The following is a 113,375-nucleotide window of genomic DNA, read 5'->3' as shown; positions in this document are numbered from 1 at the left end:
GTCCGCCTCGGGTCGGGGCATGTTGCGCATGGTGGCAAACACCCGCGCGCCGAGACGCGCATAATGCTCCGCGCCCAGTTTGCCGAAGCCCGAAGAGCAACCGGTGATGAGGATCGAGGTACCGGTCAGGTCGACGGGCGCCTCCATGATGTCAGGCTGCGCACGCAGATTGGTCGCGGCGAGGGCAGTGGTGGCGGCAGCGCCAGCGAGCAATGTGCGGCGGGTAAGGGTGGTCATCGGGGAAGCCTTTCGTTTCGGCCATGCCTAGCCAAGTGGATGGCGGGCTGTCGAGAGCAACGCGCGGGCGGCATGGGTGCTTACCCAAATTTCAGGAATTCGGGCTAATGGCGGGGTATGAAAAACATTCGCCAAACCGCCCTGATCGCCATTGCTGCAACGCTCCTTTCCGGTTGCGGTGTTGGCCCCGAAGCCCGCTACGAGCGCGCGGTCGAGAGCTTTGCCGAGCATGATCTTGCCTCGGCCCGCCTGGACCTGATTTCCGCCTTGCAGGAAAAGCCCGGCGATCCTGCCATGCTCCTGCTTCTCGCACGCACGCAGATCGGTCTTGGTGACGGGGAGGGCGCGACATCGACGCTGGAAACGCTCGCCGGCTTGCAAGAGCCCGACGAGGAAACCCGCGCCCTGCTGGCTACGGCGAACGTTTTGCGTGGCAGAGCAGATGAAGCCCTTGCAATAATCGACGGCGATAAAGGGATCGAAGCGGAACGCGCGCGCGCGCTCGCCCATATCGCCAAGGGCGATTATGCCGAGGCCGAAGCAGCTCTGGATCGCGGTCTGGAGCTGGATGGCAGCAAGGCAGAATTGCAGGCGACTGCTGCGCGTTTTGCGATGGGGCAGGGCAATTTCGAGAGAGCTCGTACTCTTGTCGCTGCAGCGCTGAAAGACAATCCCGAACTGCTCGATGCGCTGTTGGCAAGCGGGCAGATCGAAACCGCAGATGGCAAACTGCCCGCTGCACTCAAGGCCTATGATGCCGCGCTCGCGCTGCATCCCGCGAATGTGCAGGCCATGATCGGCAGGCTTGGTGTGCTTGGCGATATGGGCCGGCTTCAGGAGGCCAAAACCCAATTGGCCGACGTGAGTGAGCAGGTCCCGAACCGGCCCGACGTGCTCTATCTGCGCGCGCGGTTTGCAGGCGAGAATGGCGACTGGGAAGAAGCCCGCTCCATCCTTCAGCCGCACGAGGACGCCATACGCAGCAGCGCTGCGTTGCAGGTTCTGTATGCCCAGACTTTGCTTGAAATGGGGCAAGTCGAGCAGGCGCGCAGCTGGATTGCTCCGGTTGTGCGCCGGTATCCCGGTCAGCGCCTGGCCCGCCGGGTCATGGGTGAAGCGCAGCTCCGCTCGGGTGATGCAAAGGCCGCTCTGGCCTCGCTCGCAATGATTGCCGAACGACCTGATGCCGGGGCCAACGAACTGCGTCTGGCGGCGCAGGCTGCCGAGCGCGCCGGTGACCCGCGCGCCAATGCTTTCGCCAGCCGGGCCAGCCGGCCTGCTCCGGAGTGGATTGCCACTGAAATCGCCAAAGCCGATGCTGCCATGCGCGAGGGACGCTGGGGCGATGCAGCGGCCAGCTATGGCCGGATCAAGCAGCGCTCATCGCGTCCGAACGCGATTGTGCTCAACAATTACGCCTATGCCGAGGGGCAGCTGGGCAATAACGACAAGGCTGTCGGGCTGGCTCTGGAAGCGGTGAAACTTGCCCCCGAGAACCCCTCCATCCTCGATACGGCAGGCTGGCTGCTGGCCAGCACAGGTCAGGACAAACAGCGCGGCATTACGATGCTCGAGAAAGCTGCCAAGCTCGATCCGGGCAATGCAACCATTGCCGACCATCTGGCACGCGCGAAAAGCTGATCTCCAAACAAAAAGGGCCCCTCCCGATCAGGGGAGAGGCCTCTTTGCCGGATCAAACCGGCTTTTGTATTTTGCCTATCAGGCGAAGGCAGGCTGGCTGCCGATGCTGCGCCGACGGCGACGCATCAGGCCCAGACCAATCAGCGCCGCGGCAAACATGCCCATCATGCCCGGTTCGGGGACCGGCGTGCCGCTGGTCGAGCCACCGCTGGTCGAACCGCCGGTGGTGGTGCTGCTGGTCATCTGGCCACTGGCGGAGGTTACGCCGTCGATGCCGGTGATACCCTGATAGCGCACAAAGAAATCGCTTAGCGTCAGCGATGCAAGCGGGTCGGCGAAGTTGAGCGTGAGCGAACCACTTCCGGTTTCGCCCGCACCCACACCGTTCGCATTGCCGGCGCAGGAATTGCTGCCAGCGGCCTTGAAGCACACATCCACGGTGCCGATGCCGTTCGGATAGCGCGAATCCGTGACCGTGAACGGATAGGCACCCGTCGACGTCGCGCCGGAAATATCCGGGTCGGTATTGAAGGAGAAGCTGCTGATCCGCGAATCCGCTCCGTCATCGGTCAGGTTCGCGACCGAGTAGTCGAAGCTGTAAGCGCCGTCCTGAACCCCAGTGAGGGTGAAGGTAATCGAAGACCCCAGCTGGCCGTGGGTCACGCCATCGGAAAAGCCGTCATAATTGATCGTGAAGCTCTCGCCGACATTGGTGCTGTCGAGCGTAATCGGCTCGGCGACGGCCGGGGCCGCAAAGGCCAGGGCAACGGCACCGAAAAGCTTTTTTGCGCTGCTCAATCCAAACACGAGGGTGTATCCTTCTGGTGATCCAAAGTGGTTTACCAGAATAAAAGCAACATCCGTGCCAGATCAGGGAACGCGCGGGACGCGATGGTTAATCGGGGCCAATCGATGCGGTAACTGTCAAACGGGCCGACAGGTCGCCGGCTCGGGTCAGTCCTGCATGCGGCTTGCGACGTCGCTCATGAAGCGGGGGTTGTCCCCCTGGGCGAGCCACTCCGCCTCTGCACCCACAGCGCCGAGCATGTGGACGAGCTGGTCCATTTCTGCCTTGGCATAATTGCCCAGCACATAGCCATGCACCGCGTCCTTGTGACCAGGATGGCCGATGCCCAGCCGGATGCGGCGGTAATCAGGGCCGACATGCTGGCTGATCGAGCGCAGGCCGTTGTGCCCGGCATGGCCGCCGCCATCCTTCACCTTCACTTTGTAAGGCGCGAGATCCAGTTCGTCATGAAACACGGTGAGCGCGTCCGGCTCCAGCTTGTAGAACCGCAACGCTTCGCCAACACTGCGTCCGCTCTCGTTCATGAACGTGGCGGGCTTTAGCAGAATGATCTTCTCACCGCCGATGCGGCCTTCCTGCACCCAGCCGGAAAACTTCTTCTGGACGGGATCGAAGCCGTGCATATCCGCGATGACGTCCACCGCCATAAAGCCCACATTGTGCCGGTTCATGGTGTATTTCGGTCCGGGATTTCCGAGGCCTGTCCAGATTTGCATGGGTGCTAGATAGTGGAACCGGCGCGCGGGGCAATGTTTGAGTTTTTGTTTGAGGCCCTGCGGGCGGGGTGCATCCGCACCCCTTGCTACGCCGCATAAGCGGCGGCGCGCGGTCGCGCGCTGTCGTCGCCTATGGCGCCGATACTATCGCCAAACGAAACCGACCCTCATTGATCTCGGTCGCGACCAGCGACCGACAGAGGCCCGACCGGGCCGCCCGCAGCGAAGTGCCCGAAGGGCGCGAGAGCGAGGATAGCCCAGGGAGCGGATGCGACCGCCGGCGCTTGAGGCCAAACAAAAACGCCGGCCTCTCGCGAGACCGGCGTTTCTTGTTCGGTATAGGCAACCAGAGCTTAGCTCTTGTCTTCCTGTTCCTGTGCCGCGTCGGCATCCGGACCCTGCTCGGTAGCAGCGGTTTCGCCCGGCTCCATGCCTTCGCCCGTCTGGTCGTCGCCAGCTTCCTCTTCGCTCTTCTTGAGCGCGGACGGAGCAACCAGGGTGGCGATGGTGAAGTCGCGGTCGGTGATCGCGCTTTCGCTACCTTCGGGCAGCGACAATTCGCTGATGTGGATCGAGTCGCCAACTTCCTTGCCGGTGACGTCGATTTCGATCTGGCCCGGGATCAGGTCGGCATCGCAAACCAGTTCCAGCTCGTGACGAACCACGTTGAGAACGCCGCCCTTCTTGAGGCCGGGGCTGGCTTCTTCGTTGACGAACACGACCGGCACGTTGACGTCGATCTTCGCGCCTTTGACCAGACGATAGAAGTCGGCGTGGATCGGGCGATCGGTTACGGGGTGGAAAGCGACATCCTTGGGGATGGTGCGGAAGCTCTCTCCGCCAATCTCGATCTGGACGAGGCTGTTCATGAAGTGGCCGGTGCCAAGCTGGCGGACCAGTTCTTTTTCCTCGACGTGGATCGGGGTGGGTGCAGTCTTGCCGCCATAGACAACGGCGGGGACACGGCCATCACGACGCAGTGCACGGGAGGCTCCCTTGCCAGCCCGTTCGCGCGTCTCGGCCGGAAGAGTCAGAGCGTCGCTCATAATCGCTTACCTTTCGAAATACGGTGTTTGTAATTCCGGATCCGCCACACCTCCAGGGATGAACATGGCGTCCGAAGGCGCGGCACATAGGGGCGAGGGGGCGTATTGGCAAGCAAATAGGGCGGCGAAAGAGCGCCAGACACGAGGGGCGCGCGCGGCCTAACGCATACGGGTGACGGTATAGCCAGCCTTGCGCAGCAGAACGGGTAACCCCTGCGGCCCGCCCATATGCCCCGCGCCCACCGCAATCAGCGGCTTGGGCTGTTGCTGCAGCATGGTGACGATCACCGGCATCCAGTCCCGGTTGCGCCCTTCGACCAAAGCCTCGCGCAATTCCGGATCGTCGAGCAATGTTTCCGCATCGGGGTCGAGTAGCGCCTCGACATCACCGGCCAGCCAGCGCTGGACTGTTTTCTGGCGGAAGGAATCGGGCCGGGTGGTTTCTTCTACGGTCAGCGAAAGGAGGTCGCGTTGGTCGGCCTCAGGCAAGGCATCGAACACGCCGAGCTGTGCTTGGACACCCTCGATTTCGCGGATTGGTCGGCGCCCTTGAAAATCTGTCGCAAGCGCCTTGTCCACGCCGTTCTCGGTCTTCGATGCGCCCTTATTGGTCTGAGCCAGAATGAGCGCCGCGCCCCAGCTTTCAATCGCCCTGAAATCGCCTGCATCATAGGGGCTGCGCTCGATCAGTTCGGCCAGTTCCTCGTGCTGCGATGCGGGCAGGCGCTCGGTCAGCAAGGGCTGTCCGGGCGAATGCGACATGCCTAAAAAGGTCATCGCAATCGATTCCGTGTCTTCCAGCGCGGCTATTTCCATCGCCAGCAGATCGGCCTCGGCAATGGCCTGCTCCACCGGCTCGCTGCGCCAGCGTGTGTTGTCGGGCAAGGCATGGATGGTGCCGAACAGCCACCCTTCTACCGCGCCGCCATCGGAGGTTATCTCCCAGATTGCCGGAGTGCCGGTCTGGACAGGCGAGGGTGGTGCCTCGCCCCTGTCGCATGCGCTCGCGCCCAACAGGAGCGCGGCGACAATGATCGGCTTAAGCGGGTTCGACGGGAATTTCACTGCACCCGAAAAGTAGTGATCCCGCGCTGCGCCAACAAGTCCTGCACCGAATTCTTGCCCGCAAGATGCCCCGCGCCCACAGCCATGAAGACGGTGCCCGGAGCGTCCAGCCGGTCATCGATCCACACTGCCCAGTTGGCATTGCGCGAATAAAGGAGCCGGTCGGCCAGCAGCGGATCGTTCTCGAACGCATCGTTCAGCAGAGCGGCCAAGCCCTCGGCATCTCCGACGGCCCATTCATCGACCATTTTCTGCAATTCGTCCGCCAGCGTGTCGATTTCCTCGGCGCCTTCAAGCAGGAACCGCATCTGCGCATCGAGTGGCAATTCGTCGAAGATCGACATCTGGAATTCGATCGTCTCCAGCGCGCCGCGCACCTTGGTGTCGCCGACCGTCGCTTCCAGCACGGTTTCCGCGCCCGCTTCGGGCGAGAAGCCCTGCTGCATCAGTGCGGTGTTGCTCAGCATCAGCGCGGCGAACCACGGTTCCATGGAATCGAACGAATTGAGCGGCAGGCTGAGCTTCGCGAGCGCGGCTTCGTAGGTCGCGCGCTGCTCCTCATCCATCAGGTCGCGTAAGGTGCCTTCGGACAGCAGCGCCTTGCTGACGATAATCTGCTGCATGGCCGCTAGCGATTCCGGTGTGGAATCGATCTCTGTCACCAGCTCGCTGGAGCGGTCCAGAGCATCGGCCACAGTCCCGCTGTACCAATCGACATCGGCGGGCAGCGAATGGACCGTGCCGAACAGGTAAATTGTGGTGTCCTCGTCCGCGACTTTCCAAAGCGCCGGGCCGTCCAGCTGCATTTCCTCGGCGGCGACCATTTCGGTTGCTACAGGTGTGGGCAGCAACTGTTCCTGCGCGGCAAGCGGAGCCGCCAGCGCGCTGCTCACGAGAGCGAGTGCGGATGCGGCGAAGGATTTCGGGAATTTCAAAAGCATGTCGGCTCCTTAAGTCCAGCGCTTGTGGCAGCGCAACCGTGAACGCAGCGCTAACGCGGAGTGAATATCCCGCATTCGCTGTCTGTTTCCGATCAGGGCAAATGCCGCAGTGCAGCATTGACGGTCACGGGTCGGTGGGGCAGTGGCCCCGTCCATGACAAATGCGTCCATGACAACCGCGCCTGCCACCATGCCCAACACCAAGTCCAACAGCGTGCCCGAACGCCATCCGGCCAAGTCCTTTCAGGACATGATCCTCGCCCTCCACGATTTCTGGAGCTCGAACGGGTGCCTGATCCTGCAGCCCTACGATATGCGGATGGGCGCGGGCACGTTTCACACCGCCACCACCCTGCGCGCGCTGGGGCCGGAGCCGTGGAATGCGGCCTTCGTGCAGCCTTGCCGCCGCCCGACCGACGGCCGCTATGGCGAAAACCCGAACCGGCTGCAGCATTACTACCAGTATCAGGTGATCCTGAAGCCGAGCCCGGCCGACATTCAGGATCTCTATCTGGAAAGCCTGCGCGTCATCGGCATCGACCCGCTTAAGCACGATATCCGCTTTGTGGAGGATGACTGGGAAAGCCCGACACTGGGCGCATGGGGCCTGGGCTGGGAAGTCTGGTGTGACGGGATGGAAGTCACCCAGTTCACCTACTTCCAGCAGATGGGCGGTTTTGACTGCAAACCCGTCGCGGGCGAGCTGACCTACGGCCTCGAACGTCTGGCGATGTATATCCAGGGCGTCGACAACGTGTACGACCTCGACTTCAACGGTCGCGGCGTGAGCTATGGCGAGGTGTTCCTCGAAAACGAGAAGCAGATGTCGAAGTGGAATTTCGAAGTCGCCGACACCGACGCGCTGTTCGACCTGTTCAACAAGGCCGAGGCCGAGTGCAAGAATGCGCTGGAGCACAATGTCCCCATCGCGGCCTATGAACAGGCGGTGGAGGCCAGCCACATCTTCAATCTCCTGCAAGCGCGCGGCGTGATCAGCGTGCAGGAACGCGCCAGCTATATGGGCCGGGTCCGCGATCTGGCGCGCGGGTCATGCGAAAAGCACATGGAGAAAGAGAAAGCGGGCTGGACCGAGAAATATCCGGAGTGGAGCGCGTAATGGCTGACTTCCTCCTCGAACTTCGCTCCGAAGAGATCCCGGCCCGGATGCAAAAGGCCGCGCGCGCGGAGTTGGAAAAGCTGTTCCGCCGCGAACTGGACGCGGCAGGCGTTTCCATCGGCGACGTCACCGTCTGGTCGACCCCGCGCCGTCTTGCCCTCATTGCGCGCGACTTGCCCGAGCAAACCGAGGCCGTGAGCGAAGAGGCCAAGGGGCCACCCGAAGCCGCGCCCGATAAGGCCGTGGACGGGTTCTGCCGCAAGAACGGCGTCACGCGCGACCAATTGGAGGTCCGCGACGTCAAAGGCCGCCCGACCTATTTTGCCGTCATCAACAAGCCGGGGCAGGCGGTTGCCGACCTGCTCGCCAGCGCGATCCCTGCGATTATCCGCGACTTCAGCTGGCCCAAATCGATGCGCTGGGGCGATGCCTCCATCAGCACGGAAAGTTTGCGCTGGGTGCGCCCGCTGTCGGGCATTGTCGCGCTGCTGGGCGATACCATCGTCGAATGCGAAGTGCATGGCGTGACCTCGGGCGCGGTCACGCTGGGACACCGCTTCCACCACTCGGGCGACATCACCATCGGCGATGCGGACGATTACACGGTGAAATTGCGCGCGGCCCATGTGATTGTCGATCACGAGGAACGGCAGAACCTGATCCGTACAGGCGCAGCGCACGTTGCGACGGAGGCGGGCCTGAAACTGGTCGAGGACGAGGGGCTGGTCGTCGAGAATGCTGGCCTCACCGAATGGCCGATCCCGCTGCTCGGCCGGTTCGAGGATGATTTCCTCGAGGTTCCGCCCGAAACCATCCAGCTGACCGCCCGCGTGAACCAGAAATACTTCGTATGCGAGGATGCAGCGGGCGAACTCGCAAACGCCTTCATCTGCACCGCCAATATCGAAGGCAGCGATGGCGGCGCAGCGATTGTCGATGGCAACCGCAAAGTCCTCGCCGCGCGGCTGTCCGACGCGCGCTTCTTCTGGGATGTCGACCGCAAGAAGACGCTGGCGGAACACGCCAAGGGTCTGGAGCGGATCACCTTCCATGAGAAGCTGGGCACGGTTGCCGACAAGGTCGAGCGCGTGGCGAAGCTGGCAGAATGGCTTGCGACAGAGGGCATTGTGCCAGATTGTGACCCAACGCTAGCGCGCCAGGCAGCGGAATTGTGCAAGGCCGACCTCGTCACCGAAATGGTCGGGGAATTCCCGGAGCTCCAAGGCCTTATGGGCGGCTACTATGCCCGCGCCGAGGGGCTACCCAATTCCGTCGCCGACGCCATCCGCGATCACTACAAGCCAGTCGGGCAGGGCGACGAAGTGCCTACCGCACCGGTGACCGTGGCGGTTAGTTTGGCGGATAAGCTGGATACGTTGGTGGGGTTTTTCCAGATCGACGAGAAGCCGACAGGGTCGAAGGATCCTTTTGCGCTTCGACGTGCGGCCCTAGCGGTATTCGCGCTAATCAATGAAAATCACCTCCGCCTTCCACTTTGGATATCCTCAGCAGCAATGCTCGCCCTTAACAGGCGTCCGGAAAGCTATTCTGAGAAAAACTTTGAGGCTGTTTGGAGCAAAGAGACACGCGCTCGATTTAGCGAAGCGTATCTACATGATGAAAGCCTAACACTTGAGCCGTCGAAGAGAATCGCGGAAACCGCCGACAGTTTGCTCGACTTCTTCGCCGACCGCCTCAAAGTCCAGCAACGCGAGGCAGGGGTCCGTCACGACCTGATTGACGCAGTCTTCGCGCTTGGCGGGGAGGACGATCTCGTCCGCCTGCTCGCCCGCGTCCATGCGCTTCAGGCCTTCATCGAAACCGATAACGGCACCAACCTTCTCGCCGGATACAAGCGGGCTGCGAATATCCTCAAGAAGGAAGCGCCCACTCCAACTCCTTCACAAAATCCCGTCACCCCCGCGAAAGCGAGGGCCCAGAGTGATGCGGACGACGAGGCCAATCTGGGTTCCCGCGTTCGCGGGAATGACGAGGGAAGCAACAAAACACTTTCCTACACGCCCGAACCTGCCGAGAAGGCGCTGGGCGATGCGCTGGCGGCAGCGGAACCCAAAGCCGCTGCCGCCGTCAAAGAAGAAGACTTTGCCGCCGCTATGGCTGCATTGGCCAGTCTGCGGGCACCGATCGACACGTTCTTCGAGGAGGTGATTGTCAATGCCGATGAACCGGAGAAGCGTGACCACCGACTGGGCTTGCTCGCGCGGTTCCGCGATGCGGTGCACACCGTGGCCGATTTCAGCCGGATCGAAGGGTGAGCGGAAGGTGACACTCGATGCTCCTGAAAGCAGGTCAAATCCGCTATCTTTCAATAATTTGCCGCAATCTTCCAGTTTATCCAAACCCCCACTTCACTGTCACCCTGAAGGGCATCTGCAATGACTGAAACGGTCTACACATTCGGCGGCTCTTCCAAGGCGACAGACGCCCGCGCCAAGGACAAGACCATCGTCGGCGGCAAGGGCGCGAACCTTGCGGAGATGGCGGAGATCGGCCTGCCGGTTCCTCCCGGCTTCACGCTGACCACAGAGGAATGCCTGCGCTACCTCGATCAGGGCGGTGAATTCCCCGAAAGCTTGCGTCATGACGTCACTTCTGCCCTCGGCCATATCGAGGAAACGGTCGGTAAGCGCTTGGGAGATAAGGAAGACCCGCTTTTGGTGTCGGTCCGCTCCGGTGCGGCGATCTCCATGCCGGGCATGATGGACACGGTCCTCAATCTCGGTCTGAATGACGAGACGGTCGAGGGCCTTGCCGCGATTGCGGGCGATGACCGTTTCGCATGGGACAGCTATCGCCGCTTCATCCAGATGTATTCCGACGTGGTGCTCGGCGTGGATCACGGTCTGTTCGAGGAAGCGCTCGAAATCGCCAAGGAAGACAATGGCTTCTACAACGATACCGAGATGTCGGCTGAAGACTGGAGAGTGCTGGTCGGCGAGTACAAACGCATTGTCGAGGAAGAGCAGGACGCGCCGTTCCCGCAGGATGTGACAGAGCAATTGTGGGGCGCGATCCGCGCTGTGTTCGATAGCTGGGACAGCGAGCGAGCGAAAATATACCGCCGTCTCAATGATATACCGCACGACATGGGCACGGCGGTGAATGTCCAGGCGATGGTTTTCGGCAATATGGGCGATACGTCGGCCACCGGCGTTGCCTTTACCCGCGATCCCAGCACGGGCGAGCGGGCCTATTACGGCGAATGGCTGGTCAATGCGCAGGGCGAGGACGTGGTCGCCGGCATCCGCACTCCGCAATATCTGACCAAAGATGCGCGAGAGCGGGCAGGGGCCAAGCCGCTGAGCATGGAAGAGGCGATGCCCGATGCCTATGGCGAGCTGGCGCGCGTGTTCGACCTGCTGGAAAAGCATTACCGCGACATGCAGGATATCGAGTTCACCGTGGAGCGCGGCAAGCTGTTCCTGCTGCAAACGCGCAACGGCAAACGCACGGCGAAAGCGGCCTTGAAAATGGCGGTCGAGATGGTTGGCGAAGGGCTGATCGACGAGACCACGGCCATCCGCCGGATCGATCCCATGGCACTCGACCAATTGCTGCACCCGACGCTGGATCCAAATGCGAAACGTGACGTCATGACGGCAGGTTTGCCTGCTTCTCCAGGTGCGGCCAGCGGCAAGATCGCTCTGGATGCAGACACCGCAGAGCAGTGGGCTGCACGAGGCGAAAGCGTCATTCTGGTGCGCGTCGAAACCAGCCCGGAAGACATTCACGGCATGCACGCCGCGCAGGGCATCTTGACCGCGCGTGGCGGTATGACGTCGCACGCAGCCGTGGTGGCACGCGGCATGGGGCGCCCTTGCGTCTCGGGGGCTTCGCAAGTCTCGATTGACCGCGAGGGGCGCACCTTGCGCATCGGCAGCCGCGATCTGGCCGAAGGCGATATCATCACCGTCGATGGTAGCAACGGCCAGGTGATGGGCGGCGAAGTGGCGACAATTGAGCCGGAGCTGGACGGCGATTTCGGGGTCATCATGGAGTGGGCCGATCGCCACCGCCGCATGCGCGTGCGCACCAATGCCGAAACGCCCGATGATTGCCGCAGGGCGCGGCAGTTCGGCGCAGAAGGCATCGGCCTGTGCCGCACGGAGCATATGTTCTTCGATGCGGGCCGGATTAGTGCCGTACGCCAAATGATCCTAGCGGAAGACGAGCGCGGGCGGCGTGAGGCGCTTGGTAAGCTCCTTCCCGAACAGCGCAGCGATTTCCGCGAGATTTTCGAGGTTATGGTCGGTCTGCCATGCACGATTCGCTTCCTTGATCCGCCACTGCACGAATTCCTGCCGCATAAGGACGAGGAGTTCGCGGACCTGGCGGAGGCGACCGGCACCAGTGTCGCAAATCTGCGTCGCCGGGCTCAAGAATTGCATGAATTCAATCCCATGCTGGGCCATCGTGGATGCCGTCTAGGGATCACTTACCCCGAAATCTACGAAATGCAGGCCCGCGCCGTGTTTGAGGCCGCGTGCGATGTGGCCGAGGCCAGCGGTGAAGCGCCGGTGCCCGAAATCATGATCCCGCTGGTCGCCACCCGCCGCGAGCTGGCCTTGCTGCGCGAACTGGTCGAGCGGATTGCCGAGGAGGTGTTCGAAGCACGGGGAAGGCGGATCGAATATCTCGTCGGTACCATGATCGAACTGCCACGCGCTGCTCTGATGGCCGGCGAGATTGCCCGTGAGGCGCGGTTCTTCTCGTTTGGGACCAATGACTTGACCCAGACGACTCTGGGCGTTTCGAGGGACGATGCGGGCGGTTTTCTGGCGACATATGTCGACAAGGGCATCTTCCCGCGCGATCCGTTTGTCAGTCTCGATATTGACGGTGTTGGCCAGCTGGTCGAACTCGCCGCCGAGCGCGGCCGGGAGACCCGCGAGGACATCAAGCTTGGCATTTGCGGCGAGCATGGCGGCGATCCGGCCAGCATCGCGTTCTGCGAGGCCACCGGTCTCGATTATGTCAGCGCCTCGCCTTACCGCGTGCCCATCGCCCGATTGGCGGCGGCGCAGGCGGCCCTGAACCAAGGCGAGGTGCGTGAAGGCTAGGTTCCAGCCAGAGACCGACGCCCGGTCAGGGTGATGATCTCGAAGGTTTCGGTGACCTTGCCGTCGGCGTCCGCTCCGTCGAGAAACGCTTCACGCGCACGCTGGAGTGCCGCCTGGCCCAGCGGCGTGGCGGGCTCGGCAAAGGCATTGCCCTGTGCCTGATCGCGCAGGTCGGACACAAGTCTGTCCAGCGAGGAATAGCGCACATTGAGGGTGTAAGTATCCACCACCGGATCCTTCCAACCCGCCCGTTGGAGCAGACCGGGTGCGGCTCGGGGATCGACCAGAGGATGGATACGGGCTGCGGGCCGGTCGGGCTCTGCCGCCATCATCGCGGCGCGCAGCCTCGGCAGGCTCGCTCCGCCAACGAAGCTGGCAATCACCAGCCCGCCCGGCGTTAATGCATTGCGTGCATGGATCAGGGCGCCGGGCAGATCGTTCACCGCATCCAGCTGCCCGCCGATACCGACGAAGTCGAACTGGTCGGTCAGATTGCCCAGATCATACGGTTTCTCGAGGTCGAGCGCGTGCCCGTAGGTAATCGGCTTGCTGGGGAATTGGCTTCGTATCGCTCCGCCAATTTGCCCGATCAGCAGCAGCTTGTCCGGATCGGCCCGGACGAAGGCGAGGCGGTCCGCCATATCGGTGCCGATTTCCTCGGCCAGAAAACGGGCGCAGTTCTCCGAACGCAAGCGCCGGGTAGCCGCGCGCTGACCGCGCCGTCTGCGCCGGGCGAGACTGAAAATCTGGGGAACGCCGGTCGGTTGCATCCACGCCTCCTGACGCGCTTGCCAGCCGGGGGCAAGAGGTGCAGCACTATGGCCGGGAAGAAAGGGAGCTGAGGAGGGAATGGCATTGGCTTCGCATATCGCCCGCGCTCTTCAGCCAATGGTGGATCTGGCATACCCTCCGCGCTGCCCGCTGTGCGGCGAGGCACTGGGCACACAGGACGGGTTGTGCCTCGATTGCTGGAGCGCGCTGGAGCAGCCGGGCGAGCCTGCCTGTGCCTCCTGCCAGCGGCCTTTGGGTGACAATGTGACCGGCTTCGAGGATGCGGTGTGCGCCCCCTGCATGACCACGCCGCCCCGACATGCGGGGATCGCAGCGGCTACGCTCTATAACGATACGTCGCGGCGTTTGGTCTTATCGTTCAAGCATGGCGGCAGGATTGCCCTGGCGGCGATGATGGGTCGGTTGATGGCCGCGCGGTTGGGAGAGCTCGGCGAAGCGCATCTGTTGATCCCTGTTCCGCTGCACCGGTGGCGGATATGGGGCAGGGGCTACAACCAGTCGGCTTTGCTGGCGACGGAATTGGTGAAGATCACCGGTGCGCAGGTGATGCTCGACGGGCTCGAACGCCACAAACCCACGCCGAGCCTAGGGGGACTTGGCCGGAAGGCACGGGCGAAGGCGCTGAAAGGGGCGATCCGGGTCAAGCGCTCCAGAGCCAACGCCATACAGGGCCGGGAGATCATTCTGGTGGACGATGTCCTGACCAGCGGAGCAACGGCCAATGTCTGTGTCGGCGCGCTGTTGAAGGGAGGCGCGAAGTCCGTCCGGATCAGCTGCTTCGCCCGGGTGGTGGACGGCGAAGCCTTCGCCGCACCGATGGAGGCTTCCCTGGTTGAGACCATTTCGGGACCGGAAAACGAAACGCCCGGGATCCGTTAGGACCCCGGGCGCCGCGTGACGAAACTATTCGGTTTCCGGCGGCCTTCCCCCGAGGGCCGCACAGGGAAACCGTTTCCCTCATCGTCAAGCCATGCCGACGACAAGCGGCGGCATCCTCTCCCAACCAAACCGGCTTGCAAACGAGCATCCGGAAACAGTTGTCGACGTCGCTGCGTCGTGCGGCGAGATGTTCCATTTGCGCGTCCGATGGGGAAGGGCCATTAGGTATTCAGCGCAATTTCACAGATGCTCTGTGCCCAATTTGCAACATTTTGTAACGGACCGATAAACGACATGGACGATACGACGAACGAGGACCGGGAGAGGGGGAAGACCTTCTTACCCAAATTCGATGACAAGGGGTTGCTCAGCGCAGTTGTGACGGATTTTGACTCGGGTGATGTGCTGATGGTGGCCTTCATGGATGAAGAGGCCCTGGCAGCCACGAGGGAAACCGGCCTTGCCCATTTCCATTCCAGATCGCGCGGCAAACTGTGGCAAAAGGGCGAAAGTTCGGGCCATGTTCTGAAGGTGCAGGAGATGCTGGTCGACTGCGATCAGGATGCCATTGTCCTGCGCTGCATGCCGGCGGGGCCGACATGTCACACAGGCGAAACCAGCTGTTTTTACCGGTTGCTGGACGGCGGGGTTCTCCAACGCGTCAAGACTTGACCTTTACGTAAAGGGTATGTAGCAAAGATGCATGACGACGACAGAAGCTCTGAGCGAATACACCCATTCGGGCGCCCATCTGGAACGCCCCGATGAATTGGCCCGTGACCAGTTTTCCATTTCCGATCTGACGACCGAATTCGACTGCACCGCGCGTGCGCTCCGGTTTTACGAGGACGAGGGCCTCATCGCTCCCGCCAGGCTGGGTCTGACGCGGGTCTATTCCAAGCGTGACCGTGCGCGGCTTGCATGGATCATGCGGGCCAAAAATGTCGGCTTCAGCCTGACCGAGATCAAAGAGATGATCGATCTCTACGATCTCGACGATGGGCGCGTGGAGCAGCGCCGTGTGACCATCGAGAAATGCCGGAACCATGTGGCGAAGCTCAAGCGCCAACGGGATGACATCGATTCGTCCATCACCGAGCTCACCGAATTTATCGCTCACATCGAAACGCTCGATCTGGGCGATTGACCGGGGCGCGGCCAAGCGCGCCTCTGCGAAATCAAGTCAACACTACCTTCTGAACAGGAACCACTATGCCGACCTATACCGCCCCGACACGCGACACCCGATTTGTCGTGAATGAAGTTCTCGACCTGTCCAGCTACGGCAATCTGCCGGGTTTCGAGAGCGCTACGCCGGACATGATCGACACCGTTATCAACGAGGCGGGCAAGTTCTGCAGCGAGGTTCTGCACCCGCTCAATCAGGTCGGTGACGAGCAGGGTTGCACCCGCCATGAAGACGGCAGCGTCACGACCCCGGAAGGTTTCAAGGAAGCATTCGGTCAGTATGTCGAAAGCGGTTGGGGCACGATTGCCAGCCCTGAAGAGTTTGGCGGGCAGGGCATGCCGCATGTGATGGGCTTTGTGGTTGAAGAATTTATGGCCACGTCCAACATGGCGTTTGCGATGTATCCCGGCCTCACCACCGGCGCGATTGCTGCGCTGATCGCTGCCGGTTCGGAAGAGCAGAAGGCGATGTATGTGCCCAACATGGTTTCGGGCAAATGGCTCGGCACGATGAACCTGACCGAGCCGCATTGCGGCACCGATCTGGGCATGATCCGAACCAAGGCCGAGCCTGAGGCCGACGGCAGCTATGCCATCACCGGCACGAAGATCTTTATCTCCGCAGGCGAGCATGACCTGACCGAGAACATCATCCATCTGGTGCTGGCCAAGACGCCTGGTGCGCCCGACAGCTCCAAGGGCATCTCTCTGTTCGTCGTGCCCAAATTCCTCGTGAATGAGGACGGCTCACTGGGTGAGCGTAATGCAGTGTCCTGCGGTTCGATCGAGCACAAGATGGGCATCAACGGCAATGCGACCTGCCTGCTGAACTATGACGGCGCCAAAGGCTGGATGGTCGGCGAGGAGAACAAGGGTCTCGCCGCGATGTTCGTGATGATGAATGCGGCCCGTCTGGGCGTCGGCATTCAGGGTTTGGCCCAGTCCGAAATCGCGTACCAGAACGCCGTCACCTATGCACTTGATCGCCGTCAGGGACGCGCGCTGACTGGCCCCGCCGAGCCAGAGCAGAAAGCCGACCCGATCTTCGTTCACCCCGACGTGCGCCGGATGCTGATGGATGCCAAGGCATTCAACGAAGGCATGCGCGCGCTGTGCCTGTGGGGCGCTCTGCAAGTCGATCTGACGCACAAGGCGCAGACCGAGGAAGAACGCGAACAGGCCGACCAGCTGATCGGCCTGATGACTCCGGTGATCAAGGGCTATGGCACCGACAAGGGCTATGACTTCGCCACCAATATGCAGCAGGTCTATGGCGGCCACGGCTATGTGAAGGAATGGGGCATGGAGCAGTTCGTGCGCGATGCCCGCATCGCCATGATCTACGAAGGCACCAATGGCGTGCAGGCGATGGATCTGTGCGGCCGCAAGCTCGCCAGCAAGGGCGGCGCGGCAATTCAGGCGTTCTTCAAGGTGGTCGGCGAGCAGATTGCCGATGCCAAAGCGGACGAGGCTCTCGCCCCGATGGCCGAAAAGCTGGAAAAGGCACTGAACGAACAGCAGGCGGCCACCATGTGGTTCATGCAGAATGCGATGCAGAACCCCAATCAGTTGGGCGCGGGCGCGCATCACTACATGCACCTGATGGGCATTGTGACGCTGGGCTTCATGTGGCTGAAAATGGCGAAAGTCTCGCGCGCTGCACTCGAAGGTTCGCCGGAAGATGCCGCATTCTACGAAGCCAAGCTGGCCACGGCACGCTATTTTTTCGACCGGTTTACGCCGGATGCGGGCGCCCTGCGCCGCAAGATCGAAGCAGGCAGCGAGAGCCTGATGGAGCTGGGCGAGGAAGCCTTCGCCACGGCGGCCTGATCCACGGCCTCGGGCCGAAGCGCTCCAAAGAAAAGGCCCCGCCATCAAGCGGGGCCTTTTTGTTTTAAAGCTTGACGGAATCAGGCTCCCGGCAGGAAATCCGGTACGGAGAGATACCGCTCGCCGGTGTCGTAATTGAAGCCCATGATGCGGCTGCCGCTGTCCAGTTCGGGCAGCTTCTTCGCAATGGCGGCCAGCGTAGCGCCGCTCGATATCCCGACCAACATGCCTTCCTCGGTTGCCGCGCGGCGGGCCATTTCCTTGGCCGCCTCTGCATCCACCTGGATAGCGCCGTCGATGGATTGGGTGTGCAGGTTCTCCGGGATGAAGCCCGCGCCGATGCCCTGAATGGGATGAGGCCCGGGCTGACCGCCATTGATGACCGGCGATAGCTCAGGCTCCACACCATATGCCTTCATATCAGGCCAGTGCTTCTTCAACTCCACCGCGCAACCAGTCAGATGGCCACCAGTGCCCACGCCGGTAATCATCGCATCGATGGGTGTATCGGCAAAATCGTTCAGGATTTCCTGCGCGGTAGTGCGCGTGTGGACTTTCCAGTTGCTTTCATTGTCGAACTGGCTGGGCATCCATGCGCCGTCGGTTTGGGACACCAACTCGCCCGCGCGCTCGATTGCCCCCTTCATGCCCTTGGCCTTGTCGGTCAGGTCGAAGCTGGCACCATAGGCCAGCATCAGGCGGCGGCGCTCCAGGCTCATGCTTTCCGGCATCACAAGCACCAGCTTGTAGCCCTTGACCGCAGCGACCATCGCAAGGCCGATGCCCGTATTCCCGCTGGTCGGTTCAATGATCGTACCGCCGGGCTTCAGCTTGCCCGCAGCCTCGGCATCTTCGATCATCGCCAGCGCGATACGATCCTTGATCGAGCCGCCGGGATTGGCCCGCTCAGACTTGATCCACACCTCGTGGTCGGGGAACAGTTTGGCCACGCGGATATGGGGTGTGCCGCCAATGGTCTGAAGGATTGTGTCGGCTTTCATCGGATGGGCTCCTGCTAGGTTTTGTTATGTGTCTCTTCGTCCAACTCGGGCGGCGGGTCAAAGGTCCGTGTTGTTCGCAGCACGGGAAATATTTTCGCCCACACGAGGACGGTGACAATCGCACCTATGCCGCCGCCGACAACCGCCGCCACAGGCCCTACTATACTGGCGAGCGTGCCGGAGAACGCGTCGCCGCCTTCGTTCGAGGCGCTGATGGTCAGCAGACTGACCGACGAGACGCGGCCACGCTTGTCATCCGGTGTGTGCAGCTGGACGAGAGACTGGCGGATATAGACACTGAACATGTCCGCCGCGCCGACAATGAAAAGCATCGCCAGACTGAGCGGCATGGAGGTCGAAAAACCGAAGACGATGGTCGCGACACCGAACAACGCGACGGCCCAGAGCATTTTTGGCCCGACATTGCTTTCCAGTGGACGGAAGGAAAAATAGAGCGCCGTCAGAGCCGCTCCCACAGCGGGGGCGGCGGCCAATTGGCTTAGGCCCGTGGCGCCCACTTCCAGAATATCGCGCGCATAGACCGGGAAAAGGGCGGTCGCTCCGGCGAGGAATACCGCAAAGAGATCAAGAGTAATTGCGCCGAGCACCATCTTGTTGCGCACCACGTAGCGCAGGCCGTCGATCACTTGCCCGATGGGACGCTGAGCGCCCTGAATAGCGCTGCGCGGCACATGGCCGATCATTGCCAGTGCTGCGAAAGATACGGCGAACAGAACGCCCGCAACAGCATAGGGCGCCGCCGGATCGATAACGTAGAGATAGCCGCCAATCGCCGGGCCGACGATCATGCCGGTTTGCCACGCGATCGAGCTCAGCGCGATGGCATTCGGCAGGATTGCTTTGGGCACCAGATTTGGGGCGAGGGCAGACAGAGCCGGGCCATTGAACGCGCGGGCGACGCCCAGCAATATGGCGATGCCGAACAGCCACGGCAGCGCGATCAGACCCTCCCAGGTCAGCCACGCTAGAGCGAGCGTACAGCCCAGCTGCAGTGCCACAGTGGCCTGCGCCAGACCACGCCGGTTCAGCCGGTCCGCCGCGAGTCCGGAAAACGGGGTCAGCAAGAACAGCGGAATAAACTGGAGCAACCCGATCAGCGCCAGTTGTCCTGAGGACGCCGCCACCGACATCCCGCTATCGCGCGCCAGATTGTAGGTTTGCCACCCGATGATCAACAGCATGGCGTATTGCGCCAGCGTCATCGTCAGACGGGCGACAAAATACGCCCGGAAATTGTGCACCTTCAGCGGGTGCGTCGGTTGGCTGGTATCAGGAGATGTTTGCTCGTTCACCCGCGCGCCATGGCAGGCCGCGCGCCGCTAGGGAAGTCTCAGCGCTGTTTGCGCAGGCGCGGATTGGGCTGCAATGCGTCGATAACCTGCAGGAAATCGTCAAGGCGGATGATCCGCTCGAACTGGAAGCCCGCGCGGTTATCACGCAGCCAGATCACATAGGCTTCTATCCGACCCACGACCGGCAGCCGGATGATGACCCGGTCACCGCGAACGATATCGTGGGCATCGTCGACCATGAAGCCATGGGCGGACAGATTGCTGATATGCAGCTTCAGATCGCCATGCTGGTGATGCTCCGCGATAACGGGAAAATCCACTGGATGGCGCGCTGCGCGGCGCATATCGGTTACTGTTAGCTGTGCACCCACAGACATAAATCGCGTCCCTCCGAGCGTCTCTCGTGAAGGAACGTTATGGCCGGTATTGGCTGATATTCAGTTAAGCACGCCTGTCCCGTTATGAAACAAGGGTACTGTATTTAAACAGTTTTATCTGGTGAGGATGGCGTGTTTCTTCTTACCGAGGCTTAATTTTGCCTCGGCGCCAGAGGCAATTTCCACCAATGTGCCGGGATCACTGACTGGTACATCATCCAGTTTCACAGCTCCCTCGGCCAGTTTGCGCTTTGCCTCCTTGTTCGAGGCAGTGAAGCCAAGCTCGGTCAGGATCGCGCCAATACGCATCCCTTCTTCGCCGACCGATAATGTGGGCAAATCATTGCCCGCTCCGCCGCCAGCGAAGGTCTCGCGCGCGGTTGCCTGAGCCGATGCCGCAGCCTCTTCGCCGCGCACCAGAGTCGTCACTTCATTGGCCAGCACCTCCTTCGCCGCGTTGATTTCGCTGCCTTCAAGGCCTTCCAGCCTTGAGATTTCGTCAAGCGGGAGGTCGGTAAAGATACGGAGGAAGTGGCCTACATCGCGGTCATCCACATTGCGCCAATATTGCCAGAAGTCGTAACCTGGCAGAATATCCTCATTCAGCCAGATAGCCCCGTCGACCGACTTGCCCATCTTCGCACCGTCGGAGCGTGTAATCAGCGGCGCGGTGAAGCCATACAGCTCCGCTCCGTCGATCCGGCGGCCCAGTTCCACACCGTTGATGATGTTGCCCCACTGGTCGCTGCCGCCCAGTTGCAGGCGGCACCCGTAATCGCGCGACAGCTTCAGATAATCATACGCCTGCATGATCATGTAGTTGAATTCGAGGAAGGTCAGCGGCTGCTCCCGGTCCAGCCGCAGCTTCACCGAATCGAAAGTCAGCATCCGGTTGATCGTGAAATGCGTGCCGACATCGCGCAGCATTTCGATATAGCCTAGTTCGCTCAGCCAATCGTCATTGTTGATCAGCACCGCGCCGGTTTCGCTGTCATCGAAGCGCAGGATCTGCTCGAAACTGCCTTTGATCGAGGCGATATTGCTGGCGAGTTTCTCCTCGGTCAGCATCTGCCGCGTATCGTCGCGCCCCGAAGGATCGCCGACCTTCGCCGTGCCGCCGCCCATTACGACGATGGGGCGATGCCCCGCCTGCTGCAACCGGCGCAGCAACATGATGGAGGCAAGATTGCCGATATGCAGCGACGGGGCAGTCGGATCGAACCCGACATAGCCGGTGATGGTTTCTTTCGCCGCCAATTGGTCCAGCGCGCCTGCGTCGGTCACCTGATGCAAATGCCCGCGGCTCGCCAACAATGTCAGCAATTCTGATGTGTATTCGGTCATGCCCTGCACCTTAGCAGCGGGGATGCAGGCGGGTAAGTGGCTTCAAGTGGCTTGCGGCGCTTTTCAGCCTGCGCGATAGGCGGATGCATATGGAACAGCTCACTCTTCACCCGTCCTGCGCGCCCGGTCCGATCAAGCGGATCAGCGCAGCCATTCAGCCCACGCCAGACGGATGCCGCGTAAGGTTCGTGATGGAGGGCGATGTTGGCCGGATCAAAGTTCCGATGCACGCCCACGGCCAGCGGCAGGATAATTTGTGGAAGACCACCTGCTTCGAGATTTTCTGGCAACCCGAAGGCGGGACCTATTACCGCGAGTTCAACCTGAGCCCGTCCTCGCAATGGGCGGCGTATGATTTCGACGATTTCAGGCTGAACAGCCGCGATGCGCCTGTGAGCGCGATGGCCATCGCATGCAGCGCGCATGATGCGAAGCTGGAGCTGGAGGCGAGTTTGGCCAGCGAATTGCCGACGCCTGCCGATGTGGCCCTGAATGCGGTGGTCGAGGATATAGAAGGCAATATCCAGTTCTGGGCTCTGGCCTTTCCGGACGGCAAACCGGAGTTCCACAGCGAGGTTTGCCGCGCGAAGAAGCTGGCAGGTATGCTATGACGGTGCTGTTTGGCATAGACCGCCTGCTGGCCGACGATGCGTTGCTGGCGGACCTGAAGGGCAAGCGCGTGGCGTTGGTGGCGCACCCTGCCTCCGTGACCGCCGATCTGACTCATAGCCTGGACGCCCTGATCGCTGCCGAGGTCAATGTGACCAGCGCGTTCGGCCCGCAGCACGGGCTGAAGGGCGACAAGCAGGACAATATGGTCGAGACAGCGGACGAAACCGATCCGCATTACGGCATCCCGGTGTTCAGCCTTTATGGCGAGGTGCGCCGCCCGACCGGGCAGATGATGTCGAGCGCGGATGTGTTCCTGTTCGATCTGCAGGACCTAGGCTGCCGGATCTACACCTTCGTCACCACGCTCCTCTATCTGCTGGAGGAGGCGGAGAAGGCGGGCAAATCGGTGTGGGTGCTGGATCGCCCCAATCCCGCCGGTCGCCCGGTAGAAGGGACCAAGCTTGTTCCCGGGAACGAGAGCTTTGTCGGGGCAGCGCCCATGCCCATGCGCCATGGTTTGACTCTGGGTGAAATGGGTCACTGGTTCATCGATCATTTCGGTCTAAATGTCGATTACCGCGTCGTGGCGATGGAGGGCTGGCAGCCCGAAACAGCGCCCGGCTTTGGCTGGCCGACCGATCGCATCTGGATCAATCCCAGCCCCAATGCCGCCAGTGTGAATATGGCCCGCGCCTATGCCGGGACGGTTATGATCGAAGGCGCGACATTGAGCGAGGGCAGGGGGACCACGCGCCCGCTGGAAGTGCTGTTCGGCGCGCCCGATGTGGACGCCAAGGCCGTGCTCGCCGAGATGCGCCGGTTTGCGCCGGAATGGACGGACGGCTGCATCTTACGCGACTGCTGGTTCGAGCCGACCTTCCACAAGCACGCCGGCGAGCTGTGCAACGGATTGATGGTTCATGCCGAGGGGCCGACCTACGATCACGCGGCGTTCAAGCCTTGGCGCTTACAGGCGCTCGCTTTCAAAGCCGTGCGCAATCTTTATCCCGACTACGCAATCTGGCGCGGGACGGATTTCAAATACGAATATACCAATGATGTTCTGGCGATTGACGTGATCAATGGCGGACCGTCTTTGCGGGAATGGGTCGATAATCCTGCCGCTACGCCCGCCGATCTGGATGCGCTGGCATCGTCCGACGAGGCGGATTGGGCCGCTTCGGTAGCGAAGCATTTGCTGTATTGATGGCGTCCCTCCCGCCCGAACCGGTCCTTGCGCCCAGCGACGTTGACCAGAGACTGGCCGGCAATCCGGTCGATCTTACGGCTTTGTTAGCGAAGGCAGACTGGTCGATGCGCGCGGGCGACAGGCGATCGGCAGGCGCACTATACGCTGCCGCTGCCGGATCGCCGGACCCGCAGCATGGGCCAGGATCGGCCGAGCGGCAGCGTGCGGTGCAGGCCAGCAGCGCGCTGCAACAGGCCTATATCGATCACATGTTCCAGACCCTAGCCGCCGCAGGTCATGGGCAAGCAAACTGGCATCCGCGCTTCAAGAAGGCGCTCGACATCATGACCGGTGAGCGCGGGCGCGACCCGGTGCATACAGCTTGGCCACAAATGCCGGGGGTCTTCTTTTATCCCGATATGCCGGACGTGGATTTTGTCGATCTATCTGCCGAGAATTGGTGGGGCGAAGTCGAGCAAGCAACCGATGTGATTGCGGAAGAGCTCGGCAATATTCGCAACACGGAAGGCACCTTCGCGGCTTATGTGCAGGGGCAGAGCGGGGCTGCGCAGAATGACTATCACGGCATGCTCGGCAACAATGACTGGAGCAGCCATCATCTGGTCGAGAACGGCACGCTTCAGGGAGATGCACAATCCGCCACGCGCGATGCTCTCGCTTCGACCCCGTTGTGCGATATCAACGGCCGCACCCCATCAGTGCTTTTTTCTCGCCTCACTCCGGGCGCGCATATTCCGCCGCATACTGGCATGCTCAATTTTCGCTATATCTGCCATCTGCCGATTGTCGTTCCCGGCAATGGCGAATTGCGCGTCGGCGGGGCGAAGCGGTCATGGGAGCGTGGCCAGCTCATGGCGTTCGACGACACGGTCGAGCATGAAGCGTGGAATCGCTCGGCCGAGGATCGCATCGTCTTGATTTTCGACATCTGGAAACCGGAGATCGAAGAAATTGAAAAGGCCCAACTGCGCACCTTGTTCGGCGCAGTCGACTCCTTCTAACGCACCGGCACGAGACTACCCCTGCTTGCGGCTCAGTTCGCGCATTGCGTCATCGAGACCATCCAGCGTCAGGCCGTACATCCGGTCATTGACCAGCTGTTTGAGCATCTTGGTGCTCTGCGAATAGCTCCATTGCTTTTCGGGAACAGGATTGAGCCATACGGTCGCGGGGTAGGTGTTGGTCACGCGCTGCATCCACGTGGCGCCCGCTTCCTCGTTCATATGCTCCACGCTGCCGCCGGCATGGGTAATTTCATACGGGCTCATGGCGGCATCGCCGATGAAGATCACTTTGTAATCATGGCCGTATTTGTGGAGTATATCCCACGTCTTCGTCCGCTCGGCCCAGCGGCGGCGGTTGTCCTTCCATACCCCTTCATACAAGCAGTTATGGAAGTAGAAGAACTCCATGTTCTTGAACTCGGATGTGGCGGCACTGAACAGCTCCTCACACAGCTTGATAAACGGGTCCATTGATCCGCCCACATCGAGGAACAGCAGCAGCTTCACCGCATTGCGGCGTTCGGCGCGCATGTGAATGTCCAGCCAACCTTGCTTCGCCGTTCCGTCAATTGTCGCATCCAGATCAAGCTGATCCTGCGCCCCTTCGCGGGCAAATCGGCGCAGACGGCGAAGCGCCATCTTGATGTTGCGGGTGCCCAATTCCTTGGTGTTGTCGAGGTTCTTGAACTCGCGCTTTTCCCAGACCTTTACGGCGCGCTTGTGCTTGCTTTCACCGCCGATGCGCACGCCTTCGGGATTGTAGCCGCTGTGGCCAAAGGGCGAAGTGCCGCCAGTGCCGATCCATTTGTTGCCGCCTTCGTGGCGCTTTTCCTGCTCTTCGATTCGCTTCTTCAGCGTCTCCATCAGCTCGTCCCAATCGCCGAGCTTCTCGATCTCTGCCATTTCCTCTTCGGTGAGGAATTTCTCGGCCACCGCTTTCAGCCAGTCCTCGGGAATGTCGACCGGATTCTGGCCGTAATCGGTCATGATCCCTTTGAAGACCTTGTGGAACACTTGGTCGAACTTATCGAGCATCCCTTCATCTTTCACGAAGGTGGCGCGCGAGAGGTAATAGAACGCTTCGGGCGTCTGCTCGATCACGTCTTTGTCGAGCGCCTCCAGCAGCGTCAGGTGCTCCTTGAAAGAAGCGCCGATTCCGGCCTCGCGCAGCTCGTCCATGAAATTGAAAAACATGCAGTGTCCCTTGTTGCGTCCGGTTCTAGGGGGAGGCGGGACGTGGGGCAAGCTGGCTAATCCGGTTTTGGGACTCGCCGGAAACATAGCTTGATGTCGGCGCAAAACGCGTTCTACCAATGCTGCCATGGTTGACGGATTCTTTACCATACGCCGCCTCACTGCGGTTCTGTGTGTCGCCCCGCTAATGGTGCTGGGCGCATGCAAGGCAGCGCCCGACGCATCTGTATCGAATGCGTTGGCGCTGGCTCCCGTTGCGGAAGCTACCACAGCTAAACTTGCGTCCGCCGTTATTGCCACTGCTCCTGCCAAGGACGAAAAGGCGACCGGGCCCGCTGCGAAAATGCCGCCGGTGATCGGCGATATTCTGGAAACGGGCACATTGATCGTGATCAGCAAGGGATCGCAGAACATGCATGTGTTCCGCGACGGCGCGCTGTGGGACAGCTCTCCTGTGTCCACCGGCAAGCGCGGGAAAGAGACGCCAAGCGGGGTGTTCCCGATCCTGCAGAAGAAGGTCTTCCACCGCTCAAACCTGTATTCCAACGCGCCGATGCCGCATATGCAGCGCCTGACATGGGACGGGATTGCGATCCATGCCGGACGTCTTCCAGGCTATGCTGCGTCACATGGCTGCATCCGCCTGCCGAGCAGTTTTGCCAAGGCTCTGTTCCAGCAAACGAGCCATGAAACGACCGCGGTGGTCGTGGTTGATCAGGCGGTCCATTCGCAGGAGCATGCGCGGCAAGTGGCGCTCAGAATGCCGCTGCCGATTGCCCGTACAGACGGGTCGGGCGGCCTGATCCAGAACCCGGAGCCGGAGCTTGCCCAATTCGCCGAAGCACTGCCGCCGGTCGGGGAAGAAAAGCCCACGGCGCAAACGCTCCCCACGCGCCTCGCCCAGAGCGGCGAAATCATCCAGCTAGCCGCAGCCACCAGTGCCGGTGCGGCGGAGGACCACTGGTCCAAGATGGTGGCCAAGCATCCTGACTTGAGGACAATGAACAAAGCGGTGATCGCAGCCACCGTAAATGGACAGAAGGTCTACCGTTTGCGGGTTGGGGGAGATCAGGCCCATGCGGCCTGCGATGCCATCAAAGTGGGCGGCGGCGCTTGCTTCCCGGTTAGCTAATTCCGCCTGCTAGTCGGCACTGCCAATCAATTCAGACCCCGGGCCCGCGACATGCACCGGCATGCCTTCCGGGAAGGGCGCCCAATCCGGCGCGCTGGGTCCCCAAATGATGCTTTCTGGCGTTGCAATGTTCGGATCATCCAGCGTACCCGCGCGCACCCGTATCGGCACTTTTGGGCCGGTGATTGTGCGGCTGTACATCTGCGATCCGCATGTCGGGCAAAAGCCCCGCTGGACCGTATTCCCACTGTCGGCGACCAGCTCCAGCTTCGTCATCTCACCGGAATATTGAACGTCATCGCTATCGAACAGCACGTTCATCGTGGCCATACCGCTGGCGATGCGCTGGCAATCGCGGCACCAGCAATAGCGAGCACCCTGCGGAGGGGATGCAATGGTGAAGCGAACCGCTCCGCATAGGCACCCGCCCTCGATCACGTTTGGCGGCGGCTCATGAAGGCGAGGCGTTCGAACAGCATAACGTCCTGCTCGTTCTTCAGCAGGGCACCATGCAGCGGCGGGATCGCAGTGTTGGGGTTGCTGTCCTGCAGAACCTCCAGCGGCATATCCTCGTTCATCAGCAGCTTGAGCCAATCAAGCAGCTCGCTGGTGCTGGGCTTTTTCTTCAGGCCCGGTACTTCGCGGATTTCGTAGAAGACATCCATGGCCTTGGTCACCAGCGTCTTCTGGATATCAGGGAAGTGGACATCGACGATGGAGCGCATCGTCTCGCGGTCGGGGAACTTGATGTAGTGGAAGAAACAGCGGCGCAAGAATGCGTCGGGCAGTTCCTTCTCGTTGTTCGACGTGATGACCACGATGGGGCGTTCTTTCGCCGTGATCGTCTCGTGCGTCTCGTAAACGTCGAAGCTCATCCGATCGAGCTCCTGCAGCAGATCGTTCGGAAATTCGATGTCAGCCTTGTCGATCTCGTCGATCAACAGGACGGGCAGCTCGGGCGCTGTGAAGGCTTCCCACAGCTTGCCCTTCTTGATGTAGTTAGCGATGTCGTGGACCCGCTCGTCACCCAACTGGCCATCGCGCAGGCGGGCAACCGCGTCATACTCATACAGGCCCTGCTGCGCTTTTGTGGTGGACTTCACATTCCACTCGATCAGCGGGGCACCAATAGCCTTGGCGATTTCATGCGCCAGCACCGTCTTACCCGTACCCGGCTCACCCTTCACCAGCAGCGGGCGGCGCAGCGTGACGGCTGCGTCGACGGCAACCTTCAGGTCGTCGGTTGCGATATAGTCTTTGGTGCCTTCAAAACGTTCGGTCATCGGTTTTCCCATGAAACTTGTATTTGCCAAGCGGGCTAGCGAGCCATGCGGGCGAGGGCAAGAGAGACTGGTGGCGGGGGTGCTGGTGAAATTGTGAGGGCTGACCTCAAATCGCGTCAATCAGGGCGCAAGGCGGACCAGACGCTGGGCGATCAGCTCCATTTTAGAATGGTCGAGAGGAGCATCGGGGTCATTCCAAGAGAGGCTGAGCAAATGCCACTCGCCGTTCCTATCCTGCAGAACCCAGGTGAGGTTGAGCACGCCCGGTTCCGAACCGCCTTTATAGCCGACATAGGCCCAGTCATCGACGAGCGAAGGCGGCATCACCGGAGCAACGGCGAGGATCTGGCGCGCGGTGGGATCATCGAGCGCAACAAGGCGCGCCATGATGCCGGCCAGATCGCGCGTGCTCGCGAACCATTCAATCGTGTCGATGGCTGTGGGCTGGCTAAAGCGCGGCGGAGTAATCTCGTCCGGGTTGCCGCCCACATCGTCCTCGAAGTCCGCGAGGATAAACCGCTTGCCCGCCTCGTCTGTCGCAAGATATTTCCGGCGGTTGCCGGGGCTGCCCTTTAGAGCAAACAATTCCAGCGTGCTGAGCATAGGGGTCATCATTTCCGGAGTGGCATGACCGCTCGCGCGCATCTCCGCCTCGACCGCTTCACGCCCCAGCATGTGGAACAGCACATCGGTGGCGGTGTTATCGCTGATGGTCACCATCTGCATCGCCAGCGTGTGGAGGGTGACGGGCGATCCCTCCGGCCACAGATGCATCTTGCCGCTGGGGAAGGAACGGCGATCCAGCGGCATCACATCGCCCCAACTGCGCTCCCCCGAAGCAATCGAGCGGGCGAGGGCGGAGAGGACATAGAGCTTGAACGTGGAACCCACCGCCATTGGAGCATAGGGATCGATGGCAAGCGCAGGCACAGCGCCAGGACTGTCACGGTCCAACAGCCCGAAATAGGCACTCACACTGCCCGGCAAGGCCGCCAGATCAGCCCTGACTTTGGCCAGATCATCGTCAATCGGTGCGAAGCTCGAGAGGATCAAGCCTGCAACCTTGTTGGGCGGCGTCGGGTCCAGCGTCAGCGGGCCGGAGCCGATGGCGTTCTCGAACCGGAGATAGATCGTTGCGCTGTAGGTGCCGGTCTGCTCGATCCTCTCCAATCCGATAAAATCCCCGAACTGCGCTGTAACCTGCGTGATGATCTGCGCGAATTGTTCGGGTGGAACCTCGGCTAAAAACTGGGGGCCAAAGACATCGCTCGCATCGCGTTCCTGCCGCATCACGCCTGCCACATCCTCGGCACGCATTTGCAGGATCGGGGAGGGTGCGGTGACCTCTTGCGCCCATGCCGGTGCGGGCAACAGGGCTGGTGCACACAGGAGGGCGGCAGCGAGGATTAGAGCGAGGGACAAGCGCAGCATAAGCGGCACTTTGAATGACGCGCCTTGGTTCCGCAACTGCGCTAACCAAACACAAGGATCGCAATGCCGCGCACTTATCAAAGCGATGGTGTCTGCTACTGAACATCAAAAGGGAGAAACCGATGCCAACCGAAACGATTTCCATCAGCACCGCGGCGGGCCACGAACTGTCCGGGTCACTGGAGATGCCGACCGGGCTGGTGCGCGGCGCGGCGCTGTTTGCGCATTGTTTCACCTGCACCAAACAAAGCAAGGCGGCCATCGAAGTCACCCGCGCCTTGGCCCGCGAAGGGATCGCCACGCTGCGGTTCGATTTCACCGGGCTGGGCGGCAGCGGCGGAGAATTCGGGCGCGCCGGTTTCGCCAGCGATGTGACGGATCTGGTTGCTTCGGCGCAGGCATTGTGCGCGCGCTTTGGCGACGGGTTGCTGCTGATTGGGCATAGTCTCGGCGGAGCCGCAGTGCTGGCTGCGGCAAAGATGATGGAGCGCGGCAAAGTGGCTGCGATCGCCACCATCGGTGCGCCGTCGGATGTTCCCCACGTGCTGCATAATATCAAAGGCGATCTGGAGGCTATCCAAGCCGAGGGTCAGGGCGACGTGACCATTGGCGGGCGCCCGTTCAAACTGAGCAAGGCCTTCCTCGACAGGACCAGCAAAACCGATCTGCTGGACGATGTCGAGAAACTGCGCGTCCCGATGATGTTCTGCCATTCGCCGACCGATGAGATTGTCAGTGTGGACCACGCCTCCAACCTGTTTCAGTCGGCCAAACATCCCAAGAGTTTCATCAGCCTGGCGGGCGCAGACCACTTGCTGACCAAGGCTCCCGATGCCGTGTTTGTCGCCGGTGTGATCAGTAGCTGGGCAAGCCGCTATCTGCCGATGAAGGACGACTGGCCAATGCCCGAAGAAGGCGTGATCGTATGCACCGGCCACGGCAAATTCGGCACCGAGGTCCACACCGCCAGCCACCGCTTCGTGGCCGACGAACCGCGCAGCTATGGCGGCGATGACACCGGCCCTACGCCCTACGATCTGCTCAACGCAGCGCTCGGCACCTGCACCGCGATGACCATGAAGATGTACGCCGACCGCAAGGAATTGCCGCTGGAAGGTGTGAGCATCCATGTGACGCACGAACGCAAGCACGATGAAGATTGCGACCACGTCGAGGCGATGAAGGAAGGCACGCAAATTCAGGCCCTCAACCGCGCGATTACAATAATGGGCGACGACCTGTCAGAAGCCGACCGCGCGAAGCTGATCGAAATCGCCGACAAATGCCCGGTGCACAAAACGCTGGAAGGGCATCTGCATATTCATACGGAAGAGGTCTGAGACGATTAAAGCGCGCGAACCCTTGGCGCAAACACCCCATGGAAGCGGTTTAGATTTTTGGCCAACCATTCATGCTGCTGTGACCATTGATCTTCATTGTTCGGGTCAAAATCACTTCCAAGCAGTGAAATACGAACATCTGTCCGCACATCATCTGGCAAATCATCCATGCGATCCCAATGCAGGGTTTCTGCCAGCTCGTTTTCGATCTCCTCACGCATCATCAGAAGCTGATCGAAGTATGCTTTCGCGTCAGGGCCACTAATATAAAGCTCCGCTCGGACCCATTTATCCCACAGATGCATGGCGGTACCGAGCGTGAAGCCCGCCCGACCAACAGGGTAATTCATCCAGTTTTGAGGTTGTGCCTTCCTATTGCCGGAAATGGGCCCACCTTGCTTATCAAGCTCATCATGGAGGCCATCCCAATATTGCCTCTGCAGCAATTTCGTCTCTGACAATTCCTTCTCATCCAGGGCGTGGGCAGCTTTCGATACGGCTTGCGACCAATTATTTGGCTGCGAAATGACATTGAATTTTGGTGCAGCTGGGGAGTCCGCGATTTTCCAAAGTTCGACCTCAAGACCAAAAAATCGAAACTGATCTTCCGTTATTCGGTTCAGCCAATCCAAAGTGGACCGATGCTCCTCGGTGAATTTCGAGGCGATCCAGACAATCGAAACAGCCTCTAGACCGGAGGCATAGGTAAGCAATTGGCCCAAATGATTGTGGTCCGTTTTCTCGAGCTGATTCTCGATTAGAACCAACGACCCACTTCCGATATCCTTGCAAAGGATATCTGCACGGAATGGTCCGACGAATTTCTCAGTCGCTTCTAGCTCAAGCGAGAGCCCGAGAGTTTCAGCCAAAATCTCCAAATTCTCTTCTTCTGCGAGCCAAGGCGTGAAATGGGTCGCCTCCCCTAGCCATATCTCGCGAAGGGGCACTCGTTCAAGTCGACTCAAATTTGTCATTACGCTCTAATTGCATTGCCAAGCAGGTCCCTCAAGCCTCCATCAGACTTGGAGCTATTTCGTAGGAACTGTTATGAGCAAGGTCGACTGCCGATTTAAGCTAGAGCTACTTTCGTGACAGCCTCAAAGGCAGGTTTTTGATCTTTCTAACCAAACAAGCCAATCATACCGATGGCTAAGAAGAAAAGCAGCATTGCCCCTGTCACGATTTGCCATCCGGTCGCTGCACCGTGCATCCCGCGTTTCCAGGTAAAGTGCCAGATGAAGCCGGTGGCAAGCATCAAAAGGGTTGCGGTTGCCAATGGTCCCAGTCCGGCGAGCATCAGTGCTATCCATGCGATCACCGGCAATGCGATGACCTGCATCACCAGCGCTCCGCCAAACCAGACGATCGGCACGGGACGGTAGGCTGCATCGGATGCATACCAGTCTGGCAGGGCGCAATCCGCCCGCGCTATGCGGCGGTCGCCCGCCATGACATCACCCTCTTCTTCTGATCTTTTGTCGTCAGTCGAAGAGGCGTCGTCATCAAGCATCAATCATATCGCGGTCCATTTCGCCCGCGCGGTTCTGGATGAAGTTAAAGCGGTGTTCCGGGTTGCGGCCCATCAGGCGGTCGACCAGTTCCTTTACCGCGTGGCGTTGTTCGTGCTCGGCGGGGAGGGTGATGCGGATCAGACTGCGGGTGTCGGGGTTCATGGTGGTTTCGCGCAGCTGGCCGGGATTCATTTCGCCGAGGCCCTTGAAGCGGCCGACATCGACCTTCTTGCCCTTGAACACCGTCTCTTCCAGCTGGATCCGGTGCGCCTCATCCTGCGCGTAGCGGCTCTCTTTGCCGGAAGTCAGGCGGTAGAGCGGCGGCTGGGCGAGATAGAGGTGCCCGTTCCGCACCACATCTGCCATTTCCTGAAAGAAGAACGTCATCAGCAGCGTGGCAATGTGCGCGCCGTCGACATCGGCATCGGTCATGATGATGATCCGGTCGTAGCGCAGATTCTCCGCGTCGCAGTCCTTGCGTGTGCCGCAGCCCATGGCGAGCGTCAGATCGGCGATTTCGCTGTTGGCGCGGATCTTGTCCGGTGTGGCGCTGGCGACGTTGAGGATCTTGCCGCGAATGGGCAGGATCGCCTGCGTCTTGCGGTCGCGGGCCTGCTTGGCACTGCCGCCCGCGGAATCGCCTTCGACTATGAACAATTCGGTCTCGCCGTCGCCCTCGCCGGAGCAGTCGGTCAGCTTGCCCGGGAGGCGGAGCTTCTTGGCATTGGTCGCGGTCTTGCGCTTTATCTCGCGTTCCTGCTTGCGGCGCAGGCGCTCGTCCATCCGCTCCATGACATTGCCGAGCAGGGCCTTACCGCGGTCCATATTGGCCGAGAGGAACAGATCGAAATGATCGCGAATGGCGTTCTCGACCAGACGCGCGGCTTCGGGAGAGGTGAGGCGGTCCTTGGTTTGCGACTGGAATTGCGGATCGCGGATGAAGACGCTCAGCATCACTTCACCGCCGGTCATCACGTCATCGGCAGTGATGTCCTTGGCCTTCTTCGCGCCGGTCAGCTCACCGAAAGCACGCAGGCCTTTTGTGAGCGCCGCGCGCAGGCCCTGCTCGTGCGTGCCGCCATCGGGGGTCGGCACGGTGTTGCAATACCAGCTCGTCGAGCCGTCGGACCAAAGCGGCCATGCTATCGCCCATTCTACCCGGCCCTGCCCGATGCCGTCATCGCCTTCGGGAAACTCCTGCGTGCCGGTGAATGGCTCGGCGGTCACGCATTCGCGGCCTTGAGTTTGCTCCGCCAAATGATCGGCCAGACCGCCGGGAAATTTGAACACCGCCTCTGCCGGGATTTCCTCGGTCGCCAAGGCCTCGGCGCATTTCCAGCGGATTTCGACCCCAGCGAACAAATACGCCTTGGAGCGGGCGAGCTTGAATAGACGGGCCGGTTTGAAGGCGCGGTCACCGAAAATCTCGGTGTCTGGGATAAAGGTAACGGTGGTTCCGCGCCGGTTAGGGGTTGGGCCTAGCTTCTCAATCGGGCCGAGCGAGTGCCCTTTGGAAAACTCCTGCGCATAAAGCTGCCGATCGCGCGCAACCTCCACCCGCGTCAGGCTGGAGAGCGCGTTGACTACGCTGACGCCCACGCCGTGCAGACCGCCGCTGGTGGCGTAGGCCTTGCCCGAGAACTTGCCGCCCGAATGCAAGGTGGAGAGGATCACTTCCAGCGTCGATTTACCGGGATATTTGGGATGCTCGTCCACCGGGATGCCGCGGCCATTATCCGCCACGGTGACGCGGTTGCCTTCCTCGATGCTCAGCTCGATCCGTGTGGCATGGCCCGCAACGGCCTCGTCCATTGCGTTGTCGAGCACTTCGGCCACCAGATGATGCAGCGCGCGGTCATCGGTCCCGCCGATATACATGCCCGGCCGGCGGCGAACCGGCTCCAGGCCTTCCAAAACCTCGATTGAGGAGGCGTTGTAATCGCCGCTGGAAGCGGGCGTTCCATCAAAAAGATCGTCGGACATGGCTCAAGCTATACGCAGGCCGCCGCTGCGCTCACAAGCAAGACAAAATAGTTTTCGCCAGTGTTGACGGTGTTGCCCGTCTGCGAAGCGATCAGTCGCCGAACCGCTGGGGTGCCGCTTCCAGAATGACGATGCTGCCATCGCGTACCTCGCGCACTTCCATCGCGCGCTCGACTTCGCCGTTGCGCTCGAACCGGAAGGCTCCGTCGAGACCGAGGAACCCGCCATCGTCGCGCAGAGCAGAAACGGGGAAGGTGCGGCCGACGCGCCAGTCCTGCGCCACTCTCAGGGCCAGCAAAACAGCGTCATAACCCAAGGTCGCAATACGGAAGGGCTGTCCACCAAAGCGGTTCTGGTAGCTTTCGGTGAAGCGCTTGAACCGGGCATCCGAGACCGAAGAGAAAATCGCCCCGCGCAGAGCCGAGACGCGGGTGATCGAGCCTTCGCCGCTCCACAATTCGGTACCGATGATCTGGGTGGAACCCTGTCCGGACGGTTTCAGAACCCCCGCTGCCTGCGTTGCGAGCCGGGCATTGTCGGCGATGAGCACGGCATCATACCCGCCCGCCTGCCGCAGCCGCTGGGCCGCGCTGACAATAGAGGTGTTGCCGCGCGTATACCGTTCGGTGGAAATCAGCCCGCCGCCCGAACTGCGTAGGGCAGCCGCGAGCGACGCTTCTGCCTGACGGCCATACTGACCCTCCGGTGCCAGAATACTGAAATTGCGCGCACCCTTGCTGCGCGCGTAGCCGACCGACCGGGCAATCGACTGCGAGGGCAAATGCCCCATAACGAATGCGTCCGGGCCGGCCACGCTCGAATCATTGGAGAATGAAATTAAGGGGACTTCTGCCGGGCGAGCTTCGGCCAGAACCTGAGGGACGTTTTCCGCCAGAAGCGGCCCGAGAATCAGCATATTGCCATCATTGATCGCACGGCGTGCTGCGTTGCGCGCGCCGCCTGCGGTATCATAGGTCGTGATCCGCAGATTGTTGGCATTGGTATCGAGGATGGCCATCGTCGTCGCATTGGCAATCGATTGGCCGACATTGGCATTGCCGCCCGACATCGGGACCAGCAATGCCACGCGGTGGCGTTCGGTGTCACCAGAGGGCAGGGCCGTCGCGCTTGGTTCGGGAGCCGGGGCGCTGGTGGTCGGCTCTGGCGCAGGCGCGCTGGCGGTCGGCCCCTTGGGAATGACCTGACAACCGCCCAGCAATGCTGCTGTAGCGGCGACGATCAACGCCTGTTTGCCCAAAATGAAACGCTTCATCGCTTGCGACTCCCTCATTCACTGGTTCATGAGCAGTCACGTGATTAACACGACCGAAACCGAACCTTTGTCCGCTGGGCTCTATATCGTGGCCACGCCGATTGGCAATCTTGGCGATATCACGATGCGGGCAGCCGATATTCTGGCGCGGTGTGATGGTGTTGCGTGCGAGGATACGCGGGTCACAGGGAAACTGATGAAGCATCTCGGCCTGTCAAAGCCGCTGTGGCGCTATGACGATCATGCGGGCGACAAAGACAGAGCGCGCCTGGTCGATTCGATGCAATCGCGCGCGGTGGCACTGGTAAGCGATGCCGGGACGCCGCTGGTCAGCGATCCGGGCTACCGACTGGTCAATGATTGCCGCGAGGCGGGGATACCGGTGACGACCCTGCCCGGTGCCTGCGCGGTGATAGCCGGGCTGACGCTGTCGGGTCTGCCTAATGACCGGTTCCTGTTTGGCGGGTTCCTGCCGGTGAAGGAGAAGGCGCGGGCGGATGTGCTGGCGGAGCTGGGCGCAGTCGAGAGCACGCTGATCTTCTACGAAACCGGCCCACGCTTGACGAAATCCCTACGGGCGATTGCCGATGTGCTGGGCGTGCGAGAAATCGCGGTGGCGCGCGAATTGACCAAGATGCACGAGGAATGCCGGCGCGGGCTGCCCGATGGTCTGATCGCCTATTACGAGGCCAATCCGCCGAAGGGAGAGATCGTCCTGTTGGTCGGGCCGCCGGAATTGGTGGAAGGCGAGCACGATCTGGATGCGCTGCTCAAGGAAGCGCTGCTCGAGAACAAGCCCTCGCAAGCCGCGGGGAAGGTCGCCAAGGCGACGGGGGCGGATCGCAAAGCGCTTTATGCCCGCGCGCTCGAACTGCGCACTCCGTGAAACGACAGCAAGCCGAGAAGCGCGGGCGCGAGGGTGAGACGCGTGCGGCCCTCTGGCTGAAGGCGAAGGGCTGGCGCATTTTGGCAAAGCGCGTGAAGACCCCGCGCGGAGAGATCGACCTGATTGCCAAGCGTGGCGGACTGGTCGCTTTCGTCGAGGTGAAATGGCGGCGCGCGAAGGCCGATCTGGACTTTGCCATCGATGCGCACCGCCTTCAGCGCGTGGCGGCGGCCGTGGAATGCGTGGCGCATGAATATGCGACCGAAGGCGAGGATATCACGGTCGACGTGATCCTCCTTGCACCGGGCACCCTGCCACGCCACATCCCCAATGCATGGCAGCCCTAGAGCCTCTCCAAAGGAATACCCGGATATGAGTTTGCGTGTAGCCGTCCAGATGGACCCGATGGAAAGCGTGAAGATCGCTGGCGATTCGAGCTTTGCGCTGATGCTCGCTGCGCAGGAGCGCGGGCACACGGTGATGCATTACGATGTTGGCACGCTGGCATGGGAGGCAGACGGGACCAAGGCTGGGCGGATCACAGCGCATTGCGCCCCGGTGACGGTGCAGCGGGTGGAGGGCGACCATTTCACCATGGGCGAGCGCCGCCAGACCGATCTGGCAAAGGATGTCGATGTCATCCTGATGCGACAGGATCCACCTTTCGATCTGGGCTATATCAGTGCAGCTCTGATCCTTGACCGGTTGCAGGGCCAGACGCTGGTCAGCAACGATCCGCGCGAAGTAGTGAATGCGCCGGAAAAAATGTTCGTTCTGGACTATGCCGAGTTCATGCCGCCGACACTCATCGCCCGGACACTGGACGAAGTGCGCGCCTTTCAAGCCAAGCATGGGGCGGTGGTTGTTAAACCTCTCCACGGCAATGGCGGGAAAGCGATTTTCAAGCTGGATGCAGACGGCACCAATCTCTCCGCCCTTTTCGAAGTGTTCAACCAGACCTGGCCCGAGGCGCATATGGTCCAGCCTTTCCTCCCCGAAGTGAGCGAGGGCGACAAGCGCATCGTCCTGATCGACGGGGAATTTGCCGGAGCGATCAACCGCAAGCCGGGCGAGGGGGAATTCCGCTCCAACCTTGCGCAGGGTGGCTATGCCGAAAGCGCGACCTTGACGGCGCGCGAAGAAGAGATTTGCGCCGCCATGGGCCCGGAGCTGAAACGGCGCGGTCTGACCTTTGTCGGCATCGATGTGATCGGCGGCAAATGGCTGACCGAAATCAATGTCACCAGCCCGACCGGCATCGTCGCAATCGACCAGTTCAATGGCACAGACACCGCAGGCAAAATCTGGGACGCGCTGGAGCGGCGGCACGCGGAAATGGTCAAGGGCTGATCCTATAGCGGCACGTCCTGTGTGCCGCTGCGTTGCACCACCATGGATGAGTTCATTGTCAGTCTGATCGAGCGGCTCGGCTATCTGGGCGTCGCCGTGTTGATGGCGCTCGAAAACATCTTCCCGCCCATGCCATCGGAGGCGATCATGGGCGCGGGCGCCCTCGCGATTGACCGCGGCAGCATGGAATTCTGGCCGCTGCTGATCGCCGGAACTATCGGTACGGTGATCGGCAATTACTTCTGGTTCATGATTGGCGACCGCCTTGGCTACGAGCGGCTCGGCCCGTTCATCGTGCGCTATGGCCGCTGGCTTACGATGGAATGGCAGGATGTGGAGCGTGCCACGAAGTTTTTCCGCCGTCACGGGCACTGGGTTGTCTTTGCGCTGAGGGCAACGCCAATCATGCGCACCATGATCTCGCTGCCGGCGGGTCTCGCACATATGGGCAAGGTGAAGTTTGTTTTGTTCACCGCAGCGGGCGCGGCGCTGTGGAACGTCATGCTGATCAAGGGCACGCAGTGGCTCGCGCGGACATTCTCCGACATTGACGATATCGTCAGCGGGGTCATCATTGCGATAATGGTGGTGGCGACGGCCGCTTATCTCTGGCGACTCGCAACATGGAAACCGCGCAGCCAGCGCTGAACTAGTCGTCGCGTTCTCGCGGATGGGCGCTGCGATAGGTGTCTAGCATCGTGGCCGCATCGACCTTGGTATAGATTTGCGTCGACCCAAGGCTGGCGTGACCGAGCAATTCCTGCAGGCTCCGCAGATCCGCCCCTTCGCCCAGAAGATGCGTCGCGAAACTGTGGCGCAGCGCATGGGGCGTGGCGGTGTCGGGCAGGCCGAGGGACCGGCGCGCGCGTGCGGTAGCCTTTTGCACCATGCCTTGCGAAAGCGGGCCACCTTTGGCCCCGCGAAACAAGGGCTCGCCCTTCGGCAGCGGGTAGGGACAGGCCTCTACATACGCCTCCACCGCCTCACGCAATTGCGGCAGGATCGGAACGACACGCTGCTTGCTGCCCTTACCGGTTACGGTCAATGTCTCGCCGAGCGGCAGCACCTCAGCGGTCAGCGACAGTGCCTCTGCCACCCGCATCCCTGCACCATAGAGCAGCAGCAACACGGCCCGGTCGCGAAGACCGATCCAGCCTTCTGACGCGTCGCTGTCCACGCGCTCTGCCATGCCGACAGCCTCGTCCGGGGTAACAGGCCGGGGTAGGCCTTTCTTGATACGTGGCCCGCGTAGGCGCGGCGCTCCGGTCTGCTCCATTCCAGCCTCGCTTTGGGCAAAGCGGATAAAGGATTTGAGCGCTGACAATTCGCGCGCCGCAGAGGCATTCGACAGCCCTTCGGCACGCCGCATGGCAAGATGCCGGCGCAGGGTGCTTGCATCCAGCGTCCCGATGCTTTCGTAAGTTGCGCCATCCTGCGCCAACAACAGTCTCTGTGCAGCCTTGGTGTAGGCTCTGACTGTATGCGCCGACCGCCGCAGATCATCGGTCAGATGCGCGGCCCATCGTTCCAGAATGGCGGGATTGCTCATGCGCCGAGCAATTCATCAGCGACCAGTTCACCGAGCAATCCGTCAAGCAGCGGCATACCGGCAGCGGTCACGCCCAGCGTGTCGCCGCGCTGCCAGACCAGACCAAGATCGGTGTAAAGCGCGACCTTTGTTGCATCGAGCAACGCGGATGCGGCGATGCCTGTCCGCCGGGCCAGCGCTTGTATATCGACACCTTCTGTCAGCCGCAGGCCCATCAGCAACGCTTCTGACGCCTGCTCGTGCGGGGGAAGGGTGCGCAGATCGGCAATGCCTTCACCGCGATCCGCGACAGCCGCCAGCCAGTTTTCCGGCTTCTTGTGCCGCTGCACCGCGTTGCCGCCACGCCGCCCATGCGCGCCCGGACCGATCCCGCAATAATCGCGGTATCGCCAATAGGTGAGGTTGTGCCGGCTCTCCTGCCCCGACGCGGAGTGATTGCTGATCTCGTAGGCGGGCAGGCCCGCAGCGCGGGTCATGTCTTGGGTCAGAGTATAGAGCGCGGCGGCATCGTCCCCCTCCATTGGCTCCAGCGCGCCGATGCGGGCATCGGTGGCGAAGCGGGTGCCGGGCTCTATCGTCAACTGATAGAGCGACAGATGCGAGGTCCCGAAGGAAAGCGCACGGGTCAGTTCCGCCGGCCACTCATCCGCAGTCTGCCCGGGGCGGGCGTAAATCAAATCGAAGGTGGTTCGCTCAAACAACTTCTGGGCCTCGTCCAAAGCTGCAAGAGCCTCGTCCACCGAATGCTCGCGGCCGAGAAAGCGCAGCGCATCGTCGTCCAGTGATTGAATGCCCAGCGACACGCGGTTCACCCCCGCCGCTGCCAGATCGCGAAATTTGGCTGCCTCGAAGCTGGTCGGATTGGCTTCGAGAGTAATCTCGATAGCGGGATCGAATCCCCACAGTTTTTCGGCTCCGGTCAGCAGTTCAGCCACCAGTGATGGTGGCATCAGCGACGGGGTTCCGCCGCCAAAGAAGATGGAATGCAGCGCATCCCCGCCAGCCAGCTCCGCTTCATATTGCATGTCCGATAACAGGCTGCGCGCCCACAGCGCGTGATCCACCTCGGCCCGCACATGACTGTTGAAGTCGCAGTAAGGACATTTCTTCAGGCAAAAGGGCCAGTGTATGTATAAAGCCTGCGCCACAACCAGACCCTCGCGTCCGGCAACAAGGGAAGTCAAGATGCGCCGTCCATACTCAGCCAGTGTTTTCACCGCCGCATTGATGATGAGCAGCGCCTGCACCGCGCAGGAGACCGCACCGGTTCAATCGACAGGTACGCCAGTCATCGCTGCGCCCGAAGCTCCGGAGGAAGAGGCGCAGCCGATCGATCTGTTTGCGCTCAGCTTCCTGCAATCGCACAACCGTGCCCGCGCAGAAGTTGCCGCGCAGCCTCTTACGTGGAGCGCCGAGCTGGCCGAGGATGCAGCGGAATATGCCGAAGTGCTGGCCGGGCTCAACCGTATCGAACACGCAAGCGAAGAAGCGCGCGGCGGGGCGGGCGAGAATCTGTGGATCGGCACCACCGGCTATTTCAGCACCACCGCAATGATGGATGCTTTCCTGACCGAGAAAGAGATTTTCAAGCCGGGCGTGTTTCCCGATGTTTCGACCACCGGCAATTGGGTGGATGTGGGGCACTACACCCAGATCATCTGGAAAGAGACCGAGGAAGTCGGCTGCGCCATCGCCGCGAATGCGCAAAACGATGTGCTGGTTTGCCGGTATTTGCCCGCCGGAAACTGGCGCGGCACGCCAATGCCTTGAAGAGGGCTAGAACCCTTCAGCCGAACTGATCGGCGACCAGTTTCTTGAAAGCATCGGCGCGGTGGCTGATCGCGTGTTTGTCGGCCGGGTCCAGCTCGGCAAAGGTCTGGTCGTAGCCCTCAGGCACGAACACCGGATCATAGCCGAAGCCCATTTCACCGCGCGGGGGCCATGATAGGGTGCCCGGCGCGGTGCCTTCATACACGGCATATTCGCCGTCGGGCCACGCCAGAGCGAGCACGCAGTGAAACGCGCAGGCACGGCTGGCATTGGTGCCCAGCGCCTGCACCATTCCCTCGACCTTGCCCATCGCCATGAACCAGTCGCGGCCCGGCTCCCCTTCGAACCATTGCCGCTCCGCCCAGTCAGCAGTGTAGACTCCGGGCCTGCCGCCCAGCGCATCGACCGATAATCCGCTGTCATCCGCCAGCGCGGCCATGCCCGAAGCTTCTGCCGAGGCGCGGGCCTTGATCAATGCGTTCTCGGCAAAAGTGGTGCCCGTCTCGGCAGGCTCGGGCAGGCCGAGTGAGCCCGCCGAGAGACACTGCACGCCGTAAGGATCGAGCAAGGCCTGAATTTCTTTCAGCTTGCCAGCATTGTGGGTCGCGATGACCAGGCTGCCCGATCCGATAAGGCGTGTCATTTAGCGGTCGCTTTGTCCTGTGCTGCGAAGATATCGTCGCAGCCCATTTTCGCCAGACGGAGCAGTCGCAGCAGGCCCTCTTCGTCATAGGTCGCGCCCTCTGCGGTGGCCTGCACCTCGGCTATCTGGCCGCCTTCGATCAGCACGAAATTGGCATCCGCATCAGCGTCGCTGTCTTCCGGATAATCCAGATCAAGCACCGGCGTGCCCTTGTAGATACCGCAGGAGATGGCGGCGATTTTGCCTTGAATCGGGTCTTCCTTCAGATCGCCCGAGGCAATCAGTCCATCGACTGCTAGTTTCAGCGCCACCCATGCGCCGCTGATCGAGGCGGTGCGGGTGCCGCCATCGGCCTGAATAACATCGCAATCGAGCGTAATCTGCCGCTCGCCCAGCTTTTTCAGATCGACGACAGAGCGCAAGGAGCGCCCGATCAGCCGCTGGATTTCCTGCGTGCGTCCCGATTGCTTGCCCCGTGCGGCTTCGCGGCTGCCACGGGTGTGCGTGGCGCGCGGGAGCATCGAGTATTCGCCAGTGACCCAGCCTTCGCCCTTGCCGCGCAGCCACGGCGGAATGCGTTCTTCCACGCTGGCGGTGCACAGCACCTTGGTCTCGCCAAAGCTGATCAGGCACGATCCCTCTGCGTGTTTGGTGTAGCCTGTCTCGATAGTGATGGCGCGCATTTCGTCGGGCGCACGGCCAGAGGGTCGCATGAATTTCTCCAGATGGATTTATCGTTCGCCAGCGCGTTAGGCGTTTGGGCCATCCGCATGCAAGTCCGCATGCAAGCTTGCCCAGAGCAGCGCCATCGCTATCTGTTGGTAATATGGCCTCGCCCCCGCTCAACGAACTGACAGACCGCGCGCGCTCTATATTTCAGCTGGTGGTGGAAGGCTATCTCGATAGCGGGGAACCTGTCGGCTCCAAAACCTTGGCGCAGGGAGGGGGGCTGAACCTGTCGCCAGCCTCGATCCGCTCCGTTCTGGCCGATCTGGAAAGCGCCGGACTGCTGTCCGCTCCGCATACCAGCGCCGGTAGGATGCCGACCGAAAGCGGCCTGCGCATCTTTGTCGATGGCATGATGCAGGTGGCTGAACCGACCGCTGTGGAGCGAGCCGCCATCGAGCAGCGATTGAGTACATCCGGCCCGATCGAGCAGGCGCTGGAAACGACCAGCGCGATCCTGTCAGACATCAGCGGGGCAGCGGGCATGGTGATGGTGCCACGCCGTGAGCCGCGACTGTCACAGGTGACGCTGGTGCCGCTGGGGCAGGGGCGGGCGCTCGCGGTTCTGGTGGGCGAGGACGGTCAGGTGGAAAACCGCGTAATGGATGTGGGCACTACGCCGGGCCAAACCCTCGAACAGGTCAGCAATTACATTTCTGCCCGTTTGGCAGGCCGCACTTTGCCCGAGGCGGCGGCCGACATTCGGCGCGAACTGGCCAGCGGAAAGAGCGCGCTCGACGAAGCAAGCCGCGATCTGGTGGAGCGCGGTATCGCCGTGTGGAGCGAGGATGCCGCGGAGCGCCCCGTCCTGATTGTGCGCGGGCAAGCCAATCTTCTGGACGAAGCCGCTATGGAGGATCTGGAGCGGGTTCGGTCCCTTCTCGATGATCTGGAAAGCAAACACTCGGTCGCCGATTTGCTGGAAAGAGCGCGCGAAGCGGAATCTACGCGCATTTTCATCGGCGCAGAAAACCGTCTGTTCGCGCTCAGCGGGTCGTCGGTCATCGCTTCACCCTACCGCGACAGAGAAGGGAAAGTGGTGGGCGTGCTGGGTGTGATCGGTCCCACGCGGTTGAATTACGCCCGCGTCGTGCCCATGGTTGATTTCACAGCCCGCTCACTGGGCAAACTCATCGGATAATACGGAAAACACTTCACCCATGATGGATGACACGAACAAGCCGGATACGGCAGGCGCAGACGCAGAGATCGAAAAAGAGCTGGAAGGCGTGCCCGAGCACATGCTCGGCGATGAAGATGACGCTGAGGAAGAGAGCGAGCCCGATTTGAGCGCAGAGCTCGAGCAGCTGCGCAACGATTTGGCCGAGGCCAAGCAGGAAACCCTCTATGCCCGCGCCGACACGCAGAATGTCCGACGCCGGATGGAGAAGGACGTGGCCGATGCGCGGACCTACGCCGCGACCGGTTTCGCGCGGGATATATTATCCGTGGCCGACAACCTCTCGCGCGCTGTGGAATCCATTCCGGAGGCCTTGCGCGAGGATGAGAAGTTCAAAGGTCTGGTCGCCGGAATCGAAGCGACCCAGCGCGAGCTGACCAAAGTTTTCGGCCAGCACGGGGTGGAGCGCATCGCCGCCATGGGTCTGCCACTCGACCCGAACCAGCATCAGGCAATGATGGAAGTGCCGACGGACGAGCATGATCCCGGAACCATCGTCCAGGAGATGCAGGCCGGCTATATGATCAAGGATCGCCTGCTGCGCCCGGCAATGGTCGGTGTGGCGAAGAAGCCCGACTAAGTCAGGGACACCTTATCAATCTGAGCGGGCGGTCATGCGAGTGGCCGCCCGTTTTCGTATCGGGGTGCGCCTATCTGTGCCTAGCGAAAGGCAAACCGCAGAAATTCGTCGAACTTCTCCGGGGCATTAGTGATACGATGGATGCTCAGGGAAGGGCCACAAAGGAGAAGTCGCATGAAAAAGTCTCTATACGTCGCACCCGTCGCCATGGTCAGCGCGCTGACCTTGCCCGGATGTGCCGAAAACTATGCTGCGGAGGGCGGTCTGGCTGGAGCGGCAGCAGGAGCAGGCATTGCCGCGCTTACCGGAGGGGATATCGCCACCTACGCTCTGGCGGGGGCCGCTGCGGGCGGCCTTGCCGGATATTTCGTCGACAAGAACGACAAATGCGATGGCTACAACAACAGCCGGTATCTCGATGATGATTGCTTCGGGACCGCAGGTTATCCGGCCGATCCGCGCTATTGATTGCAGCGCAGCAATCTGGCCGCGCCGGGTGTTGGCGCGGCCAGATCGTGATGCACCTGAGGCCTAGACGGTCTGCGCCCGGTTTTCGTCGCGGTGCTTCTTCAGATATTTCATGAAGGGCGTGCCGCCTGTCCCGACGTCGGGATCATTCCCGGCAATCGAACCGGCTTGCTTGTTGATATAGCTCGCTGCGTATTCGAGATGCCGGGTGCGGAACCGGGCTGATTGCTCCAGACAGGCATTGAACGCCGCCTTTAGCGCCGGATCACCGGACCCGGCGACAAAATCGCGCAAGGTCGAATGCCGGGCCAGATCCTCGATAAACCGGCGATGCTCTACCGGGCGATAATGGTGCAGCTCATCCAGAAAGCTTTTCAGCGGATCATCGCTGTGGCCCACCTGGAACAGCGCATCCATTGCCGGGACGATGCTCGATTGTGAACCTGTCTGGCCGCGCAGCGCCTGCGGTTTCCCGCCCAGTGCTTCCACGCCTTGATAGATCAGGCCGCCATCCAGCGCCGGATTATTCGCCCAGCCATGGATATAGGGGCGCACCCGGTGGAAATAGATATAGGGGTCGCAGCGCTCGGTCATCCGCCCGAACACCGCGTAAATACGCTCCCACGCCTCATCCATCTCGGTCAGCAAGCGGGTGGCTTCGGCTGCATCCTTGTTCTTGGCGACCGTGACCAGCCTCGCCGCATTGTCGAGCAGAACGCCCGCTTCCGCTTCGATCGCAACATGGATCAGGACGAACCAGTTTTCGTCATCACCGCCGAGAAAATTCTGGTGCATCGCGATATTGTCGAGCATGATGGGGCCCGATTTGTCGATCCGGTACCAATTGTCGAGAACATAGCCCGAATAGGGCAGCAACGGCGCTTGCCCAAGACGGTCTGAAATGGCGACCATTGGACGGGCCAGATTGGCGGGCAGGGAGGCGGGTGCATCGGCCTCTCCCCAGACATAGGCCTGCACCAGAAAGGACATGTGGACCATCGCAGTGCGCACCTCTTCTTCGGGTGCGTCCTTGGCCCAATCGGTGATGTCGGGTTCGGGTAATTGCTCGAGCCAGTGGCGCACCCGCCCGGAGGTCAACAGCGCGGATAAATTTCCCGCTGCCTCCACGATCGGGTCCCACACCGGGGGCAGGGTGATCTCGTCGATTTCGTAATGCGAAAGGTAGCCGCGTGTCCGCGACATGGCGTAATTCTTCAGCTCCATGTGATTGCTCGTTAGCCGGTCGCGGGTTTGGCCGACCGGACAGACTAAAGTCTATATGCGCGCCATTGGAATCACAAGCGAGCGAACCTAATCGGCACCGGGGAACCGCACCAGCAGATCATAGGCGGCGGGGTCCGAAACGCCTGCCAGCGCGATACCACTTCGCAGCATCCATGCGTGCTTCACAATCTCCGCTTGCTGCTCGATCCCGTAAGCCTCCAGCGGTCGCCCGGGTTTGAGCGAATAGTCGTAGCGGCACCATGGATGGCGGCGCAGCGGAAGGTACCAGTCGCCTTTCGACTGGGTCTGCCAGACATGCGTCATTTCGTGAATGAACAGGCCCTGCCGCTGGAAATGCGCGGTCGCAAAGTCCTCGCAATAGGCCTCGCCCTTGGGGTGAAAATGCAAATGCCCGCGCGGGGCCATGGTGACATGGCGCGGCTGGAAAAAGGCCCATTTGCGCCGCCGGATGGTGACTTTGCGATAGTCGATTGCGTCGCCAAAGACCGACCGGGCTAGGGCGGTCTCCCCCTCGGTCAGCCGCCGCTCGCCGCCAGCCGGACAGAAATCCGGCTCGGCGTGGTCAGCATCGCTTTCCAGATCGAGCGCGCTCACGCTTAACGGTCTGCGCCTGCTGCAACCACCTCGGCGGTGAAGCTCGTTTTGTCTCCGCCCACGACAGTCAGCGTCACATCAACATCCTGACCGGGCTCGACAGTGTCCGGCAGTCCAAACACCATGATATGCTTGCCGCCTGGCTCAAAGGTGACGCTATCGCCGGGGTTGAGCAACAACGGGCCCATTTCGCCCATCACCATTTTGCGTTCCCATTCGGAGGTCTCGTGCAGTTCCGTCTTCTCGGCACCCTCGACAGAAGCGGCCCGAACCGTGGTCGCGCGTTCTCCGTCATAGCTCATATCGAGGTAGATCGCGGCTGGGTTGCCGGCGACTGCGTTCAGCACAAGGCGAGCGTTTTCAATCGTCAGTCCCGGCACAGCTTCAACAGCGCCCGCTGCTTCACCGGCAGGGGCTTCTGCCGTCTCACCGCAAGCGGTCAAGCCGCCGCCAGCTAGCCCCAGTGCCAATGCCATTGCCCATTTGTTCACGCGCTTCACTCCGGTTGTTTATTTGTATGCTCGCCTAGCCCGCTACCTCCCTTGTGCCAAGGGAAAGGCCACCTATATCGCCCTCATAATCGAGCCGCCGACAGGCCTTGCCACATGGGTGGGGGGTCCATGGGCGGTGTCCAATACCTGAAAGAAGATGGGGTACAGAATGAGTAAAGTGATCGGTATCGACCTTGGCACCACCAACAGCTGTGTTGCCGTAATGGACGGCGGCAAGCCGAAGGTCGTGGAGAATTCGGAAGGCGCGCGCACCACGCCGTCGATCGTCGCCTTCACCAAGGATAGCGAACGTCTGATCGGCCAGCCGGCAAAGCGGCAGGCTGTGACCAATCCCGACAACACCTTGTTTGCGATCAAGCGCCTGATCGGCCGCCGGTTCGATGATCCTTTGACCAAGAAGGACATGGAGCTGGTCCCCTACGACATCGTCAAGGGAAAGACCGGCGACGCATGGGTCAAGGCAGGCGGCGAGGAATACTCCCCCAGCCAGATTTCTGCATTCATCCTGCAAAAGATGAAGGAAACCGCCGAGAGCTATCTGGGCGAAACCGTGACGCAGGCGGTGATCACCGTCCCGGCATATTTCAACGATGCCCAGCGTCAGGCAACCAAGGACGCCGGTCAGATTGCTGGTCTGGAAGTCCTGCGCATCATCAACGAGCCGACCGCAGCCGCGCTCGCCTACGGAATGGACAAGGAAGATGGCAAGACCATCGCAGTCTATGACCTTGGCGGCGGCACCTTCGACGTCTCCGTGCTGGAAATCGGCGACGGCGTGTTCGAAGTGAAGTCGACCAATGGCGACACATTCCTCGGCGGTGAAGACTTCGACAACGCGATTGTCGAGTATCTCGCAGAGGCCTTCAAGAAGAAGGAAAACATGGACCTGCGGACCGACAAGCTGGCTCTGCAGCGTCTGAAAGAAGCGGCTGAGAAGGCCAAGATCGAGCTGTCCAGCTCGGCCCAGACCGAGGTCAACCTGCCCTTCATCACCGCCCGCATGGAAGGCGGCGCGTCAACCCCGCTACATCTAGTTGAAACGCTGACCCGTTCCAAGCTGGAGCAGCTGGTCGGTGATCTGATCAAGCGCACGCTGGAGCCGAGCAAGAAGGCGCTGGCCGATGCCGGTCTGGCAGCGAAGGACATCGACGAAGTCATTCTGGTCGGCGGTATGACCCGCATGCCCAAGGTGCGCGAAGTCGTGGAAGAATTCTTCGGCAAGAAGCCCAATACCGGCGTAAACCCGGACGAAGTCGTTGCCATGGGCGCCGCTATTCAGGCCGGCGTTCTGCAGGGCGATGTGAAAGACGTTCTGCTGCTCGACGTGACCCCGCTGTCGCTGGGTATCGAGACGCTGGGCGGTGTCTTCACACGCATGATCGACCGCAACACGACGATCCCGACCAAGAAATCGCAGACCTACTCGACCGCTGAAGATAATCAGCAGGCCGTGACGATCCGCGTGTTCCAGGGCGAACGTGAAATGGCGGCCGACAACAAGCTGCTCGGCAATTTTGACCTTGTTGGCATTCCGCCCGCACCGCGCGGCGTGCCGCAGGTGGAAGTGACCTTCGACATCGACGCCAATGGCATCGTGAACGTGTCCGCCAAGGACAAGGGCACGGGCAAGGAACAGACCATCAAGATCCAGGCGTCGGGCGGCCTCAACGAAGCCGATATCGACCAGATGGTTCAGGATGCGGAGAAATTCGCCGAAGAAGACAAGAAGCGCCGTGAAAGCGCCGAAGCCCGCAACCAGGCCGACAGCCTCGTCCATGCGACCGAGAAGCAGATCTCCGAACATGGCGACAAGATCGACGACGCGCTGAAGACCGAAGTCGAAGCGAAAATCGCCGAGACCAAGACGGCTCTGGAAGGTGACGACGCCGATGCAATCTCTGCAATGGCGCAGGAATTGACCGAAGTCGCCATGAAGATGGGCCAGCAAATCTATGAGCAGGAGCAGGCCAGCGCGGCTTCCGATGCTCCGGCTGATGGCGGCGAAGATGCAGCCAAGGACGAAGACGTTGTCGATGCGGAGTTCTCCGAAGTCGACACCGATGCCGACGCAGACGCTGACGCCAAGAGCTGATCGTTCGAATGACGAACAAAGCCGCCGCCGGTGCAATCGCGCATCGGCGGCGGTCTAGCGTTTAACGAACAGGGAATTTCCTTTGGCTTCCGAAACCGACCTCTACGAATTGCTGGGCGTGGACCGCAGTGCGGATGCCGCCGCGCTTAAATCCGCCTATCGCAAGCTGGCGATGAAATATCACCCCGATCGCAATCCGGGTGATGCCGAGGCAGAGGCCCATTTCAAGGCGGTGGGCGCAGCCTACGAAGTGCTGAAAGACCCGCAAAAGCGCGCGGCCTACGATCAGTATGGCCATGCCGCTTTCCAACAACAGGGCGGCCCCGGCGGCGGCCATGCGGATTTCGGCGATATCGGCGATATTTTCGAGACAATCTTCGGCGGCGGCTTCGGGCGCGGCGGGCGTCAGCGCCAGTCGCGCGGAGCAGACTTGCGCTATGACATGCAGGTCACGCTGGAAGAAGCATTTGACGGCAAGCAGACCCAGATCGAAATCGAAGTCTCGCAAAGCTGCGACACTTGCAACGGTTCGGGCGCAGAGCCGGGTACCGGTACGCGCGGCTGCAACCTGTGCAATGGCCACGGCAAAGTCCGCGCCAATCAGGGGTTCTTTGTGGTCGAGCGGCCTTGCCCCAATTGCCACGGGCGCGGCGAAGTTCTGGAAGACCCGTGTGGCAATTGCCGGGGCGAGGGCCGGGTGGACATGCCACAAGCCCTCGACGTGGAAATTCCGCCCGGCGTCGATACGGGCACGCGTATCCGATTGAGCGGCAAGGGCGAGGCAGGCCCACGCGGTGCACCTCCGGGCGACCTCTACATTTTCATCCACATTGCCGAGCATGACCTGTTCCAGCGCGAAGGCACCACATTGCTGACCCGCGTGCCGATCAGTTTCACGACCGCGGCGCTGGGCGGATCGGTCGATATTCCCGATCTCGACGGTTCGACCAACTCGATCGACATTCCCGCCGGGATCCAGTCTGGCAAACAGCTTCGCAAGCGCGGCGCGGGCATGCCCGTGTTGCAAGGGCGCGGGCGCGGCGATCTGGTGGTGGAGATCATGGTCGAGACGCCGACCAAGCTCAGCAAAGCGCAGAAGGAACTTCTGACACAGTTCCGCGAGACCGAGACTGGTGCGGAATGCCCGCAAGCGCAGGGCTTTTTCGATAAGCTGAAAGGTGCGCTCGGGGCCTGATTAGAACGCCTGATCAGCTCGGGCCTCTCGACAGCCAAATCGCTTTGCGCTTAGGACAATCCCAACGATACAAAAGGGATGGTCTGATGAAGAAACTCGTAACCGCAACGCTCGCTGCGTCCGCTGCCGCATTGCTGGCAGCATCGCCCGCGATGGCCCAGCGTAATTTCGACGACGTGCAGATCACGACCGAGGAAATTGCCCCCGGTGTGGCGGTTCTGTTCGGCGCGGGCGGCAATATCGGCGTCAGCCATGGCGAAGACGGCACGGTCCTAATCGACGACCAGTTTGCGCCGCTCACAGCCAAGATTCAGGCCGCGATTGCCGAACTGGGCGCAGGGCCGGTCGACTATCTCATCAACACCCATTGGCATTTCGATCATTCGGGCGGAAACGAGAATTTCGGCAAAGCCGGTGCGCTGATCTTTGCGCACCACAATGTCCGCACACGCATGGCAGCGGGCGGCATGGCGGCGGGCAACTCGACCCCGCCTGCGGCGAAGATTGCTCTGCCGGTCGTCACCTATGAACAAGGTCTGCGGTTCAATCTCAATGGCGACCGCGTGAACGTCGTGTTCACTGGCGGCGGGCACACCGATGGCGACAGTGTGATCCATTGGGAGGAGGCCAATATCGTCCATATGGGTGACCTCTATTTCAAGATCCCCGGCTATCCGTTCATCGATGTAAACTCCGGCGGTAATGTCGTGAATGCAATGAATTCGCTGGATCAGGTGATCCGCATGATCGACGATGAAACCCAAGTGATCCCGGGCCACGGACCGATGTCGAACAAGGCCGAGCTGGTCGCTTATCGCGCGATGATGGGTGAGGCGGTGTCGCTGGTGCGCGCCTTGCGAGATGAGGGCATGACCAAGGAAGAGGCGATTGCGGCGAAACCGCTGGCAGGCTTCAACCGGGGCGAGGGCTTCATCGGTCCCGACCAGTTCGTCGAGGCGATCTGGACCTCGCTGGACTGACACCGGAGCAAACCCAGTGGCCGTCCTGCCATCCCTCACCATCATCGATGATTTTCTCGCCGAGCCGCACAGCGTCCGCCGCGCGGCGCTGGCGCTCGACTATGATGACGAGGCGAACCAGAGCAATTTTCCGGGACGGAATTCATCGAAAGCCTTGCCTACCAAGACGCTGGAGCAGGCCGTTTCCAACCAGATCGGTGTGCCGGTTGTGGGAACGCCGCAGACCAGCCATGGCCGTTGCCGGATCACGCTGAAGAACGACAAGGGGCAAAGCGGGGTCCACGTCGATCCCGCATTCTATTCCGGCATTCTCTATCTCTCCCGTCCGGAAGACTGCGAAAAGCCCAATGCCGGCGGCACGGATTTCTTTCGCCACAAGAAGAGCGGGCTGGACCGAGTGCCGCCCACACTGGAAGCCGCGCGCGCTGCCGGATTTCCCGATATCAACGCGGTGCTGGGCGAGGTGGTGAACAAGGATACGACCCATCCGGCCAAGTGGCAGCGGACCATTCGGGTGCCGATCCGGTTCAACCGGCTGATCTTGTTTTCCCCCTGGCTATTCCACACCGCTGCGCCCGGTTTCGGCACCGATCTGGAAAGCGGACGGCTGGCGATGTTGCTGTTCTTCGACAGGGCAGGCGCGCTGCCCGGGTAAGCGGGATAGCCGAGCTACACTAACCGCTCACGCACTTCGGTCTCGATCCGGTTAACGAGTTCGGGGTCGGCCACAAGCCGCCCGCGCTCCTCATCCAGAATTGCCAGAAACAGGTCGCGCTTGAAGCCCATGCAGACCGCCTCATCCATGGGCGCATCGAGCGTGGAGCACACCAGATCGACCATCCGCTCGGCTCCGTGCAGGCGGCCCCACAGATAGTCGTTCTCGCGGTAAACGCGGCTGAAGAATGCCCCGAAGCTATAGAACTCTGTGCCGCGCAATGTCGCCGCCGTGCCGCCTTCGCGAATGCTCGTCGCGTCCTCCGGGCTAATCCTGTCGACCTTCACCGGATCAAATTCCGTCAATCCGTCGGAGCCAAGCAGGGGCAAGGTGGAAACGTCGTAGAAGGGGAAACCAAGATAAGTAAGCAGCATTTTGCGGCGGAGGTTCTGCGGCATTCCGGCGAGTGCTTCGGCCAGCATCTCTTCCGCCCGGTCATCCAGTTCCGGCAACAGATGCCGCGCGGCGAGGTAATCCAGCACCGCGCCCGGATCCTTCATCGCATTGCCGGCTATCTGCGCGAATTCATCACCAAAATGCGCCGCCTCCTCGCGCTCGAAATACAGCGCAAGGATGTCATAGATCGCCGCGCGGGCGGCGTCGGCTGCGGCGTCATCAATCTCGGGATCGGCTTCCCAGTCCCGCGATGCGCGGCGGGCCAGCAATCGCAATCGGCGAATGCGGAAGCCCAAATCATGCGCGCGGAAGAACGCAATTGCAGCCTCGCTTGCACCGCCACCCGGATCGCTCAACTCGCCAAGGCCGCGCGCTTCCAATTCGCCGCGCAACCGATGCGCGATGGCTCGCGTGTCCGGAGTTCCCATGGTCCGATGGGCAGAAGGCGCAGCCTGCGCCACCATGCGCGCCAGTCTCTCCACAATCCCGCTGAATTTGACCTGCGAGTAAGCGTGATAGGTGAACCCGGCCCCTTCCGCTGCCGCCTGCTGCGCGCGGTTGCGCCAGTTTTTCAAGCGCTTGGCAGTGGGCCGATTGAGGAACAGGGTGCGCCCGAACAATTTGTCCACCGCCGCCTCCACACCGGGCCGCATCCCGCCGAGTATCTCGCGCCGCCGCAGTGCCTCGCGCGATTGTTTTTCCAGCACCTGAATATTGTCGCGGATCGGCTGTTCGCGCGGGATGGTCGAGAGCGAGCCGAAAATGGCGGAGAAGAAGCCGACCGGGCGCGGTTCCTTATCCTCATCGTCAGAGAAGCGTTCGGGACGGGGGTCGATATAGACGAAACGCCGGTCCACTTCGCGGTTGGCTGGGCGGCCCCGCAGTGCCTCGGTTGCCGCGCGAAACGGAGCGTTGACCAGCACGCCGCCGTCAATCAGCGCGACCCTGTCCACGTCCCCCTGTTCGAGATGCGCGGGCATATTGCGTCGGAGGAATGCGTCACGTTCGGGCCAATTGCGCTGCAGCAGATCGCCCATGCGGTCGATCTCGGCCACTTTCAGCGGGGGAAATGCTCCCGGGAAGCTCGAGGTAGCACGTGCCGCGAAGGTCAGCTCCAGCGAATTGGCAAGACCTTGTCCGCCCTTTGACGGGGTTTGTGCATGAAAGGATATCGGCAAGCGGTGCTCGCTTTCCAGCACCACTGGGGGCGAATTCAGGCGAAGCATCGCGCGGTAGCCGCGAAAATCGGTCGTGGTGACATAGAGGTCCAGCGGATGGCCGGGCGGCAGTAATGGTGGCCCCGGCTCTCCATTCGCCATCGCCTCCAGCGCCGTGTGGAGCAGCATGGACATGCCAAGGCCCGAAAACGGCGGTTGGAACCAGCGGCCCCGGATCAGGCGCGAGACCTTGGTGCGCACCTCCTCGCGGGTCTCGGGCGCAACGCTTTCGCTCACGGCGTTGCCCGGACGCCGCAGAACATATTCCGCCAGTGGCTGCGCCCATATCTTGGCGTAGCGCCACACAGGCCGGGCATCCTTGTCCGTCAGCCGGTCGATATCAGCGTTTTCCAGCCACAGGTCGGTCAATGGATCGAGAGATCGGCCCGAATGCAGCGCCTCGGCCAGAAACACGGCATTGATCCCGCCCGCGCTGGCTCCGGTCAGGATGTCGGGCAGCACCCGCAGCAACAGCCCGTTCTCATCCCGCAAATGGGCAAGCAGCCGGAGGTAGACCGCCTCTGCGCCGTCGCGGGCCTCGGCCGCATCCGTGTCGCCATCGTGGAAGGCGCGGCTGGCCCGGGCCAGCTTCCACACTTCCTTGGTGACGCCGTGCATATAGACCGCAAGGCTGACCCCTCCATAGCAGACGAGCGCAATGCGAAGTTCTTTCTGGCGCATGCGGACCTTGTGGCGGGGATATTCACCGAGCGCAATTGCGTTCTGGAAATGTTCTGTTTACGGAAGTGCCCATGGCAAAGCCGAAGAAACGCTACATCTGTCAGGCCTGCGGGTCCGTGTCGCCCCGTTGGCAGGGGCAGTGCGGCGATTGCGCGGAATGGAACACGCTGGTGGAGGACGCGCCTGCGACGGTGTTCTCGCAAAAGCATGACCTGTCGAGCGGGGGGAGGCCGGTTTCTTTCGTCCCGTTGGACAAACCGGGCGAAATGCCGGTGCGCCAGCCAACCGGTCTGCCTGAGTTCGACCGGGCTCTGGGAGGAGGGCTCGTACCGGGTAGCGCGATCCTGATGGGTGGCGATCCCGGCATCGGCAAATCTACCCTGCTGCTTCAGACGGCTGCTGCGATTGCCAAGGATGGCGGGAAGTCAGTCTATATCAGCGGTGAAGAAGCCGCCGGTCAGGTTCGCTTGCGTGCCGCGCGATTGGGGCTGGCAGATGCACCGGTCAGTCTGGCGGCTGCGACGTCGGTACGCGATATCCTTACCACCCTGGGCTCGATGGAGCCGCCCAAATTGCTGGTGATCGATTCAATCCAGACCATGCATTCCGACACGATCGAGGGTGCACCCGGCACGGTCAGTCAGGTGCGCGGCTGTGCATTCGAGCTAATCCGTTATGCCAAGGAAAACGGCGTGGCGCTGGTTCTCGTCGGCCATGTGACAAAAGACGGCACCATCGCCGGACCGCGCGTGCTAGAGCACATGGTCGATGTGGTGATGAGCTTCGAGGGAGAGCGCAGCCACCAGTACCGCATCCTGCGCGCGCTGAAGAACAGGTTCGGTGCGGTGGACGAAATCGGTGTCTTCGCGATGGCGGGGGCGGGGCTGGAGGAAGTGTCCAACCCATCCATGCTGTTCCTGTCGGGCCGCGATGCGCCGCTGGCAGGAAGCTCTGTATTTCCGGCTTTGGAAGGGACGCGCCCTGTATTGATCGAGGTGCAGGCGCTGATTGTGCGCTTGCAGTCAGGGGCCACGCCGCGCCGCGCGGTTGTGGGATGGGATAGCGGACGACTGGCCATGTTACTCGCCGTGCTGGAATCGCGCTGCGGTCTGAATTTCAGCTCGGCCGAGGTCTATCTCAATATCGCGGGTGGATACCGCCTTTCCGATCCCGCCGCCGATCTAGCGATTGCTGCCGCATTGGTCAGCGCACTGGCGGACAAACCTTTGCCGCACCGCTCGATTTTCTTCGGTGAGGTATCCCTCGCGGGCGAAATCCGCCCCGTGGCCCATGCCGGATTGCGGATGCGGGAAGGAGCCAAGCTGGGCTTCTCCAAATCCTTCGGGCCTCACGGCGTGGACGATGTGCCGAAAGATTTGACCTATGGGGGCCTGCGCCAACTGGCCAATCTCGTTGACCGGGTCATGGGGAGCCAATAGAAGGCGCCGCCGTGATGACCGGCTTCGATATCATTGTAATCGTCATTGTGGGTGTCGCCGCCATCGGTGGCTTCATGCGCGGACTGGTGCAGGAAGTCCTGTCACTGGCCACATGGTTTCTGGCCGCGTTTTCGATGCGCTTCCTGCACTACCCGGTCTACGATTTCCTGCTGGGATATATTCCCTCCAGCACGCTTTCGGCCATCCTCGCCTTCGCCCTTCTGCTGCTGATCCCCTATGCCGGGATGAAGGTCATTATCGGCCTTGCCGCGACCGACGATGGCGGTTCCGATCTGAAGCCCGTGGACCGTGTGCTCGGCTTCGGCATGGGACTGGTGAAGGGCGCTTTGATTGCTGTCTTCGGGTTTTGCCTGATTGCCTTCACCTTCGACGACGAATGGAGCGTGACAGGCCGCCCGGCATGGGTCGCAACAGCCCGGACTTATCCGGCAATCAATGCCGCGACCAACGAGTTGGTCCCCTTGATTGCAGCCCGCCGTGCGCAGTTGGAAGAGGACGAAAAGCCCGGCGGCGATAACGCGCAATGAGCGTGTCGACGACTGGGCAGAACTCAGGGCAAAATAGGAGCCGCTCGCCTTCCTCGAAACTGTACACCCCAGAAATGCTCGCGCTGGCAACCGGCCTTGCCGCTTATCCGCGCCTTCCCGATGCCCCGCTGCACGGATCCGCGCGATCCGAAACCTGCGGCGGCTCGCTCGCAATTGATGTGCAGATGGTAAATGGCGCTATCGCCTCGGTCGGCCTGATGGTGCAGGCCTGCGCCGTTGGACAGGCGAGCGCCGCGCTGTTCGCCGGTTGGGTGATCGGCAAATCCGCCGCCGACGCCGCAAGCGCCCGTACCAGCGTCGTGGATTGGCTTGCCGGAGATGCTCCAGTGCCATCGGCCCCGGACCTGTCAGCCATTGCAATTGCACGCGATTATCATGCACGCCACGGTGCCATATTGCTGCCATGGAAAGCGTTGGGAAATGCGTTGCCCGATGCTTTGCCAGATGCGCGCATTTGATTTTGATGAAATTGACAGGTGGTGCGCAGGCACTGGCGGCTTGAATTACCGGCCATGAACGCTAGGCCTGCGGCGTCTTGTTTGGGGAAGGGCACATCGCATCATGAGCACATCGGAAACTGCAGCGGTTAGTGAGCCGACCGAGAAGGAAATCCGCCTGGTGATCGGCGCTTCATCCGCCGGGACGGTGTTCGAGTGGTATGATTTCTTCATCTACGGGACACTCGCCTATATCCTCAAAGATGCGTTTTACGACGTCGATGATCCGACGCTCGGCCTGTTGCTGGTCTGGTCGACCTTTGCCGTGGGATTTGCCTTTCGGCCCATTGGGGCCATCCTGTTCGGCTTTCTCGGCGACCGACTGGGGCGCAAATACACTTTCCTTGTCACGGTGACCTTGATGGGCATCGCCACCGCGGGTGTCGGGCTCATACCGACCGTGGATCAGATTGGCGTGGTAGCGCCGATTATCGTTATCATCCTTCGCGTATTGCAGGGGCTTGCCCTTGGCGGCGAATATGGCGGCGCAGCGATCTATGTCGCAGAGCATGCACCGCCAGAGAAGCGCGGCTTCTATACCAGCTTTATTCAGGCCAGTGTCGTGGGCGGTTTTGTGCTCAGCATTATCGTGGTGCTGCTCTGCCGCGTCATCATTCCCCAAGAGGCTTTTGAGGCGTGGGGCTGGCGTGTGCCTTTCCTGCTTTCGATCCTCCTCTTGGTCATTTCCCTGTGGATGCGCTTCAAGCTATCCGAAAGCCCGGTCTTCAAGGCGATGAAGGAAGCGGGCGAAACATCGGGCAATCCCTTCATTGAAAGCTTTACCTATCCCGGCAACAAGAAGCGCATCTTTGTCGCGCTGTTCGGGATTACCGGGATCCTTACCACGATCTGGTATTCGGCATTCTTCTCCAGCCTCTCTTTCCTCAAGGGCGATATGCGCCTCGATGAAACCAGCGTCGAAGTGATCCTGCTGATCGCCGGAACCCTGTCGATGGGGTTCTATTTGATTGTCGGCAAATGGTCGGACCGGGTCGGGCGCAAGAAGCCGATTATTATCGGTGCGCTGGCCACGCTGGCGCTGCTATTCCCGATTTTCTGGGGCATGGGGGCGCTGGCCAATCCGGGCCTCGCTGCGGCTGCCGAGCGCGCTCCGGTCGTCGTGACCGGGCAGCAATGCGTGACCGATCCCTTTGCCGAGCTGCTGGACCGCGAGCCCAGCGATTGCGGCAAGATTCTCGGATCACTGATCGCCAGCGGCGTTTCCTATACGGTCGTCGCGGGGGAACCCCTGAGCGTCACTGTTGGCGGAGAAGCTGTGGTCATCGGCGATAACTGGCTCAGTGATGGGGCGGCGCGGACCGCGGGATTGCAGGAACAGCTTGGTGCCGCAGGTTTCGACTTTACCCGTCAGGTGCCGCCATTGGCGAATATCATCGGGATCATCGCCCTTCTGCTTGTGGCGGGCATGTTGTCTGCGCTGACTTATGGTTCGGTGGCTGCGCTCCTGTCGGAAATGTTTCCGCCCAAGATCCGCTATTCGTCGATGTCGATCCCGTATCACATCGGTGCCGGGTATCTCGGCGGCTTCCTGCCGCTGATCGCAGGGATCATCGTCGCCAGTACTGGCAATATCTATTCCGGTCTCTGGTACACCTGGATTGTGGTTGCATTCGGTATCGTGGTCGCCTGGTGGGGCATTCCGGATGGCCCGCCCCGCGATTTTGAAGATGACGTCGCGACCTGACAGAACAATGACCGCCATTCCGCCAGCACCCACCGTGCGCCTCGACATTGATCGGGAAGCGCTGGCGGCCAACTGGCGCACGCTCGATGCCATGTCCGGCGATGCGCGGGCAGGGGCAGCGGTCAAGGCCGATTGCTACGGACTGGGGGTCGATGTGTGCGTACCCGTGCTGCGCGATGCCGGGGCACGGGATTTTTTCGTGGCGCATTGGAGCGAAGTCGCCGCGGTTCTTCGCCATGTGCCGCCGGAGCAATTGGCAGTGCTGCACGGCGCAAACACGGCGGAAGAGGCAGCCTATGCCAGAGCCACCGGCGTACTTCCCGTTATCAACTCGCTGCATCAGGCCGATGTGTGGAACGAGACGGGTGGCGGGCCGTGCCATCTGATGATCGACACAGGTATTCACCGTCTGGGAATTGCGCCGGCGGACCTTCGGGAGCCTGCGATTCAGTCGCTGGATGTGGCCGTATTGATGTCGCACCTGTCCTCGGCGGACGAAGATGGTTCTGTGAGTTCCGAGCAACTCGCGGCTTTCCACGAAGCCAAGCGAGCGGTCGGGGCGCGCGAGCTCAGTATCTCGAACAGCGCAGGCATCGGCCTGGGCGATGATTTCAGTTTCGACCTGACGCGCCCGGGGCTTGCGCTTTATGGCGGCGTGCCGCGTTCTGAAATGGCAGGGCGCATAAGGCAGGTCGCCTATCCCCGCGCCGCAATTATTCAGGTGCATGATCTGAAGCCCGGCGATGCCGTGGGATACAATCGCGAATTCACAGCCAGCAACGCTATGAGAGTAGGTACCGTTTCGCTGGGCTACGCCGACGGTTTCCTCAGGTCATGGGGCGGGCGTGGTTGGCTCGAGCACGACGGCGAGCGCCTGCCGCTGCTCGGCAAGGTGTCGATGGATATGGTCATCGTGGACCTGACCCATGCGCCAGAGATCAAGCTCGGCGACTGGCTGGATGTGCCCTACGATCTTCCGGCCGCATCGAAGATGAGCGGTCTGTCGCAATACGAACTGCTCACTGTTCTGGGTCAGCGGATGCGCAGCTGACCAACCGCGCCGTGTGCATTGCAGCGAAGCACGTTGCGGTGCAGCTTGTGCAAGTGCTAAGACTGCGCAAACGGTTCAAAACAATCCGGCGCACCCGGAAGTAAGGCAGGCGGCATTATGGCAGGCAAGGAATCGGCTCCGGGAGAGCCCATCGTCATCAAGAAATACGCCAACCGGCGGCTCTACAACACGCAGTCCTCCAGCTATATCACGCTGGAAGATCTGGCAAAGATGACCCGCGATGGCGTCGATTTCGAGGTCAAGGATGCCAAGACGGGCGATGACATCACCCGCTCCATCCTGACGCAGATCATCATGGAAGCGGAAAGCGGCGGTGCGCCCATGCTGCCGATCAGTTTCCTGCGCCAGATCATCGGCATGTATGGCAATTCCATGCAGGCCGTGATGCCGACCTATCTCGAAACGGCAATGCAGAATTTCCGCGAGAACCAGGCGAAATGGCAGGACGCTGCGAAAAATACGGCAGGCGGAAGTTTGCTTGCCAAAATGCATGAAACCAACATGGCGATGATGCGCGCCGCGACCGAGGTGTTCATTCCCGGCACCGGCAGCAAATCCTCCGATGCCGCGGCAGAGCCGCCAGCATCGGGCGATGAATTGTCAGCCCTGCGCGATCAGATGGCCGCGATGCAGGAAAAGCTGGACCAGTTGGGCAAGTAAGCCCCGCGCGCCAACACCTCTTCAGAATTTCAGAAAGTCCACGCACAGTGTCCAACATCCGCCACGCCCTTTCCGTCAAACGGGAAGACGATTTTGCCGCCTGGTATCAGGAAGTCATCTCCGCCGCCGAAATGGCCGAGGAATCGGGTGTGCGCGGCTGCATGGTCATCCGCCCATGGGGATACGGTATCTGGGAACGCATTCAGCGCCTGCTGGACGACCGGATCAAGGCAACGGGCCATGAAAATGCGTATTTTCCGATTTTCATCCCGCTTTCCAATTTTGAGCGCGAGGCCGACCACGTGGAGGGCTTTGCAAAGGAAATGGCAGTCGTCACGCATCACCGCCTGATTGCCGATGGTGAAGGCGGTCTGGTCCCCGATCCTGCGGCCAAGCTGGAAGAGCCGCTGGTGGTCCGCCCAACTTCCGAAACGATCATCGGCGATGCGATGGCGCGCTGGATTCAGAGCTGGCGTGATTTACCGCTTAAAGTGAACCAGTGGGCCAACGTGGTACGCTGGGAAATGCGCACGCGGATGTTCCTGCGCACCAGCGAATTTCTCTGGCAGGAAGGTCACACCGCCCATGCGGACGAGGCCAAGGCCAAAGAACACACGCTGCGGATGCTGGAAGTGTACCGCGCCTGTGCCGAGGATGATCTAGCCCTTCCCGTGATCGCTGGAGAGAAACCCGAAAACGAGCGTTTCCCCGGAGCGGTGGAGACGTGGTCGATCGAAGCCATGATGCAGGACGGCAAGGCGCTGCAGGCCGGCACCAGCCATTATCTCGGGACCAATTTCTCGGCTGCCGCCGGCATCAAATATCAGGACCGCGAAGGCAGCGAACAGCTGTGCCACACCACCAGCTGGGGAGTGTCCACCCGCATGATCGGCGGGGTCATCATGACCCACGGTGATGATGACGGTCTGCGCGTACCGCCGCGCATTGCGCCCTATCAGGTCGTGATCCTGCCGATGCTGCGCGACAAGCCCGAGGATCAGGCGGTGATCGATTACTGCGAGGAATTGCGGGCCCGACTGGTCCAGCAATCCGCGCTGGGCGAGCCCATCCGCGTGCTGCACGATACCAAACCGGGCAAGGCCGCGGCCAAGCGGTGGGACTGGGTGCGCAAGGGCGCACCGGTGATTATCGAGGTCGGGGGGCGCGATATGGACAATGGCGTCGTCAGCCTGCTGCGCCGCGATGATCTGTGGAACACGGATAACGGCAAGCCGAACTTCCAGACACCGTCGCGCGAAGATGCTGCCAGCGGGATGAGCGCGATGCTCGAGGATATCCAGAACGCTATCTTTACGCAGGCTGCCGAGCGCCGCGATGCCAATATCGTGCGCGACATCGATACGATGGAGGGCCTGCGCGCTTTCTATCAGGCGAAGACGAAATTCCCCGGTTGGGTCGAGGTCCAGTGGGCCAAGCCGACCGGCGCGGCACTGGAAAAGGTAGTCGAGCAGCTGAAGGATTTGAAGCTGACGATCCGAAATGTTCCGATTGATGGCGGCGAGGTTAGCGGTGCGTGCATCTTTACCGGAGAGCCTGCGGTCGAGCGTATTTACGTGGCGAAGGCTTACTGAGGTTCACCAATCTACAAACGTCACCCCGGACTCGATCCGTGGCCCAGCTAATTGAACATACCGCTAGAAAAGCTGGGTCCCGGATCGAGTCCGGGATGACGGCAAGGCAAGGTGTTGCGCCAAGCTATTGAGCTTACCCACCAGATGCGCAACAACGCTGCCCATGCGCAAACTCATCCTAGCTGCCGCCCTCCTGTCCTCCCCAGCCTTTGCCCAAAGCGACCCTGCGGAAGAAGTCTCTACCGAGCGCCTGCGCGCGGATATGGACACCATCGTCAGCTTCGGAACGCGTCACACGCTCTCCAGCCAGACCGATCCGGAACGCGGCATTGGCGCGGCGGTCAATTGGGCCTTGGACGAATTTGGCCGCATCGGTGCTGGCTGCGAGAATTGTCTAGAGGTCCAGTCGGTGGAGCGTATTATCGACCCGGACGGGAGGCGCATTCCGCAGCCCACTTTGGTGCGCAACGCCGTGGCAATCCAGCGCGGCACGGAGCGTCCGGACGAGATCATCATCGTGCAGGGCCATTATGACAGCCGGGTCACCGACCCGCTGAACGGGACAGACGACGCGCCGGGCGCCAATGATGACGGCTCTGGCAGCGTGATGATATTGGAAGCGGCGCGCATCCTGTCGCAGCGCGAATATCCCTCCACCATCGTCTACGCTTTGCTGACCGGCGAAGAGCAAGGGCTCTACGGCGCGCAAATCCTGGCCGATTGGGTCGGGGAGCAGGGCTATACCGTCAAGGCCGTGCTGAACAACGACATGATCGGGAACAGCTGCGGGTCCGACGGGAAATGCGATGCCGCGCATGTGCGGGTGTTCTCCGAAGGTCTCCGTGCCGATTCCACTCCCGAAGTGCGCGCCATGCAGCGCCGTTTCGGCGGCGAGAATGACAGCCCGGGTCGCAATCTGTCACGCTGGATTGCGGGCGTGGCCGAGGCCGATCCAGAAGGCATGCAGGTGCGGCAAATCTGGCGCACCGATCGCATGGGGCGGGGCGGAGACCAGATCCCGTTCCTCGACCGGGGCTATCCCGCAGTGCGCATCACCGTCGCGGTGGAAGATTACGAGCATCAGCATCAGGACCTGCGAGTCGAAGACGGCATCACTTATGGCGATACAGTCGACGAGATCGATTTCGATTATCTCACCCGCGCATCGCAGCTCAATGTGCGTGCCCTCGACCGATTGGCACAAAGCCCGATGCCGCCGGCCCCGAACGCTGATGCCATAGTGCGCACCGACACGGTGGTGGAATGGGACGCAGTGCCCGGCGCGCATCATTATCATGTCTATCAGCGCCGCACCGATCAGCCTTATTGGAATGACGAGGCAACCGCCGACTTGCTGGACGAAGGCGCGGTTGACGGGAAGCTCTCCACCGTCATTGATGAACGCGGCGATGACTGGTTCTTCGGCGTGAATGCCTGCACCGCCACTGGCTATTGCAGCCCCATCGCCAGCGCGGTTCCAGCGGGGGCTTTTGCGCCGGTTGCGCAGTCAGAGGATGACAGCGAGTAACCGCGTCCCCATATTGCGGGGCACATGACAAGAAAACAAAGCAATAAGCGGTCCGCCCATCACAAGCCGGGCCTGCCATCACCTGAACAAATCATCGAATTCATCCAGAGCAGCGAGACGCCTGCCGGAAAGCGGGAAATAGCCAAAGCCTTCGGCCTGAAGGGGCAGGAGAAGATCGCGCTTAAAAAACGTCTGAAAGACATGGCCGAGGAAGGCCTAATCGACGGACGCAAGACAGCCTATCACCAGATGGGCGGGGTGCCCAAGGTCACAGTCTTGCGGGTGATCGAAATCGACGACGGCGAGGTTTGGGCTCAGCCGGACAATTGGAATCCCGACGATGGCGCAAAGCCGCCGCGCCTGCTGATCGTCGAGAAAAGCAATGGGCCAAAACGCGGCGGTGGCCGTTCGCCAAGCCGGGGAATGCCCGCGCTGAAAACCGGCGACCGCGTTCTCTCCCGCACCGAAGAACTGGGCGAAGCCGGAAGCGGGAATTGGCGCGCCTACCCGATCAAGAAACTGCCCGCCCGCAGCGAAGGCCTGATGGGCGTGGTGGAGATCGACAAGGCTGGGAAAGCTTGGCTCGCCCCGGTGGACAAGAAGGTCCGCAATTCGTCCCCCATCTCCGACCTGAACGGAGCCGAGGCTGGTGAGTTGGTGTTTGCCGAACCCGCAGGGCGCAGCCACCGCGCCGGAGTGAAAGTGATCGAAGTGGTCGGCGATCCGCTGGCGCCCAAAGCCTTCAGTCTGATCGCCATTGCCAAGCACGGCATCCCCACGACTTTCCCCGACGAAGTGATGGCCGAGGCCGAGCGTGCCGCTGACCTGCCGCTCAGCCAAGAGCACCGAGAAGATCTGCGCGATGTGCCAATCCTCGCCATCGACCCTGCCGATGCGCGCGACCATGATGATGCGATCTGGGCCGAGCCCGACCCCGAAAACGAAGGTGGTTTTCGCGCCATCGTCGCCATTGCCGATGTCTCGCATTACGTCCGGCCGGGCGGCGATTTGGACAAGGAAGCGCGCAAACGCGGCAACTCCGTTTACTTCCCAGACCGCGTTGTGCCGATGTTGCCGGAAATTCTCAGCGCAGACGTCTGCTCGTTGAGGGAAGGGGAGGACCGTGCGGCGATGGCCTGCCATCTGCGCATTTCCGCTACCGGCAAGATCACCTCGCATCGCTTCACCCGCGCCATCGTGCGGCTGACGCACAACATTGCCTACGAGGACGCGCAGGCAGCCATTGATGACGGCACAGCAGGCAAGGAACTGACCGATCTGTGGGCCGCGTGGAAGCTGCTGGCCAAGGCGCGTGCTGCGCGTGATCCGCTTAATCTCGACCTGCCCGAACGCCGCGTGGTGCTGGACGAGCACGGCAAGATCGCCGAGATCGCCGTGCGCGAGCGGCTGGATGCCCACCGCGTGGTCGAGGACTTCATGATCGCCGCCAATGTGGCTGCGGCCAAGGCGCTGGAAAGCAAGACCGCTCCTGTTGTCTACCGTGTCCACGAACAGCCGAGCCGCGAGAAGATCATCGCCCTGCGCGATTATCTCGCCACGCAGGACAAGGTGCTGGCGCTGGGGCAGGTTATCACGCCCGGCCTGTTCAACCGCTTCCTGAAAGAAGTCACCGACGAGCAGGAGCGTGCGCTGATGATGGAGGCGGTGCTGCGCAGCCAGACGCAGGCCTATTACGGCCCTGCCAATGCAGGCCATTTCGGGCTGGCGCTGGCGAGCTACGCACACTTTACCTCGCCCATTCGCCGCTATGCCGATTTGCTGGTCCACCGCGCGCTGGTTGATGCCTACAAGCTGGAACAGCCCAAGCCCAGGAACGGCCTGCCGGAATCAAGCGGCCTGTCCGACCGCGACCGGAGCAATCTGTCTGCCATTACCGATGCCATCAGCAAGACCGAGCGCCGCGCGATGGAAGCGGAACGCGACACGATCGACCGGTATGTCGCGGCGTGGCTTTCGGAGCGCGTTGGCGAAACGTTCCAGACCCGCATCACCGGCGTACAGGGCTTCGGCTTCTTCGCCACCATCCAAGGGCTGGGCGGCGACGGGTTGGTTCCGGTATCGACGCTGGGCCGCGAATATTTCCGCTATGACGAGGCGGCGCAGGCGCTGATCGGCGAGGACAGCGGCACGCGCTACGAGGTTGGTCAGCGGCTGGAGCTGAAACTGGGCGAGGCCAATCCATTGACCGGGGCGCTCAAGTTCGAAATCCCGCATGGCGAGGGCGGCGGGATAGAGCCGCGTGGTACCCGGCCAGAGCAGAAGAAGACTGGCGCAGGCAAATATCCGCGCGGGAAGGGCGGCGGCCAGAAGCGCGGCTCCAAACACGGGCAACGCAAGGATGCCAAGGGCAAACACGCCGTCGGCAAGCGCGGCCGCCCGGGCAATATCCGGCATCAGGGGCGCAGGAAATAGGCGGAACGCTTCGCGGTATTCGGACATTGGTTCGGCAAAAGGAGAAACCCATGCTGACCCCCGGCCAAAGCGTACCCGAACTTGACCTGCCCCTGACCATCGATGCCCGCTTCGAGCTTTCCAGGCAAAGCCCGCAAAACTTCACCATGCTGGTGTTTTATCGCGGCAAACACTGCCCGATCTGCAAAGGCCAGCTGGAAGAAATCGGCGGCCGCCTCTCGGACTTCACCGATGCCGGGATCAATGTATTCGCGGTATCAATGGACAGCGAAGAACGTGCTGCGGTTGCGCATAAGGAATGGGACACAGGTGACCTGCCCCTGGCCTGGGGCCTGAGCGAGGAGCAAGCCCGCGAATGGGGGCTCTTCATCAGCGAGAAGCGTCCCGACAGCGAGGAACCGCAAGTATTCTCAGAGCCTGGATTGTTCCTCATCAAACCCGATGGCGAGCTCTATTTCCAGGTCGTTCAAAACGCGCCCTTCACGCGTCCCTCGCTCGATCAGCTGCTGCAGGGCCTGAATTATGTGATCAAGAACGATTATCCGACGCGCGGCACGCTCACCTGAGACGCCATGCGGGTTCAGCCTGAAAGGCGGTCGATCTCTTCCTTCGTGATGCCGCCGGGCAGAATGTAGAGCGGGCAGCTGAGCTTGCCTGCACTTGCCGAAAAATGCGCGACCAGCGGGCCGGGGACGCCGGTTTCGGCTGAGCCGAGGACCAGTGCGGCCACTTCAGGGTGCTCGGCCAGATATTCGCGGATCACGGCCTGACCTTCGCCTACCTTCACCGCGATTGTGGGCATGCGGCCATCGTCGTCCATCAGCGCGCCGGCAGCACCTGTAGCAATGGCCTCCGCCCGGTCACGAGCTTCCTGTTCGATCGTGGCCTGCACGCCGCCAAAGGCGTTGAAATTCTGCGGTTGGACCAGAGCGAGAATATGGACCGACCCACCCGTTGCCGCCGCCCGGTTAGCGGCAAAGCGCAAGGCCTTCTGCGCCTCCGGTGTCTCGTCGATTATCGTCAGATAGACCCGCATGCGTTCCCCCGAATACCCGCCGTCCCTGCGAGAGGCGGGAGCATCTTTCGTCCGAAAACGTATGCATAGCAAGGTTGATAGGGGTGAGACCGGCCAAGACGCTTGCCGCCCGCCGGAGTTCTCGCCTAAGTCATCCCGTCAAAGACACGACAGATTGCAGCGCTTAAGGAACCGATCCGCACCATGCCCACGCCGATCAAGATGCCCGCCCTTTCCCCTACAATGGACGAGGGGACGCTTGCCAAATGGTTGGTGAAAGTGGGCGATACGATCAGCGCTGGCGACATCATGGCGGAGATCGAGACGGACAAAGCGACGATGGAATTCGAAGCGGTCGACGAGGGCACGCTGGCCTCCATCGAGGTTAAGGAAGGCACCGAGAATGTCGCCGTTGGCACAGTGATTGCGATGCTGGCCGGGGAAGGCGAGGATGTGGAGGCAGCGGCCAAAGCAGCGCCGGAAGCGGACAGTGCGCCGGCTCCAGAGCCGCCCCCAGCACCTGCCGCCAAAGCCGCACCGGAGGGGCCGCCCGCGACGCCTTCTGCACGCAAGATGGCCGAGGCGAGTGGCATCGATCTCTCCACCATTACGGGCACCGGCCCGAACGGGAAGATCACAAAGGACGATGTAGAGGCTGCAGGCGGGAGCGCGCCTGCACAACCTACTCCCGCACCTTCGCCTGCGCCTGCTTCCGCACCGGCGGCTCCTGGAGGCGACAGAGTGATCGCATCCCCGCTCGCCAAACGCATTGCCGAGCAGAAGGGCCTCGATCTCTCAACTATCACTGGCTCAGGCCCGAATGGCCGGATCGTCAAAGCCGATGTCGAAAATGCGCAGCCTGGCGCGGCTCCCGCTCCTGCCCAGACCATGGATGCGCCTGCAACACCGGCAAAGACACCTACCGAAAGCGAGTTTGGCGCGCCGTACGAGGAGCAGAAGCTCAACAATGTCCGCAAGGTCATCGCCCGCCGCCTGACCGAGGCGAAGCAGACCGTGCCGCACATCTACCTCACTGTGGATGTCCGCCTCGATGCGCTGCTGAAACTGCGCAGCGAATTGAACGCCTCGCTGGAGGCAGACGGCATCAAGCTGAGCGTCAACGATCTGATCATCAAGGCGCTGGCCCGCGCGCTGGCCCGCGTGCCCAAATGCAATGTCAGCTTCCAGGGCGACACGCTACACCAATATACGCGGCAGGACATTTCCGTCGCCGTCGCTGCGCCCAGCGGTCTGATCACCCCAATCATAACTGATGCAGGGCGCAAGGGCCTCGCCCAGATCAGCACCGAGATGAAGGAGCTGGCCGGTAAGGCGCGCGATGGCAAATTGCAGCCGCACGAATATCAGGGCGGAACAGCCAGCCTCAGCAATCTGGGCATGTTCGGCACCAAGCAGTTCGACGCCGTGATCAACCCGCCGCAGGGCATGATCTTGGCAGTGGGCGCAGGCGAGAAACGCCCCCATGTCATCGACGGCGCACTCGACATTGCCACGGTGATGAGCATCACCGGCAGCTTCGATCACCGCGCCATCGACGGCGCAGACGGAGCGCAATTGATGGAGGCAATCCAGCAATTGTGCGAGAACCCGATGGGGCTGGTGGTCTGAATGAAACCTTTCGCGACCATCCTACTGTTCGCCTTTGCGATATCGGGCTGTTCGAACCAGACCTTCGACAGCAAGAATGATGACGTCGCAGTCGCACCGGTTGACCGCACAGCGATGGTCGGCGAGCGGCCGGTGCGCATCGGTTTTGACGGCCCCCGCTTCGATGCCTGCGCGGCCTATGCCACAGTCATCAATATCGGCCCGGGCGAGGATGCCCGGCTTTCGGTTCGCAATGCCCCGGCGGACAGCGCGGAGGAAGTGGACGCATTGGCCGCAGGGAGCGGGGTTGCGATGTGTCAGGAAACCGGCGGATGGATTGGCATCGTCTACCCGCAAGAGGAAGGCGAACTGGGCTCCTGCGGTACCGGTTCGCCCGTCCCATCAGTGCGGGATTATGATGGCCCCTGCCGTTCCGGCTGGGTGCGCGATGATTACCTCAAATTGATCGCTGTCTAACGCGATGGACGACCGCCAGCCCATGATCCGCGTCACCGCGATGCCCACAGACCTGAACCCCTATGGCGGGGTCTTCGGAGGCTGGCTGATGGCGCAAATGGCGCTGGGCGCAGGCTCCTTGGCAAGCCGCGAGGGGCAGGGCAAAGCCGTGGTTGTGCAGGCCACCGACTTCGCGTTTCCCGGAGCGATGGCTGTAGGAGACGAATTGAGCGTCTATTGCGCCATCGTACGGCTTGGCCGTACCTCGATTACAATTTCCGCCGAGGCAATTGCGCGCGAACGCAATTCCGAAGTGACCACACTGGTGGCCAGCGGGATTTTCAAATTCGTGATGTTGGATGATGATGACCGTCCCCGGCCCGTGCGTGCGGTTGGCGCGGCAATGAATGAACTTTCCGAGGAAAACGACAATGGCTGACCATTCCTATGATGTAATCGTTTTGGGCAGTGGCCCTGGCGGATATGTCGCCGCGATCCGCTGTGCGCAGCTTGGGCTGAAAACCGCGATTGTGGAACGGGAACAGCTGGGCGGTATCTGCCTCAACTGGGGCTGCATCCCGACCAAGGCGCTGCTGCGCTCTGCCGAAGTGCTGCATCTGATGCAGAACGCCAGCGACTATGGCCTGGCCGCGAGTGGCATTGAGGCCGATCTCGAGGCTGTCGTGAAACGCAGCCGAGGAGTGGCCAAACAGCTCAATCAGGGCGTCACGCATCTGATGAAGAAGAACAAGATCACCGTGCATATGGGGGAGGGGCGGATGACCGGCCCCACCACGTTAACGGTCACAGGCGAGAAGAGCAAAGAAGCGCTTGAAGCCAAGCATGTGATCGTCGCGACTGGAGCACGTGCGCGTGACCTGCCGTTTGCACCTGCCGACGGGAAGCGGGTCTGGACCTATCGCACCGCCATGACCCCGCCGGAAATGCCCAAGAAACTGCTGGTGATCGGCAGCGGCGCCATCGGAATCGAGTTCGCTAGCTTCTACAACGACATGGGCGCCGATGTGACCGTGGTCGAGATGCTGGACCGGATCGTGCCGGTCGAGGACGAGGAAGTGAGCGCTTTCCTCGAGAAATCGCTGACCAAACAGGGCATTGCCATCCATACCGGAACCGGTGTCGAGGACCTCAAACCCCATGCGAAGGGCGTGAAAGCCAAGATCAAGGGCGCGGACGGCAAGGTGACCGAGACCGATTACACACATGTCATTGTGGCCATTGGCATTGTTCCCAATACCGAGAATATCGGGCTGGAGGACCTCACCGAAATGGACCGGGGTTTCATCCAGATCGATGGTTACGGACGCACCAAGACCAAGGGCTTGTGGGCAATCGGTGACTGCGTGCCCGGCCCATGGCTCGCGCATAAAGCAAGCCACGAAGGAGTGTGTGCTGCAGAGTCCATTGCCAAGGAGCTCGGCAACGCCGAGGTGCACCCGCATGTAATGGACAAGCGCAACATACCGGGCTGCACCTATTGCCACCCGCAAGTCGCCAGCGTTGGCCTAACCGAAACGAAAGCGAAAGAGGCCGGCCATGAGGTGAAGGTCGGCAATTTCCCGTTCATGGGCAACGGCAAGGCCATCGCGCTGGGCGAGGCCAACGGTTTCATCAAAACCGTGTTCGATGCAAAGACCGGCGAGCTGCTGGGCGCGCACATGATCGGCGCGGAAGTAACCGAGCTGATCCAGGGCTATGTCGTCGGCAAAACGCTGGAGACCACCGAGGTTGAGCTGGGCAACACCGTCTTCGCGCATCCCACGCTCAGCGAAATGATGCATGAAAGCGTGCTGGCAGCCTACGGAAAGGCGCTGCATATTTGAATCGGGAGTGATCATGGCTGATCTGAAGGCGCATTTCCCAAAACCTTGCTCAGAGCGCTGGGACCAGATGACGCCGCGCGGTTGCAACCGCCATTGCAGCACATGCGACAAGACCATTCACGACCTCGCTTCACTAACCTTTGAGGAAGCAGAAGCGCTGCTCGATAGCGATCAGGAAATCTGTGCACGCGCTGAAATCGGCAAAGACGGCACTGTGAAACTGGCCAATCGCGCGAGCGGGGAAACGCGGCGAATCGCGGCGCTAATTGGGGCAACGGCGTCATTGGCCCTCGCTTCCTGCACCACGCTGGACGGTAGCGGTATTACGCCCCGCTACGAGTTGTCAGGTCAGACGGATTACTACCAATTCGGCTCCCGGGCGTTCCTGACAGATAGTGTTGGCAAGATGCGCGAAATGCCAATCAAGAGCGATGGTAGTTTTCGTTTCACCAATCTTCCCGCCACCTCATACACCTTGAAAGTCTCCGGCATGTGCGGCGATATTGTTGAGCTGGGGGAGGTTATAATTCGCGATGACAATGTCGGGTTGCAGACCATCGAATGGCCTCAAATGGAATGCATCATCATTGGCGTGTTCCAGCGCGCTGAACCGGTCCGCCGTGGGTGATGGCGGGCTTCGTCTTCGCACTGGGAATAGGCTGAAATCCCAAGCGATATGCAAAGAACGGTGTTCTACACCTGGTTCGTAGAAATTGGCGGACAGGGTGGGATTCGAACCCACGGTACGCTTGCGCGCACGCTGGTTTTCAAGACCAGTGCATTCAACCGCTCTGCCACCTGTCCGCTGGATCGCTCGCTAGCGCCGTTCGAAGCGATTGTCACCTAGGGTAAAATTGCTCGCCAAAACGGGGCGTATGTGCGGGGAAAGTCATTGGCGCTTCATGCCGGATGTGAGACAAGCGGAGCCATGAACGTAAAGCGCCTCTTCATCGCCGCAGCTGCCTTTGTCATGGCAGCGCCCGTCACGCCGTCTGCCGCACAGGACATGTCCTTCGACGCCTATCTCCAGATCCTGATGGCGCGCAGCCGCGCTGAAGGGGTGAGCGAAGCTACCTTGCAGCGCATGACCGCCGGTCTCACGCCAAACAGCCGGGTCATCCAGCTCGATCAGGGCCAACCAGGTTCGCCCACACGCAGCGGCTACCCGGCGTTGCAGCCTTACCTCAATACGCATGTGAACAGCACACGGATCGCCAACGGACGCCGGACTTTTGCATCCACGCGCAGCATCGGACAGTCGGTGGAGGCCCAATACGGTGTGCCGCACGAGATCCTGATCGCGATCTGGGGCCACGAAACGAATTACGGCTCTTATCGCGGTAATTTCGATCTCGCCCGCTCACTCGCCACGCTCGCCTGGGAAGGCCGCCGCCGCGAGCTCTTCAGCAGCGAATTTGTCGCGCTTATGAAAGTCGCCGACAAGGGCTATTCCCGCAGCGAACTGATCGGCAGCTGGGCGGGAGCGTTCGGCAATCCGCAATTCCTCCCGAGCGTCTATCTGCGCCTCGCTACCGATGGCGACGGGGACGGGCGCGCCAACATTTTCACCAATCGTGCAGACACGCTCGCGTCGATTGCGCGCTACTTTCAGGATTCGGGCTGGCGCACCGGACAGCCATGGGGCGTGCGCGCTTCGGTACCCTCCGGATTCAATTTCGACCGGGTCGATAACGAGGTTTTTGCGCCGGTGTGCGACCGGGTGCATGAACGCCACAGTCAGTGGAAGCCGGTCTCGGAATGGCGGAATTTGGGGGTTCAGCCGCAGCAATATCTTGCCGATGACGTCATGACTTCGCTGTTTCAGCCGGACGGTCCGGGCACGCGTGCATGGCTATTAACCTCAAATTATCGAGTTATCCTCGAATATAACTGCTCCAATTACTACGCCATGAGTGTGGGGCTGTTAGCTGATGAGATTGCTCGATAATGCTGTTCGCAAGGGACTGATCCTCGGTCTGAGTGTTGTTCTGGCCGCCTGCGGGCGGGGAGGCGAGGAGCCTCGCGCTCTCGCCAGTGCCTCGGATATGCCGGTACAATCGGACGCTTACGGGCCAGCAGCAGACTATCCCCAGGTGCTGGGCGATCCGTTTACCGTGGATGGCCAACGCTACGCTCCCGAAGATGTGCTCAGCTATGATTCGGTGGGCTATGCTACGCTGGATGCGGGCGCTGGCTCCGGGATTACCGTTTCTCACAAGACCCTGCCGATGCCGAGCTATGTCGAGATCACTTCGCTCGATACCGGCGCGACAATTCTGGCCCGCGTCACCACGCGTGGTCCGATGACAGCTTCGCGGCTGGTTGGCCTTTCGCCTGATGCCGCTGCGCAAATCGGCGTCGGAGAAGGCGGCGCGGTTCGCGTGCGCCGTGTGAACCCGCCGGAGCATGAGCGCGCCAAGCTGCGTGCGGGCCAATCCGTCCCTAACCGCCTTGAAATGCCGAGGTCTCTGGTCGCAGTCTTGCGTGAAAAGCTGCCTGCAACCGGTTCGGCAAGCCTGCGCTCCCCCGCAGCCGAAAGTGCGCGCGCGACCATGGTGCAGGGGGATATGCCCAAGGCTGGCGGATCAGCCGCTCCGCAAGCAATTGCGAATTTTGCCGTGCAGCCCAGCCAACCAGCGTCAGCGCCTGTCATGAGCGGACTTGCCCAGAGCTTCGACAGCGCCTTCGCAGATCGCCGGACGGCCAATCGGTCCTATCCGCTGCCGCCGTTGACGGGCGTTGCAATGTCGGCACCAGTGCGCGCCGTGCCCCCGGTGGCGCAGACACCGCGCCCGGTGGTCGTCGCTCAGCAGGCAGCGCCGCCTGCCAATTTCTCGCTGCCGGGACGCGTAACGCAAGCCTCCACCGCACCAGAACCGCGCGCCACGCGGGCACCAGCGGCAGTTACAACTGACAATTCCGGCTTCGTAATTCAGGCCGCCGCATTCTCCAGCAAGAGCAATGCCGAGCGGGCTGCCAACCGTCTTGACGGTTTCGTCCGGAAGGCAGGCCGCTTCTACCGCGTCCGCACCGGCCCCTACGCCACCCGTGGACAGGCCGAGGCAGCGCTCGCCAAGGTCCGTGCAGCCGGTTATAGCGACGCGCGAGTGTTCACCTCAGGATAGAGACCGCCGGCCCTGCCGGTGGCGGGGCTGGAATTGGGCAAAACGTCCTTATACTTGATTGCATCGGCTGCGCTGGTCGCGGCGGCCCCGCTTTGCGCGCAAACGCAAGACGCCCCGCCCGGGGCGGACGAAATACCGATTGCGCTGATGCTGGACCTGAGCAGTAATCAGACCCTGCTCGCGAGAGAAGCCAATCGCCGCTTTGTCCCCGCCTCCATCACCAAGGTAATGACGGCCTATACGGCTTTCGAAATGCTCGAGTCGGGCAAGCTGGTTCCAAACCAGCGCATGACCGTCAGCGATGCCACCTTTGAAGAATGGAGCGGCAAGGGCTCCAGCATGTTTGTGGGCCGCGGAGACGTGATCCCGGTCGATCAATTGCTGATGGGCATCACGACGATTTCCGCCAATGACGGCTCGGTAGTTCTGGGGGAGGGGGCGACAGGCTCCACCGCCAACTGGATTAAGGCGATGAACGCCAACGCTCAGGCCATCGGCATGCGGGACAGCCGGTTCGGCACACCTAATGGCTGGCCGGATCAGGGATATACGTTCAGCACGGCGCGCGATCTGACCACATTGGCAAAGGCAATTCTTACGCGTCACCCATCCAAGTTCCGGCGTTATTTCGGCCATCGCGGAATGGAATTCAACGGGATCGCACAGGAAAACCATGATCCCATCAGCGGCATCGTGGAAGGGGCCGACGGCTTTAAAACGGGCTTTACCAATCAGGCCGGTTACGGTTTTCTCGGTACCGCAGAGCGGGATGGCCGCCGTCTTATCATGGTCGTGGCGGGGGCCGCGCGGGAATCGATCCGCGACCGCGCTGCACGCGAATTCATCGAGTGGGGGTTCAATGCTTTCGACAGCCGTTTGCTATACAGACGCGGTGCGCGCGTAGGAGTAGCGCAGGTTCAAGATGGCGCCGTGGGCGAAGTGGGCTTGGCTGCCGCCGGTCCGATCCGGATCGCTGTGCCAAAGGACAGCGCTGCCGAGGTGAAGGTTTCGGTCGTCTATCGCGGGCCGGTCCATGCGCCCATCGCGAAAGGTGACGAGATTGCCAAGCTCAGGATAGCGGTTGACGGCTTGCCGCTGACCAATGTGCCACTAGTTGCTACGGACTCGGTCGAACAGGCGACATTTCTAGGCCGTATCGGCAATGCCTTTGGATCGCTGTTCTCATGAGCCGGGGCAAATTTATCGCGCTCGAAGGCGGGGAGGGAACGGGTAAGTCCACCCAATGCCGGCTGCTGGCCGAGGCATTGGCAAAGCGCGGCATAGCCACAGACATCACGCGCGAACCGGGCGGTACTCCGGGTGCCGAGGCGATCCGCACAATGCTGCTGGATCCACCGGGTGAAGGCTGGGGTGCCCAGGCCGAAGCATTGTTATTCGCGGCCGCGCGTTCAGATCATGTCATAACACGCATTGAGCCGTCTCTCGAGGCTGGGCGTTGGGTCATTTGTGATCGCTTCGTCGATTCAAGCCGTGCCTATCAGGGCGGGGCAGGTGGTCTTGGCGACGAGACAATAACCGCGCTCCACCAAATCGGCTCACGCGGATTGCGCCCTGACTGCACGGTCCTGATCGACGTACCGGCAGAAGTAACGGCTGCACGCTTGGCCGAGCGGGATGCCGGCAACAGCGATGCGATCGGGGGCAGGGGCACTGAATATCACGCAGCCGTCCGCCAGACATTTCTGGAGCTTGCCGAGCGTGATCCGGGAGGTTTCGTCGTCATTGATGGTGATGCCGGGCCGGACGCGGTACATGATCGCATCATGGCCGCGCTCGAGCCATTGCTGGCTGCCGCATGAAAAATCCCCGCTCGACACCAGCATGGTCCGAATGGCGTGAGGCGCGACAAGGCGCGCGAATGCATCACGGCTGGATACTCGCGGGCAAGCGCGGGCTGGAGAAGCGCGCCTTTGCTCAAGCCGCTGCACGCGATCTGGTCGGGGATACGGGTGAGGGGGACCACCCCGATATCCTGTTGCTCGACCATCCGCCGAAGGACGACAAGGAAGCCCGCAAGAAGGCCGACGGCAAACCATATGAACGGGCCCGCAATATCAAGATCGACCAGATACGCGCGATGCAGCGCCGACTAAACACGCGGCCAACGATGGGCGATAATCGCGCGATCATCATCGACCCGGCAGACGACATGGAGACCGCAGCGTCAAACGCTCTGCTCAAAACACTGGAAGAGCCACCGGCAGGCAGCACAATCTTTCTGATTGCCCATCGGCCTTCGCGGCTCCTTCCCACCATTCGCTCGCGCTGCCGGATTCTCCGGTTTGCTCCGGTGGAGGATGCAGCAATCCACGCCGCTGTCGCCGATCAATCGCCCGAAACGCAGGCCGAGCTTCGTGAGGCGGCGGTGCATGCCGCCGGAGGATCACCGGGGATGGCGCTGTCCTACCTGAAACATGACATGGGCAAAATCGACCAGTTGCTGCGCCGTATAGCGCATGAGGGCGACCGTGATTTTACGCTGCGCGGTGCGCTCTCGGCCGCTATCGGAACGCGCCCGGATCGCGAACGCCAGAGCGTCCTGTTCGATCTTTCCCGCGCGATCCTGACCGACAGGATGACCGATACGCCCCGCGAAGACCTGGCCAAACTTGCCGATGCTCATTCAGATCTGGTGGAGCTTGCTGCGCAGGCTCCGATCTACAATTTCGATGCAAACTTTCTGGTGATGGAAATCGGCGGCTTGCTCGCATCGGTCGCGGGCAATAGGAGCAGCGCCAATGTCTGATCCCTATTACATCACCACCGCAATCCATTATCCCAACGGCAAGCCGCATATCGGCCATGCTTACGAGACGATTGCTGCCGACGTTCTGGCCCGTTTCCACCGCCTGCAAGGACGAGAGGTACGCTTCCAGACCGGGACCGACGAACACGGGCTGAAAATGGCGCAGAAGGCGCGCGATCTGGGCATTACGCCGCGCGCGCTGGCTGACGAGATGAGCGGCGCATTTCGCGATCTGTTCGAACAGCTGGACATTACCTACGACCGGTTCATCCGTACCACTGACCAGGACCACCACCGCGCCAGCCAGGCCATCTGGCAAGCGATGGAAGCGAAGGGCGACCTTTATTTGGATCGCTACGAGGGGTGGTATTCCGTCCGCGACGAAGCCTATTACGATGAAAGCGAGTTGATCGAGGGGGAGGGTGGAGAGAAGCTGTCGCCCCAATCGACGCCGGTGGAATGGACCGAGGAAGAGACGTGGTTCTTCCGCCTGTCGAAATATCAGGACCAATTGCTCACGCTACTGAAAACCCCGGGTTTCCTCGAGCCGGAAAGCCGCCGCAATGAGATGATCTCGTTTGTTTCCGGTGGTTTACGCGATCTATCTGTTAGCCGGACGAGCTTTGACTGGGGCGTGAAGGTTCCCGGCAGCGAAGCCCACGTGATGTATGTCTGGGTCGATGCGCTGACCAACTACCTGACCGGTCTTGGTTATCCCGATAAAACAGAAGATTACGCCAAGTTCTGGCCTGCCAGTCTGCATCTGATTGGCAAGGATATTGTCCGTTTCCACACAGTATATTGGCCCGCCTTCCTGATGAGTGCCGATTTGCCGCTTCCGAAGCAGGTCTTCGGGCATGGTTTCCTGCTCAATCGCGGGCAGAAGGAAAGCAAGTCGCTGGGCAACGTGACGGATCCCAGTGAGCTGGCGGAGCGCTTCGGAGTCGACAATCTGCGCTATTTCCTGATGCGCGAAATCGCGTTCGGTCAGGATGGCAGCTATTCTGCTGAAGCCATCGTCACCCGGTGCAACGCAGAATTGGCCAACAGCTTTGGAAATCTGGCGCAGCGGACATTGTCCATGATTTCCAAAAATATGGACGGGAAGCTCGAGGCTTTCGATCTTGTGGAAGACGACAAAACGCTCCTCGAGACCGTGCGCGAAGCTTGCCGCAACGGGCTGCCCGATGCGTTTGAGAAGCTGGCATTCTCTGCGGGGATCGAGGAATGGATCAAGGCGGTCTACGCCTGCAATCAGTATGTCGACGAACAAGCACCTTGGGGGCTTAAGAAGACCGATCCGGAGCGGATGAAGGCGGTGCTCCAGACTCTGTTTCTCGCCATCCGTGATCTCGCCATTGCGATCCAACCCGTGGTCCCTGCCAAGGCGAACGCTGTTCTTGATCAGCTGGGAGCTGCAGCGGACGAGCGCGATTATGCGGATCTGACGAACGAATCCTGGTTCGATGCACTGGTGGATGCCGGACACCTTGTCGAAAAGCCGACACCGATTTTTCCGCGTCTCGAAATGCCCGAAGAAGAAGCCGCCTGATGCTGATCGATAGCCATTGCCACCTGGAATATGACGGCTTGGTCGAGAACCAAGAAGCTGTCTTGCAGCGCGCACGCGACGCCGGGGTAGGGGGCTTCCTCAACATCTCCACCCGCCACAGCGAATGGGACCGCGTTGTCGGCACCGCGCAGCGCGAGAGCGATGTCTGGGCCAGCGTGGGCATCCACCCGCACGAGGCAGACGCGCATGAAAATCTGGGCCGCGACATTCTCATCGAAGCAGCCGAAGCGGATCGGGTGGTCGGCATTGGCGAGACGGGGCTCGACTATTATTACGACAAGTCCGACCGGCAGGTGCAGCAGGAGCTGTTCAGAATGCATATCGGGGTGGCACGCGAAACGGGTTTACCTCTCATTATCCATACCCGCGATGCGGAGGACGACACCGCCGCCATACTTGCAGACGAGAAGGAAAAGGGCGCTTTTCCCGCGCTGATCCATTGCTTTACGGCGTCTGCCAATTTCGGACGCAAGGTACTCGATATGGGATTGTCTATCTCCATCTCAGGTATTGTAACTTTCAAGAACGCCAAAGATTTGCAGGCAGTTGCGGCAGATATCCCTGCAGACCGGCTGCTGGTAGAAACTGACAGCCCGTTCCTGTCGCCCGTTCCGCATCGCGGCAAACCGTGTGAGCCGGCATTCGTGCGCAATACCGCGGAATTCCTCGCTGAATTGCGTGGGGAATCGTTCGAGGAGCTGGCCGAGCGCACAACACACAATTTCCATGCACTGTTCAGCCGGACCGCTGCGTGAAACTTCTGATGCTCGGCTCCGGGACGTCGTCGGGTGTCCCGCGCGTCGGTAATGATTGGGGCGCTTGCGATCCCGGTGAGCCGCGCAACCGGCGCACCCGGGTGTCCATCATTGTCGAAGGACCCGGCGGCGAGCGTCTTTTGGTCGATACCGCGACCGATCTGCGCCACCAGCTGCTGACCAACCGGATCGACAAGCTGGATGCGGTGTTCTGGACGCACGATCATGCCGATCACTGCCACGGCATCGATGATCTGCGCGGGCTGCGATATGGCCGGTCGAACCCGATTCCCGGCTTTGCAACCGAAGAAACAGCGCGCCGCCTGAAGGCCCGGTTTGACTACATCTTCGCAGGGCAATTTGGCTATCCCACCGTCGTGGAGCTGCAGACACTCGACAATTTGCGGATGTTTGCCGGTTTTGGTGTCGAATGGTGTAAAATGCCGCATGGCCCCGCCAAGAGCACCGCCTTCCGTTTCGAAAGAGACGGAGAAGCAATCGGTTATGCGACAGATTTCAGCGAGATCACATCCGACATGATCCGCGTGTTCAAAGGTGTAGACATACTGGTGAGCGACTGTTTGCGCCGTCGACCGCATCCGACTCACGCGCATCTGGATATGGCGCTAGAGCTCGGCGCAAAATGCAAAGCCAAGCGCATCGTTCTCACGCATCTGGACAAGAGCATGGACTACCAGACATTGTGCGACGAAGTGCCAAGCCATGTGACTGTCGGCTATGATGGTCTGGAGATGACAATATGAACGAGTTCGACACGGTCCAGATTGTGGCTTTGCTTGGCTGGCTAGTGCTCGCCGTCGGTGCGCTCGCGTCTTACAAGTTCGAATGGAAAGAAGGTCTGCGCCTTGCGTTTATCTGGGCCGTGATCTTTGCCACAGTGTATCTGGTCTTCTCGATAGTGCGCTAGCGAAGGGGTGGCTGCGTCCTAGCTGGCGCTGCTTTACTTAACATAATATATATTATCATTCCGATATCTCAGTGAAGCGAGTGCCAAAGCAGGCCCCTCTTCGCTACCCGCAAGCGAACCTCTCCGCTTAATTCTCCCACCAGTAAGCGCGCCGCTGCGTATCGCCGGTCTCAACCTCATTCATTGTCCGCGCATCGTATAGCCGGCCACCAAGCATCACGCGGTCGATCTTGTCGGAATTGCGGATATCGGCGCTGGGGTCTGCATTCAGAACGATCAGATCCGCGAGCTTGCCGACTTCCAGACTGCCGATGTCACGATCCATCCCAAGCGATCTGGCAGGTTCGATAGTCCCGGCTCGTAGCGCCTCAATCGGCGACATACCGCCACGGGCAAAGCTCCACATTTCCCAATGCGCAGCGATGCCGGCTTGTTGTCCGTGGGCGCCGATGCTCACTTTCACACCGCGATCGGCAAGTTTCTTCGCCTCACGCGCGGCATTGTCATCGACGAAAGCCCAATCCGGCGCTTTCGTCCGACGCGCTGTCGCAGCCAACAATTGCTTAGGCGGCGTGTGAACCAGCAAGGGGTTATCAAACACATCAGTAGCTTGCCGCCAATACGGATCACCGGCGAGACCGCCATAAGTGACCGTGAGCGTCGGCGTATAGTTTGTCTGCGACTGCCCGAAGAACTGCAGAACATCTTCATACATAACATCAACCGGCACATTGTGCTCGACCGTCGAATTACCGTCGGCCACCAGGTTCATGTCCATGCCGAACAGCGAGCCACCTTCGGCCACGACCAGCATGTTCTCAGCCGCTGCAGCAAGAGCGACCTGCTGGCGTTGCTCGCGCCTTGGTTGGTTGTAGTTCTTTACCGAAATGCCGCCCTGCGACTTTAACCGGCGGACATGCGCTAACGCATCGTCGTAGCTATCGACACGAGCGTAAACGCTGGCCGCCTTCGCCCCGTAGACAATCTCGCCGGTCGAGAAGATGCGTGGCGAAAGAAGCTGTCCGGCCCGCTGGCGCTCCGCTGCAGCGAAGATCATGCTGGCGCTCGAACTGGGATCATGGATCGTCGTGGTGCCCATCGCCAACTGCTGGACCTGCACCCAGTTTTGTTGCGGGATCAAATCGCCCCGGCCCTGCGGTCCATGCGCATGGGCATCGACCAGCCCCGGCATAATCGTTTTACCCGACGCATCGATGATCCGCGCCCCGGCAGGGACAGGCACGTCTGACACGGAACCGATCGCAGCAATCCGATCGCCCTCAATCACGATTACGCCGTTCTCGATTGCGCCTGCACCCTCGCCGGCCATGGACAGGATGCGCGCGCCGGTGATGGCGGTGGCGCCCGAAGGTTTGTCCGCGCGCATGGTCATACCCAGCGAAATACCGCTGGTCGGCGGAGTGAACTTCGCGGTCTCGTCACCGAGCGAATTGGCGAATAGCGCAGAGCTGGATGCACGATAAAGCGTCGGCCCCATCGACCAGTAAAGCGTGTCGCCACCCCGCGTCCATCCAATGTAATCCGCGCCGCCATCGCTCACTTTGGTAACCGGCAGCGCCCCGCCTTTCTCGCTGACGCTGACGGCTTGCCCGCCCGGCATCAGCGGCATCACGAACGCTTCGTAATTCTGACGAAAAGCGAAATGCAGACCGTCCGGCGATAACCGGAAATCGTTCACCAGATCGCCCTTGGCATGGACCCGGCGGGCTTCACCGGACAAATCGGAGCTGATCAGCTGCAAATCGCCGCCTTCGCGCGCCAACATGAACAGCCGGTCATTATCCGCTCCGAATTGCGGGCTTCCTGTATCGCGGGCAATCAGCTTCGGTGCGCCGCCGCTGGCCGGGATGCGATAGACGCCCGGGTTCTCGGAATAGTCGGGCGAATTGAGGAAGCCCCCTTCCCGCTTCTCGAAGACGATTGTCGATCCGTCTGGCGAGAATTGCGGGTTGGCGTAATGGCCCGGCTGGCTGGTAATACTGCGCCCGCCGCTGCCATTGCCATCAGCCACTATGATCTCGCCCAGGCCCTCGTCGGTCCATCGGACATAAGCCATTTTGCGGCCGTCGCGGCTGAAGGCCGGGAACAGTTCCAGCGCGTCGCCGCTATTCGTCAGCCGCCGGGGTGCGCCGCCTGCGGTGTTCTTTACATAGAGCTTGCCCATCGTCTCGAAAACGACCCGCCGACCGTCAGGCGACAGGGTCGAGAAGCGGGGGATCGAGGTTTCAAACGTGTCGGGCGCAACCGGGATGACCGGGTGCGGCGCGTCGGCAATGCCGCGCGTATCGTTCACCCGGAACGGGATTTCACGCGCAGCTGTCCCATCTGCATTCACCCGGCGCAACTTGCCGCCGGCCCAGAATACGACGGCGGAACTGTCGGGCGTCCAGTCCATATTAGGATAGACGCCGGTGACGGCCCAGGTCTCCTGCACATCCATATCGAGCGCGCCATAGATCATGCGCTCGCGTCCGCTGGCGATGTCCTTCACCCAGAGCTGCGACTGGTCCTTGTCCCGCCGAACGAACGCGATCGACTGGCTATCGGGAGATGGCGCAGGGCGCACGGCTCCGCCAAATCCGGACACGGCAGTGGTCCGCTCGCCTGATGCGAGATCGTAGCGTTCGATCTCGAAGATACCGCTGTTCGAGTCTTGGGCGTATTCAAAAATCGGACCGGAGGTGGTGTTGCGCGTGAAGTAGATAGCCTCGCCATCGGGTGCATAGACAGGCTCGCCCAGCTCCTTCTGATGCGCTTCACTGGGTCTCTCGACCAGTTTGATCCCTCCCCCGCCGGAGACGTGATACAGCCAGATCTCGCCGGTGCCGAGCGAGCGGCCGGTGGTGAAATGTTTCTTGGCCACAATATACCGGCCATCGGGCGACCAGCTGGGCTGGTTGAGAAGCCGGAAGTCTTCCTTGGTCAACTGATGCTTGTTGGCTCCGTTCGCATCCATCAGCCAGATATTGTCGCCCCCTCCCCTGTCGGAAGTGAACGCTATCCGCTGGCCGTCAGGCGAAAAGCGCGGATGCACTTCCCACGCCAGACCTTCAGAAATGCGCGTCGGGGTGCCGCCCGTGATCGGCATTGTATAAATATCGCCGAGCATTGAGAAAGCGATGGTCCGGCCATCAGGGGCCACGTCGACATCCATCCATGTGCCTTCATCCGTGCTGATCGGCACCTGCCTGATAGTTGCGCCGGGTGGTGCGTTGACATCCCAATCGGCATCGTCCGTTTCCGCTCCATCCACTTCGCTCTCGGGCACCTCGGTGCTGGGCACGGGCGTTGGGAGCGATTGCTCTTGTGCCATGGCCGGGCTGAGAGCGAACAGGCTGGTGGATGCCAATGCGGCTGCGGCGATCAACTTCATGTCGGAAATTCCCCCTTGATGCGCCCTGTGTGCGGCAGCTTTCACGGCGACACAAGGGCGGGATTGGGGGCAAACTCGACCAACGCGTTTCTCTGGCCGACCAACGTCTCAGGCACTAGAGCCCCTCCTATGCCTCAGCAACTTGACCGCCTGCTTGAAATCATGGCCCGCCTGCGCGACCCCGAAACGGGATGCGAATGGGATCTGGCGCAGGATTTCGCCAGTATTGCTCCCTACACTATCGAAGAGGCGTATGAGGTCGCCGATGCGATCGAGCGCGGTGCGATGGATGAAGTGCGCGAGGAACTGGGCGATCTTCTACTCCAGGTCGTGTTCCATGCCCGCATGGCGCAGGAGAAAAATCTGTTCGAATTCGATGACGTTGCCCGCGCTATTTCGGACAAGATGGAAGCCCGCCATCCACACATCTTTGGCATAGCTGGCGGCGCGATGACCGAGCGCCGGTGGGAAGAACTGAAGGCTTCCGAGCGCGAGGCCAAGGGATCGCAAAGCGCAATGGACGGTGTTGCGCGCGCCCTGCCTGCACTGCTTCGCGCAGAGAAGCTGCAGAAACGCGCTGCTCGCGATGGTTTTGACTGGGGCGATACCGAAGGACCGGCGGCGAAGGTGCGAGAAGAAATGGCCGAGTTGGCCGAAGCCGACGTGGATCATCGGCTAGAGGAAGCGGGCGACCTGCTCTTTGCGGCCGTCAATCTAGTACGCGCCTATGGTGTGCAAGCAGAGGAGGCCTTGCGTGCCGCGAATGAGAAATTCGAACGGCGGTATCGCGGAATGGAAAACGCGGCAGAAGGCCGGTTCGCGTCACTCTCTCTCGATCAACAAGAGGCGCTCTGGAATGCGGTCAAACGCACGGAACGCGGTACAGATTAACCGCTAGAGTGTCTCGAACTGTCCAAGTTCCTTGGGGTTCAGCCGCACGATGATCCGCCTGACGGGATCGCCATCCTCTGCACGGTCATCGGCTTCTTCCAGAACATCGCCATGCGCGTGTAACCAGGCAATCCGCTGGCCATCGCTGGCCGGCAATAGGAACTCGCGCGTCACGGCATTGGCGGTGAGTTCGGTGCCCAGACGGTGCACCAACAGATCGATGCCCTCTCCCGTCAACGCGGTCACTGCGACGACATCATCGCGGCCCGCGGCAACCTCGCGCAGCGCCTTCTCACGCTCGGGTTCGAGCAGGTCGAACTTGTTCCACACTTCCAGAATCGGAATGGTGCTGACGCCACTTTCCCGGTCGATAACATCGAGATCGGCCAGGACATCCAGAACCTGCTTCTTCTGGGCCTCGGTGGATGCATTGGCGATATCGCGGACATGCAGGATCAGGTCCGCCCCTGTCACCTCTTCCAACGTCGCGCGAAAAGCGGCCACCAATTGGGTCGGCAGATCGGAAATGAAACCGACTGTGTCGGACAGGATGGCCTTCTCGACGCCCGGCAAACCGATAGCGCGCATCGTCGGATCGAGAGTAGCGAAGAGCAGGTCCTCCGCCATAACCTCCTCACCCGTCAGGTGATTGAACAAGGTCGACTTGCCGGCATTGGTGTAGCCGACCAAAGCAATGACCGGCCAGGGCGCACGGCCACGGCGATCACGGTGGAGAGTTCGCGTCTTGCGAACCTGCTCCAGTTCACGCCGCAAGCGCCCCATCCGCTGACGGATCATCCGCCGGTCGGCCTCGATCTGGGTCTCGCCCGGCCCGCCAAGGAAGCCAAAGCCGCCGCGCTGCCGCTCAAGGTGTGTCCAGCTGCGAACAAGGCGGCTTTGCTGATAATCGAGATGTGCAAGTTCGACCTGCAGGCGCCCTTCGGCCGTGGCAGCGCGTTCACCGAAAATTTCGAGGATAAGGCCGGTACGGTCGATGACCTTGCGGCCCAGTTTCTCTTCGAGGTTGCGCTGCTGGATCGGGCTGAGAGCGCCGTCGACGACGACCAGTTCGGCCTCGTGCAGCTCGCAATCGGTTTTGATCCGATCGACTTGACCTGCCCCGAACAACGTATTCGGCTTCACGTCGCGGACGGGCAGAACGAAGCTCTCGGCGACAACAAGTCCGATCGCGAGCGCCAGCCCGCAGGCCTCTGCCAGACGCGCCTCGGCGTCGAGGTCATAGGCAATTGAGCGGATGTCGGGGCACACGACCAGTGTGCGCCCGCCGCGCGTTACCTCTTCGCGTTCGTCGTCAAGAAAGCTCAGCTGTCGTCGCCATCATAATCATCGGAAAAATCGACATTTTCTGCAGGCTGCACGGTCGAAATCGCATGCTTGTAGGCCAGCTGCACATATCCATCGCGCTCCAGCATGACGCAGAACGGATCATACGCGGCGATCCGTCCCTGCAGCATCACTCCGTTCACGAGAAACATCGTTACTTGCACTTCCGCATCGCTGACCTTGGCCAGAAAGACATCCTGCAGCAGGCGTTGTTTCCGGTTTCCTGCCTGGCTGGCGAACTGATCCGGATCGATCGCTGGCCCCGGCATGATCGTGCTGATCGCATGCTTGTAGACAAGCTGCGACTGCCCATCCCGGCGAAGCAGCATGGAGAAATTGTCAAACCATGTGACAATGCCCTGCAGCTTCACGCCCTTCACCAGAAAGACGGTGACCGGGGTCTTGTCGCGGCGAAGCTTGTTCAGGAAAACGTCCTGCAAATTGCCGTTCTTTGCAGATTTCTGTCCGCCCCCGCTTTTCCCGCCATCCTCGGCAGGCTGTTTTTCAGGGGCTCTTGGGCGTGCGCTTAAAGTTCTTCCGTCCGACATTTTGCCGTGTCCTTTGTTTTTGGCGCCTGCTTGTGCAGTCCGCATTCTGGTCGCGCTCAAGGCGCTTCCGGTTCGCCGAACCAATTGGTCCGGACGGTCGTAAGTAAGAACCATTACACTAATGCGACGGTTCCGAATTCCTTCTAATCGCTATTCTTGCGGTCAGTCATCCCCAAAAGTTTCAATTTGCGATGAAGCGCAGAGCGTTCCATGCCGATAAAACTGGCCGTCTTGGATATATTGCCGGAAAAGCGGCGGATCTGGATGCCCAGATACTCGCGTTCGAAGTTTTCCCGGGCTTCGCGTAGCGGCACACCCATCATGCTGGACATGCCCGTCCCTCCGCCAATCTTGCCGCTGGTTACCTCCGCAGGGAGCATGTCGGGCTGCACTTCCTCCATCCGGTCGCGCGGAGACAATATGACCGTCCGCTCGACGACATTGCGCAATTGCCGCACATTTCCGGGCCATTCATAGGCCTGCAGGGCCGCCATAGCCTCTTGCGTGATAACAGGAGCGCGGATGCCCTGCTCGGAAGCATAGCGGGTGAAGAAATGCTCCGCCAAAGCAGGCACGTCATCGCGCCTTTCCGCGAGTGACGGAATCGTCACCGGGACGACATTCAATCTGTAGAACAAGTCTTCTCTGAAGCGCTTTTCCTCAATCTCTTTCTGCAAATCGCGCGAGCTGGAAGAAACCACGCGGACATCAACACCGATCTGCCGCGATCCGCCGACCCGGACGAAACTCTGCTCCGTCAGCACACGCAAGATACGCGCCTGTGTCGCCAGCGGCATGTCGGCCACTTCATCGAGATAGAGCGTTCCTCCATCAGCCTTTTCAAGCAGGCCGGCACGCACCAGTTTGCCGTCGGCTTCCTCGCCAAACAGCTCATGCTCGAACCTGTCGGACGTAATTCGCGCCGAGTTGACCGTCACGAAGGCATGTCCTGAACGCGGGCTCCACCCATGAAGCAGGCGCGCGGCAACTTCCTTGCCCGCTCCTGCCGGACCAGTCACCAAAACGCGGCTGCCCGTATTGGCCACTCGCTTCAGCGTGGCGCGCACCTGGTTGATGGCCGTGGAGTTACCGGTGAACTCGTCGCTCGCCGTCATGCCCTCGCGCAGGCGGATATTCTCGCGCCGCAACTGCTCTGTCTCGGTGGCACGCCCGACCAGCATCAACAGGCGTTCGGCCTCGAATGGCTTCTCCAGAAAATCCATCGCCCCGCGCGACACTGCCGCAACGGCCGTGTCGATATTGCCGTGGCCGGAAAAAATGATCACCGGCAGTTCGGGCTCCCGACTCTTGATCGCATCAAGCACTTCGAGACCGTCCATTTTGCTGCCGTGGAGCCAGACATCGAGCAGCACGAGGCTCGGCCGGCGCTCGTCGATCATTTCCAATGCGGTCGTGCTGTCTCCGGCGGTGCGGCACTCGAAGCCTTCGTCGCTCAGCACTCCCGACACAAGATCGCGAATATCCTTTTCGTCATCGACTACCAGAATTTCGAGGGCCATCAGGCGGGTTTCCTTAGGTTTTGACGTGTCAATTTCGGTGCGTGGGGTTCTGCGCAATCGCGGAGGCACGGTTGCAAGATCATTCGGCGGCCTCACGGTCGGAAACGGCCGGATTGCGAGCAAAGCGCATCGATACGCGGGTTCCGGTATCACCGTGTTCTGCGCGGCCAAAACTCATCACCCCGCCATGTTCCTCAACGATCTTGTTGACGATGGCGAGGCCCAGTCCGGTGCCCTTTTCACGCGTGGTCACATAGGGTTCGAGCAGGCTCTCGCTTTCCTGCGGCAGGCCAATCCCGTTGTCCTCGACCGCGATGTCGACCCACCTATCATCCGAAGCGAGAGTGACGCTGATCTTCCCGCGAAAATCGGGCTCGGCGCCTGCTAGCCGTGCCTCCACAGCCTCTCCGGCGTTCTTCAGCACGTTGGTCATCGCCTGCGCGAATTGATGCCGGTCGCAGGCAATGTCGATTTCTTCTCCGGCATCCCCCCCGTCCTCGTTGGTCCCATCGGAGCGCAAGACAAAATCGATCTCCGGATGTGCGACTTCCTGCAAGAACAGCGATTGCCGCACCAGATCGCGGGCATCCTCCTGCCGGAAGACGGGCTTCGGCAAACGCGCAAAGCTGGAAAATTCGTCGACCATCGTGCGCAGCTGGCCGACTTGGCGCACGATGGTGTTGGTGAGTTCATCGAACAGGTCGCCATCCAGCTCGATCTGGCGGCGATACCGGCGTTTCAGCCGTTCTGTCGCCAACTGAATTGGCGTCAGCGGGTTTTTGATTTCATGCGCAATCCGCCGCGCAACGTCGGACCATGCGGCCTGTCGCTGGTCGAGCAATTGCCGTGTGATGTCCTCGAATGTGATCACGAACCCGCCAGCAGCCGGCGCGACCTTCACAGCCAGTGTGACGATCTCCTCGCCCTTGTCGAAGCTGACCACGCCCTGCCCAATGCCCGATTGCACCAGCGCGCTCATCTGCGGTGCCAGACTGTCGAGCGAAAGTCCCTCCGCCGACTGGACGCCGCGCGGAAGCAGCAGCGACTGGGCAGAGCCGTTCATCAGCAGCACATTGCCAATTGGGTCGACAGATATGATCCCGGCCGTGATCGATTCCAGAAGAGCTTCCATAAAGCTGCGTCGGTCATCAAGCTGAAGGTTGGCCGCCTTCAGATCATCGGTCTGGGATTCGATCTGGGCCGTCATCCGGTTGAATGCGCGGTTGAGCAGCCCGATTTCATCGGCGCCCCTGCGGCCTTCTACGCGCAATGCGAAATTGCCTGCCCCCACCTGCCGAGCGGCTGCAACCAAATCGGTTAGCGGTTCCACCTGCCGGTCTGCGAAACGCAGCGCAAACCACACTGCGAGGCCAACGAGAAAGAGACTCACGAAGAAGAGCGCCAGATTAAATCGCAATTGCAACGCACGCGCTCTGCTGGTCAAAACGTCGTACTGGGAGACAACCGAACTGGCCCGCTCCCACTGGCTGAACGACAAGGCCTGCGAGTTGCGCGCATTGTAGAGATAGATGCCGCGCTCGGTATCGATAGGCGCAACGGCTTCGATCCGGGTTGCGTCCGCAAACACGGCGACCGGCTCGTCATTGGCGAACATTTCCAATGCGAGCTGACCGCGTTCTGCCGGGTTCGAATCCTCGCGCAGATTGAATGCAGCTGCCGTGGTGAGCGAGCCGTCCGGGAAAGCCTGAAGCACCGCCGATTCGTTGATTTCGCGACCCTGCATTTGGTAGCTGAAGTCTTCCAGGAATTCGTTGTTGGTCAGGTCCAGACGGTCGGCCCGCGAGAAATAGAAACGCAGATCGCCAGCCATGGTGACCGTCTCGTTCGCCACTTCCAGCTGGTTCTGTTCGTAGTAGCCGCGCGCCAGCTCGTTCGCGTTCTCCATCAATCCGCGCGAATTGCCCGAGAACCAGAAATCGACCCCCGATTGAAACAGGACGGCGGCAAAACCGGCCACCAGCAGTGTGGGCACTGCGGCGATCAACGAGAAAAGAAAAACCAGTCTGACATGCAGGCGCGCCGTGCTGCCAGCGGCGCGTTTCAACGCGAGCCTGCGCCCGATCAGCACAAGCAAGCCCATCGCGGGGATCATTGTCCCGATCAGCAAGGTTGCGACCTGCTGGGTTGGAAGCAGCTGCCCGTCCGGCGGCGCTCTGTCGAAAGCCAGCCAGGTGGTCGCGATCATTGTGCCGAGTGCCGCGAGCGTTACCAGCTCGAGCACGAGGAAAAAATTTGCACGCCGCGACGCAACCACGAACCGGCGCATCCAGCGCGGGCTCCGATTGTCGGACGGGTTCATTGAAGCTTCCATCGTTGCGCAGTTACAACAGTGGTGTGGCTTTTGCGCAAGTAGATATTTCCGAAAAGCGCTCAGTCAGCCGCGCGTAGTGAACTGCTCGGCGTTTATGCCGAGATCGGTCAAACGCTTGCGCAGCGTGTTCCGATTGATGCCCAGAACGGCCGCGGCACGCAATTGGTTACCGCCTGTGCGCAGCAAAACTTCCTCGAACAGCGGCTTTTCAAACGCCGCCGTAGCCATCCGGTGCCATGCACCATCAGGCGGATTGGTCTGCGTGAGCCAATCTTGCACCGGGGCAGTCAGGTCGGCCCCGTCGCCCGAGCCCTCTCGCGACCATTCGAACGCGCCACCACGCGCGACGATATCCGACACCACATCGGCATCGATAACATCCTCGCGGGACATGATCGCAAGCCGGAATACCAGATTGCGTAGCTCGCGGACGTTGCCGCGCCAGGGGAGCTTGGCCAACCCGGCAATTGCCTCTTCGGTCAATCCACGCCGAGGCAACCCTTCCTCTGCAGCCTGCGCCATAAAATGCGTCGCCAGCATCCCGATATCCTCGCGCCGCTCGCGCAGTGGAGGCAACTCGATCGGAACCACGGCGAGCCGGTAATATAGGTCTTCGCGAAAAGTCCCTGCTGCGATCATGGGAGCCAGATCGCGGTTGGTCGCGGTGACGATGCGCACGTCAATCGCCACGTCCTGTCGTCCACCGACCCGCCGAATGCGGCCCGATTGCAAAGCACGCAATAGCCTGGTCTGTGCCTCTACCGGCATGTCGCCGATTTCATCGAGAAACAACGTGCCCCCATTGGCTTGCTCGAATTTACCGATGGCCTGCGTGGCGGCTCCGGTGAATGCGCCGCGTTCGTGACCGAACAGTTCGCTCTCTATGAGATCATGGGGAATGGCGGCTGCATTGACTGCGACAAACGGCCCGGTCTTGCGGTGGCCCAGCTGGTGGATCGCCTCTGCGACCAATTCCTTGCCCGTGCCGCTTTCGCCGGTGACCAGCACTGTCAGATCGTTACGCAGAACGCGCGCGATCATGCGGAAGACGTCCTGCATTGCCACACTGCGTCCGACCAGCGGCATGCCGTCGCCCGCCTGCTCGCCAACCACAGCATCCGCCCCCACGCCCGCTGCCTGGCGGACGGCGCGCACCAGTTCGTCGAGATCGAAGGGTTTGGGGAAATATTCAAAGGCTTCGTTTTCGCTGGCCCGAACGGCGGTATCCAGCGTGTTCTGGGCCGACAGGACGATGATTGGCAAAGCGGGATAGGATTGGCGCACTCTGCCAAGCGCCGACAGTCCATCGCCATCTTCCAACATCACATCTGTGAGCATCGCTGCGTAGCTGTTCTTCGCCAACAGCTCGTCCCGCGCGGCGATGGCGGCGCAGCGATCAACCTGATACCCTTCGGCCTCCAGCGCAGAGACGATGACGGTGGCGATACCGGCATCATCCTCGACCAATAGAATGCGCGTATTGCCGGTCATATCGGTTCCTTCATTTCGGCAAGATGGACGCTGAACCGTGTGATTTCCGCCCGCCGGTCTCGCTCATGTGCAATCCGCCCATCCATATCACGCACCAGCTTGCGAACGAGAGCCAGACCGAGGCCCTGCCCTCCCTGCTTGGACGTCACAAAGGGCTCAAAAATCCGGTCTGCAATCGCGGGATCAATGCCGGGTCCGTTATCGGTGATTGAAACCTCTATCGGCAGCGCGACCGAGCGTCCCCTGCCCCTTCTCAGGACATTCATCACCAGACCCGTGACATAGCGCGTGCGGATTTTGACAATCGGGTCTTCATTTTCCGAACATGCATCCCGCGCATTGCTCAACAGATTGATCAGCACTTGTTGCAAGGCATCGCGGCTTGCCATCACAAGAGGCAGGGACGGATCGAATTCTTCCTTGAACGTGACCGGCGGCGCGCCCTCGATCGAGCGCACGACCCCCAAAGCATTGCGAATAGCCTCGTGCAAATTCACCGGCGTCAGGGGATCTTCCTGCGTACTCCCCAGCGCCTGCATCCGATCGATCATGCGGGCGATCCGGTCGACCTCTTCGGTGATAAGTGTTGCCAGCTCCCGCTCTCTTTCCGGCAGTTTGCGCGCGAGCAATTGCCCTGCCCCGCGAATGGCGGCCAGGGGATTTTTGATTTCGTGCGCAAGTACGGCCGGAGCAGCGATGCCGGCTGGTTCGGGATCGTCCTCCATGCTTGCCTGCCCGGCATCGGACAGCGTCACCACACGCCATCCGTCAGACGATGCTACAGGGGAAAGGGTCAGATTGACCGTGAGCGTTGTATCGCCTCTTGCGAGTGGCAGGCCTCGCGCCGTCAAACGCGCTTCAGGATCACGCAAGCGCGAAGCTATACGCGTGTCCGACAGCGGCATTACGTCGGTGAAATTGCGCCCGATGATGCGCGCGGCGCCCATGCCCAGCAAATCCTCTGCCGCCTGATTGGCTTGCCGGATGATGCCATCCCCGTCGATCAAAAGGAACGCAAAGACCAAACCGGAGATTTGTGCGGCGGGATCGGGAATTCCTGTCCCACCCACAGGGCCGGCTGTCACGCCGCCCTGCGCCGCATGAATGGCGTGTAGAACCTCTCGAGCTCGCCCAGAACCTGATCCGGATCATCGATGAAATTGACGTGGTTCCGGAACTCTGCCGATCCATGCATTCCCTTGGTGTACCAACCCAGATGCTTGCGCGCGACTTTGGCCCCGACATCGCGGCCATACAGATCCAGCATGCCCTGATAATGCTCGATCACCGTCTCGTATTGTTCATCAAAGCTGGGGGTCGCGAGCAACTCGCCGGTCTTCCACCAGTGCATTACCTGACCCAGCAACCACGGCTTTCCATAAGCCCCGCGACCGATCATCAAGCCGTCGGCACCCGATTGTTCCAGAGCCGCAGCAGCATCGTTCACGGTGCAGATATCGCCATTGACGATCACCGGGATCGAGACCGCTTCCTTCACCTTGCTGATGAAAGACCAGTCGGCACTGCCCTTGTACATCTGGTTGCGCGTGCGCCCGTGCACAGTGATCATCTTGACGCCGATATCTTCGGCAATTTTTGCAAGTTCCGGTGCGTTCAGGCTTGCGTGGTCCCACCCCATTCGCATCTTGACCGTCACGGGCACATTCACAGCCTTGACCGTGGATTCCATCAGCTTGGTCGCAAGCGGCACTTCACGCATCAGTGCACTGCCAGCCATGCCATTGGTGACCTTGCGCACCGGGCAGCCGAAATTGATGTCGATGATGGCCGCGCCGCGATCCTCGTTGAGTTTGGCCGCTTCACCCATACTGACGGGGTCGCAGCCGACCAGCTGCATCGATACCGGGTCTTCGGTCGCGTGCCATGCGGCCTTCTGGATGCTCTGCCGCGTGTCACGGATTGCCGCCTGACTCGCTATCATTTCCGTCACATTCAGCCCCGAGCCATAGCGCCGCACAAGCGTGCGGAAAGGCATGTCCGTCACCCCTGTCATCGGGGCGAGAACAACCGGAGTATCAATCGTTACCGGGCCGATCTGGATGGGCTTCGGAGAAACGGGGGGCTGGACAAGTGTCATGCTGTTTGGATTCTGCCTAAATATTGGGCAGCCACCTAGTGGATTGCGGACCATCCCGCAAGCGCGTAGCGGCGTTTGCGCATGACAGACACGCCCGTCCTCCCCGCTTTTGCAGCCATTATTGTCGCCGCCGGACAAGGTCTTCGTGCGGGCCAACCTGTACCCAAGCAGTTCACCCTGTGGCGCGGCAAGCCAGTGCTACGCCATTCGGTCGAGCGGTTAGTTGCTGCCGGTGCCAGCGAAATCGTGGTGGCTATTCCCGAAGGTGCCGATGCGATTGCGGCAGAAGCGGTTGGCGGAGCCGGATCCGTGCGCTTTGTCACCGGCGGCGCAACACGGCAGCAATCGGTGGCCAAGGCCTTGGCCGTGTTGAAAGACAGCAATCCCGAATATGTGCTGATCCACGATGCTGCACGTCCGCTGGTTCCAGTGGATGTGGTTGCCCGGCTACTCAGCGCGCTCGCTGATCATCCGGGGGCCATCCCTACCCTGCCTGTGGTAGACAGTCTTGCCGTCTCTCAGGACGGAAAAATGGGGGGAAGCGCCGACCGCGACACACTCCGACGAGTGCAAACTCCGCAGGCCTTCCACTTTGGCGCGATACTTCAGGCTCACGACGCTTGGGGCCAAGACACCCCGGCAGGGGACGACGCTCAGGTCCTTGCCGCCGATGGCGGCACAGTCGCTCTGGTCGAAGGCGACGAGGCGCTGCACAAACTGACATTCGCGGAGGACTTTATGACGAACGCCCCGCCCGTCCGAACCGGTATGGGTTATGACGTCCATCGACTTTCCGAAGGCGAAGAACTCTGGCTTTGCGGGATCAAGATAGACCACTCGCACGGGCTTGCCGGACATAGCGATGCCGATGTTGGGCTTCATGCCATTACCGATGCCATTCTGGGCGCAGTCGCGAAGGGTGATATCGGGCAGCACTTCCCGCCCAGCGATCCACAATGGGCGGGGGCTTCATCCGACCAGTTCCTCGCCCATGCAGCGCGACTGGCGACAGAGGCAGGCTATGAAGTGGGCAATATCGATCTGACCCTGATTTGCGAGGCACCAAAGATCGGCCCCCACCGCGAGGCAATGCAGACGCGGATCGCCGCTATTCTGGGGACGGGTGTCGATTGCATCAGTGTGAAGGCCACGACCACCGAACGGTTGGGCTTCACTGGCAGAGGCGAAGGCATCGCTGCGCAGGCCGTTGCGACGATGGTATCGGGGGCTTAAAGCGGGATCATGACCGATGCATTGCTCCCCCAGGATATTGATGACCTTGCCGAGAAGGTGATCGCTGCCAACCGTGACGCGAAACGCACCGTCGCTTTGGCGGAAAGCTGCACCGGAGGGCTGGTCGCCGCCGCCCTTACAGAGGTGCCGGGATCATCGGCGGTGCTGGACCGAGGCTTCGTGACCTATTCCAATGAAGCGAAGATGGAGATGCTGGGTGTCCCCAGCGACATCATCGAAACCTTTGGCGCAGTGTCCATCGCATGCGTGTGGGCGATGGCGCAGGGCGCGCTGGAGAAAAGCGGAGCGGATGTCGCCGTGGCGATCAGCGGCGTGGCAGGCCCCGGAGGCGGGACTGTGACGAAGCCGGTAGGTACGGTCGTGTTCGCCCGCGCAATCCGGAATTCCGAAGGCGAGCCGGAAGGTGAGCTCAAGAAATTCGGGGATCTTGGCCGAGCAGAAATCCGCCGTCAGGCAACGCTTTGTGCGCTGGAATTGCTGCTGCCATAAAGCGCATTGGCCCGCGTCTCGAAAGCCTCCACCATTCTGCGAAAGGCCCGGTCAAAATACTGGCCCGCCAACCGTTCGAAGACCCGGTTCTTGAACGTGAATTCGACACAGAAATCGATCCGGCATCCACCTGCGGGCAAAGGCTCGAAACCCCAGGTGTTATCGAGATCGCGCAGCGGCCCGTCGACATAGTGCACACGCAGAAAATTGGGCCGGTCCTTCTCCACGCGGGAGGTAAAACTCTCCCGGATCGCCTTGAAGCCCACCACCATATCGGCGACCATCTCGGTCTCGTTTTCCGACCGGACGCGGGTGGCAATGACCCACGGCAGAAACTCGCGATAGCGGCCCACATCGGCGACCAGATCGAACATCTGCTCGCAGCTATAAGGCAGGTCGCGGGTCTCGCGGATACCCGGCATCAGCTGCGCTTTTTGGCCAGCTGTGCCTCCCGCGCGGCTTTCATTTCGGCAAAGTCATCGCCGGCATGATAGCTGGAACGCGTTAGCGGAGTGCTCGCAACCTGCAGGAAGCCCTTTGCACGGGCGATTGCACCGAATGCGTTGAACGCCTTGGGCGTGACGAAGTCTTCGACCTTGGCGTGCTTGGGGGTCGGTTGAAGATACTGGCCCATGGTCATGAAATCGATATCGGCGCAGCGCATGTCGTCCATCACCTGATGCACTTCCAGGCGCTGCTCGCCCAGGCCCAGCATAATGCCGGACTTGGTGAAGATCATCGGGTCGTGCCGCTTCACTTCCTCCAGCAAACGCAGCGACGCGTAATAGCGCGCGCCCGGCCGGATGGTGGGATAGAGTCGCGGCACAGTCTCCAAATTGTGATTATAGACGTCAGGCCCCGCCTCGCAGATGGCCTCCACGGCGGCCCGCATTTTGCCGCGAAAATCGGGCGTCAGGATCTCGATTGTGGTGTTCGGGGTCTCGCGGCGCAGGGCCTTGATGACCTTCACGAATTGCGATGCACCGCCATCGGGTAGGTCATCGCGGTCGACGCTGGTGATGACAATGTGCTCCAGCCCCATCTTCGCCGCAGCAACCGCGGTATTTTCGGGCTCCATCGGATCGACAATCCGGGGCATGCCGGTCTTCACATTGCAGAACGCGCAGGCGCGAGTGCAGACATCGCCCAAGATCATCACGGTCGCATGCTTTTTCGTCCAGCATTCGCCGATATTGGGGCAGGCCGCCTCTTCGCACACCGTGTTCAGATTGAGCTCGCGCATCAATTTGCGCGTTTCGTGATAGCCCTTGCTGACCGGCGCTTTCACTCTGATCCAGTCAGGCTTGCGCTGCCGAACAGGCCGCTCTTCTTCGGGTGACGGTGCGTTCGAAAGATCGTTCATGCTCGTGTATCTAGGGCGCATGGAGAGTGCCCGCAACCAAAGTGTGGGCAATGTGCAGGCGGCCCTGCTAACTGCGCTTGCCCCCCTGCCCACCACCATCTACCAAAGACGGTATGGATGCTGCAGCCCTTCAGACGTTCACGTCACCTGTCGTCTTGTTCTTTGTGCTGGGGCTGTTCGCAGCCTTTGCCCGTTCGGATCTCGCGATACCGGAGGCGCTGGCGAAAGGTATGTCGCTCTATCTGATGGCCGCCATCGGCCTGAAGGGCGGCGTTGCTGTTTCGAAGTCGGGGCTGGATTCGACCATCGGGCTTGCCTTGCTGGCCGGCATCGCGGCGAGCTTTCTCATGCCTCTTATTGCCTTCGCTGTTCTGAAAGGTTTCGGGAAGCTGGACCGGCTGAATTCGGGCGCTGTCGCTGCTCATTACGGCTCTGTCAGCGTGGTCACATTTGTAACGGCGGTCGAAATCTACGAAGCCCAATCCATGCCGCCCGGCGGCTTCATGGTCGCAGTGATGGCAGCCATGGAAACGCCCGCCATTCTCACAGGCTTGCTGCTCGCCAGAAGCGCCGCGAGCGGGGAAAAGCGACCCGCAGGCGAGATGTTTCACGAGGTCTTCTTCAATGCCTCCGTAGTCCTGCTGCTGGGCGCGTTCGCAATAGGCGCGGTTTCAGGTGCCAGCGGTTTCGAGGATGTCAGCCCCTTTTTCGAAGCCGGTTTCAAAGGCGTGCTTTGTCTCTTTCTGCTAGACATGGGCTTGATTGCCGCACGCCGTATCATGGATGCGAAATCGCTCACTTGGCGCTTGGCTGTTATCGCGATCGCCATCCCGCTGCTGAACGGTGCAATCGGAACATTTGCCGGTGCGGCAATCGGGCTGGATGTTGGCTCCACCGCGGCCCTGGGCGTCTTGTGCGGCAGCGCAAGTTACATTGCTGTGCCTGCTGCCATGCGTCTTGCCCTGCCAGAGGCTGATGCCGGGATTTATCTGACAATGTCGCTCAGCATCACCTTCCCGTTCAATATCCTGATCAACATCGGCCTGATCGGCGCCGTCGCCAACGCGCTTGTCGGCCCCGGAGGCATGATGCTATGATTGAAACCGTTATCCGGAAACGGATTGAAATCCTGACCGATACGGCCCTTGTCCGCCGAATAACCAAAGCCATTGATGACGCAGGAATAACCGGCTGGACGATCACGCCGGTTCAATCGGGCAAAGGCAGAGATGGCCATTGGCGCGAGGAACGCGTTACCGGTTCCGACAAGGTTTTTGTTTTGACGATTGCGCCTCAGGACAAAGCCATGGCGCTGGCAGAGGCCTTGGCCCCCAGCCTCTCTTCGCACGGTTTCCTGCTCACCATGTGGGATATCGAGGTGATCCGGGGCGAGCGTTTCTGATGCCTGAATTTGCCGAACTGCTGCGCGGCTACCACCGCTTTCGCGAGAACAGCTACCCACAGCAACGCGCGCGGTATGACGAGCTGGTCGAGCAGGGCCAACACCCTAAACTCATGGTCATCGGCTGCTCCGACAGCCGCGTTGATCCCGCGCAGATTTTCGATGTCGATCCGGGCGAGATATTTGTCGTCCGCAACGTTGCCGCGCTGGTGCCCCCGTTCGAAACCAATCCCGGCTATCACGGTGTATCCGCGGCCATAGAATACGCTGTGCAGGTGCTGGAGGTGAAGCAGATCGTCGTCATGGGCCATGGTATGTGCGGCGGGTGCAAGGCGGCTCTGACCGGCGAAATGGACGGCAATCCCCCGGGAGAAGGCGGCTTTGTTGCCAACTGGATTTCGCTCCTGGCCGACGCGCGGGAGCCCGTTGCCGAGAAGTTCGGTACCAAGGGTCGGGAAGCGGAACGGGAAATGGAACTAGCGGCCGTGCGACTGAGCCTGCGCAACCTGCTCACCTTCCCGTGGGTGAAAGACAAGGTGGACAGCGGCGCGCTAAAATTGCGCGGGGCATTTTTCGCGATTTCAGAAGGCGTTCTGCATCACCTCGAGCAAGACGACGATGAATTTGTCGCTATCGAATGACTTGCCCAGCGCATCGCTCCCCTCCATGGACGCGGCATGTCCGAACTTGATGCCAAAAATATCGCCCTTCTTATCGATGCCGATAACGTCAATCCCAAGGGGATCGACAGCGTCCTGACCGTTCTGGCGGAGCTGGGGCAGGTCAATATACGCCGCGCCTACGGCAACTGGGCGAAGGACGCGTTGAAGAAGTGGGGCGACATCACCAATCGCTATGGCATCCGCCCGCACCAGCAATTCGATCTGACTCGCGGCAAAAACGCCACCGATATGGCGATGAGCATCGATGCGGTTGACCTGCTCTATCAGGGCAAGGTCAACGGGTTCGGGATCATGAGCAGCGACAGCGATTTCACGCCGCTGGTCACACGGCTGCGGCAGGACGGCCTGCCCGTCTATTGCTTTGGCGACAGCAAGACGCCCCAGGCTTTGAGGACCGCCTGCACCCGCTTTATCGACATAAACAAGCTGATGCAGGGGGACAAACGTTCGCAGTCGGGCAACAACCAAAAGTCTTCGCCCAAGAGGAGCGGTGACGGCGCTATCGACGCCTCCGGCGTCAATGATGACGGTATCGAGGACGAGCTGATCGAACTGCTTGGCGAGGCTTGGAAAGCCTCCGACCGTGATGATGAAGGGTATGCGCGGCTTCAGCAGGTCGGGCAAATTGCCGGCAACCGCTCGAGCTTTGATGTGCGCAATTACGGCTTCAAGCAATTGTCTGAAATGGTGCGCTCGCTTGACCGTTTCGACATCAAGCGCGGGGATGACGGACAGCTCTATGTCCGGCGCCTGCGATAACCTTTCCGCAAGCGCCATTTTTTCCCGGGCCAAGGGTAAGCCCAAAAGAAAACGGCGCGGATCCAATGGACCCGCGCCGCATTCGTTCGGTTGAACCGGCTGGTTAAGTGACCGGCTGCTCATCAGTGGCTGTGGCTGCCGCTGTCGGTGTTGCGATGCTGTCCGCATACGCATCCCACAGCAGCGCGATGGCCTTCCGGTCACCTTGAACCTTGGCGAAAGTCGCCTTGGCTTCGGCTGTCTTGCCCTGATCCACCTGGGCGATGCCCAGACGCGTCAGTGCGCGCTGGGTATCCGTGCCTTCCTTGGCCAAGGCCATGGTGTAGAATTCTTCGGCCAAGGCAGCTTCACCGTAATTCAGATAGGCATCGCCGGTTGCCATCACCAGCGTCGAGCTGGCTCCGGCCTTCCGGGCGTCGGCAGCCAGCTTCGGCAGTTCGCTGCGGTCAGCCGCAACGCGCTTGCTGGCATTGCCGCGAACTTCGGCGACGTAGGGGTCGGTACCATCGATGCTGCCATCGGCTACACCCTCGGCGAGCACCGCCACCACTTCACCCGGCAAGCGGCGGAAATCGGCCGCGTCGACATAATCGAAGTAATCACGCTGGTCGCGCAGCACATCCGCACGGCGGGCAAGGCGCAACAGATCGAGCGTTTCCTGCGGCTGATACTGCAGCAGATTGCGCTGGATTGCGACCGCATCGCTCCAGGCGCTTTCGCTCGGGAACATGTTCACATACATAATGCTGTAAAGCACGGCATCATTGGCCAAATTGGCCTGATAGGCCACCGAAAGACCGCGCTTGATCCAGCCCTCATCGACTTCAAGCCCTGCCGACTGACGCGCATTGATCGCATTCCGCAGATAATTCAGGCCCTCAGCATTACGACCCTCGTTGAAATAAGTTTCTGAAATCAGACCGGCGAGGCTGTTGCCATCGGCACCGGCCTCGATAGCCCGCTCCAGATACGTGCGGGATGCATCGTAATTCTGAAGATTGTACGACAGCTGGCCTGCGATTGTGTTGTAGGAAGCCAATTTGTCGGCGCTGGTCTTGCCGCTTTCCAGCATCATCTTGACGCCTTCGAACTGCGTCGCCTGTTCCTGCAGCTGCGCACCGACATTGAAGTAGATACCGCCGAGCACATACTTATCGTCCGGCGTTTGCGCCGCTGCCAGAACACCAGGCAGTGTTGCCTTGATCGCGCTGTAATCGGGCGCGTCGGCATTCAGGCTTGTTTCCAGCGGCTTGTAAGCCGCGATGAAGCCGTCCGAATAGTCAGGTTTGGCCGCCTTTTCTTTCTTTTTCTTCTGAGCGTGGGCCGGTGCCTCAAGCGCGGTTACGCCGATGGCGGTGCCGCACATCAACGCGATTGCGAGAGCGACATTGGCGCCCGGGCGGCGGGTATTACGAAGGGGTTTGAACATTCTATTTTCTCCCAAGAAATTCGGAAATCTGCACTCCGGCCAATTAGCTGCTGCACGGAATCAAACGCGCGAGCAAGCCGGTGGTGCCGGATCGTTGAAAACACACTAGCGACAGGGCGCTGAACAGCAATTGAATGACGCACTGCAACATAATCCCATGCGCCGGTTCGGATATGTGGAAAACAACGGTCTGAGCCCCCATCTGACACAGGCGAAGGTAGCCCATCGGGCGCATCTCCACTACCTTGGAACGCATATAAGGCGGCATATTTTCGTGCCCGCCCACAGCCATTCAGCGAGACCTTAGTTGAGCGACGAAATCGACACCCTCCCCGCCCCGCATCCTTTGGGCAATTTCGAACGCGTCGACATCGTCGACGAGATGAAGGAAAGCTATCTCGATTACGCCATGAGCGTGATCGTCAGCCGCGCTCTGCCGGACGTGCGCGACGGGCTGAAGCCGGTCCACCGCCGTATTCTCTACGCCAGTCAGGAAGGCGGCTTTGTCGCCGGTCGTCCCTATCGCAAGAGCGCCAAGATCGTCGGCGATGTGATGGGCAATTATCACCCGCACGGCGACAGCGCGATTTACGACGCATTGGCGCGGATGACGCAGGATTGGTCCCTGCGGGTGCCCCTGATCGATGGTCAGGGCAATTTCGGCAGCATGGATCCCGATCCACCGGCCTCCATGCGCTATACCGAGGCGCGTTTGGCCAAGGTTGCCAATAGCCTGCTGGAGGATCTCGACAAAAACACCGTCGATTTCGCGGACAATTACGATGGCTCGCTGAAAGAACCGACCGTACTGCCTGCCCGCTTCCCCAATCTGCTGGTCAATGGCGCTGGCGGTATCGCGGTCGGCATGGCAACCAACATTCCGCCCCACAATCTGGGCGAGGTGATCGACGGCTGCTTTGCCTTCCTCGGCAATCCGGCGATCACGTCGGAAGAGCTTGTCGAATACATCCCCGGTCCCGATTTCCCGACCGCTCCACTCATTCTGGGTCAATCCGGTGCGAAGTCGGCCTATACCACTGGGCGCGGCTCCATTCTGATGCGTGCGCGGCACGAAATCGAGGAGCGCAGCGGGGACCGGCAGACGATCGTCCTCACATCGATCCCGTTCCAGGTGGGCAAGAACAACCTCGTCGAGAAGATCGCCGACGCCGCAAAGGAAAAGCGGATCGAAGGCGTGTCCGACATCCGCGACGAATCCTCCCGCGAAGGCGTTCGGGTGGTCATCGAGCTGAAGCGTGATGCTTCCGCCGATGTCGTTCTCAACCAGATCTGGCGTTACACACCTGCACAGGCCAGCTTCCCGGCCAATATGCTGGCAATCCGTGGCGGGCGTCCGGAAACGTTGATGCTCCGGGAGATTATTCAGGCGTTTATTTCCTTCCGCGAGGAAGTGATTACACGCCGGACCAAGTTCGAGCTGAACAAGGCCCGCGAAAGGGCGCATGTCTTGCTCGGTCTCGTGGTCGCGGTGTCCAATATGGACGAAGTGGTCGCCATGATCCGCGGCTCCTCCAATCCCAAGATCGCCCGCGAGAAATTGCGCGCGAAGGAATGGCCGATTGGCGAGATCGCTCAATATATCCGTCTGGTCGAAGCGATCGAACCGGATGCCGAGCAGGAGGGCGGCACGTATCGTCTGTCCGAACGACAGGTAAAAGCTATTCTCGACCTGCGCCTCCACCGCCTGACCGCGCTGGGCCGCGATGAAATCGGCGACGAGCTGAAAGAGCTGTCGCTGGCCATTGAGGAATATCTCTCGATCCTCGCCGACCGGGTAAAGCTCTATGGCGTGCTGCGCGACGAGCTTCAGGAAATCCGCGATCAATACGCCACGCCGCGCATCAGCGAGATCGCGCCCGCATGGGATGGTCTCGACGATGAAGACCTGATCGAGCGCGACGAGATGGTCGTAACAGTGACGCATGACGGCTATATCAAGCGCACGCCGCTCTCGACCTTCCGCGCCCAGAATCGCGGCGGCAAGGGCCGCGCCGGCATGGCGACCAAGGAAGCCGATGCCGTGCGCGAGATGTTCGTCACCAGCACGCACAATCCGGTGCTGTTCTTCTCGACACACGGCAAAGTCTATCGCCTGAAAGTCTGGAAGCTGCCCGAAGGCGGGCCAGCAACACGCGGACGGCCGATCATCAATCTGCTGCCAGCGCTGGATGAAGGCGAAACCATCGCCAATGTCCTGCCGCTTCCGGAAGACGAAGAAAGCTGGGGCGCTCTTAACGTCGTCTTCGCCACCGCGCTGGGCAATGTCCGCCGCAACAGCATGGACAGCTTCACCAACATCCCGTCGAACGGCAAATTTGCCATGAAGTTCGAGGATGCGAGCAAAGACCGGCTGATCGGGGTCGCCTTGCTCGAAGCAGGCGACGACGTGCTGTTGGCCACCCGCATGGGCAAGGCCATTCGCTTCTCCGGCGAAGATGTGCGCGAATTCGTTTCTCGCACTTCCACCGGCGTGCGCGGCATGAAGTTCAAGGAGAACGATGACGAAGTGGTTTCGCTCTCCATCCTGCATGGCGGCACCGCTACTCCGGAAGAGCGCGACGCCTATCTGAAGCTCGCTCCATGGAAGGCCGATGAGGACGCCGCGCCGCTTTCAGAAGACCACCAAACCATGGCCGATGAAGAGCAGTTCATCCTGACCGTTTGCGCCAATGGCTACGGCAAGATGTCCTCCGCCTACGAATATCGCCGCGCCGGGCGCGGCGGCATGGGCATCACCAATATCGACAACATCAAGCGCAACGGCCCTGTTGTCGCCAGCTTCACCGCCACCAAAGCGGATCAATTGCTGCTGGTGACCGATCAGGCCAAGCTGATCCGCATCGGCCTTGATAGCATGCGGGTGATCGGGCGCAGCTCGTCCGGGGTCCGGCTGTTCGATGTGGCGGACAAGGAGAAGGTCGTCAGCGCGGTCCGGATCGACGAGCAGGAAGCCCCGGAAAACGAGGCCGAAGAGCTGATCACCGAAGAACTGGTCGAGAAACGCGGTGGTGAAGACGAGACCACTCCAAAGACGACCATGGACCGCGACAGCAATGAGGGCGAGCCACCGCCAGAGTAAGGAGCGCGACATGGGCATAACGGTCGAGCCAAGCGGGCAATCCTGCGGCGCACGGATCACGGGCGTCGATCTGGCGGGCGAACTTGCTCCGTCCACCGTAGCGGCCATTCGCGAGGCATGGCTGGAACACCGCGTCGTGGCCTTCCCCGGACAGACGCGGATGGACGACGACGCGTTGGAGCACTTCACCGTAGCGATGGGCGGATTTGGCGAGGACCCGTTCTTCGATCCGATCCCCGGGCGAACGCATATCGCGGCCATCTTGCGTGAGGCCGACGAACAATCGCCGTTGTTTGCCGAGAACTGGCATTCTGACTGGAGCTTCCTGCCCCGCCCCCCTGCGGGAACCTGCCTGCGCTCCATCGAAATCCCGCCAGTGGGCGGGGATACCCTGTTCGCAAACCAAATCGCGGCATTTGATGCCCTTTCCGATGATCGTAAGGCCCATCTGCGCACGCTCACCGCGATACACAGCGCACGCGCTGCTTACGCGCCAGACGGAGCGTATGGCGAAAAGGACGAGGGCCGCAGCATGGCCATTCGCCCTGACGCAAGCGCCCGCGAAACATGCACCCACCCGTTGGTCCAGCGTCACCCTGAAACCGGCGAGGAAGCGCTTTTCAGTTGCTTTGGCTACATCATCGGGATCGAGGGCATGGCGGATGCCGAAGCTATTGCCCTGCTTACAGAGCTCTATCACTGGCAATCACGCGAGGAGTTCGTTTATCGCCACCGCTGGGAGCCGGACATGTTGATCCTGTGGGACAATCGGAGCGTTCTTCACCGCGCCACAGGAGGATATGAAGGCCACCGGCGCGAATTGCACCGGACCACTATTGCGGCGCATTAGTCTCCGGTGAAGCCCGGGTGCCTGAGCGTCTGCACCACCCCTGTCGCGATCAGGAACTGTCCTGCAAAGTAAATCGGCCAGACCAGCAGGTCGCCGAGCTGCTCCAACTGGAGCGGTCCCATCCGCGCAAATATCAGCAGATCGGATATCACAAAGAGGACAGCGCCCAGACCGACGCGGTAACGGGGAAACGCGCTCCACCATGCAGCGGCTGCCATTCCGCCCAGCGAGAGGGCATAGAGCACGACGCTCCAGTCGAAGGTCAGGAACCATGAGATAACCGGGGTGAGCACAAGCAACGCCAGACCGGCCATTTTCTGACTGGCCACAGGGCTTGGTCTGGGATGCCGGAGATAGAGCGCAATGGCAGCAACATGCGCGGCAAAAAAGGCAGCGCCTCCGATCAGGAAATCGAGCTCTATCCCCATGTCCCCCACGGCAGATAGCGCCATGACCAGCCCGATCAGAAAACCACTCACCCCTTGCGCACGCCACCAGCAATAGGCCGCAAGCGCTGCCGCGCCCGCACCCTTCAGCAATATCAGATAGGCCCCGCCAATCTGGCTGTCGGCGAGAAAGTAATACGCCACAGCGGCCACAAGCGCCATCAGCAGCCACGGCCTTTCATGGGCCAAAGTGTGGTTGGAAACGGGAAGCTGGTCCATAGTCTCTCTCGCTAGGGCTTGCAGGCCGGTATGGGCAAGACCTAGATGCGCGGCCGTAAGGATAGAGCTAACCATGACACACGACATCCAAATTATCGGCGGCGGATTGGCCGGCAGCGAAGCGGCGTGGCAACTGGCGCGGCGGGGCTTCAGGGTGCGCCTGTCGGAAATGCGCGGGACGGGCGAGATGACCCCCGCTCATCAGACCGATGGTCTGGCGGAACTGGTGTGCAGCAATTCCTTCCGCTCCGACGATGACGAGAAAAATGCGGTCGGCCTGTTGCATCACGAAATGCGGCGACTGGATTCGCTGGTGATGCGGGCTGGAGAGGTAGCGCGCGTGCCCGCCGGATCGGCAATGGCGGTGGACCGCGATGTATTTTCCGCCGAAGTGCAGAAGGCGCTGGAAGAACATCCGAATATCACCATCGTTCGCGAACGGGTGGATGCCCTTCCCACCGATCATCCGGCGATTGTCGCGACCGGCCCGTTGACCGCCGCTGCCTTGGCGCAAAGCATTGTCGGCGCAACCGGTCAGGAACGGCTCGCTTTCTTCGATGCCATCGCGCCGATCGTGCACCGCGACAGCATCAATATGGACGTATGCTGGGTGCAATCGCGGTGGGACAAGACCACCAGCGCCTCCAACCCCGAAGGCGATTACATCAACTGCCCGATGACGAAGGAGCAGTATCTCGCCTTTCACCAAGGGCTGATGGATGGCGAGAAGACAGAGTTCAAAGAGTGGGAAGAGGACACGCCGTATTTCGATGGCTGTATGCCGATCGAGGTCATGGCCTCGCGCGGGGTCGAGACGTTGCGCTATGGCCCGATGAAAGGCGTCGGCCTCGACAATCCGCATGATACATCGGAGGAATTTCCGCAGGGCAAATGGCCCTATGCCGTCGTTCAGTTGCGGCAGGACAACAAGCTGGGGACGCTTTGGAACATGGTCGGTTTCCAGACGAAGCTGAAATATGGCGCGCAAGTGGAACTGTTCCGCACCATTCCGGGGCTTGAGAATGCCGAGTTTGCCCGGCTCGGCGGACTGCACCGCAACACGTTCTTGAACTCGCCGATGGTGCTTGACCGTCAGCTTCGATTGAAAGGCATGGAGCGCATCCGCTTTGCCGGGCAGATCACCGGCTGTGAAGGCTATGTCGAAAGCTCTGCTGTCGGTCTGATGGCAGGTATGATGGCGGCTGCGGAGCTGGCGGGCGAAAAGTGGACCGCCCCGCCCCGCACCACGGCGCTCGGTGCTTTGCTATCGCACATCACCGGCGATGCCGAGGCAGCAACCTTTCAGCCGATGAACGTGAACTTCGGCCTCTTCCCGCCGCTCCACGAGGTGAAGAAGAAGCAGCGAAAAGAAGCCTACACCTCACGCGCAAAGGCTGACTTGGGTGAATGGTTGGCCGAATTGGAAGCCGTGCCTGCGTAGCCGGACAATCAGCACCGGCAAGCCGGCTTTGGCTTTCGCTTGGGCGCGGTTGTAGCAAATTCGGCCTGCGTCAGCTTGCGGTCGCGATTGGCATCGGCCCCATCGAACTTGGTCGCGGTAGACACGGCCCATTCTTCAAAGGTCAGGAGATTGTTGCCATCCTTGTCGAGCTTCTTGAACGCGCTGGTGCGGGTGGACAGCATTTCGGACCGGGTAATGGATAGGTCACGGTTGCGGTCATAGCGGAAGAAACGGCGTTGCTCGCGACTTAGCTGGGTCGCCTCGGGCGGCGTCGGTCCGCGCAGATCACCCGGATCGCTCTCGGGCAGCTCGGGCTCAGCCGGTTCCTCGGTGGCAGTCGGTTCAGGCTCCGGCGGAGGCGCTGCCTCTTCCACCTGTGCCCTGCCCTGCCACCAGAACATCCCCACACCCGCCAGCATCAATGCCAGCACGGCGCCCAATATCATTCGATCCATCGCATCCCCTTGTCCCTGTCCTCACCTCCCGATTAGGCCAGTTCGCACAGCAAGGGCAAGGCTGGGCAGCCCGTCCAGCATGGGGCGCTTTTTCGATGCAGCGCGCCGACCAAGATTGCCGAGCACTGCGAACGGTCGCAGAGAACGCGGGAGGCGGACAGGCTGGTCAATTGAGACTGAGTTCAGCGGCAGCTCAAAGCCTCTGTCCCAGAGATCGCCCCATGTGAACTGCACCGCTGATGCAGCAAAAGCGCCGTCATCCGGCGATACCCCGACAACGCTCGCCAACGCGTCCCATGAAGCAGCACGGCCCGCAGCAAAACGCTCCGCCCCCTGCGCATCCAATTCCTCGCCAGCCACCAACTCCTCCCAGCCATCCACCAGACTCCCCAGCTGCGCTGCTGCCCCGCCCCATTGTTCCAAACGGGCCAGAAGCGGCTCACCCGCAGGCCATTCGTCCGGTGCCTGCGCGAACCGATCACGCCACCAGGCGAGCTTCATCTGCGCAATAATCGGCTCGCTCGCCTCGCGTACGGCCCGCCCTAACCGCGCATCGAGAGCGAACAGCGTAGCGAACAAATGAGACTCACGGGGGCGCGCTGAAGCCAAGGCGACCCGGTACACCGGCGGCAAATGTTCGAGAGAACTTTCATCCATCTACTCAACCATCGCACAGGCGTTGCCCACTTCAAAATGCCCAATTCCTCCTTAACGGTCTGATTACCAATTAAAGCTATCCACGAGCGCAAACAAAATACGGTCGCGGGAAATCGGTAATCCGAAGGTAAGAAAGATGAAGCGCATTCAGCATTTGATCTCGGCAGTCCGGCGCTCCCGCACCGGAAACGCCGCCACCCTGCTCGCTCTGGGCCTGCCCATGCTGGTGGGCGGAACGGGCTTCGCAGTAGATACCGCCCAATGGTACCTGTGGAAGCGCGAGCTCCAATATGCCGCAGATCAGGCTGCGATCGCCGGCGCGTGGGCCCGATCGGACAGCGGGTCGAGCAGCGCCTATGCCGCGCGGGCGGACAAGGAGTTCAACTCCAATCTGGACATCACATCGGACTTCGCCGCCACGCCTGTCGTGGGACTCGCTGATTGGGACGGGGAAACCGACGCAAGCGTTACCGTGGAAGTGACCGCATCCCGGCAGCTGCCATTCTCCAGCTTCCTGACCAACGAAGCCGCCACGATCCGCGTCCGCGCTCAGGCCGCTGTGGTTCCGGGTGAAGATTTCTTCACTTGCATGCTGGCCGTCGACCCAAGCGCCAGCGGCGCCTTCGAGCTGGGCGGGAACACTTCGGGCAACGCCCCTTGCGGATTCGGTGCGATTTCCAACAGCGGCACCGCAATGGTGAAGAACGGTAATCCTAGCGCCTGGGCGGGCCAGCTAATCTCCAATGGCGGGATCGAGGACGGGTATGACGCTAACGGCGAGATTTTCGATAATGTCGGAAGCCTGTCCGACCCGTTCGCTGGCATCACGCCGCCAAGCGACACCACTTCGCGGACTTATTCCTGCCCCACAGCAACGGGCGGCAGCAGCACGGCAACGGCCACAGTGACAACCGTAACGTACTACGATTATCAGTACTATATCGGTAAGAATCCGTCGCAAGCGACCTATGACGCTGGCTATGCTGGGCCAAATTCCGACTATACGACCAGTGCGGGACCGGTCACTGAAACAGTTGCGGTTGGTACGACAAATGGCGCAAGCACGACGCAAAGCCCGAGCTCGTTCAACAAGAAAGATCTCAACCTAGTCGGAGGCTCCGGCAATAAGAAGGTCTACGAATGGCTGCAGCAGACGATCACCAAGACCTACAGCAATGTAACGACCACAACGACCGGCGGTAGCGACGGGATCGCTCGGCCGGAACCGGGCACTTACGGTGATATCAACATCGCCTGCACGACCGAATTCCAGCCTGGCGTATACACAATCACCGGTGAACTGGACTTCGGCCAGAACCAGGTCGTGACAGGTAGCGATGTCCTGTTCGTCATCACTGGCAGCGGAAGGTCCTCGATCAACAGCAAATCGGAAATCAACCTGAGCGGGATTACCGACAACACCTTGCAGACAGTCTACGGCCTTAGCGCTGCCGACGCGGCCGAACTGGCGGGTATGATCATTTTCGACCCCGAAAGCACCGACGAGTTCAAGGTCAATGGCGGCGCCGACATGGTGTTGAATGGCAACATCTACATGCCGAAACGCAAAGTGACCTTCAACGGCAACTCTGCGCTGTCGGGCGTATGCCTTCAGGTTGTGGCCGGGACGATCAAAATGACCGGCTCCAATACGGTCAACGCGTTTTGCGTGCCTACCATCGCGAACCCCATTCCTGCCGGCACTCGCCGCACATCGGTCAGGCTGGTTGGATGATCCGGCATTTGCACAAAACACTGGCAATCTCGTCGGATACACGGGGCAGCATGGTGGTGGAATCCGCCTTTGTCATCCCGATCCTGCTCATCATGAGTCTGGGCGGTTTTGAAGTCAGCAGCATCGTGGCGCGGCACAGCGAAATGCGCTCGGCGGCATCGGAAGCCGTGGCGCTGGTGCTTTCGACAGAGCCCGAACAGGGCGATGATTTCAGCACCATTGAAGACATCGTCGAAGCGTCGACCGGACTGGCCGATGCCGACGTCACATTGGTTGAAAACTATCGTTGCGGAAACGCCGACGATCTTACGGACGATATGGCTGATTGCGGGTCGAGCGATGTGATCTCCACCTTTGTCGTCATCACCATGAGCGATACCTACTCGCCGATCTGGACCGAATTCGGCGTTGGCAAGGACATCGAAGTCGCGGTCGACCGCACGGTGCAGATCGGGTGAGCGGGATCGCGACATTTGCGCGCCGGCTGCAACGCTGCGATCGCGGCGGTATGCTGATCGAATTCGCCCTGATCGGCCCGGTGGTCATCGGATTGATGCTTGGCGTGCTTCAGGTTGGCGTGGCGCTGCAGAACTATAACGCGGTCCGCAGTGCGGCTGCAGACGCGGCGCGCTACGCCGTGGTCCAGTATCAGGCCGGCAACACGCCGAGCGACGCGCAGATTGAAACTGAAGCGGAAAGCATTGCAACCAGCTCTCCCTACTTCCTGAAGAGCGACCGGCTGGTGCTGGATGTGGATCAAGAGGCGACCCAATCGATTGCCGGTGCGATCGAAATGACGATTTCGGCCACCTACACGCCGGAACTGATCCTGCCCTTTTTCAGTTGGAAAGCGCCTGCGATGACCTATGAGCGCCCGATCTTCGTGCTCGATCCCACCCCGTAATTCGATGAGGGCTTAATTTCTTAACCCTCTTCTTGAACGTAGTAGTCAGTCGCAGTGACTTAATGGGAAGCCGTGAGCAACCCAAACCATCATGCCTCGACCTTCCTGTCGCGCCTGCTGCAAGACCGCTCGGGCAACACGCTCGCGCTGGTCGCTGCGGCCACCGCGCCGCTCGTGGCAGTTGTAGGGAGCGCAGTCGATATTGGCCGCGGCTATGTCACCGAGAGCCGCCTGCAGCAGGCCTGCGATGCGGGCGTGCTTGGTGCGCGGAAGAAGCTGGGTTCGGACCTGCCGCCCAGCGGCGCTGTTCTTGGACAAGTCAAAAATGTCGGAAACGAGTTGTTCGATCTGAACTTCCCTGAAGGTCGGTACGACTCGAAGGACCGTTCCTTCGTCATGACCCTCGAGGAAGATTTTGCAATCTCCGGGCAGGCGAGCGCGACACTGCCGACGACCATCATGGGCATTTTCGGTAAGCAGGAGATTCCCGTCGCCGTTACGTGCCAATCGCGCATGAACTTCACCAATCTCGACATCATGATGGTGCTCGATGTCACAGGTTCTATGCGCCACACCAACGCTGGCGATAGCGCATCACGGATCGACACAATGCGGTCGGTCATCAAGGGCTTCCACAGCAATATCGAGGCATCAAAAGCGCCCGATACCCGCGTTCGCTATGGCTTTGTGCCGTATGCAACCAACGTTAATGTCGGTGGACTGCTGCAGAACAATTGGGTGGCCCAGCAATGGACCTATCAATCCCGCGAATCCGCGCCGGATGTCGTAACCGTTTCGAATGGCGCATCGATCCTCAACAAGACGGAAGTTAGCGGAACCGACTCTGATTGGTATGAGACAAGCAATTACCCCGCCACTCCAGTGCCCGGCACAACAGATGAATTGTATTGTGCAACCGAGGCACCTGAAGACACTTATACCAAAACGGTAACCGTTACGGGCACACGGTCGGAACCCTTTGCCGGACCGCCAGCGGGCACGCAAACATTCGATGATCGCACGATTGTCGAGGAGGGCTCAAAATTTAGAGTCTCGATGTCTGGCACTACCTGCAGAATCGAGCAAAGAGACTACTCAGCATATACCTATACCGACACGTATTGGGTCCGCCCGTACGAGTTCACAACCGCTCAGTGGACTTACGAGCCTTTGTCTCTCGATGTTTCCGACTGGCGTGCCACGATGGATACCTGCATCGAGGAGCGCGATACGTATGAGATAACCGACTATGACAATGTCGATCTGACCCGTGCGCTGGATCTGGACATTGATCTTGTCCCAACCCCCGGCAACACGGCGACGCAGTGGCGGCCACAGAACCGTGATGCCACATATTCCAGGCGGTTTTATGAGCACGGAACCGGCGAGTTAAATCCCGAAGAATTCACTACTGCTCACACCTTCGCCCGTACGGGCAATTGGTGGATGTCCGACTGTCCCGCCCCTGCGCAGCAGCTCGCCGAGATGGATGCATCTGCGGTCGATAGCTATCTCGCAACTCTGGCACCCGAGGGCGCAACCTATCACGATATCGGCATGATCTGGGGCGCGCGGTTGCTCTCACCGGGTGGTCTGTTTGCCACCGAAAATGCCGACGAATCCGCGAACAAGCCGACCACGCGGCATCTGATCTTCCTTACCGACGGGCAGACCGAAGCGTATGATCTCGCATACGGTGCCTATGGCGTGGAGCCACTTGACCGGAGGCGGTGGGATCCGGCGACTTCGACCCTTACGCTTCAGGAAACCGTCGAGGAGCGATTCAAATTCGCTTGCGACGAGATCAAGAAGAAGAACACGACGGTGTGGGTCATCGCGTTTGCCACGGCGGTAAACTCGGCAATGACCGAATGCGCAGGCGAAGGGCACTATTTCGAAGCCAACAGCGCTTCGCAGCTGACCGATGCCTTCTCGTCGATTGCACGGTCGATGGGTGACCTGAGGGTGAGCAAATAGGCCGGGTCATCGCTCACCCGGACATCCCCCTCGATGGGTTGCAATGCAAAAGGCTAAGAAATTAACCACGCCCGTAGACATATCTCTTACGTCTGCAGGGTAACACTCCCTGCGTGACACACTGTAACTCCCCTCGATCGACCTTCCTGTCGCAACTGCTGCACGACCGTTCGGGCAACACGCTCGCGCTGGTCGCTGCGGCCACCGCGCCGCTTGTCGCCGTTGTGGGCAGCGCAGTCGATATCGGGCGCGGCTATGTGACCGAGAGCCGACTGCAACAGGCCTGCGATGCGGGTGTGCTTGGCGCGCGGAAGAAACTGGGGTCGGATCTACCTCCCAGCGGTTTTGTCCTCGGCGAAGTAAAAAAAGTCGGAAACGAGCTGTTCGACCTCAATTTCCCCGAAGGCCGGTACAGCACGGAAGACCGTTCCTTCGTGATGACACTGGAGGAAGATTTCGCAATTTCGGGTCAGGCCAGCGCGACGCTGCCGACCACGATCATGGGCATTTTCGGTAAGCAGGAAATGCCCATCGCCGTCACCTGCCAATCGCGCATGAACTTCACCAATCTCGACATCATGATGGTGCTCGACGTGACCGGCTCAATGCGTCTCACCAATCCCGGGGACTCGCTCTCGCGCATCGATTCGATGCGTGCGGTCATCAAGGGATTCCACGCGGATATTGAGTCAGCGAAAGCGCCCGACACGCGCGTGCGATACGGCTTCGTTCCTTATGCAACCAACGTGAATGTCGGCGGCCTGCTCAAGAACAATTGGGTAGTCAACGATTGGACCTACCAGACCCGGGAACTGGATGCCACGAACACGACAGTTGGTACCAGAACCTATGACACCAACTGGGTATATGAGTCCGGGA

General features: G+C 60.9%; 106 protein-coding genes and 1 tRNA gene (2 of these 107 running past the window's edge). 64 read left to right on the top strand and 43 right to left on the bottom strand.

The genetic code is table 11. The annotated features are described in order from the left end of the window. Positions 1 to 237 carry the 5' end (the start) of an SDR family oxidoreductase gene (locus tag ACFCW2_RS12670; RefSeq protein WP_379546864.1) on the bottom strand. It extends 756 nt beyond the left edge of the window, so 237 of the gene's 993 nt are visible here — the first part of the coding sequence; its start codon is at positions 235 to 237; its stop codon lies off the left edge, out of view. A 117-nt stretch (positions 238 to 354) separates the two neighbouring features. On the opposite strand from ACFCW2_RS12670, the gene ACFCW2_RS12665 reads away from it, so the two are divergent. Then, positions 355 to 1,878, top strand: coding sequence for a tetratricopeptide repeat protein (locus ACFCW2_RS12665; protein WP_379546863.1), 1,524 nt, complete (start codon positions 355 to 357; stop codon positions 1,876 to 1,878). 78 nt (positions 1,879 to 1,956) lie between these two features. Here ACFCW2_RS12665 and ACFCW2_RS12660 read toward each other — a convergent pair whose 3' ends face one another. The 5 genes from ACFCW2_RS12660 to ACFCW2_RS12640 all read right to left on the bottom strand — a co-directional run bounded on the left by ACFCW2_RS12660 (position 1,957) and on the right by ACFCW2_RS12640 (position 6,454). Continuing rightward, on the bottom strand, positions 1,957 to 2,685 hold the full coding sequence (locus tag ACFCW2_RS12660; protein WP_379546862.1) for a cistern family PEP-CTERM protein: 729 nt from the start codon (positions 2,683 to 2,685) through the stop codon (positions 1,957 to 1,959). Between the two features lie 147 nt (positions 2,686 to 2,832). Then, positions 2,833 to 3,402: an aminoacyl-tRNA hydrolase gene (gene pth / locus ACFCW2_RS12655; RefSeq protein WP_379546861.1), complete on the bottom strand. Its 570-nt coding sequence runs from the start codon at positions 3,400 to 3,402 to the stop codon at positions 2,833 to 2,835. 353 nt (positions 3,403 to 3,755) lie between these two features. Beyond that, positions 3,756 to 4,448 (bottom strand): 50S ribosomal protein L25/general stress protein Ctc, encoded by a 693-nt coding sequence (locus ACFCW2_RS12650; RefSeq protein WP_379546859.1) that lies wholly within the window; start codon positions 4,446 to 4,448, stop codon positions 3,756 to 3,758. 159 nt (positions 4,449 to 4,607) lie between these two features. After that, positions 4,608 to 5,513 (bottom strand): TraB/GumN family protein, encoded by a 906-nt coding sequence (locus tag ACFCW2_RS12645; protein ID WP_379546858.1) that lies wholly within the window; start codon positions 5,511 to 5,513, stop codon positions 4,608 to 4,610. Continuing rightward, on the bottom strand, positions 5,510 to 6,454 hold the full coding sequence (locus tag ACFCW2_RS12640; RefSeq protein ID WP_379546857.1) for a TraB/GumN family protein: 945 nt from the start codon (positions 6,452 to 6,454) through the stop codon (positions 5,510 to 5,512). Before ACFCW2_RS12640 ends, ACFCW2_RS12645 begins: the two co-directional genes overlap by 4 nt. 190 nt (positions 6,455 to 6,644) lie before the next feature. On the opposite strand from ACFCW2_RS12640, the gene ACFCW2_RS12635 reads away from it, so the two are divergent. The 3 genes from ACFCW2_RS12635 to ppdK all read left to right on the top strand — a co-directional run bounded on the left by ACFCW2_RS12635 (position 6,645) and on the right by ppdK (position 12,652). Further along, on the top strand, positions 6,645 to 7,571 hold the full coding sequence (locus ACFCW2_RS12635; RefSeq protein ID WP_379548983.1) for a glycine--tRNA ligase subunit alpha: 927 nt from the start codon (positions 6,645 to 6,647) through the stop codon (positions 7,569 to 7,571). Next, on the top strand, positions 7,571 to 9,847 hold the full coding sequence (glyS, locus tag ACFCW2_RS12630) for a glycine--tRNA ligase subunit beta (protein WP_379546856.1): 2,277 nt from the start codon (positions 7,571 to 7,573) through the stop codon (positions 9,845 to 9,847). Before ACFCW2_RS12635 ends, glyS begins: the two co-directional genes overlap by 1 nt. A gap of 120 nt (positions 9,848 to 9,967) precedes the next feature. After that, the gene (gene ppdK / locus ACFCW2_RS12625) at positions 9,968 to 12,652 is read left to right on the top strand and encodes a pyruvate, phosphate dikinase (protein WP_379546855.1); all 2,685 of its coding nucleotides are present in this window, start codon (positions 9,968 to 9,970) and stop codon (positions 12,650 to 12,652) included. Here the strand turns inward: ppdK and ACFCW2_RS12620 are convergent. After that, entirely contained in the window at positions 12,649 to 13,422 is a 774-nt protein-coding gene (locus ACFCW2_RS12620) for a methyltransferase (RefSeq protein WP_379546853.1), read from the bottom strand. The genes ppdK and ACFCW2_RS12620 overlap by 4 nt on opposite strands. Positions 13,423 to 13,501: 79 nt before the next feature. Between ACFCW2_RS12620 and ACFCW2_RS12615 the strand changes: the two genes are divergently transcribed. The 4 genes from ACFCW2_RS12615 to ACFCW2_RS12600 all read left to right on the top strand — a co-directional run bounded on the left by ACFCW2_RS12615 (position 13,502) and on the right by ACFCW2_RS12600 (position 17,341). Continuing rightward, a complete protein-coding gene (locus ACFCW2_RS12615) occupies positions 13,502 to 14,323 on the top strand; it encodes a double zinc ribbon domain-containing protein (protein WP_379546852.1) in 822 nt (273 codons plus the stop codon). 294 nt (positions 14,324 to 14,617) lie between these two features. Next, positions 14,618 to 14,995, top strand: a complete 378-nt coding sequence (gene hisI / locus ACFCW2_RS12610) for a phosphoribosyl-AMP cyclohydrolase (RefSeq protein ID WP_379546851.1) — start codon at positions 14,618 to 14,620, stop codon at positions 14,993 to 14,995. Positions 14,996 to 15,026: 31 nt separating this feature from the next. Continuing rightward, positions 15,027 to 15,470: a MerR family transcriptional regulator gene (locus tag ACFCW2_RS12605; protein WP_379546850.1), complete on the top strand. Its 444-nt coding sequence runs from the start codon at positions 15,027 to 15,029 to the stop codon at positions 15,468 to 15,470. A gap of 65 nt (positions 15,471 to 15,535) precedes the next feature. After that, entirely contained in the window at positions 15,536 to 17,341 is a 1,806-nt protein-coding gene (locus ACFCW2_RS12600; RefSeq protein ID WP_379546849.1) for an acyl-CoA dehydrogenase C-terminal domain-containing protein, read from the top strand. 80 nt (positions 17,342 to 17,421) lie between these two features. Here the strand turns inward: ACFCW2_RS12600 and cysK are convergent, their stop codons facing one another. The 4 genes from cysK to tyrS form a co-directional block, all read right to left on the bottom strand. Then, entirely contained in the window at positions 17,422 to 18,342 is a 921-nt protein-coding gene (cysK, locus tag ACFCW2_RS12595) for a cysteine synthase A (protein ID WP_379546848.1), read from the bottom strand. A gap of 14 nt (positions 18,343 to 18,356) precedes the next feature. Beyond that, the gene (locus tag ACFCW2_RS12590) at positions 18,357 to 19,565 is read right to left on the bottom strand and encodes an MFS transporter (protein WP_379548982.1); all 1,209 of its coding nucleotides are present in this window, start codon (positions 19,563 to 19,565) and stop codon (positions 18,357 to 18,359) included. A gap of 128 nt (positions 19,566 to 19,693) precedes the next feature. Beyond that, on the bottom strand, positions 19,694 to 20,032 hold the full coding sequence (locus ACFCW2_RS12585) for a PilZ domain-containing protein (protein ID WP_379546847.1): 339 nt from the start codon (positions 20,030 to 20,032) through the stop codon (positions 19,694 to 19,696). Between the two features lie 114 nt (positions 20,033 to 20,146). Continuing rightward, positions 20,147 to 21,376: a tyrosine--tRNA ligase gene (tyrS, locus tag ACFCW2_RS12580; protein WP_379546845.1), complete on the bottom strand. Its 1,230-nt coding sequence runs from the start codon at positions 21,374 to 21,376 to the stop codon at positions 20,147 to 20,149. 89 nt (positions 21,377 to 21,465) lie between these two features. Here tyrS and ACFCW2_RS12575 point away from each other — a divergent pair, with 89 nt between their 5' ends. The 3 genes from ACFCW2_RS12575 to ACFCW2_RS12565 are packed head-to-tail and all read left to right on the top strand — an operon-like array spanning position 21,466 to position 24,199. After that, entirely contained in the window at positions 21,466 to 21,987 is a 522-nt protein-coding gene (locus ACFCW2_RS12575) for a hypothetical protein (RefSeq protein ID WP_379546844.1), read from the top strand. A 2-nt stretch (positions 21,988 to 21,989) separates the two neighbouring features. Next, positions 21,990 to 23,195: an exo-beta-N-acetylmuramidase NamZ family protein gene (locus tag ACFCW2_RS12570; RefSeq protein WP_379548981.1), complete on the top strand. Its 1,206-nt coding sequence runs from the start codon at positions 21,990 to 21,992 to the stop codon at positions 23,193 to 23,195. Further along, entirely contained in the window at positions 23,195 to 24,199 is a 1,005-nt protein-coding gene (locus tag ACFCW2_RS12565) for an aspartyl/asparaginyl beta-hydroxylase domain-containing protein (RefSeq protein ID WP_379546842.1), read from the top strand. The genes ACFCW2_RS12570 and ACFCW2_RS12565 overlap by 1 nt, the downstream gene beginning before the upstream one ends. Before the next feature lie 15 nt (positions 24,200 to 24,214). Here the strand turns inward: ACFCW2_RS12565 and ACFCW2_RS12560 are convergent, their stop codons facing one another. Next, positions 24,215 to 25,396: a vWA domain-containing protein gene (locus ACFCW2_RS12560; protein WP_379546840.1), complete on the bottom strand. Its 1,182-nt coding sequence runs from the start codon at positions 25,394 to 25,396 to the stop codon at positions 24,215 to 24,217. Between the two features lie 127 nt (positions 25,397 to 25,523). Here ACFCW2_RS12560 and ACFCW2_RS12555 point away from each other — a divergent pair, with 127 nt between their 5' ends. Further along, positions 25,524 to 26,528 carry a L,D-transpeptidase family protein gene (locus ACFCW2_RS12555; protein WP_379546838.1) on the top strand — a complete coding sequence of 335 codons (1,005 nt, stop codon included), beginning with the start codon at positions 25,524 to 25,526 and terminating at the stop codon, positions 26,526 to 26,528. Positions 26,529 to 26,537: 9 nt separating this feature from the next. On the opposite strand, the gene ACFCW2_RS12550 is transcribed toward ACFCW2_RS12555, so the two are convergent. From ACFCW2_RS12550 to ACFCW2_RS12540, 3 genes are all read right to left on the bottom strand, one after another. Then, positions 26,538 to 26,849, bottom strand: coding sequence for a GFA family protein (locus ACFCW2_RS12550; protein WP_379546836.1), 312 nt, complete (start codon positions 26,847 to 26,849; stop codon positions 26,538 to 26,540). Positions 26,850 to 26,962: 113 nt separating this feature from the next. After that, a complete protein-coding gene (locus ACFCW2_RS12545) occupies positions 26,963 to 27,811 on the bottom strand; it encodes an AAA family ATPase (protein WP_379546834.1) in 849 nt (282 codons plus the stop codon). Positions 27,812 to 27,931: 120 nt separating this feature from the next. After that, positions 27,932 to 29,242, bottom strand: coding sequence for a serine hydrolase (locus tag ACFCW2_RS12540; RefSeq protein ID WP_379546833.1), 1,311 nt, complete (start codon positions 29,240 to 29,242; stop codon positions 27,932 to 27,934). Positions 29,243 to 29,364: 122 nt separating this feature from the next. Between ACFCW2_RS12540 and ACFCW2_RS12535 the strand changes: the two genes are divergently transcribed. Further along, the gene (locus ACFCW2_RS12535; RefSeq protein WP_379546831.1) at positions 29,365 to 30,582 is read left to right on the top strand and encodes a bifunctional alpha/beta hydrolase/OsmC family protein; all 1,218 of its coding nucleotides are present in this window, start codon (positions 29,365 to 29,367) and stop codon (positions 30,580 to 30,582) included. Positions 30,583 to 30,587: 5 nt separating this feature from the next. Here the strand turns inward: ACFCW2_RS12535 and ACFCW2_RS12530 are convergent, their stop codons facing one another. From ACFCW2_RS12530 to ACFCW2_RS12515, 4 genes are all read right to left on the bottom strand, one after another. Then, complete coding sequence (locus ACFCW2_RS12530; RefSeq protein ID WP_379546829.1) at positions 30,588 to 31,556, bottom strand: DUF4268 domain-containing protein; 969 nt, start codon at positions 31,554 to 31,556, stop codon at positions 30,588 to 30,590. Between the two features lie 146 nt (positions 31,557 to 31,702). Beyond that, positions 31,703 to 32,032: a hypothetical protein gene (locus ACFCW2_RS12525; protein ID WP_379546828.1), complete on the bottom strand. Its 330-nt coding sequence runs from the start codon at positions 32,030 to 32,032 to the stop codon at positions 31,703 to 31,705. Between the two features lie 52 nt (positions 32,033 to 32,084). Continuing rightward, a complete protein-coding gene (gene parE / locus ACFCW2_RS12520) occupies positions 32,085 to 34,076 on the bottom strand; it encodes a DNA topoisomerase IV subunit B (protein ID WP_379546827.1) in 1,992 nt (663 codons plus the stop codon). A 91-nt stretch (positions 34,077 to 34,167) separates the two neighbouring features. Beyond that, positions 34,168 to 35,349 (bottom strand): penicillin-binding protein activator, encoded by a 1,182-nt coding sequence (locus tag ACFCW2_RS12515; RefSeq protein WP_379546825.1) that lies wholly within the window; start codon positions 35,347 to 35,349, stop codon positions 34,168 to 34,170. Between the two features lie 28 nt (positions 35,350 to 35,377). On the opposite strand from ACFCW2_RS12515, the gene rsmI reads away from it, so the two are divergent. Genes rsmI through ACFCW2_RS12495 form a run of 4 tightly spaced genes read left to right on the top strand, consistent with a single transcriptional unit; the run spans position 35,378 to position 38,233 of the window. Then, positions 35,378 to 36,235: a 16S rRNA (cytidine(1402)-2'-O)-methyltransferase gene (gene rsmI, locus ACFCW2_RS12510; protein ID WP_379546824.1), complete on the top strand. Its 858-nt coding sequence runs from the start codon at positions 35,378 to 35,380 to the stop codon at positions 36,233 to 36,235. Continuing rightward, positions 36,232 to 36,582, top strand: a complete 351-nt coding sequence (locus tag ACFCW2_RS12505) for a YraN family protein (RefSeq protein WP_379546822.1) — start codon at positions 36,232 to 36,234, stop codon at positions 36,580 to 36,582. Before rsmI ends, ACFCW2_RS12505 begins: the two co-directional genes overlap by 4 nt. A 25-nt stretch (positions 36,583 to 36,607) precedes the next feature. Continuing rightward, positions 36,608 to 37,585 (top strand): glutathione synthase, encoded by a 978-nt coding sequence (gene gshB / locus ACFCW2_RS12500; RefSeq protein ID WP_379546820.1) that lies wholly within the window; start codon positions 36,608 to 36,610, stop codon positions 37,583 to 37,585. Positions 37,586 to 37,627: 42 nt separating this feature from the next. Then, the gene (locus ACFCW2_RS12495) at positions 37,628 to 38,233 is read left to right on the top strand and encodes a DedA family protein (protein ID WP_379546819.1); all 606 of its coding nucleotides are present in this window, start codon (positions 37,628 to 37,630) and stop codon (positions 38,231 to 38,233) included. A 1-nt stretch (position 38,234) separates the two neighbouring features. On the opposite strand, the gene ACFCW2_RS12490 is transcribed toward ACFCW2_RS12495, so the two are convergent. After that, a complete protein-coding gene (locus ACFCW2_RS12490) occupies positions 38,235 to 39,134 on the bottom strand; it encodes a tyrosine recombinase XerC (protein ID WP_379546817.1) in 900 nt (299 codons plus the stop codon). Continuing rightward, a complete protein-coding gene (hemW, locus tag ACFCW2_RS12485; protein WP_379548980.1) occupies positions 39,131 to 40,282 on the bottom strand; it encodes a radical SAM family heme chaperone HemW in 1,152 nt (383 codons plus the stop codon). Before hemW ends, ACFCW2_RS12490 begins: the two co-directional genes overlap by 4 nt. Positions 40,283 to 40,319: 37 nt before the next feature. On the opposite strand from hemW, the gene ACFCW2_RS12480 reads away from it, so the two are divergent. Beyond that, on the top strand, positions 40,320 to 40,904 hold the full coding sequence (locus tag ACFCW2_RS12480) for a CAP domain-containing protein (protein ID WP_379546816.1): 585 nt from the start codon (positions 40,320 to 40,322) through the stop codon (positions 40,902 to 40,904). 16 nt (positions 40,905 to 40,920) lie between these two features. Here the strand turns inward: ACFCW2_RS12480 and rdgB are convergent, their stop codons facing one another. Both rdgB and rph read right to left on the bottom strand, forming a co-directional pair. Next, positions 40,921 to 41,547, bottom strand: a complete 627-nt coding sequence (gene rdgB, locus ACFCW2_RS12475; protein WP_379546814.1) for an RdgB/HAM1 family non-canonical purine NTP pyrophosphatase — start codon at positions 41,545 to 41,547, stop codon at positions 40,921 to 40,923. Further along, positions 41,544 to 42,260 carry a ribonuclease PH gene (gene rph / locus ACFCW2_RS12470; RefSeq protein ID WP_379546813.1) on the bottom strand — a complete coding sequence of 239 codons (717 nt, stop codon included), beginning with the start codon at positions 42,258 to 42,260 and terminating at the stop codon, positions 41,544 to 41,546. Before rph ends, rdgB begins: the two co-directional genes overlap by 4 nt. A gap of 113 nt (positions 42,261 to 42,373) precedes the next feature. Here rph and hrcA point away from each other — a divergent pair, with 113 nt between their 5' ends. The 3 genes from hrcA to ACFCW2_RS12455 all read left to right on the top strand — a co-directional run bounded on the left by hrcA (position 42,374) and on the right by ACFCW2_RS12455 (position 44,501). Continuing rightward, positions 42,374 to 43,414 (top strand): heat-inducible transcriptional repressor HrcA, encoded by a 1,041-nt coding sequence (gene hrcA / locus ACFCW2_RS12465; RefSeq protein WP_379546811.1) that lies wholly within the window; start codon positions 42,374 to 42,376, stop codon positions 43,412 to 43,414. Positions 43,415 to 43,433: 19 nt separating this feature from the next. Beyond that, positions 43,434 to 44,033, top strand: a complete 600-nt coding sequence (grpE, locus tag ACFCW2_RS12460; protein WP_379546810.1) for a nucleotide exchange factor GrpE — start codon at positions 43,434 to 43,436, stop codon at positions 44,031 to 44,033. Positions 44,034 to 44,207: 174 nt separating this feature from the next. Then, a complete protein-coding gene (locus tag ACFCW2_RS12455) occupies positions 44,208 to 44,501 on the top strand; it encodes a hypothetical protein (protein ID WP_379546808.1) in 294 nt (97 codons plus the stop codon). A 63-nt stretch (positions 44,502 to 44,564) separates the two neighbouring features. Here ACFCW2_RS12455 and ACFCW2_RS12450 read toward each other — a convergent pair whose 3' ends face one another. From ACFCW2_RS12450 to ACFCW2_RS12440, 3 genes are all read right to left on the bottom strand, one after another. Beyond that, a complete protein-coding gene (locus tag ACFCW2_RS12450; RefSeq protein WP_379546807.1) occupies positions 44,565 to 45,725 on the bottom strand; it encodes an indoleamine 2,3-dioxygenase in 1,161 nt (386 codons plus the stop codon). A gap of 87 nt (positions 45,726 to 45,812) precedes the next feature. Next, positions 45,813 to 46,340: a vgr related protein gene (locus tag ACFCW2_RS12445; protein ID WP_379546805.1), complete on the bottom strand. Its 528-nt coding sequence runs from the start codon at positions 46,338 to 46,340 to the stop codon at positions 45,813 to 45,815. 2 nt (positions 46,341 to 46,342) lie between these two features. Further along, positions 46,343 to 46,816: a copper chaperone PCu(A)C gene (locus tag ACFCW2_RS12440; protein ID WP_379546804.1), complete on the bottom strand. Its 474-nt coding sequence runs from the start codon at positions 46,814 to 46,816 to the stop codon at positions 46,343 to 46,345. A 184-nt stretch (positions 46,817 to 47,000) separates the two neighbouring features. Between ACFCW2_RS12440 and dnaK the strand changes: the two genes are divergently transcribed. From dnaK to ACFCW2_RS12420, 4 genes are all read left to right on the top strand, one after another. After that, a complete protein-coding gene (gene dnaK / locus ACFCW2_RS12435) occupies positions 47,001 to 48,944 on the top strand; it encodes a molecular chaperone DnaK (protein ID WP_379546802.1) in 1,944 nt (647 codons plus the stop codon). Positions 48,945 to 49,026: 82 nt separating this feature from the next. Continuing rightward, a complete protein-coding gene (gene dnaJ, locus ACFCW2_RS12430) occupies positions 49,027 to 50,139 on the top strand; it encodes a molecular chaperone DnaJ (RefSeq protein WP_379546801.1) in 1,113 nt (370 codons plus the stop codon). Positions 50,140 to 50,225: 86 nt separating this feature from the next. Next, complete coding sequence (locus ACFCW2_RS12425) at positions 50,226 to 51,119, top strand: MBL fold metallo-hydrolase (RefSeq protein WP_379546799.1); 894 nt, start codon at positions 50,226 to 50,228, stop codon at positions 51,117 to 51,119. Between the two features lie 16 nt (positions 51,120 to 51,135). After that, complete coding sequence (locus ACFCW2_RS12420; RefSeq protein WP_379546798.1) at positions 51,136 to 51,774, top strand: DUF6445 family protein; 639 nt, start codon at positions 51,136 to 51,138, stop codon at positions 51,772 to 51,774. Between the two features lie 14 nt (positions 51,775 to 51,788). On the opposite strand, the gene ACFCW2_RS12415 is transcribed toward ACFCW2_RS12420, so the two are convergent. Continuing rightward, on the bottom strand, positions 51,789 to 54,128 hold the full coding sequence (locus tag ACFCW2_RS12415) for a patatin-like protein (RefSeq protein WP_379546797.1): 2,340 nt from the start codon (positions 54,126 to 54,128) through the stop codon (positions 51,789 to 51,791). 71 nt (positions 54,129 to 54,199) lie between these two features. Here ACFCW2_RS12415 and radA point away from each other — a divergent pair, with 71 nt between their 5' ends. The 10 genes from radA to ACFCW2_RS12365 all read left to right on the top strand — a co-directional run bounded on the left by radA (position 54,200) and on the right by ACFCW2_RS12365 (position 66,189). Further along, complete coding sequence (gene radA, locus ACFCW2_RS12410; RefSeq protein ID WP_379546795.1) at positions 54,200 to 55,567, top strand: DNA repair protein RadA; 1,368 nt, start codon at positions 54,200 to 54,202, stop codon at positions 55,565 to 55,567. A gap of 14 nt (positions 55,568 to 55,581) precedes the next feature. Further along, positions 55,582 to 56,115, top strand: a complete 534-nt coding sequence (locus ACFCW2_RS12405) for a CvpA family protein (protein ID WP_379546793.1) — start codon at positions 55,582 to 55,584, stop codon at positions 56,113 to 56,115. A gap of 74 nt (positions 56,116 to 56,189) precedes the next feature. Then, positions 56,190 to 56,594 (top strand): iron-sulfur cluster assembly scaffold protein, encoded by a 405-nt coding sequence (locus tag ACFCW2_RS12400; protein ID WP_379546792.1) that lies wholly within the window; start codon positions 56,190 to 56,192, stop codon positions 56,592 to 56,594. A gap of 103 nt (positions 56,595 to 56,697) precedes the next feature. Further along, positions 56,698 to 58,338, top strand: coding sequence for an MFS transporter (locus ACFCW2_RS12395; RefSeq protein WP_379546790.1), 1,641 nt, complete (start codon positions 56,698 to 56,700; stop codon positions 58,336 to 58,338). A gap of 7 nt (positions 58,339 to 58,345) precedes the next feature. Beyond that, the gene (gene alr / locus ACFCW2_RS12390) at positions 58,346 to 59,389 is read left to right on the top strand and encodes an alanine racemase (protein WP_379546788.1); all 1,044 of its coding nucleotides are present in this window, start codon (positions 58,346 to 58,348) and stop codon (positions 59,387 to 59,389) included. Between the two features lie 117 nt (positions 59,390 to 59,506). Next, positions 59,507 to 60,070 carry a polyhydroxyalkanoate synthesis repressor PhaR gene (phaR, locus tag ACFCW2_RS12385; protein WP_379546787.1) on the top strand — a complete coding sequence of 188 codons (564 nt, stop codon included), beginning with the start codon at positions 59,507 to 59,509 and terminating at the stop codon, positions 60,068 to 60,070. A gap of 47 nt (positions 60,071 to 60,117) precedes the next feature. Next, complete coding sequence (gene proS, locus ACFCW2_RS12380; RefSeq protein ID WP_379546785.1) at positions 60,118 to 61,662, top strand: proline--tRNA ligase; 1,545 nt, start codon at positions 60,118 to 60,120, stop codon at positions 61,660 to 61,662. A gap of 163 nt (positions 61,663 to 61,825) precedes the next feature. Beyond that, positions 61,826 to 63,190 carry a M28 family peptidase gene (locus tag ACFCW2_RS12375; RefSeq protein ID WP_379546784.1) on the top strand — a complete coding sequence of 455 codons (1,365 nt, stop codon included), beginning with the start codon at positions 61,826 to 61,828 and terminating at the stop codon, positions 63,188 to 63,190. Positions 63,191 to 63,214: 24 nt separating this feature from the next. Further along, on the top strand, positions 63,215 to 65,623 hold the full coding sequence (gene rnr / locus ACFCW2_RS12370) for a ribonuclease R (RefSeq protein ID WP_379546783.1): 2,409 nt from the start codon (positions 63,215 to 63,217) through the stop codon (positions 65,621 to 65,623). A 50-nt stretch (positions 65,624 to 65,673) separates the two neighbouring features. Next, positions 65,674 to 66,189, top strand: a complete 516-nt coding sequence (locus ACFCW2_RS12365; protein WP_379546781.1) for a peroxiredoxin-like family protein — start codon at positions 65,674 to 65,676, stop codon at positions 66,187 to 66,189. A gap of 14 nt (positions 66,190 to 66,203) precedes the next feature. On the opposite strand, the gene ACFCW2_RS12360 is transcribed toward ACFCW2_RS12365, so the two are convergent. Next, the gene (locus ACFCW2_RS12360) at positions 66,204 to 66,659 is read right to left on the bottom strand and encodes a universal stress protein (protein ID WP_379546780.1); all 456 of its coding nucleotides are present in this window, start codon (positions 66,657 to 66,659) and stop codon (positions 66,204 to 66,206) included. A 183-nt stretch (positions 66,660 to 66,842) separates the two neighbouring features. Here ACFCW2_RS12360 and ACFCW2_RS12355 point away from each other — a divergent pair, with 183 nt between their 5' ends. From ACFCW2_RS12355 to ACFCW2_RS12335, 5 genes are read left to right on the top strand one after another with little or no spacing between them, the layout of a single operon-like run. Continuing rightward, the gene (locus tag ACFCW2_RS12355) at positions 66,843 to 68,267 is read left to right on the top strand and encodes a 2-oxo acid dehydrogenase subunit E2 (RefSeq protein ID WP_379546778.1); all 1,425 of its coding nucleotides are present in this window, start codon (positions 66,843 to 66,845) and stop codon (positions 68,265 to 68,267) included. Further along, a complete protein-coding gene (locus ACFCW2_RS12350) occupies positions 68,268 to 68,723 on the top strand; it encodes a hypothetical protein (protein WP_379546776.1) in 456 nt (151 codons plus the stop codon). It begins immediately after the preceding gene. A 4-nt stretch (positions 68,724 to 68,727) separates the two neighbouring features. Further along, entirely contained in the window at positions 68,728 to 69,141 is a 414-nt protein-coding gene (locus ACFCW2_RS12345) for an acyl-CoA thioesterase (protein ID WP_379546774.1), read from the top strand. Further along, positions 69,134 to 70,546 carry a dihydrolipoyl dehydrogenase gene (gene lpdA / locus ACFCW2_RS12340; protein ID WP_379546773.1) on the top strand — a complete coding sequence of 471 codons (1,413 nt, stop codon included), beginning with the start codon at positions 69,134 to 69,136 and terminating at the stop codon, positions 70,544 to 70,546. The genes ACFCW2_RS12345 and lpdA overlap by 8 nt, the downstream gene beginning before the upstream one ends. Positions 70,547 to 70,559: 13 nt before the next feature. Beyond that, on the top strand, positions 70,560 to 71,174 hold the full coding sequence (locus tag ACFCW2_RS12335) for a hypothetical protein (protein WP_379546771.1): 615 nt from the start codon (positions 70,560 to 70,562) through the stop codon (positions 71,172 to 71,174). An 86-nt stretch (positions 71,175 to 71,260) separates the two neighbouring features. On the opposite strand, the gene ACFCW2_RS12330 is transcribed toward ACFCW2_RS12335, so the two are convergent. Beyond that, positions 71,261 to 71,350 (bottom strand) — tRNA-Ser (locus ACFCW2_RS12330). A 124-nt stretch (positions 71,351 to 71,474) separates the two neighbouring features. Here ACFCW2_RS12330 and ACFCW2_RS12325 point away from each other — a divergent pair. From ACFCW2_RS12325 to ACFCW2_RS12285, 9 genes are all read left to right on the top strand, one after another. Beyond that, a complete protein-coding gene (locus tag ACFCW2_RS12325) occupies positions 71,475 to 72,494 on the top strand; it encodes a lytic murein transglycosylase (protein ID WP_379546769.1) in 1,020 nt (339 codons plus the stop codon). Further along, positions 72,478 to 73,671 carry an SPOR domain-containing protein gene (locus ACFCW2_RS12320; RefSeq protein ID WP_379546767.1) on the top strand — a complete coding sequence of 398 codons (1,194 nt, stop codon included), beginning with the start codon at positions 72,478 to 72,480 and terminating at the stop codon, positions 73,669 to 73,671. Before ACFCW2_RS12325 ends, ACFCW2_RS12320 begins: the two co-directional genes overlap by 17 nt. 147 nt (positions 73,672 to 73,818) lie before the next feature. Further along, positions 73,819 to 74,859: a D-alanyl-D-alanine carboxypeptidase family protein gene (locus tag ACFCW2_RS12315; protein WP_379546765.1), complete on the top strand. Its 1,041-nt coding sequence runs from the start codon at positions 73,819 to 73,821 to the stop codon at positions 74,857 to 74,859. Continuing rightward, on the top strand, positions 74,856 to 75,491 hold the full coding sequence (gene tmk, locus ACFCW2_RS12310) for a dTMP kinase (RefSeq protein ID WP_379546763.1): 636 nt from the start codon (positions 74,856 to 74,858) through the stop codon (positions 75,489 to 75,491). Before ACFCW2_RS12315 ends, tmk begins: the two co-directional genes overlap by 4 nt. Then, positions 75,488 to 76,438, top strand: a complete 951-nt coding sequence (locus ACFCW2_RS12305; RefSeq protein WP_379546762.1) for a DNA polymerase III subunit delta' — start codon at positions 75,488 to 75,490, stop codon at positions 76,436 to 76,438. Before tmk ends, ACFCW2_RS12305 begins: the two co-directional genes overlap by 4 nt. Continuing rightward, positions 76,431 to 77,990, top strand: a complete 1,560-nt coding sequence (gene metG, locus ACFCW2_RS12300) for a methionine--tRNA ligase (protein WP_379546761.1) — start codon at positions 76,431 to 76,433, stop codon at positions 77,988 to 77,990. The genes ACFCW2_RS12305 and metG overlap by 8 nt, the downstream gene beginning before the upstream one ends. Further along, positions 77,990 to 78,766 (top strand): TatD family hydrolase, encoded by a 777-nt coding sequence (locus tag ACFCW2_RS12295; RefSeq protein WP_379546760.1) that lies wholly within the window; start codon positions 77,990 to 77,992, stop codon positions 78,764 to 78,766. Before metG ends, ACFCW2_RS12295 begins: the two co-directional genes overlap by 1 nt. After that, positions 78,763 to 79,530 carry an MBL fold metallo-hydrolase gene (locus tag ACFCW2_RS12290; protein WP_379546759.1) on the top strand — a complete coding sequence of 256 codons (768 nt, stop codon included), beginning with the start codon at positions 78,763 to 78,765 and terminating at the stop codon, positions 79,528 to 79,530. The genes ACFCW2_RS12295 and ACFCW2_RS12290 overlap by 4 nt, the downstream gene beginning before the upstream one ends. Beyond that, positions 79,527 to 79,694, top strand: a complete 168-nt coding sequence (locus ACFCW2_RS12285) for a hypothetical protein (RefSeq protein ID WP_379546757.1) — start codon at positions 79,527 to 79,529, stop codon at positions 79,692 to 79,694. Before ACFCW2_RS12290 ends, ACFCW2_RS12285 begins: the two co-directional genes overlap by 4 nt. Positions 79,695 to 79,821: 127 nt before the next feature. On the opposite strand, the gene ACFCW2_RS12280 is transcribed toward ACFCW2_RS12285, so the two are convergent. Beyond that, positions 79,822 to 83,088, bottom strand: a complete 3,267-nt coding sequence (locus tag ACFCW2_RS12280; protein ID WP_379546756.1) for an amidohydrolase family protein — start codon at positions 83,086 to 83,088, stop codon at positions 79,822 to 79,824. Between the two features lie 129 nt (positions 83,089 to 83,217). On the opposite strand from ACFCW2_RS12280, the gene mazG reads away from it, so the two are divergent. Continuing rightward, positions 83,218 to 83,979 (top strand): nucleoside triphosphate pyrophosphohydrolase, encoded by a 762-nt coding sequence (gene mazG, locus ACFCW2_RS12275; protein ID WP_379546755.1) that lies wholly within the window; start codon positions 83,218 to 83,220, stop codon positions 83,977 to 83,979. Between the two features lie 3 nt (positions 83,980 to 83,982). Here the strand turns inward: mazG and hflX are convergent, their stop codons facing one another. From hflX to dusB, 7 genes are all read right to left on the bottom strand, one after another. Then, positions 83,983 to 85,254, bottom strand: a complete 1,272-nt coding sequence (hflX, locus tag ACFCW2_RS12270) for a GTPase HflX (RefSeq protein ID WP_379548979.1) — start codon at positions 85,252 to 85,254, stop codon at positions 83,983 to 83,985. Between the two features lie 47 nt (positions 85,255 to 85,301). Further along, the gene (hfq, locus tag ACFCW2_RS12265; RefSeq protein ID WP_379546754.1) at positions 85,302 to 85,871 is read right to left on the bottom strand and encodes an RNA chaperone Hfq; all 570 of its coding nucleotides are present in this window, start codon (positions 85,869 to 85,871) and stop codon (positions 85,302 to 85,304) included. 143 nt (positions 85,872 to 86,014) lie between these two features. Further along, positions 86,015 to 87,391 (bottom strand): sigma-54-dependent transcriptional regulator, encoded by a 1,377-nt coding sequence (locus ACFCW2_RS12260; RefSeq protein WP_379546753.1) that lies wholly within the window; start codon positions 87,389 to 87,391, stop codon positions 86,015 to 86,017. Positions 87,392 to 87,470: 79 nt separating this feature from the next. Then, complete coding sequence (locus tag ACFCW2_RS12255) at positions 87,471 to 89,711, bottom strand: sensor histidine kinase (RefSeq protein ID WP_379546752.1); 2,241 nt, start codon at positions 89,709 to 89,711, stop codon at positions 87,471 to 87,473. A gap of 75 nt (positions 89,712 to 89,786) precedes the next feature. Beyond that, complete coding sequence (locus ACFCW2_RS12250; RefSeq protein ID WP_379546751.1) at positions 89,787 to 91,214, bottom strand: sigma-54-dependent transcriptional regulator; 1,428 nt, start codon at positions 91,212 to 91,214, stop codon at positions 89,787 to 89,789. Beyond that, complete coding sequence (locus tag ACFCW2_RS12245) at positions 91,211 to 92,299, bottom strand: two-component system sensor histidine kinase NtrB (RefSeq protein ID WP_379546749.1); 1,089 nt, start codon at positions 92,297 to 92,299, stop codon at positions 91,211 to 91,213. The genes ACFCW2_RS12250 and ACFCW2_RS12245 overlap by 4 nt, the downstream gene beginning before the upstream one ends. After that, positions 92,296 to 93,312 (bottom strand): tRNA dihydrouridine synthase DusB, encoded by a 1,017-nt coding sequence (gene dusB, locus ACFCW2_RS12240; protein WP_379546748.1) that lies wholly within the window; start codon positions 93,310 to 93,312, stop codon positions 92,296 to 92,298. The genes ACFCW2_RS12245 and dusB overlap by 4 nt, the downstream gene beginning before the upstream one ends. Before the next feature lie 81 nt (positions 93,313 to 93,393). Between dusB and ACFCW2_RS12235 the strand changes: the two genes are divergently transcribed. Both ACFCW2_RS12235 and ACFCW2_RS12230 read left to right on the top strand, forming a co-directional pair. Next, the gene (locus ACFCW2_RS12235; protein ID WP_379546746.1) at positions 93,394 to 94,545 is read left to right on the top strand and encodes a bifunctional 2-C-methyl-D-erythritol 4-phosphate cytidylyltransferase/2-C-methyl-D-erythritol 2,4-cyclodiphosphate synthase; all 1,152 of its coding nucleotides are present in this window, start codon (positions 93,394 to 93,396) and stop codon (positions 94,543 to 94,545) included. Between the two features lie 9 nt (positions 94,546 to 94,554). Beyond that, positions 94,555 to 95,055, top strand: coding sequence for a CinA family protein (locus ACFCW2_RS12230; protein ID WP_379546744.1), 501 nt, complete (start codon positions 94,555 to 94,557; stop codon positions 95,053 to 95,055). On the opposite strand, the gene ACFCW2_RS12225 is transcribed toward ACFCW2_RS12230, so the two are convergent. Together ACFCW2_RS12225 and lipA are read right to left on the bottom strand one after the other, a co-directional pair. Then, entirely contained in the window at positions 95,016 to 95,477 is a 462-nt protein-coding gene (locus ACFCW2_RS12225; RefSeq protein WP_379546743.1) for a type II toxin-antitoxin system RatA family toxin, read from the bottom strand. The genes ACFCW2_RS12230 and ACFCW2_RS12225 overlap by 40 nt on opposite strands. Beyond that, positions 95,477 to 96,418: a lipoyl synthase gene (gene lipA, locus ACFCW2_RS12220; RefSeq protein ID WP_379546741.1), complete on the bottom strand. Its 942-nt coding sequence runs from the start codon at positions 96,416 to 96,418 to the stop codon at positions 95,477 to 95,479. The genes ACFCW2_RS12225 and lipA overlap by 1 nt, the downstream gene beginning before the upstream one ends. 113 nt (positions 96,419 to 96,531) lie before the next feature. Here lipA and ACFCW2_RS12215 point away from each other — a divergent pair, with 113 nt between their 5' ends. From ACFCW2_RS12215 to ACFCW2_RS12200, 4 genes are read left to right on the top strand one after another with little or no spacing between them, the layout of a single operon-like run. Beyond that, entirely contained in the window at positions 96,532 to 97,515 is a 984-nt protein-coding gene (locus ACFCW2_RS12215) for a sodium-dependent bicarbonate transport family permease (protein WP_379546740.1), read from the top strand. After that, positions 97,512 to 97,820 (top strand): P-II family nitrogen regulator, encoded by a 309-nt coding sequence (locus tag ACFCW2_RS12210; RefSeq protein ID WP_379546738.1) that lies wholly within the window; start codon positions 97,512 to 97,514, stop codon positions 97,818 to 97,820. The genes ACFCW2_RS12215 and ACFCW2_RS12210 overlap by 4 nt, the downstream gene beginning before the upstream one ends. Continuing rightward, positions 97,820 to 98,461, top strand: a complete 642-nt coding sequence (locus ACFCW2_RS12205; RefSeq protein ID WP_379546736.1) for a carbonic anhydrase — start codon at positions 97,820 to 97,822, stop codon at positions 98,459 to 98,461. The genes ACFCW2_RS12210 and ACFCW2_RS12205 overlap by 1 nt, the downstream gene beginning before the upstream one ends. Before the next feature lie 36 nt (positions 98,462 to 98,497). Then, positions 98,498 to 99,262: an NYN domain-containing protein gene (locus ACFCW2_RS12200; RefSeq protein ID WP_379546734.1), complete on the top strand. Its 765-nt coding sequence runs from the start codon at positions 98,498 to 98,500 to the stop codon at positions 99,260 to 99,262. A 103-nt stretch (positions 99,263 to 99,365) separates the two neighbouring features. On the opposite strand, the gene ACFCW2_RS12195 is transcribed toward ACFCW2_RS12200, so the two are convergent. Further along, positions 99,366 to 100,691 carry a hypothetical protein gene (locus ACFCW2_RS12195; protein WP_379546732.1) on the bottom strand — a complete coding sequence of 442 codons (1,326 nt, stop codon included), beginning with the start codon at positions 100,689 to 100,691 and terminating at the stop codon, positions 99,366 to 99,368. A 307-nt stretch (positions 100,692 to 100,998) separates the two neighbouring features. Here ACFCW2_RS12195 and gyrA point away from each other — a divergent pair, with 307 nt between their 5' ends. Together gyrA and ACFCW2_RS12185 are read left to right on the top strand one after the other, a co-directional pair. After that, positions 100,999 to 103,791: a DNA gyrase subunit A gene (gyrA, locus tag ACFCW2_RS12190; RefSeq protein ID WP_379546730.1), complete on the top strand. Its 2,793-nt coding sequence runs from the start codon at positions 100,999 to 101,001 to the stop codon at positions 103,789 to 103,791. A 10-nt stretch (positions 103,792 to 103,801) separates the two neighbouring features. After that, entirely contained in the window at positions 103,802 to 104,641 is an 840-nt protein-coding gene (locus ACFCW2_RS12185; protein WP_379546729.1) for a TauD/TfdA dioxygenase family protein, read from the top strand. Here the strand turns inward: ACFCW2_RS12185 and ACFCW2_RS12180 are convergent. Next, a complete protein-coding gene (locus tag ACFCW2_RS12180; RefSeq protein ID WP_379546728.1) occupies positions 104,638 to 105,306 on the bottom strand; it encodes a lysoplasmalogenase family protein in 669 nt (222 codons plus the stop codon). The genes ACFCW2_RS12185 and ACFCW2_RS12180 overlap by 4 nt on opposite strands. A gap of 73 nt (positions 105,307 to 105,379) precedes the next feature. On the opposite strand from ACFCW2_RS12180, the gene trmFO reads away from it, so the two are divergent. Then, on the top strand, positions 105,380 to 106,747 hold the full coding sequence (gene trmFO / locus ACFCW2_RS12175) for a methylenetetrahydrofolate--tRNA-(uracil(54)-C(5))-methyltransferase (FADH(2)-oxidizing) TrmFO (protein ID WP_379546727.1): 1,368 nt from the start codon (positions 105,380 to 105,382) through the stop codon (positions 106,745 to 106,747). An 8-nt stretch (positions 106,748 to 106,755) separates the two neighbouring features. Here trmFO and ACFCW2_RS12170 read toward each other — a convergent pair whose 3' ends face one another. Then, positions 106,756 to 107,223: a hypothetical protein gene (locus ACFCW2_RS12170; RefSeq protein ID WP_379546726.1), complete on the bottom strand. Its 468-nt coding sequence runs from the start codon at positions 107,221 to 107,223 to the stop codon at positions 106,756 to 106,758. Between the two features lie 21 nt (positions 107,224 to 107,244). Further along, positions 107,245 to 107,880 carry a hypothetical protein gene (locus tag ACFCW2_RS12165; protein WP_379546725.1) on the bottom strand — a complete coding sequence of 212 codons (636 nt, stop codon included), beginning with the start codon at positions 107,878 to 107,880 and terminating at the stop codon, positions 107,245 to 107,247. A gap of 136 nt (positions 107,881 to 108,016) precedes the next feature. Here ACFCW2_RS12165 and ACFCW2_RS12160 point away from each other — a divergent pair, with 136 nt between their 5' ends. From ACFCW2_RS12160 to ACFCW2_RS12140, 5 genes are all read left to right on the top strand, one after another. After that, positions 108,017 to 109,615, top strand: coding sequence for a pilus assembly protein TadG-related protein (locus ACFCW2_RS12160; RefSeq protein WP_379546724.1), 1,599 nt, complete (start codon positions 108,017 to 108,019; stop codon positions 109,613 to 109,615). Then, the gene (locus ACFCW2_RS12155; protein WP_379546723.1) at positions 109,612 to 110,073 is read left to right on the top strand and encodes a TadE/TadG family type IV pilus assembly protein; all 462 of its coding nucleotides are present in this window, start codon (positions 109,612 to 109,614) and stop codon (positions 110,071 to 110,073) included. Before ACFCW2_RS12160 ends, ACFCW2_RS12155 begins: the two co-directional genes overlap by 4 nt. Before the next feature lie 50 nt (positions 110,074 to 110,123). Further along, positions 110,124 to 110,519, top strand: coding sequence for a TadE family protein (locus ACFCW2_RS12150; RefSeq protein WP_379546722.1), 396 nt, complete (start codon positions 110,124 to 110,126; stop codon positions 110,517 to 110,519). Between the two features lie 72 nt (positions 110,520 to 110,591). After that, positions 110,592 to 112,496, top strand: coding sequence for a TadE/TadG family type IV pilus assembly protein (locus tag ACFCW2_RS12145; RefSeq protein ID WP_379546721.1), 1,905 nt, complete (start codon positions 110,592 to 110,594; stop codon positions 112,494 to 112,496). Positions 112,497 to 112,609: 113 nt separating this feature from the next. Then, on the top strand, positions 112,610 to 113,375 hold the 5' end (the start) of the coding sequence (locus ACFCW2_RS12140; RefSeq protein WP_379546720.1) for a pilus assembly protein TadG-related protein. It continues 1,181 nt past the right edge of the window; only the first 766 of its 1,947 coding nucleotides appear in the window; it begins with the start codon at positions 112,610 to 112,612; its stop codon lies off the right edge, out of view.

It is taken from the genome of Qipengyuania algicola, from assembly GCF_042492175.1.
In the GTDB taxonomy this organism is placed as follows: Bacteria; Pseudomonadota; Alphaproteobacteria; order Sphingomonadales; family Sphingomonadaceae; genus CAJXSN01.
Note: the sequence above shows the minus strand (reverse complement) of the source record. Positions and strands in the feature narration are given on the sequence as shown.

Excerpts from the sequence above, each read along its gene's own strand:
- ACFCW2_RS12665 (WP_379546863.1), top strand. The coding sequence starts at position 355 with ATGAAAAACATTCGCCAAACCGCCCTGATCGCCATTGCTGCAACGCTC.
- pth (WP_379546861.1), bottom strand. The coding sequence starts at position 3,402 with ATGCAAATCTGGACAGGCCTCGGAAATCCCGGACCGAAATACACCATG.
- ACFCW2_RS12650 (WP_379546859.1), bottom strand. The coding sequence starts at position 4,448 with ATGAGCGACGCTCTGACTCTTCCGGCCGAGACGCGCGAACGGGCTGGC.
- ACFCW2_RS12640 (WP_379546857.1), bottom strand. The coding sequence starts at position 6,454 with ATGCTTTTGAAATTCCCGAAATCCTTCGCCGCATCCGCACTCGCTCTC.
- ACFCW2_RS12635 (WP_379548983.1), top strand. The coding sequence starts at position 6,645 with ATGCCCAACACCAAGTCCAACAGCGTGCCCGAACGCCATCCGGCCAAG.
- glyS (WP_379546856.1), top strand. The coding sequence starts at position 7,571 with ATGGCTGACTTCCTCCTCGAACTTCGCTCCGAAGAGATCCCGGCCCGG.
- ppdK (WP_379546855.1), top strand. The coding sequence starts at position 9,968 with ATGACTGAAACGGTCTACACATTCGGCGGCTCTTCCAAGGCGACAGAC.
- ACFCW2_RS12620 (WP_379546853.1), bottom strand. The coding sequence starts at position 13,422 with ATGCAACCGACCGGCGTTCCCCAGATTTTCAGTCTCGCCCGGCGCAGA.
- ACFCW2_RS12615 (WP_379546852.1), top strand. The coding sequence starts at position 13,502 with ATGGCATTGGCTTCGCATATCGCCCGCGCTCTTCAGCCAATGGTGGAT.
- hisI (WP_379546851.1), top strand. The coding sequence starts at position 14,618 with ATGGACGATACGACGAACGAGGACCGGGAGAGGGGGAAGACCTTCTTA.
- ACFCW2_RS12605 (WP_379546850.1), top strand. The coding sequence starts at position 15,027 with ATGACGACGACAGAAGCTCTGAGCGAATACACCCATTCGGGCGCCCAT.
- ACFCW2_RS12600 (WP_379546849.1), top strand. The coding sequence starts at position 15,536 with ATGCCGACCTATACCGCCCCGACACGCGACACCCGATTTGTCGTGAAT.
- cysK (WP_379546848.1), bottom strand. The coding sequence starts at position 18,342 with ATGAAAGCCGACACAATCCTTCAGACCATTGGCGGCACACCCCATATC.
- ACFCW2_RS12590 (WP_379548982.1), bottom strand. The coding sequence starts at position 19,565 with ATGACGCTGGCGCAATACGCCATGCTGTTGATCATCGGGTGGCAAACC.
- ACFCW2_RS12585 (WP_379546847.1), bottom strand. The coding sequence starts at position 20,032 with ATGTCTGTGGGTGCACAGCTAACAGTAACCGATATGCGCCGCGCAGCG.
- tyrS (WP_379546845.1), bottom strand. The coding sequence starts at position 21,376 with ATGACCGAATACACATCAGAATTGCTGACATTGTTGGCGAGCCGCGGG.
- ACFCW2_RS12575 (WP_379546844.1), top strand. The coding sequence starts at position 21,466 with ATGGAACAGCTCACTCTTCACCCGTCCTGCGCGCCCGGTCCGATCAAG.
- ACFCW2_RS12565 (WP_379546842.1), top strand. The coding sequence starts at position 23,195 with ATGGCGTCCCTCCCGCCCGAACCGGTCCTTGCGCCCAGCGACGTTGAC.
- ACFCW2_RS12560 (WP_379546840.1), bottom strand. The coding sequence starts at position 25,396 with ATGTTTTTCAATTTCATGGACGAGCTGCGCGAGGCCGGAATCGGCGCT.
- ACFCW2_RS12555 (WP_379546838.1), top strand. The coding sequence starts at position 25,524 with ATGGTTGACGGATTCTTTACCATACGCCGCCTCACTGCGGTTCTGTGT.
- ACFCW2_RS12550 (WP_379546836.1), bottom strand. The coding sequence starts at position 26,849 with ATGAACGTGCTGTTCGATAGCGATGACGTTCAATATTCCGGTGAGATG.
- ACFCW2_RS12545 (WP_379546834.1), bottom strand. The coding sequence starts at position 27,811 with ATGACCGAACGTTTTGAAGGCACCAAAGACTATATCGCAACCGACGAC.
- ACFCW2_RS12540 (WP_379546833.1), bottom strand. The coding sequence starts at position 29,242 with ATGCTGCGCTTGTCCCTCGCTCTAATCCTCGCTGCCGCCCTCCTGTGT.
- ACFCW2_RS12535 (WP_379546831.1), top strand. The coding sequence starts at position 29,365 with ATGCCAACCGAAACGATTTCCATCAGCACCGCGGCGGGCCACGAACTG.
- ACFCW2_RS12530 (WP_379546829.1), bottom strand. The coding sequence starts at position 31,556 with ATGACAAATTTGAGTCGACTTGAACGAGTGCCCCTTCGCGAGATATGG.
- ACFCW2_RS12525 (WP_379546828.1), bottom strand. The coding sequence starts at position 32,032 with ATGGCGGGCGACCGCCGCATAGCGCGGGCGGATTGCGCCCTGCCAGAC.
- parE (WP_379546827.1), bottom strand. The coding sequence starts at position 34,076 with ATGTCCGACGATCTTTTTGATGGAACGCCCGCTTCCAGCGGCGATTAC.
- ACFCW2_RS12515 (WP_379546825.1), bottom strand. The coding sequence starts at position 35,349 with ATGAAGCGTTTCATTTTGGGCAAACAGGCGTTGATCGTCGCCGCTACA.
- rsmI (WP_379546824.1), top strand. The coding sequence starts at position 35,378 with ATGAGCAGTCACGTGATTAACACGACCGAAACCGAACCTTTGTCCGCT.
- gshB (WP_379546820.1), top strand. The coding sequence starts at position 36,608 with ATGAGTTTGCGTGTAGCCGTCCAGATGGACCCGATGGAAAGCGTGAAG.
- ACFCW2_RS12495 (WP_379546819.1), top strand. The coding sequence starts at position 37,628 with ATGGATGAGTTCATTGTCAGTCTGATCGAGCGGCTCGGCTATCTGGGC.
- ACFCW2_RS12490 (WP_379546817.1), bottom strand. The coding sequence starts at position 39,134 with ATGAGCAATCCCGCCATTCTGGAACGATGGGCCGCGCATCTGACCGAT.
- ACFCW2_RS12480 (WP_379546816.1), top strand. The coding sequence starts at position 40,320 with ATGCGCCGTCCATACTCAGCCAGTGTTTTCACCGCCGCATTGATGATG.
- rdgB (WP_379546814.1), bottom strand. The coding sequence starts at position 41,547 with ATGACACGCCTTATCGGATCGGGCAGCCTGGTCATCGCGACCCACAAT.
- rph (WP_379546813.1), bottom strand. The coding sequence starts at position 42,260 with ATGCGACCCTCTGGCCGTGCGCCCGACGAAATGCGCGCCATCACTATC.
- hrcA (WP_379546811.1), top strand. The coding sequence starts at position 42,374 with ATGGCCTCGCCCCCGCTCAACGAACTGACAGACCGCGCGCGCTCTATA.
- grpE (WP_379546810.1), top strand. The coding sequence starts at position 43,434 with ATGATGGATGACACGAACAAGCCGGATACGGCAGGCGCAGACGCAGAG.
- ACFCW2_RS12455 (WP_379546808.1), top strand. The coding sequence starts at position 44,208 with ATGAAAAAGTCTCTATACGTCGCACCCGTCGCCATGGTCAGCGCGCTG.
- ACFCW2_RS12450 (WP_379546807.1), bottom strand. The coding sequence starts at position 45,725 with ATGGAGCTGAAGAATTACGCCATGTCGCGGACACGCGGCTACCTTTCG.
- ACFCW2_RS12440 (WP_379546804.1), bottom strand. The coding sequence starts at position 46,816 with ATGGCATTGGCACTGGGGCTAGCTGGCGGCGGCTTGACCGCTTGCGGT.
- dnaK (WP_379546802.1), top strand. The coding sequence starts at position 47,001 with ATGAGTAAAGTGATCGGTATCGACCTTGGCACCACCAACAGCTGTGTT.
- ACFCW2_RS12425 (WP_379546799.1), top strand. The coding sequence starts at position 50,226 with ATGAAGAAACTCGTAACCGCAACGCTCGCTGCGTCCGCTGCCGCATTG.
- ACFCW2_RS12415 (WP_379546797.1), bottom strand. The coding sequence starts at position 54,128 with ATGCGCCAGAAAGAACTTCGCATTGCGCTCGTCTGCTATGGAGGGGTC.
- radA (WP_379546795.1), top strand. The coding sequence starts at position 54,200 with ATGGCAAAGCCGAAGAAACGCTACATCTGTCAGGCCTGCGGGTCCGTG.
- ACFCW2_RS12405 (WP_379546793.1), top strand. The coding sequence starts at position 55,582 with ATGACCGGCTTCGATATCATTGTAATCGTCATTGTGGGTGTCGCCGCC.
- ACFCW2_RS12400 (WP_379546792.1), top strand. The coding sequence starts at position 56,190 with ATGCTCGCGCTGGCAACCGGCCTTGCCGCTTATCCGCGCCTTCCCGAT.
- ACFCW2_RS12395 (WP_379546790.1), top strand. The coding sequence starts at position 56,698 with ATGAGCACATCGGAAACTGCAGCGGTTAGTGAGCCGACCGAGAAGGAA.
- alr (WP_379546788.1), top strand. The coding sequence starts at position 58,346 with ATGACCGCCATTCCGCCAGCACCCACCGTGCGCCTCGACATTGATCGG.
- phaR (WP_379546787.1), top strand. The coding sequence starts at position 59,507 with ATGGCAGGCAAGGAATCGGCTCCGGGAGAGCCCATCGTCATCAAGAAA.
- ACFCW2_RS12375 (WP_379546784.1), top strand. The coding sequence starts at position 61,826 with ATGCGCAAACTCATCCTAGCTGCCGCCCTCCTGTCCTCCCCAGCCTTT.
- rnr (WP_379546783.1), top strand. The coding sequence starts at position 63,215 with ATGACAAGAAAACAAAGCAATAAGCGGTCCGCCCATCACAAGCCGGGC.
- ACFCW2_RS12365 (WP_379546781.1), top strand. The coding sequence starts at position 65,674 with ATGCTGACCCCCGGCCAAAGCGTACCCGAACTTGACCTGCCCCTGACC.
- ACFCW2_RS12360 (WP_379546780.1), bottom strand. The coding sequence starts at position 66,659 with ATGCGGGTCTATCTGACGATAATCGACGAGACACCGGAGGCGCAGAAG.
- ACFCW2_RS12355 (WP_379546778.1), top strand. The coding sequence starts at position 66,843 with ATGCCCACGCCGATCAAGATGCCCGCCCTTTCCCCTACAATGGACGAG.
- ACFCW2_RS12350 (WP_379546776.1), top strand. The coding sequence starts at position 68,268 with ATGAAACCTTTCGCGACCATCCTACTGTTCGCCTTTGCGATATCGGGC.
- ACFCW2_RS12345 (WP_379546774.1), top strand. The coding sequence starts at position 68,728 with ATGGACGACCGCCAGCCCATGATCCGCGTCACCGCGATGCCCACAGAC.
- lpdA (WP_379546773.1), top strand. The coding sequence starts at position 69,134 with ATGGCTGACCATTCCTATGATGTAATCGTTTTGGGCAGTGGCCCTGGC.
- ACFCW2_RS12335 (WP_379546771.1), top strand. The coding sequence starts at position 70,560 with ATGGCTGATCTGAAGGCGCATTTCCCAAAACCTTGCTCAGAGCGCTGG.
- ACFCW2_RS12325 (WP_379546769.1), top strand. The coding sequence starts at position 71,475 with ATGAACGTAAAGCGCCTCTTCATCGCCGCAGCTGCCTTTGTCATGGCA.
- ACFCW2_RS12320 (WP_379546767.1), top strand. The coding sequence starts at position 72,478 with ATGAGATTGCTCGATAATGCTGTTCGCAAGGGACTGATCCTCGGTCTG.
- ACFCW2_RS12315 (WP_379546765.1), top strand. The coding sequence starts at position 73,819 with ATGCTGGACCTGAGCAGTAATCAGACCCTGCTCGCGAGAGAAGCCAAT.
- tmk (WP_379546763.1), top strand. The coding sequence starts at position 74,856 with ATGAGCCGGGGCAAATTTATCGCGCTCGAAGGCGGGGAGGGAACGGGT.
- ACFCW2_RS12305 (WP_379546762.1), top strand. The coding sequence starts at position 75,488 with ATGAAAAATCCCCGCTCGACACCAGCATGGTCCGAATGGCGTGAGGCG.
- metG (WP_379546761.1), top strand. The coding sequence starts at position 76,431 with ATGTCTGATCCCTATTACATCACCACCGCAATCCATTATCCCAACGGC.
- ACFCW2_RS12295 (WP_379546760.1), top strand. The coding sequence starts at position 77,990 with ATGCTGATCGATAGCCATTGCCACCTGGAATATGACGGCTTGGTCGAG.
- ACFCW2_RS12285 (WP_379546757.1), top strand. The coding sequence starts at position 79,527 with ATGAACGAGTTCGACACGGTCCAGATTGTGGCTTTGCTTGGCTGGCTA.
- ACFCW2_RS12280 (WP_379546756.1), bottom strand. The coding sequence starts at position 83,088 with ATGAAGTTGATCGCCGCAGCCGCATTGGCATCCACCAGCCTGTTCGCT.
- mazG (WP_379546755.1), top strand. The coding sequence starts at position 83,218 with ATGCCTCAGCAACTTGACCGCCTGCTTGAAATCATGGCCCGCCTGCGC.
- hfq (WP_379546754.1), bottom strand. The coding sequence starts at position 85,871 with ATGTCGGACGGAAGAACTTTAAGCGCACGCCCAAGAGCCCCTGAAAAA.
- ACFCW2_RS12260 (WP_379546753.1), bottom strand. The coding sequence starts at position 87,391 with ATGGCCCTCGAAATTCTGGTAGTCGATGACGAAAAGGATATTCGCGAT.
- ACFCW2_RS12255 (WP_379546752.1), bottom strand. The coding sequence starts at position 89,711 with ATGAACCCGTCCGACAATCGGAGCCCGCGCTGGATGCGCCGGTTCGTG.
- ACFCW2_RS12250 (WP_379546751.1), bottom strand. The coding sequence starts at position 91,214 with ATGACCGGCAATACGCGCATTCTATTGGTCGAGGATGATGCCGGTATC.
- dusB (WP_379546748.1), bottom strand. The coding sequence starts at position 93,312 with ATGACACTTGTCCAGCCCCCCGTTTCTCCGAAGCCCATCCAGATCGGC.
- ACFCW2_RS12235 (WP_379546746.1), top strand. The coding sequence starts at position 93,394 with ATGACAGACACGCCCGTCCTCCCCGCTTTTGCAGCCATTATTGTCGCC.
- ACFCW2_RS12230 (WP_379546744.1), top strand. The coding sequence starts at position 94,555 with ATGACCGATGCATTGCTCCCCCAGGATATTGATGACCTTGCCGAGAAG.
- ACFCW2_RS12225 (WP_379546743.1), bottom strand. The coding sequence starts at position 95,477 with ATGCCGGGTATCCGCGAGACCCGCGACCTGCCTTATAGCTGCGAGCAG.
- lipA (WP_379546741.1), bottom strand. The coding sequence starts at position 96,418 with ATGAACGATCTTTCGAACGCACCGTCACCCGAAGAAGAGCGGCCTGTT.
- ACFCW2_RS12215 (WP_379546740.1), top strand. The coding sequence starts at position 96,532 with ATGGATGCTGCAGCCCTTCAGACGTTCACGTCACCTGTCGTCTTGTTC.
- ACFCW2_RS12210 (WP_379546738.1), top strand. The coding sequence starts at position 97,512 with ATGATTGAAACCGTTATCCGGAAACGGATTGAAATCCTGACCGATACG.
- ACFCW2_RS12205 (WP_379546736.1), top strand. The coding sequence starts at position 97,820 with ATGCCTGAATTTGCCGAACTGCTGCGCGGCTACCACCGCTTTCGCGAG.
- ACFCW2_RS12200 (WP_379546734.1), top strand. The coding sequence starts at position 98,498 with ATGTCCGAACTTGATGCCAAAAATATCGCCCTTCTTATCGATGCCGAT.
- ACFCW2_RS12195 (WP_379546732.1), bottom strand. The coding sequence starts at position 100,691 with ATGTTCAAACCCCTTCGTAATACCCGCCGCCCGGGCGCCAATGTCGCT.
- ACFCW2_RS12185 (WP_379546729.1), top strand. The coding sequence starts at position 103,802 with ATGGGCATAACGGTCGAGCCAAGCGGGCAATCCTGCGGCGCACGGATC.
- ACFCW2_RS12180 (WP_379546728.1), bottom strand. The coding sequence starts at position 105,306 with ATGGACCAGCTTCCCGTTTCCAACCACACTTTGGCCCATGAAAGGCCG.
- trmFO (WP_379546727.1), top strand. The coding sequence starts at position 105,380 with ATGACACACGACATCCAAATTATCGGCGGCGGATTGGCCGGCAGCGAA.
- ACFCW2_RS12170 (WP_379546726.1), bottom strand. The coding sequence starts at position 107,223 with ATGGATCGAATGATATTGGGCGCCGTGCTGGCATTGATGCTGGCGGGT.
- ACFCW2_RS12165 (WP_379546725.1), bottom strand. The coding sequence starts at position 107,880 with ATGGATGAAAGTTCTCTCGAACATTTGCCGCCGGTGTACCGGGTCGCC.
- ACFCW2_RS12160 (WP_379546724.1), top strand. The coding sequence starts at position 108,017 with ATGAAGCGCATTCAGCATTTGATCTCGGCAGTCCGGCGCTCCCGCACC.
- ACFCW2_RS12155 (WP_379546723.1), top strand. The coding sequence starts at position 109,612 with ATGATCCGGCATTTGCACAAAACACTGGCAATCTCGTCGGATACACGG.
- ACFCW2_RS12150 (WP_379546722.1), top strand. The coding sequence starts at position 110,124 with ATGCTGATCGAATTCGCCCTGATCGGCCCGGTGGTCATCGGATTGATG.